Origin of the sequence: Alkaliphilus sp. B6464 (genome assembly GCF_018141165.1) — a bacterium.
Taxonomy (GTDB): domain Bacteria; phylum Bacillota; class Clostridia; order Peptostreptococcales; family Natronincolaceae; genus Alkaliphilus_B.
Map to the genome: position 1 here is coordinate 1038085 of NZ_CP058557.1, position 115343 is coordinate 1153427.

The window sequence follows — 115343 nt, forward strand, 5'->3', positions numbered from 1 at the left end:
AGATACTATTTGGCCAGCTCTATTATCGTATCCAGCAGTATATCGCAGCCTAGCTTTATATCCTTAGAGTCAGTCATTTCTTCTGGCACATGACTTCTACCATTTATACTAGGAACGAAAATCATACCTACATCTGTAATATCTCCTAACATACAAGCATCATGTCCAGCCCCACTATTCATCATTTTATATGTTATATTTCTGCTTTTAGCAGAGTTCTCTATCGTCCTAATTACTTTATCTGCTAAAGTAATCCCTTCTCCCTCACCTGTAAGTTCCATCTTGGCAGTTACATTATATAGTGCTGATATTTCATGTACTTTTTTCTCGATCTCCTGTGCTGTAATATCTACACCATCTTTAGTCACGTCTCTAATATCAATAGTAAAATAGACACTCTCTGGAATTACATTAAGGACATTAGGATAACAAAGTATTTTTCCTACTGTACCTACAGTACTTGGATATGCCTTTTCTTTTATAATACTATCTATGGAGGATATGACTTTTGAAGCTGCTGCCATAGGATCTTGTCTAAGGTTCATAGGAGTTGCCCCAGCATGATTTGCCACTCCTTTAAATTCCACACCATATCTTTTTACTCCAGCAATTGCTTTTACTATACCTATAGGAATCTTTTCTGAGTCTAATACAGAACTTTGTTCTACATGGACTTCTATCATAGCCTTTACATCTCCAAGTTTTAAAACATCATTTTGTATATTATCAGGGTTTAAACCAAATTTTTTTGCAGCTTCATACATGGATATCCCATCGTCATTATACATTTTTTTGTAATCTTCTACATTAAGTTTTCCTGTCATTCCCTTACTTCCAGCCATAGGTTTTCCAAAATTACAGCCTTCTTCTTCAACAAAAACAACTGCTTCTACAGAGTGAGTAAGTTTTATATTATTTTCAGTGAGCACTCTTAGTACTTCTAGACCTGCTACTACACCAACTACTCCATCAAATTTACCACCATGTTTTACGGTATCTATGTGAGATCCTGTCATTACAATAGGAGCCTTTGTATCACTACCATTATATCTCCCTCGTATATTTCCTATAGCATCTACTACTACATCTAAGCCCATCTTTTTCATCTCAGATATAATATATTCTTTAGCTAATCTGTCTTCGTTAGTATAGGAAAATCTGGTACATCCATTATTTGAATCGCTGCTATGTTCGTTTATTTTTTTGATATCATGTATTATTCTTTCGAGATTTGTTTCCATATTTTCAGTCCCCCAATATGTAACAGCATTAATTTTACTAATATATCAATTTTCTATTCTAATGCTGTTTTTAAAGCTATCTCAACCATATTGTTAAAGGTTTCTTGTCTTTCTTGAGCTGTTGTAAGCTCTTTTGTTATAATACTGTCACTCACTGTTAAAATTGATAATGCTTTTGCATTATACTTAGCTGCTACTGTATATAATTCGGCTGTTTCCATTTCAACAACTAATGTTCCATATTTTGCCCACATTTTCCATGCATCTGGATTGTCCCCATAAAATAAATCACTTGTAAGTACATTTCCTACTTTTACATTCATACCTAGGTCTTTTGAAATACCATGTGCTTTATTAAGAAGTTCAAAATTGGCTGTAGGTGCATAATCAAGTCCACTAAATCTAACTTTATTTGCACCAGAGTTAGTGGACGCGCTCATTGCTAATACAACATCTCTAACTTTTATATCTTCCTGCATTGAGCCACATGTACCAATTCTTATTAGATTTTTTACATCATAACTTTGTATTAATTCATTTACATATATAGATATTGAAGGTATTCCCATACCTGTTCCTTGAACAGATACTCTTTTGCCTTTATATGTTCCTGTATACCCGTACATTCCTCTTACTTCGTTATAACATACTGCATCTTCTAAAAAGTTCTCAGCTATATATTTAGCTCTTAATGGATCTCCCGGTAATAGAATAGTTTCAGCTATATCTCCTTTTTTTGCTCCTATATGAATACTCATGTTAATTCCTCCTCTTAATATTTAGATTTCACATTTCTAATTCACAGTTTCTTTTTTGTCCGATGACTTACAATTCCAAACCTTCCACTTTTTAAGTGTAACATAGCAATTGCATAGTCCCCGGATAACACAACTTTGCGTTCAGTGGGAGTAAAAACTCCCTCTGAACTAAGTATTAGTTTATATGCTTGCCTTTTAGTTTATTTACTTTGGACGTTTGATTAGAAGAGTAAACTATTAGTCCAATGATTGTTGATACATAGGGTATTGCTTGTATAAATTCTGACGGTATTCTTATTACCTGAATAGAATTGGATAATGCATCGGCAAGCCCAAAGAATAAAGACGCTATAAGTATTCCAAATGGAGTGCCTCCACCCATGGCCTCAGCCGCTAATGCTATAAATCCTCTTCCTGATGTCATATTTGTAGAAAACCATGAAACATATCCCATAGACATATATGCTCCACCTAATCCTGCTAATGCGCCACTTATTAGTAACGCAATGTATTGAATCTTTACCACATTTATGCCTACTGAATCAGCTGCGTCTTTATTCTCGCCTACTGCTCTTATCTTATAGCCTATAGGCATTCTGTATATAAGGAAGTATATTAATACGACTGCTATTAATGAAAAATAAGTTAAAACATTATGGCCAGATAAAATAGTTCCTATTACTGGTATTTTGTCTATAATAGGAAGTGTTATCTTTGGAAGTACATGACTCTTTAGGGATGAAGATATCCCCTTGTCGTGAGCAACTAGGTAAAGAACAAATACTGTCCCTCCACTTGCCATTAAGTTCAATGCTATACCTGATAAAATAATGTTAGTATTAAGCTTTAAGGAAGAGTAAGCTAGAATCATGGCAATTGCTATTCCTGCTAATACAGCTCCTAAAAGTCCAATCCAGGCACTATTAGTATACGCGCTAACTATTACTCCAGTAAGGGCAGATGTAAGCATAGTACCTTCAAGGGCAATATTATCTACTCCAGCTTTTTTAGATATCTGTGCTGCAAGAGCAGCAAAAAGTATAGGGGTTGTTACTCTCAATACAGCATATCCAAAACTAGCTGTAAAAATTGTTTCAAGTAATGCATTCATATTATATATCCCCCTTTACTACTACATTTTCAGTGTTATCCACAATAGTGCTTTTGGCTTCACTGTATATTTTTTTATTCTTCCAATGTGCTAAAAATCTTTCTGCTGCAATTAGTAATATCATTATTCCTTGAATAACTGCTACAACTTCACTTTGAACATCTGACATTCTAGACATTATATCAGCACCTGTTCTAAGATATGCTAGAAAAAAGGCTGAAATAGGTATCAGTGCTGGATTTCTTCTAGCTAAAATAGAAACTATAACACCATCCCATCCATACCCTGGAGAAGCTGACCATGAAAATCTCGTATACATTCCTAATACTTCTATGGAGCCTCCCATTCCAGCTATAAAACCTCCTATAGCCTGTGAATATAATATTACCTTTACTGCGTTAATCCCTGAATACTCAGCAAACTCTTTATTTTGCCCAACCATTCTTATCTCGTAGCCCCATCTTGTTTTATACAAGAAATAGTAGCAAAATATTATCATACCTATAGCTACAATTATTCCCCAGTGTATTCTAGTCTTTGGAACTATTGTCCCAAGTACTGCGGTTTCCTGAAACTTCTGCGAAACCATAGCGCCTGCATTTACATCTCTAAGATAATAATTGATTACAAACATTCCTATATAAAACACTATATAATTTAACATAAGTGATGATACAAATTCGTGAGCATTCCATTTAGTTTTAAGTACAGCAGGCAATAGACAGACAATACCTCCTACTATCCCACCAATTATTATAGCAACTGCTGGATGAATTCCAAATGGGAGTGTGAATTTAATAGCAATAACTGTTGCTGCAATGGAACCTATAAAGAAAGAACCCTCAGCTCCTAAGTTAAATTGTTTTGCTTGAAACATAATACTTATGGCTAAACCTGTGAAAATTAGAGGTATGGTAGCTTCAAGTACGTTACCAAAATGTCTCACTGATTTTAAAGGACCTGTTAAGAATGCCTTCAATGCTACTGTTGGTTCATTACTTATTGCAAAAATTATCAAAATTGCTATGGCTAGTGAAATAAATATTCCTAGGATAGTTCTTATCAACTCAAAATGTGTGTTTTTATTCATGAACTCCCCTCCTTACTTCTTCCAAGGATTGTCTTTTAATACCAAGCATATATAGTCCTAGCTCTTCTTCAGTAACTTTTGAAGCATCTTCAAAATATGCTACTATTTCTCCTCCATACATAACTATAAGACTATCGCTAAGCTCTAGTACTTCATTTAAGTCAGCAGATACAAGAAATATACTGCTCCCATTATCTCTAAGCTCTACTATTTTTTTTCTTATAAATTCTGTAGCACCAACATCTATACCTCTCGTAGGCTGATCTACAATAAGTAATTTAGGGTTCTTAGAAAATTCTCTTGCCACAACAACCTTCTGTATATTTCCTCCAGATAGCATTTTTACAATTTGATTTGGAGAATTACATTTAATCTTATATTCTTTTACTAACTCCTTTGAAAGCTCTTTAATTTTATTCATTTTAAGAAGTATTCTGCCTGTAAGCTCTGAAGAAGCATATTTATCTGATATCAGGTTCTGCTCTATACTTACATCTCCTGCAACACCATGTGTCATTCTATCCTGTGGCACATGGGAGGTTCCGAGATCTCTAATATTTTTAATACTCATATTAGATATATTCTGTCCAAGTATAGTTATATCTCCTTTTGTCGCCTTTTTTAGTCCGGTTATGATCTCTACAAGCTCTCCTTGGCCATTGCCCTCTACTCCTGCTATGCCTAATATTTCTCCACTTCTTAAATTAAATGATACGCCATTTACTGTAGCTTTTCCTATATCATTTATATACTTTAGATTTTTAACATCCAATACAACTTCTTTAGGACTGCACTTCTCCTTATTAACTGTTAAAATAACATCTCTTCCTACCATTAACTTTGAAATATCTTCTTCTGTTACATCCTTTACCTTAAATACTCCCATACTTCTACCATTTCGCATTACAGTAAGCCTGTCACAAAGTCTTTTTATTTCATTTAACTTATGTGATATAAATACAATAGTATGTCCATTTTCTTTCAAAAGTACTAGCTCCTGAAACAGCTCTTCAGTCTCCTGTGGCGTAAGTACCGCAGTAGGCTCATCTAAAATAAGTATTTCTGCACCCCTTATAAGTGCCTTTAATATCTCAACCTTCTGTTTAACACCTACTGGTATGTCTGCTACTAATGCATTAGGATCTACTTTTAAGTTATATTTTTTAGAAAGCTCTTCTATCATACTAATAGATTTTTCATTGTCCACTAGTATTCCCTTTGTAGGCTGTATTCCTAGTACTATATTTTCTGCCACTGTAAGGGATGGAACTAACATAAAGTGCTGGTGTACCATTCCTATTCCATTATCTATAGCAATTTTAGGTGAGGTAAGCTCTATCTTTTTTCCTTTAAGATATATGCTACCTTCCTGAGGTGTCTCAAGACCAAATAGCATCTTCATCAAAGTAGACTTACCAGCACCGTTTTCTCCCACTAAAGCATGTATTTCCCCTCGCTTAAGCGAAAAATTTACACCTTGGTTTGCTACAATCCCATTTGGATATATTTTTGTAAGATTTTCTGCTCTTAATATATCTTCATGCATTATATTATATTCTCCCCTCTCATGCTTCCACTAGTAAATAAGGTACACTCCAAGTGTACCTTATTACTACTACTCACCTATGGTCTTACAGAATCTCTTATTTGATTAAGTTCTTCGGTACTCATTCCCATAGCTGTTTTAACTTTGATCTCACCATTTATAAGCTTTTCTTTTATTTCTGATAACTCTTTTCTAATTTCTTCTGGCACTACTTCAGTATATATTTCATTTTCAGCTAATCCAACACACTCTTCTTTGAAACCTGTAACCTCAGTTTCTCCAAACTTTAATGTTCCTTCTTTATACATTTCTACAGCTCTTACAATAGAGTTATCTACTCTTTTTAATGCAGATGTAGTTATAAGTTTTGCTTTATCTATATCACTATCTTTAAACAGATGAGCTTGGTCAGAATCTACACCAATAACATAATTATTAGTCTCTTTAGCAGCATCAATCTGTCCTAATCCACCTTGTCCAGCAACATTAAATGCTATATCTACTCCTTGGTTATACTGAGCAAGTGACATTTCTTTAGCCTTTGCAGAATCTGAGAAAGCACCTACATAAGAAAGCGCAACTTTAACATCTTCATTTACATATTGAGCTCCTTCAATATACCCTACAAGAAAGTCATTAACAACAGGTACATCTACTCCACCTAAAAATCCAATAAGTTTTTGTTCATTGGCAAGAGGCATATCTGATGTTGTTACCTTAGATGCTAGTGCCCCCGCTAAAAAAGCAACTTCATTTTGTTTATAAAGTACTGAGTACACATTTGAGAAATCTCCAGTACTATAATCAACCTCTGTATCGAAAATTATATACTTTTTATCTGGATATTGGGGTGCAATATTGCTTAACGGCTCAGACATTTGCCATGTTCCTACTATAATAATATCCCAATCCTGCTCTGATACATCTTGTAAAGTTGGCTCCCATTTTGTAAGATCTTTACCCATTTCTATAGTCTTAGTTTCAACTTTATCACCATATTTTTCTTTTAATAGCTTCATTCCATTATCGGCAGAATCAAAGAAAGACTTATCTCCTAAGCTTCCGTTGATAAGCAGTGCTACTTTTAAAGTATCTTCCTGCTGTTCGTTGTTCCCCGCTGGTGCCCCAGTTTTACTTCCACATCCTACTAAAACAAGTGATATGGCAAGTAGTAAAGCTAAAAGAATACTTACTGACTTTTTCATTTAAATATCTCTCCTTTTCGTTTTTGTTTTTTAGCATTTCAACTTTTTGCATTTTATCATAAATAAAGCAAGAACTATGCCACTATCAGCATATCTTAATAGATTCTTCAAAGTGGGTCAACGCATGACCCTGTGATGTAATTTTATAAATCATAAGAGTATCATCTTATTTTTGATGAATATATTCATCATTTCGATGATATATTTCATCAATTGTTATACTCGGATATTATACTTATTAAGCTTTTTAACTACTGTGGATTGATCAACCTCTAATACTTCTGCCATCTTTCTTGTAGTTTTATATTTTTTGAGTGCATTATTAAGGATCTTTTTTTCTACAGCTTCTTTTGCTTGCTTTAAAGGCATTATATTATCATCTGCTATTCTTATTAAAACATTACCCTTAAGCAAGTTCTCGATATTTTCACTTCTTATTATTTCGTCAGTTGTTGTTAATATAAGTCTTTCTATAGTATTTTCAAGCTCTCTTATGTTTCCATGCCATGTATTTGACATAAAGAAATTATATGCTTCAGAAGAGATTTTTTTCGAAACACTATACTTAGCATTAAATTTTTCTAAAAAATAATTTGATAATATAGGAATGTCCTCTTTTCGCTCTCTTAAAGGCGGTATGTGAATTGGAACAACATTTAATCTGTAGAATAAATCTTCTCTAAACTTACCTTCACTAACAAGTACATCTAGGTTTCTATTAGTTGCAGATATGATTCTAGCATTGAATTTAATTGGCTTTGAACTCCCTAGTTTATAAAATATCCTTTCTTCTATTGCATGTAATAACTTTACCTGTAAATGCAGTGGTATCTCTCCTATCTCGTCTAAAAACAATGTTCCTTCCTCCGCAGCTTCAAATAATCCTTTCTTTCCTCCTTTGTTAGCACCAGTAAAAGCTCCTTCTACATAGCCGAATAGCTCAGACTCTAAAAGACTCTCTGGTATTGCGCCACAATTGACCTGTATAAATGGCTTATCTCGCCTATTGCTCACACTATGGATCAGTCTTGCTAATACTCCTTTTCCTACTCCTGTATCTCCGGTTATTAATACTGTAATGTCAACACTTGCTATCTGATGTACAAGCTTCATTATTTCATTTATAGGTGCACTTTTTCCTATTATAATATTTTTGTCTTTTGTATGCTGCTTAAATATTTCTTTTCTATACCAATCTAGCATTTCCTCAGTTTCATTCAGCTGCTTCTTTAGATTTTCTATTTCAGTAATGTCTCTAGAAATGCTAATAATTCTTATTAAATTACCACTATCATCAAACATTGGTATACCCGTAACCATTAGTCTTCTTCCTGCTCTTGTTGTCTGAATAAGAGTTACCTTTTCTTTATGTTGTGACACATATACCGCTGTAGATTTAGACAATATTCCTTTTTGTTCTAACTCTTTAGCACTTTTACCTATCATCTCTTCTTCAGGTATGCCAAATACTTTATGGCATGATTTACTAACTCTTAATATCACTCCTTCTCCGTCTGCAATAACAATTTCATCATAAGTACTGTCTAATATGAGCTTAAGCTCCTTATATATCTGCTTATAATGTTTCGCCTTATCTATACTATTCATGCTGCTTAGCTCCTCACTAATAATATCCTTCATATATAAGCCCCTCTTCATAATATATAAAATAGCATTTTGTAAGATTTCGATAATTTTCGACAATATTATATATTCTACCGTTAGTGATGATTTCCTGCATCAGTAAATTTCCTTTTTTTACAAAAAACCTTCAAAAGCACTAATAAGTGTGCCTCTGAAGGTTTGTAACAAATTCTCCTTTAATCACTGCAAAATTATTTTTACAATATAATAAAATTGTGCAATAAAATTTATTCTTTTGTCTGCTTTAAAATTACTGTTCTTTTGCATAATATAAAATTATTGTTAATTAATATCTTTCAGATAACTTTTCAGTAAATTAATGAACAATATTTTACAACTCAATATACAAATATTACAAATTAAATAATTATAAAATAGATATCAATACATAACCAATGCATTATTTATAAATCTATACTTAACCTAATCATATCAACACATTCTATTCCATTTTCTATTATTTTATCTGTATAATGCTTTTTAAAAAAATCTCTATCTATACCAACTATACGAAATCCACATTTTTGATAAAGTGCTAGTTGAGATATGCTGGAATTTCCTGTTCCGACTTCCAAAACCTTTGCCTTATCTTTCTTTGCGATATCTATTGCATTAAATATTAATCTCTTGCCTATTCCTTTGCCTTGATATTCCTCAACAACTGCAATATTTACAAGTTCTAAAGTTAATGGTCTTGTTCTTATCATTACATAGGCTCCAACAATATTATTATTAATATATGCAGCATACCAGCTTCCCCTATATATATAGTCATTAATTGTTTCAATTGATGGATCTGCCAAAAGAAGTAAATCATATGGGATCTTTTCATCACTGCTTAACTTTCTTATAATAATGTCATTCATATGTTCTCCTCCATATCTCCTATTTAACTTTTAATCTTACAAAAAATATTCTATTATCTTGATTTTAAGTATACTTAATTAAGTCAAATGACTTATTTATATAGTATAATTTCAAATGTGTCATGTATTATAACTATTCTTTATATAATTTTATTTTCCTCTTATATATTTCTTTATCTTTATTTACTGTGAACTATTATCTTAATATCTTTAGAGAATTATAGTGTAAAATCTAGAATCATAATCTTCTATCAGAAATATAAAAACCCCTACAGAATCACTCGTAAAAGTGAGTCTGTAGGGGCTTAACCTTTTGTGTAGGCGTTTTTATAAATTATTGATTTTGCTAGATTTGTATAGACCTTTTTATTTTACAATATAAAAAATTATATATCTATATTCATAATTAAATATATAAATCCATTAGTATTTCATCATCAAAACTACCATTTACATTAAAGTAATTTTTGTGTAATCCAATTTTTTGAAAACCAAATTTCTCATACAGTATAATTGCATTCTTGTTGCTTGCCTTAACACCTAGACTTATATTTCTTATTGTACCATATTCCTTTGCAAATCTTATTAATTCTTGCATCATTGCACTGCCAATTCCATTTCCCCAACAATCTTTTCGGCATCCTCTATTATAGGTTTCCTTAAAATTAACTGATTACCATCTTTTAATTGCTTTTCATTTAAAATATAATTTGATAAATCCTTACTCATACATATTTTCATCCTTTCACACATTATTTTTATACCACTTTATACCAACCCACTAACAAAGTCTCCTACTTGCACCTTATAATCAAGTAATCATCATAGTGCTGAAACCCTAATGCAGTATAGGCTTTGACAGCAGGTATATTATTCTTTTTGACAGAAAGAGTTGGCATCTTACCTTTTGCAATAATTCTACTACACATTTCAGATACAATTGCTTTACAGTAACCTTTACCTCTTTCCTCTTTAATTGTATATACACCGCCAATCTGGTTAATTTGTGGTGTATATGTCTGCACACATGCTTGTGCTACCATTTTACCGTCCTTTTCTACAATAATAAATTCCTCTTCTTCTCCTCTTTGTATCAAGGTTTTTCTTATGTCTTCCCTCGTTGAAAACTGATTAAATCCATTTATACGACCATCTAAAATAAAATCAACTACATCTTCACCACTTACTCCATCTACATTTATAAAATCTACTCCACCCAATATAAAAGGTTTAAAATTCCTGTTTGTAAAATAAGAACTTTCATCATATCCATTAATTTCTTTATAATCTTTAATTTCTTCATATAAGGGCTTTACGACATTTTCCATGCCTAGTAAAAATTCAAATTTTCTATCCTTCATAATTTCTGCAAATAAAGGCACAGCAGCGGTATGTTCGTAATGAGGTATACAACTACCAAGATTATAGAAAGGTAAGATGCCTTTTAATCCCTCTCCATTAAAGAATCCATAGTAATCTGCACATCTTCTTATGTCCTGTATATTATCAACACCAAATTCAATAATATTTGCATATAAGAATGATGTTTCAATCTCATTTCTTTGAAGATATTCCAGAATAATTTTTTTATCATCCTGTGTAAGTAATCTAATCATCAATACTCCCCCTAAAAATTTTATATTTTATTGTACAATAAAAAACCCCTCAGAATCACTCGTAAGAGTGACTCCGAAGGGTTATAGCCATTCGTGTAGGACTTTAGTAATCCCTATGCTGCTCACACATAAATGCTTAAGCATACTCACTTTTTATGTATTATTACATATATTTTCCATATTGTCAACTTGGTTTTGACCATTTATTTGTAATCTTTTTTACATATTTAATAAAAATGTAAAAGAGGTCATTGTATACTTTATTTGCTAAAACATATTATATTTTAGTTTTATATATTAGGCTTCTGCTGGAACTAATGCAACGGCTTCAACTGCTTCTTTTAATATATCAAAAGCTTGATCACAATGTTCTTTTGTTAAAATTAATGGTGGAACCATTCTGATTACGTTAGCGCCAATTGATGTAACAAGAAGTCGTCTAGCAACGCAATTACGTTTAATTTCAGCACTATTTAGTCCATCAAATTCTACTCCTACTAATAGACCTTTTCCTCTAACATCTTTAACATAAGGTAGATTTTTTAGTTTTTCCATGAAATATGCACCTATTTCTGCTGCATTATCTGCCAAATTTCTATCCAGCAATTCTTTAATTTGTGCATAAGCAGCAGCACAACAAACAGGGTTTCCACCATAAGTTGTTCCATGTGATCCCATTGAAAATACTTGTGCTACTTCATTAGTGGCACATATAGCTCCAATTGGCATACCTCCACCCATTGCTTTAGCCATTGATACTATATCTGGTTTAACTCCATAACTCATAAATGCCATTACATTACCAGTTCTGCACCATCCAGTCTGAATTTCATCAAAAAGCAAGAGTAGATTTTTTTCTTCGCAAAGTTCTTTAATTCCTTTAATAAACTCTGGAGTAGCAGGTCTAACCCCACCTTCGCCTTGAACTGGCTCAAACATAATTGCAATTGTATCTTCTGTAACTAGATTTCTAAAAGATTCTACATCGTTAAAATCAGCATATGAGAATCCAGGCAGCATAGGCTTAAATCCTAACTGGCAAGCATTATCTGGTTGACCAGTTGCTGACATTGCTCCATAAGTTCTACCGTGAAAACTACTTTTTGCTGTTATAATATGATATTTGTTAGGTCCATATTTATCAGTTCCATACTTTCTTGCCATTTTAATCATAGCTTCATTTGCTTCAGTTCCTGTACTTTGGTAGAAGATTTTATCCATTCCTATAGCTTCACAAATTAATTGTGAAAGCAAAGCTTGTGGTATTGTATAGGGATAGTTAAAAGTATGAATTATATCATCAAGTTGATCTTTAACAGCAGCTACTACCTTTTCATTACGGTTTCCTGCACTATTTACTGCAATACCACCATAGAAGTCTAAGTATGCATTTCCTTCTTCATCATATAAATACATTCCATCTGCCTTTTCAGCAACAAAGTCAAATCTTTCATAAGTTTCAATCATGTACTTATTGGTCAAGGCTTTAATGTCTTCCTTTGTTAAATTAACATCTTTTAGTTTCAATTCAAATCCCCCTCTTAAACTATTTTTATTTTATACTTTCCTAAAAAATATAATTTATATCTCTATTACTATAAAAATATTAAGCTCATAATGATTTGAACATGTTTAATTTAAGTATTCGGATATGTTTGAATGGACTCTTTTCCTTCTAATACTCGCAGTACTCCCGAAGCTAGTGCTTCCATTTCATGTTCTCCTGGAAATATTTTTACAGGAGCAAGAAAACCTACTCTATCTTTAATCCAACTCATAAGTAGTTTATCGTGAGCAAGTCCTCCTGTTAACAAAATAGAGCTTACATTACCTTTAAGTACGGCAGATGCTGCACCTATTTCTTTTGAAATTTGATATGCCATAGCCTCGTATATTAACTTAGCATGCCCATCACCACTTTCAATAAGCTTACAAACTTCTCGTCCGTCATTTGTTCCTAAATACCCTGCTAAACCACCACCGCCCACTAGCTCCTTAGTAATCTCTTCTTTACTATATTTTCCTGAAAAACATATATCAATAAGGGAACCAAAAGGTATACCACCACATCTTTCTGGAGACATAGGGCCATCCCCATTTAAAGCATTGTTAACATCTATTAACCTACCCTTTTGATGAACTCCTACAGATATACCACCACCTAAATGAGCAATTATAAAATTATAATCTTCATATTTGCCTCCCATTTCTGCCGCTGCTGCCCTCGCCACTGCCTTTTGGTTTAAAGGATGATCTTTAGACTTTCTTTCTATTAACGGAGTTCCTGATATTCTAGCTAGTGGTTCAAATTCATCTACAACAACTGGATCAACAACATATGCTTTTAGTCCTAATTCTTCAGCTATTGAGTAGGCAAGTCCTCCTCCTAAGTTTGAAGCATGCTGTCCCATAACCCCTATCTTTAAATCCTTTAACATCTCTTCATTAACTTCGTATGTACCGCCTACTACAGGTTTCATATTACCACCGCGACCTATAATAGCTGAAAATTTAGGAAAATCTATGTTTTTAGCTTCTAATGTTTTTATTATTAAATCTTTACGGAAATCAAATTGATCGTATATTGCCTCAAAGTCTTTTATTTCTTCAGAAGAATGTTTAATAGTTTCTGTCATCACCTCTTTATCATTTTCAAATATAGCTATTTTTGTTGAAGTTGATCCAGGGTTTATTATTAAAAAAGTATATAATTTTTTCATATATTATGCTGACTCCTTTCCGAGCTTTTGAACAATTAATATAGCAAGAGCAATAGAGTGTAATTTTGACATATCAGAGCTAGCTCTAGATGTTAAAATAATCGGTGTCTTTGCACCCATAATAACACCGGCTTTTTCACCTTTAGCAAAATATTCTATAGACTTATTTAGGATATTTCCAGCTTCTATATCTGGTGCGATTAAAATATCAGCATTACCTGCAACAGGATGTTCTATTCCTTTATGTTTTGCAGCATCAATTGATACTGCATTGTCTAAAGCCAATGGTCCTTTTACTAAACATCCTTCAATTCTACCATCTTCATTCATCTTTGTAAGTTCTGCAGCATCTAAAGTAGCAGGCATTTTAGGATTTACCTTTTCAACGGCACATAGTATAGCAACCTTAGGACTTCTATTTCCTAAAGCATGTGCAATTTTAACACTGCTGTTAATTATATCTACTTTATCTTCTAATGTGGGCGCTATTGTCATAGCAGCATCACTCAAAATAAATAATCTATTATATCCTGCTACTTCTAATACTCCAACGTGACTAATTAAATTTCCTGTCCTAAGACCATATTCTGGATTCAATACAGCTCTTAGTATATCCGATGTTTCCACAAAGCCTTTCATAGGAAGTGATGCATAGCCTTCATTTACTAATTTAATAGCATGTGCACAAGCTTCCGATTTGTCTTTAATGTCTATAACTTCAAAATTATTTAAATCCATATTAATTTCTTTAGCCATTTCTTCAATCTTTTCTTTATCACCTACTAAAACTGAATCTGATATACCAATTTTATGCGCATTATTAACAGCGGATAAAACATCTTTATCTTGCGCCACTGCTACAGAAATTTTTTGTAGCTTTCCTAATTTAACAGTTTCTATTAACTCTTCAAAGTTTTTTATCATATTTAATAACCCCTTTAACTATTAATCCACTGCCCAAATTTTTACTTTGAAAATATTTGAATAGCTGGTTATTATCTATTTTTTTAATTTTCTGATTTTTTAAGCTCTGGAATCTTTCCAAAATCAATAAATTTATTCTTTGAAGTAATGAAAAATATTAAGCCTAATAGTGCCCATCCTCCTATAATTACCCACTCAATAGTAATTAGTCCAGGTATATATAATAGAAGCATTACACCAGATAGAATTACAGCCAGATATCCTACAAACTTATAATTCTTTATCCTATAAGGTCTAGGCATATTAGGATCTTTCTTTCTTAAAACCACAAAGGATATAGATACTATACCATAAGCAATAACAATTCCAAAGCTACCTGCATTGGCTAACCAGTCCAACATACTCCTTCCAAAGAAAGGTGCTATACTAGCAATACCACCTATTAAAAGAATTGCATTTGATGGAGTATTGTACTTTGGATGTATTTTACCAAGAAACTCTGGAAGCATTTTTGCTTGGGACAGAGCATACATTGCACGACTTCCTCCTATTAAAAAAGCATTCCAACTAGAAACAATACCTGCTAAGCCTCCAATAATTAAAATCTTTGCTGCTAAGTCACTGTTACCAAATGCTATTTTCATTGCATCTGCTGTTACAAGTACAGATGATAATAATTGTTGCTCACTCATTACATAGGATACTGACAGAATAATTATCACATACCATGCTACTGACATAAGTATTGATAATATAAGCATCTTACCAATATCCTTAAATGGTAAATTAATCTCTGATGCTGTCTGGGGAATTACGTCAAAACCTATAAACATAAACGGTGTTGCAATAGCAACAGCTACTATTCCATTCCATCCATCTACGAAAAACGGCTTAGTGTTAGCTAAATTACCAGTTACTGTAGAACCCCCCATTAATGCAATCCCTGACACTGCTATAACTACTGTTAAAATCGCTTGTAAGGTAGCTGCATCTTTTGTTCCACGATAGTTTATTGCTGTAATAACAATTGAGCTAATAACTCCAACTGCAACCCAGCTGCCGTATACATCAAATCCATGTATTGTATACATATGACGTTGTAAAAAGCCAGGTATTAGATACTCTACAACACTAGGTAGAGCAACTGCTTCAAAAGCAACAACCCCTACATAACCTAGTATCATGGCCCAAGTACATATAAAGGACATGTTTACACCTAAGGCTTTATTACTAAATACAAGAGCCCCACCAGATTGTGGCATAGCAGCTGTAAGTTCTGCATAGGTTAGGCCTACAAATACTATCATAATACCACCTAGTCCAAATGCAAGGGCTGCACCTAATGAACCTGCTTTTTGTATCCATAATCCTGCTAAGATTACCCAGCCCCACCCTATCATTGCACCAAATGCAAGGGCTAAAACGTCCTTTTTACTCAATACTTTTTCCAATTGCCTGTCTTCCACAGAATTTTCCCCTTTCTATTGACCCCAGATCTCTTCATCCGACGGCACTTGTTTGCCAGGAACTTCGTATGCAATTCTACTTATATTAATTAAATGATGGAACCAAAGGTTTTCGCTTATGCTATTATTTCCCCAAGAGCCACAACCAAGAGTTGCTGTTGGCATAAGTCCATTTAAGAATGATCCACCAAGTCCACTTGACCCTATTTGCTTAACCGCAAAACGGGATACTGGAAGTATTTGGGCTGCATATTCAATCCTATCTTTTGTATCTGAATGAATAACTGCACTATGTCCTTTTCCTTCATTTTCAAGGTTTAGTCTTGCAATCTCAACAGCTTCTTCCCATGTATTGTAGCTATATGCCGCTAATACTGGACATAATTTTTCCTTTGCAAAATATTCTTCTGCCCCTGCTTTTTCTACCTTTACAACTAATAATTTTGTATCTTCAGGAATTTCTATACCTGCCATTTTAGCTATATTTACAGGAGATGCTCCAACACAATCTCTATTTATAACACCATCTGGAAATAAAACTTTTCTCAAAGCATTTACTTCCTCTTCTTCGTGAATATAATAAGCACCATTTTCCACTAATCCATTTATAAGCTCGTCATACTTATCTGCTGGACATATTGCACTTTGCTCACATGTGCACAATATGCCATTATCGTATACCCTACCTTTAATTACTTTTGGTATTACCTCTTTTATGTTTGCATCAGTATCTATTAAGCACTGTACATTTCCTGCACCAACACCAAAGGCAGGCTTACCACTACTATAAGCAGCCTTTACCATTGCTGGTCCACCTGTAGATATACATACATCAGATAATTGCATTATTAAGTTTGTTGCTTCTAGTGAAGGTTCAGCAACTATTTGAATTAAGTTTTCTGGTGCACCTAATTCTGCTAATGCAGCCCTCATTACTTCTACTGTTTTCTTACCAGATTCCTTTCCACGTGGATGTGGGCATATAATTATTGAGTTACCGCCTTTTAAAGCTATCATAGTATTTTGCATTGGTGTCATAGTAGGATTTGTTATTGGAGTTACAGCTCCTATAACACCTATTGGCTTTCCAACTTCCACAATACCTTCTTCTTCTATGTATCGAAGAATTCCCCTACTTTTTACTCCTTTTAGCTTGTTCCAAACAGCTTTTGATTTACCTTTGTTTTTTACTATTTTGTCTTCATATACTCCCATTCCACTTTCATCAACTGCTAGCCGTGCTAATACTTCACCATTATCATAGACGGCCTTACCTATTGCACGTACTACTTCGTCCACCTTTTCTTGTGAATACTTTTCGAATTCTTTCTGCGCTACTCGTGACTTTTCAATTAAATCTAATACATACTCTTTTAGTTCCATTGCTTTTCCCCCTTAAAAATAATTAGTATATAAACTATTATCTCTTTTCTTGAATAAGTTATATTGCAAATAAAGTGCCGAATTTTCCAAAAAATAAAATTATTTCTAAAAAAGTAAAAATATATACACTAAATAACTATATACAAGTCCTAAATTTCAATTAATTCTGAATATTAATAAAATAAATTTTGCGCTTTAATTAAGAGAATTAATACTGTTTAATTAATTAAAGTCAGTATAAAAAATAATAATTCTAGTTCTAATTCTAGTTCTAATTCTAGAATTCCTGTATGAATTCTAGAATATTAGAATTACATTTAGAATAATACTAAATTCTTACACTAAAAATGGTAAAATAAATCCTCCATACAAGCCTACAACTACTACACTTAAAAGCACAATTATTATGCCGACTTTAAACATATCTGAAGATTTAAAATACCCTGATCCATAGGCAACAGCATTAGGCGCCGAATTTGCTGGTAATAAAAATGCAAAAGAACTTGATAAACCAGCTATAATAGCAAACACTACTGGATTCCACCCAAAAGTCATAGCAAGACCTATAGATATAGGTACAAAAGTTGTAGCTGTTCCAGACATACTGCAAAATATTGTAATTCCTAAACCAGTTACCAAAGAAATTATAATTACTGCAAATCTTTCCGGTACATTACCAATACTGCCTGAAAGCATATTAGTAATCCAATCTATTGTACCTGCATTCTTTAGTCCTACTCCCATAGCAAGACCACCCCCCACTAAAAATAACACATCCCATCCTATAAGCTTTTGAGCTTCTTTCCAAGTTAAAAAACCTACCTTAGGAAGAACTATAACAATAGTTATAAATACAGAAACTATATATAGCCAATCTTTAGAAAGTGGCAAAAATGAATCCATAGTCCATAAAAGTATTGCTGCTGTAAATAAAAATATAACTCTTTTCTCTTCTTTTGACATTTTACCCATTTCAGCAAGCTCTTTTTTAGAAGCATCTAATCCACCTTCTACAACATCTATTTCAAGTGGATATACTTTTTGTAAAATTATCCAAGTTAAAGGTAATAATACAATTGCTAAAGGAATTGTTTTACCAATCCAACCTAAAAAAGTAATTTGTATCCCTACTAAACTGTTAAGAAACGCAATTGCAATAAGGTTTGAAGTGGTGGCAGTAGGCGTTGCTAATCCCCCTATATTTGCTGCAAAAGCTATTCCAATAAATAAAACTTTACCAAAGTTGCTTTCTAAAGGCTTTGCCCCTGACATTTTTATTATACCTAATGATATAGGAACCATTATGGCTACTGTAGCTGTACTAGACATCCACATAGCTAAAAAAGCTGTAGATATCATAATACCTAAAATAAGCATATTAGTTTTTTCTCCCATTCGAGATATAACCATTAAACTTAACCTTCTATCCATTCCTGAGTTAACTAAAGATCCAGCTAACAAGTATCCTACCAACACTACTGCATTTACTGGATGAGCAACTGCAGCAAGCCCTTCTTTAAGTGGAACAATGCCTAAAATCGATTGAAGCAAAATTATAAGTATGCCTGTAACTCCAATTGAAATAGCCTCTGTCATCCAGAGAAATGCCGCTGCTAATGCAATTGAAAGCATTTTTAAACCTTCTCTAGAAAGACCCTCTGGAATAGGAAGAACAAAAGATAGTAGTACTATACCAATAGAAATTACAAAAAAAATCAATTTTTTAGTATCTTTGTCTAGTTTAGCATCTTTCATAATTTTGCTATGTCTTCCTGTTTTTTTAGTTGTACTTTCTGATAACATAGAAGTTGCCCCCATTCAAATTATAATTGTTAATAAAATGTTAAAAGCAAATTCTATGCCAAAATATAACTATATATATGATACTTTAGTAAATAATACAAAAATTAATTAAAATAAGATTTAATTAATACACTTAATACTATTTTTCTATATTCCGTTAAATACTGTATGGGCTAAATATTAAATAGCTTAATTCCTTACTTTTAAATATAAAGTTCACATTAATAATAAACTGGATACATTGATTGTTTAAATGTTAATTCTAAAACAATTTTCAAATAAAATTCTAAAACTCTAGAACTTTCTTTAGAAATTTTTAGAGTTATCAAGAATTTAAAATCTCCTATGATGTTATGGAGATAAACATAAACTTTGATAATCCTCTACTTTCCCATGAGTGGGTTCTATTACTTGAACTCTCGGAAGAATAGCAAAAATGGCTTGAGGTGGTTATGCAAGGTAATTAAAATGAAGGATACTGAGCAATTGCTCAGTATCCTTCATTTTTATAGTTTGTGCTTGATAAGGTTTTCTAGAGATAATAAACTATCAATCGATTTGCTTGACATCCTTAAATTTACTTATTTCCATGCAACTTCCCTATGAAGTCCCCCCCTTAAATGGAGTTTTTTATTTTACTTTAAATCATATTGATTTATTTTGTTATATAATGTTGATAATGAAATTCCTAATGAGGCTGCAGCTTTTTTTTTGCCTTGCAAGTTTCTGCCATATTTATCTAAAGCTTTTATTATTTCATTTTTCTCCCAAAAAACTTTAGCATCATTCAAATTATCTATATCTAAAAGCTTAGGTCTACTGATATTAACATCTTTAGAGCCACTTAAATTTTCTACATTTAGAATTATTCTTGACGGTATATGATCCATAGTTATTGTATTATTATCAATCATGTTTGCAGCAAAAGTTAAAATGTTTTGTAATTCTCTAATATTTCCTGGCCAATTATATTTTAAAAATGCATCAATTACTCTATTGTCTATGTTTATATTTTTTTGAAATTTTTTCTCTATAGTTTTTAGCAGATAATCTACTAAATATGGTATATCTTCTTTTCTTTCTCTTAATGGTGGTAGCGTAATAGGTATTACATTTAATCTAAAATACAAATCGGCTCTAAATTTTTTATTTTCTACACTTTCTTCAAGATTAACATGAGTAGCAGATATAATTCTAACATCTATTTTTATATTTTTATATCCACCTACTCTAGTTATTTCATTGTTTTCTAGTACTCTTAATAGCTTTGATTGAATTTCAAAGTCCAAATCGCCTATTTCATCTAAAAACAATGTACCTTTATTAGCTATTTCAAACACTCCAAGCTTTCCACCTTTGACTGCTCCAGTAAAGGCTCCATCCTCATAGCCAAATAATTCACTCAAAACTAAGTTTGGTTCTATAGCTGCTGAGTTAATTGCTACAAAAGGGTTGTCCCTCCTATAGCTATAGTTATGAATAGCTTGGGCAAATACTTCTTTACCAGTTCCACTTTCTCCTCTAATTATTATATTAGAATCATTACTAGCAACTTTCTTAGCAATCTCTATACACTCTTTCATCTTATCATTTACTGTTATAATATGCTCAAAACTTTTATCAGCTTTATGATGAGCATTTATACTGGCTTTTAATTTATGAAACTTGTTTTCTAAGTCACTTATTTTTTTAGTTAAGCTTTGGACTTCTGTCATATCCTTTGCTAATACTATTCCACCCAAAACTTCATTATTGATTCTAATAGGATATAAATCTACAAAATATTCTGTATTACCTACTTTTCTATATATGTTTTTCATCACTTTTCCAGAACTAACAGCCCTTGGAATCTGTGCCCCTTTTCTAACCTTGCTAACTTCTACTCCCTCTATTTCAGCAGGGGATACTCCTGTTAATTCAGTATAGGCTTTGTTTATCTTTCTTACTACAAAATCTTTATCACAGATAAGTATACCATCAGATATTGATTCTAAAAGCTTATTAAAAAATGAATCATTTAATAAATTAAAAAAGTCATTGTTCTCAAAAAGTCTAAGTAACCCTTCAACTCTACCATCAGAACCTATAACTACTAGATAAGGTTCCTTATTTGATTGAAAATAGTCTATATCAGTAATATTATCTGAAATAATAGTAGGAAAGTCTTTGTTAACTACTTCTTTAATTTTTTTTTCAATAGAAATTTTTTCATATATTATGTTTGAAATAGATTTTCTATCAAAAACTCCAAAATACCTGTTAAATTCATCTACTATTGGAATAATAGAGAATTTACTATCCCTTAACTTTTCTATTGCATCCTTAATCTTGTTATCATATCTTAATACAGTTATTTCTGTAGACTTAATTATCATATTACCTACCCCCTACATTGACTTACTCAACCACAGCATTTCTACAGAGACAAACCAAATACAATTTTATAACACATCTCTTACTTAATAAAATCTTCTTCCTAATAGCCTAACCTACTATCGTTGTATCTCTGACAGTTGGCATAATTCAATAATAAAATTACTATGAGCTTGGGCAAATTCATTACGACATTCTTCACCCTTAGCAGTTCTATGCTCTATTCCTCTAAATTGAGCATGTATCTTTCTATTCCTTTGTTCATATTTATCAATAATTTCAGATACTTTATCCTTGGTCGCTTTGTTCTGCAAAAGTGAATACACTATTTTAGCCTCATTTACACTTAAATTGTTAGCTCCACCCCAATATTCTTTTTGGCGTCTTTGTAGTCTATCATTTATAATAAAAAATAATTGTAAAGAATATGCATATTATTGTTTTCACTCATCTTTTGTTCCTATCCCCCTATAAACCACCTAAACATCACATCTTAAATGCTCCTGAATATTCGTAAACATGACTATTTTTTTATCGTTATTAATTTGCCACAAATGAACTCCTGTATCTCCTGATGATAGCCATACATTAGTATCTATAGGCATATTAAGGAAACTTCTATATAACATAGTTATTAACCCACCGTGAGATACGATACATATTCTAATGTTATCCTTACTATCCTTTGTAGAGTGTATTAAATCGGCAAGAAAATGCTCTGCTCTACTTCTTAAGTCTATCATTGACTCTCCATTTTGAACTGCTTGAAAATACTTTCTTCCTCCCTCTGGTTCGGGATAATCACGATTAGCATCTTCCCTTAAAAGCCCTGCTAAAACGCCATTATTCCATTCCATCAAATCTTCATTGAAAATAACTGATTTGTTCATCTTACTGCCTATAATCTCTGCTGTTTCCCTTGCTCTTTTTAAAGGACTACTGATAATCGTATCAAAATTATATCTTTGTTTTAACCATTTTGCTAATTTTTCAGCCTGTTCTCTCCCTAAATCAGTTAATGGAAAATCCGCCCTTCCTTCATGCCTGCCTTCAATATCTGCTAAAGATTGTCCATGCCTAATAACAACAAATTCAATCATCTTCATTCCCCCTAATCCAATTCCTCTTAGATTCAATAAATAAAATATACCTTAATTTAAATTGAAGATTATGATATTTCATGGTGCATTTCATATAAACAATCAAATAGATGATATAAATTTCTTCATACAATTGTAAAATACCTTTCACCTTGATATAGACTTACTTTGACTCTAATACAACTCACTCTTCCAATCCATTGGCTTTACCGGATTTAAGTCTTATATCTCTTTTTTCTTCTAATTAGAAATCTAATAAAAAACATGGCCACCAGGGCTTTCCTTTTCCCTAATAAACCATGTTCTTTGATACAACTTGTTGCAAAGTGATACACCTTTATTTACTTTATATAACTTTCTGCCTAAATCAAATTTCCCTTCTACCTTCCAATGCCTTGGTTAGAGTAACTTCATCTGCATATTCAAGATCTCCACCTACAGGTATACCGTGGGCAATTCTTGATACTTTAATTCCCATTGGTTTTAGAAGCTTTGACAGATACATTGCTGTAGCTTCCCCTTCAATGTTGGGGTTTGTAGCAATGATTATTTCATCTACAGGTTGATTCGTCAGACGTGATAATAATTCTTTAATTTTAATATCCTCTGGACCAACTCCCTCTAATGGAGATATAGCCCCATGTAGCACATGATAATAGCCCTTAAACTCCTTAGTTCTCTCCATAGCTACTACATCTCTAGGATCTTCAACAACACAAATTGTTAATGGATCTCTTCTTTTATCACTACAAATATTACATGTATCTTGATCTGTAAGGTTTGTACATACCTTACAATACTTTACGCTTTCCTTTGCCGTTACAATTGCATCAGCTAGGCTATGTGCATCTTGATTAGGCATACTAATAACATGAAAAGCTAATCTTTGGGCAGTTTTCCTTCCTATTCCAGGAAGTTTTGTAAATTGCTCAATTAACTGAGCAATTGATGATGAATAGTAGTTCATAATTTGCTATCCTCATTTCATTAGGTAAATAAAAGTTAGAATAATCCAGGCATATTCATTTTTCCTGTAATTTTACCCATTTCAGAAGCTACCATATCCTCTGCAGCACGAATAGCTTCGTTAACAGCTGCCATGATTAAATCCTCTAACATTTCAACATCGTCTGGATCTACTACCTCTGGCTTAATCTTTATACCTACTATTTCCTTTTTACCTGTAACTTTAATAGAAATAGCACCTCCACCAGCACTTGTTTCAAGAACCTTTTGTTCTAGCTCTGATTGTGTTTCCTCCATTTGTTTTTGCATTTTTTGCACTTGTTTCATCATATTATTCATGTTAACTCCACCCATTCCTGGGAAACCTTTTTTAGCCATAAAAAATTCCTCCTTCTATTTCCTTAATTCATTATTTTTATTAAAAAGTCGTCTGATATTATCCATCGACCCTTACTACACTTTAAACTACGATTTTGTTCCTATAATGGTTCTTGTCACACTTAAATTTATATTAAATTTTCAGGTGCTCAAATTGTTATCATTTTCTTATTATATCATAATTATTGCAAATATATTATTCATCTACTATCTCTAATATTTCATGGATCTCCTTAGGTAGTGCTTCTTTAAGTATCTCTAATGGATCTTTTTCTTCCTTTGGCTCAATTTCAGTAATAAGCTGATCCTCCATTACAAATGAAAGTCTTATACTCTGGCCTGTAAGTCTTTTAATTATACCAGATATATATTCTTTTGTTTTTTCCTTATCTAAAGCTTCTCTATGGAATCCAAATCCGTCTTTAAAGGAAATTAATAAAGTGTCCTTATCTAATTTTACTAGGCTACCTTCCATTAGAAGAGCTTGTATTTGAGCTTTTTTCTCCTTACGTAATTCTTCTAAAATATTTTGCCAATTACTTTGTATAGCTCCAAAATCTAAAAGACTATTATTATTAATAATTTCTTCCTCTCTAATCATATTTCCTTCTTTTGACTCTTCCTCATCCATGCTCTTCTTTTCATCATACTTGTTTTTTGGGGAATAGGATGAAGAAATACTAGGTTTATTTGGTACTGAAGGAGATATATTTACATTACTTCTATTCACCGTTATTTCCCCAGAGACAATATTTTTCTCCAACTGTTTTACTCTTTCTATAATCCCCTCCAAAGAGTCATCCAGTTCTTTATTACACAAACCTATAACTGCTATTTCTATTAATGTTCTAGGTTGAGCAGAGTATTTTAATTTTCCTTCAATATCCGATAGACTATAAATAAAGGAAGTTATCTGATTTATAGTAAATAGCCTACCCTGTTCTTGAAGGCGTTTTTGCCTTTCTTCAGATAAGCTTAATATCTCATCAATTTCTACATTCATTTTAACAAGCAGAAGACTTCTAAAGTGACTAATTAAATCCTTCATTAGCTGACCAACTTCCTTACCTTCCATAACCATTTCGTTAATAAGTGTAAGTACATTGGATGTATCTTTCTCAGCTACTTTATCAACTAGGTTAAATATAAACTCATAATTAACCATACCTAATATACTTACTACATTCTCGTAGGTTAGAGTATCCTCACTAAAGGATATACATCGCTCTAAAATACTTAAAGCATCTCGTAATGCCCCTTCCGAATTAATTGCTATTAATCTAAGGGCTTCTTCATCCCAGGTAATTCCTATTTCATCACATATAAAAGATAGGTGTCCCATTATGTCTCTTATTTTAACTGGTTTAAAGTCGAACCTTTGACATCTAGATAGTATTGTAGCTGGTATTTTATGAGGCTCCGTAGTAGCTAATATAAATATAACATAGCTAGGTGGTTCTTCTAATGTTTTTAACAGAGCATTAAAAGCCCCTGTGCTAAGCATATGAACCTCATCTATAATATAAATTTTATATTTTCCTTTAGATGGAGGATATTTAACATTTTCCCTAATTTCTCTTACATTGTCTACTCCATTATTAGAAGCGGCATCTATTTCAATAACATCCATAATATTTTCTGTTAAAATACCTTCACATACTTCACAGCTATTGCAAGGATTAGCATCTTTAGGATTAAGACAGTTTACTACTCTAGCAAATATTTTTGCTGTAGATGTTTTTCCGGTTCCCCTTGTACCTGTAAAAAGATAGGCGTGGGCAATATTAGAAGAGTTGATTTGATTTTTTAAAATAGTAATTACTTGTTCTTGTCCAATTACATCTTCAAAAACCTTAGGTCTCCATCTTCTATAAAGTGCTTTGTATGACATATTTTCACCTTCGTTTCTCTTTCTTTCAATAATATTACCTTATATACAACTACTTACAATGTCAACAAATTATACTTTCCTATATATTGAAGAAAGTAATCTGATGCTACCATATAGACCTTTATATTACTTAAATTTTCTTAAAGGATAAAAATGTGGTTTTTTCCTTGGTTATAACTACGATATTGTTTTCAGATAATGCAAAGCTTTTTAAAATATCACTTGAATATGGATATTCAAACCTCACATTTCCATTTTTACCATATTTGAATATTGTTCTTAATGAATATGCTATAATTTCATTCTTATAATTATCTAGCCCTAGTATTTCTTCCTTTGGAGCTATTTCACCAGTCAGTTTGCCATCATATGCTAAGGTTTTAATTTTATTTCCAGTACGTGAATAAATAATGCTATTTTTACTACTACCTTCACTGTATATTGTTAGATAGTTTCTACCGGTTGTATCGATAAGTGTTATTGGCTCATTAAAATTAGTTTCCCATTTTACTTTATTATTTTTATCTATGCTAAATATATTCTTTTCATCAACTGCAATTAAATCTCCTTTTTCATTATAGAAAATATTTAATATTACATTGTTTTTCAAACCTTCTACACCAATCAAATTTCCTTTTAAATCATAAACTAATAGATTGTTTTCTAGAGTATCTCCATTTGTTCCTATAGTGCTTGCTGCTATCCTATCCTGTGCCCTTGAAATAGCTATATTAGTTACTTCTCCTTCTCCTAGTGTTATTTCTCCAACCTTATTTCCTTCCTCGTTCATTATAGTAATATATTGAACTGGACTATCAGTATGATGGTATAATACTACATAGTTATCATCACAAATATTAAAATTTTTATAAGGCTTATCTAATGTATTTTTATATATTTGTTCCCCTTTTTTATTTATGCGTAGTATTTGATTTTTGTTTTTATCTATTACATAAACACTATTAGAGTTTGTTTTTATTATTGGACGGGTTATCCCTAAATTTATGCTCCAGATTTGTTCTCCATCCATATTATAATAAATTAAAATACCTTCTAAATACTGTATTAATCCATTATCTAATTTTTCATAGATGATTTGACTACTATGTGTTGTTTCTATTTCTTTAATTATAGATACATCGCCTTCTCTTGATCCTGTTTTTGCTTTCAAATAGCTTATCACTTTAGGATTTATGAATAATAAAATAATAATTATAGTAATTAAAATTAATAGTCCTTTTTTTCTTTTTTGCATATTTGAATCCCCTTATAATTTTTATCCAATAGCTAACAGTCCTAAAACTCCTTCTTCTACAAAATGGAGTCTTAGAACTATACAACTTACACCTCAAGGGTGTTTTTGCATAGGAATACAGCACAACATTCGTTTAGACTAAGATAAAAGTTTATCTGAAGTAAATCCTTGTTTATCTTATAGTTATTAGTTTTTATGCTATATATGTTTCACATGAAACATGCACACATTTAGTTACTTAATATTATATTCCATAAGTTCTATAAAAATCCTCTATGGCTTTTTCCTCTTTTAAGAATTATAGCACAAATAAATAACATTGCTATATATCCGAACAGTGGATAAAAGAAAGTAACTAGCTTTTTAAAACCTACCATTGCTAAAGGTACAGATATTACGCAGACAATAATACTAATAAATTTTTCATTAACTCGTGTTAAATTAGCAATTCCTAATATACAGCCATAACCATTAGCAATTGCTGTAGTAAACATAGCAAGAAGCAAAACAAAGCTATATAATGTTTTCCACAAATCCCCTAATGTGCTTGCAACTGTAACCATTGGTACTTCTAATCCTATTACACTAGTATATAGCACCATTAGGCTTAATAAAATTATCATGGCTAACATACCCAGTACTAGTCCCCCCAATAATCCTCCCAGCTTAGCAGCTTTTTTATCATAAATTAGCGGATATAATGAACACATAACTACCATAGAGCCTATAGTGTTATAACAGAAATATACAATTGCAGACCATAGCCAATTTGATTTATGTATTACTTGTACCAATATATATTTTAATGAACTTACATTACTAAATATGTTATTACTTTTAAATGGAGCAGTATAGAAGTTGCTAAACACCATTTGATTTTTATATATAACATTAAGCCCTATCCATAAAATTATAAAGACAAGAAAAGGGACTATTACGTTATTAGCATTTGCGATTCCTCTAACTCCAAATATAAAAACAAAAAAGGTTATTATTGCCATTATAATAATTCCATATATATATTGGATTTGAAAATGCTCGTAAAATACAGCCCCACTTCCAGATAGCATAACAACATAACTGGTAAACAATAGAAAAGTAAGTACTATATTTATGATAGTAAAAAAAGTTTTTCCAAAATATCCTGTTGAAAACTGCCTAAAACTTTTAATTTTTTTTGTATAAATACTATTTAATACTAAAACCCCTAATAGTGAAAATAAAATTGTTACTATTACTACTCCTAATATTCCTTGCCACCCATACTTCCCAAAAAATTGAAATATTTCTTGCCCAGAAGCAAATCCTGCTCCAATAACGGTTCCAATATATACACTTGCTAATGTGTATATTGATTGTCTTCTTGTCATAACCCATCCCCCTCTCACAATTATATTTTTATGATGAAGTATGGGTAATAAGAACCAAGTCCTTATTTATCTTCGGTATATTGCTAAGACTCTCGTTTCTATAGAATCACTACATTCTTGGAATAAAAGTCGTTTAGTCCATCACATCAGCACCTTGCATACTTAAAGTTTATTGTAAACTTTTAAGTGCAAAAGGTACAACTATAATTCAGGTAGAGTTAAAACTCCATCTGAGTCAAGTTTTCTTTATCATATTTTTTGTATTAGAAAACCTATTTAGGAAAAGCTAATTGTAACTTAAATAGATTTAATTCAAGGAGGAACTTTTATGTCTTTATCTAATTTAAAAAAATATGATTCTTTAAGTGTTAATACACCAATGGCCTCTGTTGATTTTAGTATTATGCTCTCTAAATATATTAACTTATATTATAGTCCCCCATATGAAGAATTTGTTCTACTTTGTATTGGAACAGATCGTTCGACTGGCGATGCATTAGGACCTATTATTGGTCATAAACTAGTTGACTCGCTTTCAAAATATAATAAGGTTTATGTCTACGGTACTTTAGATGATCCAGTACATGCAAAAAATTTAAAAGAAAAAATAGATCATATATATAATTCTCTTAATAATCCTTTTATTGTAGCTATTGATGCCTGCTTAGGAAAGGCAGATAGAATAGGCTATATTACCGTAGGGGCAGGTCCTTTAAAACCTGGAGCTGGTGTAAATAAAAACCTTCCAGCTATAGGTGATATTCACATTACTGGCATTGTTAATTTAGCAGGATATATGGAATATCTCGTATTGCAGAATACAAGACTAAGTCTTGTTATGAAAATGGCTGATACTTTAGTAAGCTCTATTAAATATTCTGTTTGGAAGCTTAATCAACAAAGACTATTATTAGAAAACTAAAGATATTGCAGTATAATTATTATACAACTATTTAAAAATCAGCAAAGAAGGGGAGCTCTATATCCCCTTCTTTATATATAACTCTTCGTTTATTTATTTGCCTTTGGTATTAATAGTTTTATATCTAATAAATCTCCATTTATCGTAAGTAGTAATTCTCCATTCATTAATCGCATAAGATTGGTTGCAATATATAATCCAAGACCGCTACCTTCAGTATGTCTGGATCTTTCTCCTCTTACAAATTGTTCCATTAGTTCATCTGGGCTTATATTAAGTTCATCCTTAGATATATTTTTTAGGCTAAATGAAACAAAGTCATCTTCTTCCTTTACTAGTCCATAAATTCTTGTATTTTCTAGTGTATACTTACTTGCATTACCTATAATATTCTCCAGTACTCTTCCTAAATGATTCCCATCTGCCAAAACAAAAATATCATTCTCTGGATTAAATATAAAAGAAATATTTTTTTCATTAAAGACAGTATCAAATTCTCCATATACCTGTGATATTAGTTCATTTAGCTCTAATTTTTCTAGATGTATATTTACATTCCCTGTTTCTGTTTTAGACGCCTCAACTATATCTGTAATAAGTAGTTTCAATCTTTGAGAGTTCCTGTCTAAAGCATTGACATAATTTAAAATCGTATTGTCTTGAAAATCTTGACTTTTCAATAAGTCTGTATAATTTATAATAGAAGTAAGTGGTGTTTTTAAATCGTGAGAAATATTTGTAATAAGCTCAGTCTTTAGTCTTTCAGATTTTAGCTGTCCATCAATAGATATCTGTACATCTTCATCAATATTGTCTAGCATTCTTACGGATTCTTTTGTAAATAAAGAAGGACAGCCAGCTTCTATATAATACTTTTCACGGCTACCAATATTTTTTATATTATGCATTATTATGCTTATCTGTTCTGCATAGTTTAGTAGTGATATTGTTATTATAAGCACTATTATTAGCCTAATTGGATTTTTATATGTGAAGCTATAATGAAAAAAGTAGTTCAGAAAATATACTACAGATAATATAATTGGAAAAACTACTCCAGTATATATCTTAAAATCATTATTGTAGTTTTTAAATATATTATATAATAGTAGTGTTTTAAGAAATATTCTCCTTTTTAACCTTATAATTACTATAATTAAAATAATTATTAGCATAAGAATTAAACTAAACATAGCCATTACTTCTACTGAAATTAAGAACCTTACAATACGTTTTAGTTCTATTCTTTCTAGCATCCTCACCAAGAGAGATATTATTGGTAATCTTGCTACTCCCACTATAATCCCTCGTAATAAAGGCATCCCTACAGCAAAAATTAATACTATATATAGCAGTAGAATTTCAAAATATATATTTTCTAAGATATATTTTAGTTTGATTCTTCTTTTTATATTTTTATCCATTTATTCACCCACAATTTTATATCCCATACCATAGACTGACTTTATATAATCGGGCTCTTTAGGGTTGATTTCTAACTTTTCTCTAAGATGACTAATGTGGACAGATATGATTTTCTTTACATTATAGGCAGGTTGATCCCATACATACTCATATATTTCATTAGAAGAAAAAACTCTTCCTTTGTTTTTCATCAGTAATTTTAATATTCCGTATTCATTAGGAGTAAGATTAACTATATTATTATCTGCCTTTACTTGTTTTGTTCTATCATTAAGAGTTAATCTTCCTACGGAAAAAACATCTTCTTCCTTTATCATACTTCCTAAGTCCGTAAATCTTCTAAGATTGGATTTTACCCTAGCCAAAAGTTCTATGGCATTAAATGGCTTTGTAATGTAGTCATCTGCTCCAACATTTAGTCCAAGAACCTTATCTGTGTATTCAGTTTTGGCACTAAGAATTATTATTGGTATATTATTTTCCATTCTTATTTTTGAAGTTACTGCTATACCATCTAGTCTAGGCATCATGACATCTATAATAATTAGATGAATATTATTCTGTTCAAGTGCTTCTAAGGCTTGTATACCATCATAAGCGCAAATAACGTTATATCCTTCACTTTTAAGGTATATTTCTATAGCATTAACTATATCTTGCTCATCATCACAAACTAAAATATTGTAGCTCATAAGTATCACCCTTGCTTTTTTTATATTAATAACTAGTTATTAATATTGTCTTATTGTAGATTTTTAAATAAGGTTATAATAAATCCATCATTATTGTTTCCGGATACTTCATATTTAAAATCGTCTTCCACATGAAGTACCTGTATATCAGCAGTTGATCTTATAAAAAATAATTTTATTAGATTATTTTTATGTCTATATTCGTAGCTATTATCAACTGATGTATACTTTCTTATAAAATCATGATATTCTTCAAGCGCCAGACCCTTTTCCTCTATTATAACACTATGTGGGTATCCAACATAGCGAAAATGCCATGGTTCTTTTGAAATCCCAGTTACAGTTTCTTTTCCTTCTTTATACCTTTCTATAAATCCACTCTTTTTTGCTTCTTCTCTAAATCTCTTGAATATACCATCGTACGGAAAATCTGGACATATAAAGTCTATATCTTTTTTATTTTCTCCAAGGTCAATTGCCATACCACTTTGGTGTTCACTCTCATCTGGCTTAGCTACAAATTTTTGTGTAAATTCAAGACCATTTTTTCTAACTGAATTTCTATATAAATTTGATTGCTCTTGTTTTGACCGAAAGCCACTAACAGGAACAATAGCATCTTCTGAATTAATTTTATTTAAAATATTTCTAAGTGCCTTGGCAGTGTTTTTGTTTACTAAATGTTTATTATATTTATTATCAACATCAACAAGATTATTCATAATTTCCTGTTCATTAATCTTAATCGGGTATTTTTTATTTATTAATATCAAGTTCCCTTTATACATATCTTCCTTTTTTAGTACTATTGTTTTCATGATTTTACTCCTGTATTCCTAATTCAATTAACTTGTCCAAAATCTCTTTATACTCTATTCCTGAATGAAGTAACATATTAGGGAATCGACTTCCTGTAGTAAAGCCTGGCAGAGTATTCACTTCATTGAATACTATTCTATTTTTTTCATCTACAAACATATCTACTCTTGATAAGCCACTGCAACCTAAAGCTCTATATATACCTTTTGCTGTTTCCTTAATTTTTTCGCTAAGTTTGTTATCAATTCTTGCAGGTAAATGAATTTTTGAATGTTCTAATGTATATTTTTCTTTAAAGTCAAAAAATCCACTAGGCACCTCAATTTCATCCACTGTTCCAACTATTAGATCATCCTTACCTAAAATAGCACATCCAACCTCAAACCCATTAATATTCTCCTCTAACACAACCTTGTCATCAAATTTTAATGCTTCATCTATTCCTTTAAATAATTCATATTTATTTTTCGACTTTGTTATACCTATAGAAGAACCTTCTTTAGCCGGCTTTACATAAATAGGATAACCAACATTTTCTGCAAAATCATTTATTTCTTTTTCATCTGTTTGATGATCAATAGCTAAACTATTTGGAACATCAAAACCTGCATAGCCAACTATTTTGTGTGCATAATCCTTATCCATACAAATAGAACTTGCAGCTACATTGCAACCAACATAACGGATTCCTGATATTTCAAGTAGCCCCTGAAGTGTTCCATCTTCTCCATTCTTACCATGAAGAATTGGAAATACTATATCTATTTTTGTGTGTATTAGAACATTACTCTTTATCTCAATTATTTCTCGATCACCCTTACTTGGCGAAATCATAACCTTTGTACAGCCATTATCTAAAAACCATGTGTTATTCTTTATCTTGTCCAAATTTCCATTATATCTAAGCCATTTTCCATCACGTGTAATACCTATTTTTATAACACTGTATTTTTCTGTGTCTAAATTCTCTATTACCGAACACGCAGATTTTAATGATACTTCATATTCAGACGATTCTCCTCCAAAAATTACTGCTACAACTTTCTTTTCCATTTATACTACCTCCCTATTTAATAACTCCAATTTCAGATTCTATATCGTATCTAATTTCATATTTATTTTCTAATACTAGTTCTCTAGAAACTATATTTTTTCTGAAAAAGTCTTGACCTATCTTATATATTTCGTTATATCTATATATCTTTTTATCTTCCTTTGTATATTTTAGGTTTTCACTTTCAACAGTATATAGAACATCTTGAAATGTATCGCTTAAAATTGTTCCATATATAAATTCATCATCAAATTCTATTACAAGCTGGAAACTTTCTTGTGTTTCATTTTTTACCTTTAAATCTAACCAGCCCTCAGCAATTGTTGCATCAACTCCTTCAGGTATATCACCCTTTGGTTGAGGCATAGTTTCTGCTGAATGAGGATGTCGCTCTACTATAGTAAGTGGTGTATGAAGAAATATCCAAAATAGCAAATTACTTATTTGACAAAGACCTCCTCCTTCTACAGAAGTAATTTGATTATTAACCATAGCTAATGCTTCTTTGTATTTTCCATATTTTTTGGCATCCTTTGCCAATATCCAAAAAGAAAAGGTTTCATTTGGACTTATAATTATTTTATTCATTGTTTTGGCAACTAACTTAAGATTATCAACCTTGTTTATTTGATACTTAATGTCGTAACCACTTTCCGTATTAATCATTTTTGATTTAGTTGAAAAAACTTTATACTCTAAGGCATCCTTCGAGGTTTTCCGCGAATACTTATTCGAATCCATTTTCATTTGAGTATAAAAGAATACATTTCGTTGAAATTTTCTTATTGGTAAAAGGAATGGAAATCTTTCCGTTATTCTTTTCTTTTTCATAACAGCCTCCAAAACACTTATTTATTCTTGTATTTTAAATTCTATACAACAAATTCAATTATCTAGGCTTTATAAAATCTAAGATTTGTCTAAGATTAATAAAAAGGAGTAGGCCTTAAGGCCTACTCCTTTTTATTAATCTTTTGGAATTCTATATTCTATTTAGTAAATAATCTCTCATATCTTCTAGTTTCTATAATATGCCCTATTTCATCAATTGTTTTATTATTTGCATTAATTAGTATTGCCCCATAAATATTGCCGTCAACTGAATTGTTAACACTATCTAGTCCACTATAAATATCCGTATATACTATGGCGTCAATATGACCTCCATACATATAGTCAACTACTTCATAACCTTTTCTTTCTAACCCTAGTCTTATTTCCTCTAAACCTTGCTGCACAGCTACCCTTTTCAAATAAAACACCTCCTAAAAATAGTATATCTAGGAAGTGTATTTTTCATTCCTTTATAAGTTATTTGCTAAGGTACAATTACTTCTATCTTCTTATTCACAGCTTCAAACTTAATTGGTCTATTATCTATTATTTCTCCATCTGCATTAACATTCATATTTTCTGTTGAAAATATTTGTACATCTTTTCCTCTATACATTTTTACTTCTTTGTACTTAACATGTTCTCCTTTAAATATAGTAGGAAAAAGAAACAATAATTTTAGCTTGGACACTTTTCTTACTACACAAATATCAAATTGTCCATCAAAAACTTCAGCATGGGGCGCTATTTTCATACCACCACCATAATATGCTCCATTACACACTGCAATTAGCATAATCTCTTCATTATATTTTATACCATCTATTATTAAATCAACCTTTAAACTTTTAAATTTACCTAAGGCTTTTATAACACCAATAACATAAGAATAAGTGCTTGAAAAATATTTTTTTATTTTATTTGCCTCTTGAGCAATTAATGCATCTAAACCAATACTACAAAAATTAACAAAATGTTTTCCATTTAGTCTGCCTAAATCTACTGGAATAGATTTTTTCTTTGCTAAAATCTCCATCGCTTCTCTTAAATTAAATGGAATGTTAAGCGTTCTAGCAAAGTCATTTCCTGTACCAGCGGGGATAACCCCTAATTTTTGTGGCCCCCCAACCATTCCATTAACCACTTCATGAAGGGTTCCATCGCCACCTACAGAAACAATAATAGAAAAATTTTTAGTTTTAGCTTCCTCTGCAAATAACTTCGCATCTCCTATTTTTTCTGTTATTTTAATCTCATAAGTACATTTATAAGTATCCATTACTTCTTTTATTATTGGGATGATTTTATTACCGTTACCTTTTCCGGCTACTGGATTAACTATAAATAAATAAGACAATGCTAGTCACCTACCCTACTTGGCGAGTACTTCTATTACTCTTCAAATCTACTCTATCTAAAGCATTAGCCTTTGCTCTCTCTAGAGCTTGCAGTTCTTCGACAGAAAGACTATAGTTAGATACACCATTCTTTACAGGCTTAGCATAGGAAACTGTCTCTATTCTTCCATAAATACCAGTTAAAATAATTCCATCATTATTTTCATCTAGCAAGGCAATTGAATAACTTAAATCACTTCCTGTATTGTCAAATGCATTATATCTAATAATACCCATTCTTTGTACACAAAAGCTTAATCTATTATTAAATACATCTATCTGACTTTCCATCTGATTTAAACGTTGATAAACTTCATCAACCTTATCCATATGTTCAAATAAAATACCCTCTATCTGCTTTCCATCCGTTCCTCTTACGAGTTTTCTATATCTCTCTTTTAAACTTGATATCATTCCCATATTTATAATTAAAAATATAATAGTCAATAAGTTAAGCGCTAAGCTTCCTATTAGTAATGGACCGCTGTACTGTTCAAAGAAGTCTAATACCCATTCCATTCGAATTCTCCTTTCATCATTTTAATAATTATATTATAAACTAAAACTATTCGACAATATATAAGTTTTTCCTTCTATTTTTAACATATATATCTTGTAGTTTTCGTCATAATAAAAATTACACTGCTGCTTTCTCAACACTTCATATAATACTTAAGTTAAAAATTTAAAGTACGTCCATATATTACTAACTTGCTGCATATTTAAAGGTTCTTAATAATTAGAATACTTATGCTTTACCCTATAACATAAAAAAAGCAGCTCAGCTGCTTTTTTTATGTCTATATTTGCTCACATATATTTTTAATAGCTTCTATAGCCTTGTCAATATCTTCCTTAGTATTAAAGTAACCTATACTAAATCTAACGGTTCCTTGCTCAAATGATCCTATTGTTTTATGAGCCATTGGCGCACAATGTAATCCCGATCTAACAGCAATATTAAATACCTTATCTAATATAAAAGCTATTTCGGATGAATCCTCATCGCCAATATTAATGGATATAACAGCCCCTTGCTTTTCTGCATCCTTTGGTCCATAAATTTTTACCATTTCAATTTTCTTCAATTCTTCAATAAAATAATGGGTTAACTGTTTTTCATGATTTCTTATTTTATCTAGACCTTCTTTTAATATAAATTCTATTCCTGCTCCTAATCCTACAATACCTGGAGCATTTGGCGTTCCACTCTCATAGCGGTCCGGCAGCATTTCTGGTTGAGTAAGCTCTTCTGACTTACTTCCAGTTCCACCTTCTTTAAAATGCATTACATCTATACCTTCTCTTATATATAAAATCCCTGTCCCCTGCGGTCCCATGAGTCCCTTGTGTCCCGGAAGGGCTAGTAGATCAATATTCATTTGTTTAACATCTATATTATATATTCCTGCAGTCTGAGCACCATCTACTAAGAATAAAGTGCCTGCTTCCTTTGTTATCTTTCCTACTTCCTTTATAGGCATTATTGTTCCGGTTACGTTAGATGCATTGGTTAATACTACCATTTTAGTATTATTCTTAATAGCATGTTTTATATCTTCTGGAGATAAGCTTCCATCAGAATTACACTTTATAATAGTATTTTCTACACCTATATCTTCTAATGCTTTAATGGGTCTTAATACAGAGTTATGCTCCATACTTGATGTAATTACATGATCTCCTTTTTTTAGAACTCCTTTTAGAGCTAAATTTAAAGCTTCAGTTGCATTAGATGTGAAAATAATTTGCATGGGATTATCTATATTAAATAAACTTGCTATTAATTCTCTAGTTCCAAAAATCCCTCTACCCACCTCTAATGCTAACTGGTGTCCTGATCTTCCTGGATTAGCTCCGGCATGCTTCATATGATGTAAAACCGCCTCATATACTTCTTCTGGCTTTGGGTAAGAGGTAGCAGCATTATCTAAATAAATCACAAATATCCCTCCTGTTCTTATTTACTTTAATAGACTTATTATTCTTTCTAGATCATCTTCATTATAATATTCTATTTCAATTTTGCCTTTTTTGGCACCCTTAATAATATTTACTTTTGTTCCAAATAGTGATTTTAAGTTTTCTTCTATTTCAGCTAAAAATACATCTTTAGTTTTGTTTTTATCTATTTTATTATCTTTTTTACTAGTATTATTTAATTCCTTCACTAATTCTTCTACTTGCCTTACACTTAAACCTTCACTAATTATCTTTTTTGCCAACTCATATTGATTGTCATTGGACTCTATGCTAAGTATAGTTCTACCATGTCCACCGCTAATTTTTCCTTCTATAATAAAATCAATTACCCTTTTATCTAAACGAAGTAATCTCAATATATTAGCTAAATAAGATCTACTCTTTCCTAGGGCTTCTGATAATTGTTCTTGCGTAATTTTATACTGGCTTATCAAATATTGATAAGCTTTTGCTTCTTCAATAACGTTTAAGTCTTGCCTTTGTAGGTTTTCAATTAATGAAACCTCTAAAAGCTGTTTTTGATTATAATGTTTAACTATACAAGGTACTTCTTTTAATTCTATACTTTTTGCAGCCCTCCATCTTCTTTCTCCTGCGATAATCATATACCCCTTCGCATCTTCTGTTACAATTATAGGTTGTATTATTCCATGAGCTTTAATAGAGTTAGCTAACTCCTCTATACTGCCTTCATCAAAATTTTTTCTCGGTTGATTAGGATTAGGATATATCTTATCTATAGAAAGTATTTGAATTTTTTCATCATTAATCTTTTCTTCTACTATGTTTAAGCTGATCATATCAGGAATAAGTGCCTCTAATCCTTTACCTAATCCTCGCCTTTTAGTCTTTGTCATCTATATCACATCCTCTTCCAAATATAAAAATTCTTCTGCTAGTTCTGCATATGCTTCTGCACCTTTTGATTTTTTATCATAATAAATAATAGGCTGTCCAAAACTTGGAGCTTCTGCTAATCTAACATTTCTTGGTATAATTGTAGTATATACCTTTCCTTTAAAATAGTTTTTTACTTCATCCACTACTTGAATAGATAGATTTGTCCTTCCATCGAACATACTAAGAACAACCCCTTGAACTTCTAAATTAGGATTTAAATTTTTCTTTACTAGTTGTATAGTATTCATCAATTGGCTAACTCCCTCCAATGCATAGTATTCACATTGGATAGGAATTAAAACACTGTCTACAGCAGCTAAAGAATTTATTGTTAATAAGCCTAAAGAAGGAGGGCAATCTATAAAAATGTAATCATAATCATTTTTTATCTCATCAATAGCTTGTTTTAATTTAATTTCTCTATTTTTCATTCCAGTAAGCTCTATTTCTGCTCCAGCTAACTGTACACTAGAAGGTACTAAATGTAGATTTTCGTATTCTGTAGCTACAATAGCCTCTTTAATATTAGCTTCTTCGATTATAATATCATAAATGGTATATTCCAATATATTTTTATCTACTCCTAAGCCACTGGTAGTATTACCCTGTGGATCAATATCAATAACACAGACCTTTTTGCCGTTTTCAGCAATACATGCACTTAAATTTACATTTGTAGTTGTTTTACCAACTCCACCTTTTTGATTAAAAACTGCAATTACCTTTCCCATTGTTATTTCCCCCTTTAAGGCCTAGAAGTTATACATATTAAAAATTAAAAATCGCCTGATGCTATAGCATCGAATTTAGTCACACATAAAATTTAAAAACTTCGTCTAAAAATTTCAAATGCTCAAAGTGTTACTGACCTCCTACTTATTTAGAGGCACTTAATAGTTAGAAAAGTATAATTTCTTATCTTGCATTATTAAGATTTCTATACAACTTTAAATTACCCTTTAATAATTATAAAATTGCTAATATTGGAAGCAACTAAGGAATATAATGTTAAAGTAACGGGCACCTTTTTTATTAAATTTTAAAAAAACCAGCATATTACTTAACTAGAGGAGGGTAATATTATGTTTAATATTATAATAACCACGTTTTGGATCGTATTTATAGCTGAATTAGGTGATAAAACTCAATTACAGACCATGCTTTTAGCTACTCGGTCTAAGTCACTTTGGCCTGTCTTTTTAGGCTCTTCCTTAGCATTAGTTCTAAGTTCTTTTCTTGGTGTTTGTGCTTCTACTATTTTAACTAAATATATATCTCCTCATTATTTACAAACAGGTGCTGGAGTAGTTTTTATTGTTATAGGAGTATTAACTCTTTTAGGCCGCATGTAGTCGATATATTTTTAAAAAAAGATTACTATATTTTAGTAATCTTTTCTTGACTAGCCTTTTGGGATTTTTACTGTTACTTCTATATATTCACCTTTATCTACTTGCTGAAATTCTGCATTTTCTTGTTTTTCTTTAATAACATCATAAGCTTGTTTTAATGTATTAAGATATATTCTATAATTCATAAAGCTTCTTATTTTCTGATTTGGCTTTACCTCTTTTTCCTTACCAATAGACTCTAACATAGTTTTTATTAGCTGCTCCGTTTTTTTTACATTCAAATCATCTTTAATAACTTTGTCTAAAGCATTTTCTCTAAGGTCATCATCAGGAAGTTTTAATAAAGCCCTAGCATGCCTTTCAGTTAAGCCTCTCTCTAATAGTCGTTTTTTTATATTTTGACCTAGTCTAAGGATTCTTAGCTTATTAGCAATAGTAGATTGATTTTTTCCTACCTTTTCAGCTAATTCCTGTTGCGTAAATCCGTGATCTTCAATTAAATTTGCATAACCCTCAGCCTCTTCTATAAAGTTTAAATCTTCTCTTTGTAGATTTTCAATAATAGCTAGAACTGCAGAATCCGTGTCGGTATAATTATTATTGATTATAGCTGGTATTGTCTTTAATTCAGCTAGTCGTGCAGCTCTTAATCTTCTTTCCCCTGCTATTAGCTCATACTTATCCTCGCCTATTTTCCTAACACTTATAGGCTGTAAAATACCATAGGCTTTGATAGAAGCACTTAGTTCCTCTAGCCCTACTTGAGAAAATGTTCTTCTTGGTTGGTAAGGGTTTGGGATAACCTTATCTACTAAAACTTCCTCTATTCTCTTATCCAAACTATTCATCGATTGTAATCCCTCTTTTCCATAGCGAAACTACTCAATTTAATATATTAATCTATTTCTATAAAACTCTGACGACTCCTGCCATTATATATATAATTTTATAAAATTCATTCTACAAAATACGCCTTGTTTTTTCTACTTTATTGGTTCTTTGCTCGGTTTTCCTGCTTTTCTAGGATATTTTATCGGAGTTTGTTTTATTTTTTTTATAACCAATATATGATGTGTAATATCGCTAAATGGTAAATCGACAACTATTTGATCAACAACTTCTCCGCCTAATATTTTTATAGCATTTTTTGCTTCTGGTAATTCTTCTATCAGTCCCGGTCCTTTTTGACAAATAAAGTATCCTCCTACCTTAACAAATGGAAGGCAATATTCTACTAAAACATTTAATGCTGCTACAGCTCTAGATACAGCATAATCATATTTTTCTCTGTGGGCTTTATCTTGTCCAAAGTCTTCTGCTCTACCATGCAAAAATTCCACATTAGTTAAGTTAGTCTCTCTACATACCTCTTCCAAGAAACCAATTCTCTTTTTTAAGGAGTCTAATAACGTTAATTCTATATTAGGTAAGGCTATCTTTAAAGGTACTCCCGGAAACCCTGCACCTGTTCCAACATCAATCATTCGTCCTTCGGTTTTTAAATATTTAGTTTGTATGCAAGATAAAGAATCTAAAAAATGCTTTATCATAACTTCTTTTTCTTCCTCAATGGCAGTCAAATTCATTTTTTGATTCCATTCTAATAAAATATCTTTATATTTAATTAATTGATCTACTTGATGGTCTGTAATCTCTACATTCATCTCTTTTGAACCATCTTTTAAAATATCCTTTAACTCCATTATTCTGTCCCATCTCCCTTTTTACGCCTTCTTTGTTCTAAATACACTAGCAGTACAGAAATGTCTGCTGGTGATACTCCTGAAATTCTGGATGCCTGTCCTACTGATACAGGTCTAATATCATTTAATTTTTGTCTGGCTTCTATTCTTAATCCTTCAATTTTATTATAATCTATATCATCTCTAAGTTTTTTGTTTTCTAACTTTTTAAATTGATCAATTTGTCTAAGTTGTTTATCTATATATCCTTCATATTTAATTATTATTTCACATTGAATTTGAGCATCCTTTAATAAATCTGTTGGTCTATCTTTATCTATTTCTTTAATATTTTCATAAGTAAGCTCAGGACGCTTCAATAGATCATATAATGAAACTCCCGCCTTTATAGGTGTACTTTCTGCTTTTTCTAATATAGGGTTAGCAACATTTGGAGATACATTAGTAGTTTTTAATCTATTCATTTCATCTTCAATATGTTGTTTCTTTAAAAGATATCTTTGGTATCTATCTTTTTTAACTAAACCAAGTTTATAACCTTTTTGTGTTAATCTAAGATCTGCATTATCCTGTCTTAGAACTAAACGATACTCTGCTCTGGAGGTCATCATTCTATAAGGTTCATTAGTTCCCTTAGTTACTAGATCATCTATTAATACACCTATGTATCCTTCTGAACGTTGAAGTGTAAATGGCTCTTCTCCCCTTATTTTTAGAACAGCATTAATTCCTGCCATAATACCTTGTGCTGCAGCCTCTTCATATCCTGAAGACCCATTAAATTGACCTGCACTAAATAAGTTATTAATATTTTTTAATTCTAAAGATGGTTTTAGTTGAGTAGGGTCTATACAATCATATTCTATTGCATAAGCAGGTCTCATAACCTTTGCATTTTCAAGTCCAATAACACTTCTAAGCACTTTTAGTTGAACTTCCTCAGGTAAGCTAGTGGATAAACCTTGAACATACATCTCTTTCGTCTCTAATCCTTCTGGTTCAATAAAAATTTGATGGGAAGGCTTGTCGTTAAAACGAACAACTTTATCTTCTATTGATGGACAATATCTAGGGCCTGTGCTTTCTATATCTCCCCTATACATTGCTGATCTATTTAGGTTGTCCATAATTATTTTATGAGTCTCCTCTGTTGTTCTTGTTAACCAGCAAGCTTGTTGATCTTTATGTATTTCCTCGTTCATAAAGGAAAATGGTATTACTTCCTCATCCCATTTTTGAATATCCATTTTGGAAAAATCAATAGTATCTCTGTGTATTCTAGCTGGAGTACCTGTTTTAAACCTTCTCATATTACAACCTAATTCTTTTAACCTCTCAGATAAATACATAGCTGGAAATAAACCATTAGGACCTGATTCGTAGTTAACCTCTCCTATATATACTCTTCCCTTTAAGTACACACCAGTAGCTAATATAACTGCCTTTGCGTAATATACAGATCCTGTTTTTGTAACAACACCCCTAACAGTATTATCTTCCACTATTACATCTATTACTTCCCCTTGAATTATATCTAGGTTAGGTTCATTCTCTAATGTTTTTTTCATCTCTATATGGTACCTTGTTTTATCTGCTTGAATCCTTAATGAGTGTACTGCTGGACCCTTACCAGTGTTTAACATTCTACTTTGAATAAATGTCTTATCAATATTTAATCCCATTTCGCCACCTAATGCATCTACTTCTCGTACCAAATGTCCTTTTCCAGTTCCACCTATAGATGGATTGCAAGGTAACATTGCTATAGCGTCCAATGACATAGTTAACATTATTGTACTATGACCCATTCTAGCAGCAGCCAAAGCTGCCTCACAGCCTGCATGTCCAGCTCCTACTACTACAACATCATAATTTCCTGCGTTGTATTTTATCATTGTTTACCCTCCGTTTCTTTTTCACGTGAAACATTACTTTCCAATACAGAAGTTTTTGAAGATATGATCTAATAGATCTTCTCCTACTGAATCTCCTGTAATTTCGCCTAGTGCTTCCCAAGTATTTTTTATATCTACCTCAACAAAATCAAGTGGTAATTGTTGTTTAATAGCCTTAGTACTATCTTTAATACTTTCAAGAGCTCTTTCCAGTGCATTTTTATGTCTTATATTAGTAACTAATAAACTATCCTTTGCCCTTACTTGCCCTTGATATACCATTTCAACTAAAGCATCCTCTATTTCGTCTAATCCTTTTTCTTCTGCTAAGGATACTTTAATAATTTTTTTATTTCCTATAATTGTCTCTACCTCTTCAAAGTTAAGCTTTTTAGGAAGATCAGTTTTATTAATAATGATTAGAGCTTTCTTCTGTCCAATAAGATCCATTATCTGTTTATCTTCTTCCATTAATTCTCTAGAAGCATCTAACATTACTATAATTAAATCTGCCAGATTAAATAATTCTTTTGATTTTTCTACACCTATCTTTTCTACAACATCTTCCGTTTCCCTTATTCCAGCTGTGTCAATCAGTCTAAGTGGAATTCCCTTAATATTAAGATGCTCTTCTATTACATCCCTTGTAGTACCAGGAACATCGGTTACTATAGCTCTTGACTCCCTAACTAAGGCATTAAGTAATGATGATTTTCCCACATTAGGTTTCCCTACAATTACAGTGCTTAACCCTTCTCTTAATATTTTTCCAGTATCAGCAGTATCTAATAATTTTTGAATATCCTTTTCTACCTCATTACTTTTTTCTAATAAAAAGTCCAGTGTTACTTCATCTATGTCCTCTTCTGCAAAATCAATAGAAACCTCAACATGAGCTAGCATTTCTAATAAGGTTTCTCTAACTTTTGTAACCTTCTTTGACAATGAACCCTCTAATTGATTTAATGCTACATCAAAACCCTTCTCTGTTTTAGCACTAATAAGATCCATTACCGCCTCTGCTTGTGCTAAGTCAATTCTTCCATTTAAAAAGGCTCTTTTGGTAAATTCTCCTGGATCTGCCGCTCTAGCACCCATTCTAAGCACAAGCTCCAATATGTTTTTTACTGGTATCATGCCTCCGTGGCAGTTTATCTCTATTATATCTTCCTTTGTATATGTATTTGGCCCTTTCATATATGAAACTAAAACTTCATCAACTCTTTTATCAGTTTTTGGATCAATAATATAGCCATATGTTATTCGTCTAGGTTTATATTCACTTAATTTTTTTCCTTCTTTAGATCTAAAAATTTGATCTGTTAAATCAATTGACTTATCTCCGCTAATTCGTACTATACCAATTCCTGCCTCACCTGGAGCTGTAGCAATAGCTGCAATAGTATCATCTATAAACATAGTTTTCACCTCTATTTAAAATTTATATTTCTACGTAATTAACTTAATAGTTATTATACCAAATTTTGTACTATTTAATTAATTAGACTCAGAAAAAAACCCAGTTTTTCACTGGGTTTTAATAATTATCTTCGGTGTATTACTAAGACTCCAGCTTATATAAGCAGGAGGTCAATTACTACATCAACTAAATAAAAGTAGTCTTATACTGTCGCACTTAAAATTTATTGTAAATTTTCAAGTGCTTAAGATGCAAATAAGCTTCTGATGAAGTTAAAATTACATCTGAACCAAGTTTTCTTTATCTTTTTAATGCAATAACAACTTTTCTAAAGGGCTCTTCCCCTTCACTATATGTTTGTATATAAGGATTGCTTTGTAAACTAGCATGAATAATTCTTCGTTCATAGGGGTTCATAGGTTCTAGAGCAATAGTTTTACCGATTTTACGTACTTTATTAGCCATTTTATTTGCTAATCTAATTAGTGTATCTTCCCTTTTTTGTCTGTAATTTTCTGTATCTACAAATACCTTTATATATTTATCACTGTTTTTGTTTACTACTAGGCTTAGTAAATACTGCAGAGAATCTAAGGTCTGACCTCTTCGTCCAATAATTACACCCATATTTGGGCCTTCAATATTAACTACTAAGGTATCGTTTTTCTGATGAATATCCATATTAACTTCTAGATCCATTGCTCTAAATAGGTCTTCTAAAAATGTTCTTGCATCATCTTCAGGTCTATCTAATACAGTTAATTTTACCTTTGCTAATTTTGAGCCTATAATGCCAAGAAATCCTTTACTAGGTAGTTCAAGTACCTCTATATCCACTTGATCCCTTGTTTTATTTAACTCTTTTAAACCTAGCTCAATTGCTTCTTCAACTGTTTTCCCTATTGACTCTATCAACTTCATACTATTTCAGCCCCTCCTTTAATTCTGCCTGAGGTCTTCTAATTATAAGTTGTTGTACTATTTGAAATACATTACTTACTACCCAATATAATGTAAGACCTGCTGGGAAGCTTTTCCCCCACCAGAAAATCATAATTGGCATAAAATATGTCATTATTTTTTGGCTTTGATCCGCTGTTGCACCTTTTGCTGTCATAGTTACACTAGATAAATAAGTAGTTAACCCTGCTAGTAATGGTAAGCCCCATAAGTATGGATCTGGCTTTGATAAATTAGATAACCATAAAAAACTTGTATTTATAGCTTCATAAGCTGCCTGAGATTCAAAAACATAAATACCCGGCTCTCTTAAAGCTGCAAATAATCCAATAATAATAGGGAACTGAATTAACAAAGGAAGGCAACCACCAAATGGACTTATATTATGTTCCTTATATAGCTCCATTGTTTTAATATTTAGCTGCTCTTTATCGTTCTTATATTTTTCTTGTAGTTTTTTAAGTTTAGGTTGAATTTCTTGCAGTTCTCTCATAGACTTTGTCTGCTTTATAGTCAAAGGCACGGTCAATAATTTTACAACTACCGTAAATAAAATGATAGATAACCCGTAATTGTTTGTTAAATCAAAAATTAGTTTTAACAATGCACCTAATGGTCGTGCTAATGCGTTCAAATTGATAACCCCCAATATACTTTAGTAAATTATTTAAGAGGATCATATCCTCCAGGGTGAAAAGGATGACACTTTAATATTCTTTTTAAAGTTAAATAAGTACCTTTAAAAGCACCATATTTTTCATAAGCTAATAGGCTATAACAGGAACAAGTAGGATAGAATCGACAGCTAGGTTTTTTTAAAGGTGAGATATATTTTCTATACAATTTAATAAAAAAAATAAATATTTTGGACATGATTTTATTCTCCAATACCTTACTACCTTTTTATAAGCTTCATTTTTTTTAGCAGATGTATCATAGCACTTTCTACTTCTTTATAAGTAGATTCAGCAGATGTATCTCTTGCTACAAATATAATATCATATCCTTGCAGTACTTTGTCATCGTTTAAACGATAGCTTTCATTCAATAATCTTTTTACTCGACTTCTTACAACACTTTTTCCTACCTTTTTAGAGACAGTAAAACCTACCCTATTAAATTCATATTCATTTTTCGAAATATAAATAATTAGTAGTCTATTGGCCATCGAATTTCTTTTTTGATAAACTTTTCTGAAATCTTCATTTTTTCTTAGTCTATTGATGGCTTTCATTCAAATTCACCAAACCTTTCTAACTACAGAAAAAGGCCACAAGTGCGGCCTCTTATGCAGTCAGTCTTTTTCTACCTTTTAATCTACGGCTTTTTAATATTCTTCTACCATTGCTAGTTGACATTCTTTTTCTGAAACCATGTTCTTTAGATCTTTGTCTTCTTTTTGGTTGATATGTTCTTTTCACGAAATACACCCCCTTCAAGTACTAGAGAAGTACTGCCTATAATCATCAATAAACTTAATTATTTTAATTAAAAAAATAAATTGTTTTTGAGCACACTACTAATAAATTATATCTACAAAGCTTGTCTATGTCAAGAAAAAAACCATTGGCCAGTATGTGGATAAAAATATCCACACAAAAACATAATGTGGATATTTTTATGTTCCCTGTTGAAAACCCTTAAAATATTTGTTATTATTTATATACCTGTTGATAATTTGTAAAACTATATTAACATTATCCATAGTTATTCACATACTGTGGATAATGTTGTGAATAACTTACAATTTTCTTCTAATAATTACAGTATATAATTGATTTTTACTATTTTTTTTGTGAATAATCATTTTTTGTATAATGTGGCTATTTATATTTTTATATTCTAATATTTTTATTATTAATATATTTATCCACATAACTATGTATAACCATGTTAATAAAATTTATTACACTTTTTTTACTCTATTCATATTTTTTTTGTGGATAAATATATGGATAACTTTTTATATTAAAATTATTACAGATAGGGGGCTGTTTTATGCATGACCATCTACCTCAAATCTGGGAAAAAACTCTTAGTCTAATCAAACCAGAGCTAACAGAAGTAAGTTTTAATACCTGGATTAAATCAATAGACGTTATTTCTCTAGAAGGCAATAAGATTATTTTAGGCGTACCTAATAGTTTTACAAAAGATATTCTTATTGCACGTTATGCAACATTAATAAGTAATGCAATTAAACAAACAACATCTAATAAGTATGAGCTTAAGTTTATAGTACCTTCTGAGGAAAAACCAAACCTAACTGAAGGAAATCAACAAAGATCTGAAGGCTTAGCTAATATTTCAGTATCATCAGACCAACTTACTTCAACTAATTTAAATCCCAAATACACATTTGATACTTTTGTTATAGGAAATAGTAATAGATTTGCTCATGCAGCCTCTCTAGCTGTTGCTGAGGCTCCAGCTAAAGCCTACAATCCATTGTTTCTTTACGGAGGGGTAGGACTAGGAAAAACTCACTTAATGCATGCCATCGGTCACTTTATTTTACAAAATAATCCTAAAGCAAAAGTAGTTTATGTTTCTTCAGAAACCTTTACAAATGAATTGATAAATTCTATTCGTCATGACCGTAACGTTGAGTTTCGTAACCGTTTTCGTACAATTGATGTTCTTTTAGTAGATGATATTCAATTTATTGCTGGAAAAGAAAGTACCCAAGAAGAGTTTTTCCATACCTTTAATGCACTCCATGAATCTAATAAACAAATTATTATTTCTAGTGATAGGCCACCTAAAGAAATTCCAACATTAGAAGACCGTCTAAGGTCACGATTTGAATGGGGACTTATTACAGATATTCAGCCACCAGATTTAGAAACAAGAATTGCTATTTTATACAAGAAGGCACAGATGGAAAATATTGATGTCCCTAATGAGGTACTTACCCATATTGCTAGAAAGATCCAATCTAATATTAGAGAGTTAGAGGGAGCCTTAATAAGAATTGTTGCTTACTCCTCTTTAACAAATAGTGAGATTACTGTTGAACTAGCTAGTGAAGCACTAAAAGAACTATTTTCTAGTAAAGCTAGACAACTTAATGTTGATTTAATCAAAGAAGTAGTTTCTAATAAATTTAATATTAAAATAGAGGATTTTAACTCTAAAAAACGAACAAGGGCAATTTCATATCCTAGACAAATAGCTATGTATCTTGCTAGAGAATTAACAGATTTATCTTTACCTAAAATTGGAGAAGAATTTGGCGGTAGGGATCATACTACAGTAATGCATGCCCATGAAAAAATATCTAATGATATTCAAACAAATGAAGATATTAAGGAAAGAATTGAGCGTATTATTAAAGAGCTAAAAGGTGAGTAATCTATTCACATGTTGTTTGTGTATATGTTGTTGATAAGTTTCTATTTCTTTTTTATTGCTGAATATGTGTATAACTTGTGCAGACTTTTAAACATTTTATTCACATGTGTATATCATTAAACTATTCAAGTTAATAGTGTTATCCACAAAAACACAGAGCCTACTACTATTACTACTATAGTTGTTATTATTTATCTATATTTTTTCAAAAGGAGGTTATCCACAAATGAAGTTTTTTTGCGATCCAAAAACATTAATGCATAGTATTTCTATTGTTCAAAAAGCTGTATCTTCAAAAAGTACCTTACCTATATTAAAAGGTATTTATTTAGAAGCGTTTGATAAGAACTTACGTCTTGTTGGAACAGATATGGAAATAGGTATAGATCATATTATGGAAGCTAACATTATAGAAGAGGGATCCATTGTAGTAGATGCAAGATTATTTAGTGAAATTATTAGAAGATTACCAGATTCTGAAGTAGAAGTATCTCTACAAAATAATAATCAATTACTAATTAAATGTGCTTCTACAGAATTTAACATTTTAAGTTATAATTCATCGGAGTTTCCTGAGCTTCCTGAAATTGAAGAAGAACAAACTCATGAAATATCTCAGGAACTATTTAAAAGTATGATTCGTCAAACTGTATTTGCAACAGCTCAAGATGAGGCTAGGCCGATATTAACTGGTGTCCTAATGGAAATTGAAGATGACACATTAAATATGGTAGCATTAGATGGATATCGTGTAGCTTTAAGAAAAGGAAAAATTGAGGCACATTTAAATAACAAGATAGTTATTCCAGGTAAAACATTAAATGAAGTTAACCGTATAATAGGTGGAGAACAAGATGAAAAAGTACAAATCTCTCTTACCAATAATCATGCTTTATTTACAGTAGGCAACACAAAATTAATTTCGAGACTTTTAGAAGGTGAGTTTATTAATTATAAACAAATACTTCCGAAAGAATTTAAATCTAGAATTAAAGTTAATGCTAAACATCTACTTGACAGTATAGAGAGAGCTTCTTTATTAGGTAAAGAAGGAAGAAATAACTTAGTTAAATTTGTTATTACTGATGAAAATATGATAATTAATTCTAACTCTGAATTAGGAAATGTTCATGAAGAAATTAAGATAGAGCTTGAAGGTGAAGACTTACAAATTGCTTTTAATTCAAAATATTTTATTGATGCGTTAAAAGTAATTGATGATGAAACTGTTTACTTAGAATTTACAACAAATTTAAGTCCAGGTATTATAAAGCCAATTACTAACGATAATACAATTTATTTAGTTCTACCTGTAAGATTAGCATCTTATTAATATTTAACCCGGCAAATTGCTGGGTTTCTATTTTTCAAAACCTATCAGCATTATATGAGCATAGTTTATTATGTAATAGTAATATGATAGGATTTTAAAGTTGGTAGTTATAGGATAAACTAATGTAATGTTAATGTTAATATTATATAAACAAATTTTTGTATATAAGACTAAAATAATATATTAGAATAGGAGGTTAGAGTTATCTTGTATTAAAAGAGATAGCTACAAAAATGAAAAAACAAGTTAAAATTGATGGTGAATACATCAAGTTAGACCAATTATTAAAGTTAGGTGAAGTAGTAGACAGCGGAGGACATGCTAAATTAGTCATATTAAGTGGTGAAGTTAAAGTAAATGGACAAACAATTGTTCAAAGGGGTAAGAAAATTAGACCTGGTGATAAAGTGTTACATGAAGGTATAGAAATTGAAGTAATTTAGATAAGGAAGGTGAGCTTGGAGGGAAAATAAGGATGATAGTAGAGGAATTAAAAGTAATTAATTATAGAAATTATGAACAGATGCACTTGAAATTTCATCCAAGACTTAATGTTTTTATAGGGGATAATGCACAGGGTAAAACTAATTTACTTGAAGCTATATATTTATGTTCTGCAGGTAAATCCTTTAGAGCTACTCGTGATCAAGAAATGATTAACATGATAAAAAAACAGGCATATGTTCAAGTAAAGTTAAAGAAGGTAATTGGTAATGTAAACATTGAAGTAAGATTAAATATGGATCGCAAAAAAGATGTTAAAGTTAATCAAATACCTTTAATAAAAATAGGAGAACTATTAGGTAACTTAAATGTAGTATTGTTTTCACCTGAAGATTTAAAATTAGTAAAAGAAGGGCCAAGTGAACGTAGAAAGTTTATGGATCGTGAAATTTCTCAAATCTCTACTAAGTATTATTACACTCTGAGTCAATATAATAAAATACTTCAACATAGAAATAAATTATTAAAGTACAATAGAGGAAAGATACTAGATTTAGAAGTATGGGATGAACAACTAGCTACCGCTGGTGCTTGGCTTATTTTTTATAGAAGGAACTTTATAAAAAAAATAAGTATATTAGCTAAGTTAATGCATCGAAAAATTACAGAATCCGCAGAAACATTAGAAATTATATACGAAGCTAATGTTAAAGTTAAAGAAGAAGATGAAGTAAACCATATTAAAGAAAAAATACTTCAAAGATTTAAAGAGGATTTAAATATAGATAAACAGAGAGGGTTAACAACCGTAGGACCTCATCGTGATGACATGATATTAAAAATAAATGGACTTGATGTTAAAAACTATGGTTCTCAAGGACAACAAAGAACGGCAGTACTTTCTTTAAAGTTAGCTGAGTTAGAATTAGTTAAAAGTGAAGTAGGCGAATATCCTATTTTGCTATTAGATGATGTGATGAGTGAATTAGATTTAAAAAGACAAGGTTACTTAATTAACAATTTAAGAAATGTTCAAACATTTATTACAACAACAATGATGGATCATATAAAAAACTTAAACCCAGAGGACAGAAATATATTTACTGTGTCTAAAGGACAAATATGTTAATTAAAAAACAAAACACTTTATCTTTTAATATGGTAGAATAAGGGTTATAATAAGGAGATGCAGTAATGTCTAGGGGGTGGCATATAATGTTTGTTCATTTAGGTGGAGATGTAGTTGTCTGTACAAAGGATATTATAGCAATTTTAGATATAGAATCTACATTAAAATCAAAACATAGTAAAGACTTTCTAAATATATGTGAAGAAGAGGGATTTGTTAATAGAGTTACTGATGAAGAGCCACGTTCCTTTGTTGTTATGGAAAAAATCGAAGGTAAACCATATAAAGGCAGGGCTATACGTAAAGTGGTAGTTTATTATTCGCCTATTTCTGCCCTTACCTTGCAAAAAAGGGCTAAATTTATAACGCATGGGAAAGTATAAATTTATATATACTTTCGATAATCGGTAAAATGTGTTTAAATAAAGGCTTCTTTGATTTAAAAAATTTGAATAGGAGCTTTTATTATAGCAACTATAGCACAAGACCTTTATAAGTAAAGCATAGTTTATTATTATATAAGTTGGGCTGCTGGATACTAGCTACTGGTTTACTTTTATTGTATCAGTACCTAAATATTAGCAGTTTGTTTTATTTATTCATAAGAATCTAAAATATTACTATGCAAAATGGTATAGATTTTTTAGCAGGAGGGTAAAAAATGAAAAAAAATCAAACACAAGAGTATAGTGCGGAACAAATTCAGGTTCTAGAGGGCTTAGATCCTGTAAGAAAAAGACCAGGGATGTATATAGGAACAACAGGCCCTAGAGGATTACATCATTTAGTTTATGAAGTTGTTGATAATAGTATTGATGAAGCTTTAGGTGGTTATTGCGATACTATTAGTGTAGCTATTAATGAGGATAATTCTATAGAAGTAATCGATAATGGAAGGGGTATTCCTGTTGAAGTGCATCCTCAGACAGGAAAATCTACATTAGAAACTGTACTTACTGTACTTCATGCGGGAGGAAAGTTTGGAGGAGGGGGATACAAAGTTTCTGGTGGACTTCATGGGGTTGGTGTTTCAGTTGTTAATGCTTTATCTGAGCATTTAGAAGCAACCATTAAATTGGATGGTAAGGTTTATTGGCAAAGGTTTGAAAGAGGTAACCCTGTAGATGATATTAAAGTTATTGGAGAAACAAAAGAAACAGGGACAATAATATCGTTTAAACCTGATGCAGAAATTTTTGAAGATACTGTTTTTCAATATGAAACATTAGAATATCGTTTAAGAGAGCTTGCATTCTTAAATAAAGGAATAAAAATTATTTTAAGTGATAAAAGGCCAGAAAAAGAACAGGAACAAGTGTTTTATTATGATGGAGGAATAGGAGAATTTGTTAAATATTTAAATAAAAATAAAGAAGTACTCCATGAAAAAATAATATATTTTGAAAAAGAAAAAGATAATAATATTACCGAAGTAGCTATGCAGTATACAGACACATATTCAGAAAACATTTTTAGCTATGCTAATAATATTAATACCCACGAGGGTGGAAGTCATTTAAGTGGATTTAGGGCATCTTTAACAAGAATAATTAACGAATATGCTAGAAAAATTGGATTCTTAAAAGAAAAAGATACAAATTTCTTAGGAGAAGATATAAGAGAAGGTTTAACAGCTATTATTTCTGTTAAACTTACAGAACCACAATTTGAGGGGCAAACCAAGACAAAACTTGGAAATAGTGAAATGCGAGGTATTGTTGAAAATAGCGTATCAGAAGCTTTAGAAGCCTTTCTAGAAGAAAACCCGGTAGATGCAAAAATTATTTTAGAGAAATCTCAACGAGCGCAACGAGCTAGAGAAGCAGCTAAAAAAGCTAGAGAACTAACAAGAAGAAAGGGAGTTCTTGAGAATTCTGCCCTTCCTGGAAAGCTAGCAGATTGTTCTGAGAAAGATCCTGCTTTAAGTGAAATCTATATAGTTGAGGGAAATTCTGCTGGTGGTAGTGCAAAGCAAGGTAGGGACAGAAGTATACAAGCTATATTACCTTTAAGAGGAAAAATATTAAATGTTGAAAAAGCAAGATTAGATAGAATGTTAGGATCTTCAGAAATTAGAAATATGATTACAGCCTTTGGTACTAGTATAGGTGATGAGTTTGACATAGAAAAACTTAGATATCATAAAATAGTTATTATGACTGATGCCGATGTGGATGGAGCTCATATTAGAACATTATTATTAACTTTCTTCTTTAGATATATGAAGCCTTTAATTGAACAAGGATATGTATATATTGCACAACCTCCACTATATAAACTTAAAAAGGGCAAAGTAGAAAACTATGCTTATTCAGATGAGGAAATGCAAGAAAAAATAGCCGAAATGGGTGGGAATGTTGATATCCAAAGATATAAAGGTCTTGGAGAAATGAACCCAGAACAACTTTGGGAAACTACAATGAACCCTGAAACCCGAACTTTCTTACAAGTTTCTATTGAAGATGCAGCTGGTGCAGATAATATTTTTAATACTCTTATGGGTGATAAAGTAGAGCCAAGAAGAGAGTTTATTGAACAAAATTCAAAATATGTTACAAATCTAGACATATAGTAAGGGGGATAAAAAATGTTAGTGGAAAAAAGTAATATAATCCCTATAAATATAGAAAAAGAAATGAAAAAATCATATATAGACTACTCTATGAGCGTTATTGTAGGGAGAGCTCTTCCAGATGTTAGAGATGGACTTAAACCTGTTCATAGAAGAATATTATATTCTATGATCGAATTAGGTTTGACTCCTGATAAACCACATAGAAAATCAGCACGTATTGTTGGGGATGTTTTAGGTAAGTATCACCCACATGGTGATAGTGCTGTATATGATGCAATGGTGCGTTTAGCCCAAGATTTCTCAATGAGATATTTATTAGTAGATGGTCATGGTAACTTTGGTTCTGTTGATGGTGATGGCGCAGCTGCTATGCGTTATACAGAAGCAAGACTATCTAAAATTGCTCTAGAAATGATTAGGGATATTAATAAAGAAACTGTAGATTATAGACCGAACTTTGATGAGTCTTTAAAAGAACCTTCTGTAATGCCAAGTAAGTTTCCAAATTTACTTGTTAACGGATCAAGTGGTATTGCAGTTGGTATGGCAACTAATATTCCACCTCATAACTTAGGAGAAGTAATAGATGGTGTTGTTACTTTAATTGATAACTCTGAGGCTGAAGTGGAAGATATTATGGAGCACATAAAAGGGCCGGATTTTCCAACGGGTGCCACTATTATGGGGACAGAAGGAATTAAAGAGGCATATACAACAGGTAGAGGTAGAGTTAAGGTAAGAGCTAAGGCAAGCATAGAGGAGTTTAATAAGGGAAGACAACAAATTATTGTTACAGAAATCCCATATCAAGTAAATAAGGCTAGATTAATCGAAAAAATAGCAGAATTAGTAAGAGACAAAAAAATAGAAGGCATTTCTGATCTAAGAGACGAAAGTGATAGAAATGGAATGCGTATAGTAATAGAACTTAAAAGAGATGCTAATGCCAATGTTGTGCTTAATAAATTATATAAACATACTCAACTGGAAGATACTTTTGGTATTATAATGCTTGCAATAGTTGATGGTGAGCCTAAGGTATTAAATTTAAAAGAAGTGCTGACACATTATTTAAATCATCAAAAAGATATCATTGTTAGGAGAACAAAATTTGATTTAAATAAAGCAGAAGATAGAGCACATATATTAGAAGGTTTAAAAATAGCTATAGATAATTTAGATGAAGTCATTAAACTTATTAGAGGTTCAGAGAATACTCAAATAGCAAAAAATGGTTTAATGGAGAGATTTACTCTATCAGAAAAACAAGCACAAGCAATTTTAGATATGAGATTGCAAAAACTTACTGGTTTAGAAATAGAGAAGGTTGAGGAAGAATATGAAGAACTATTAAAACTTATTAATCATTACAAAGAAATATTAGCAAATGAAAGATTAGTTCTTAATATTATTAAAGATGAGCTATTAGAAATTAAAGAAAAATATTCAGATAAAAGAAGAACAGAAATAACAAGAGCAATAGGAGAAATAAACATACAAGATATGATAGATGAGGAAGATGTGGTTATTACTCTAACTCACTTTGGATATATTAAAAGACTTCCTGCAGATACTTACAAAAGTCAAAAACGTGGTGGCAAAGGAGTAGCTGGACTAACTACAAGAGAAGAAGATTTTGTTGAAAATCTAATTATTTCTTCATCACATGACTATTTGTTGTTCTTCACTAACTTTGGTAGAGTATATAAGCTAAATGTTTATGAAGTTCCAGAGGCAAGAAGACAAGCTAAAGGAACGGCAATAGTTAATCTAATACCACTTAGCCCTAATGAAAAAATTGCAGCTACGATTCCTGTAGGTAGAGAATGGGATTCTAAGTATCTTGTATTAGCTACTAAAAATGGTATTATTAAAAAGACTCAGTTAAGTCAATTTGAAAATACCAGAAAGAGTGGTCTAATAGCTATTAGTATTAGAGAAGATGATGAGTTAATAAAAGTTAAGCTAACAGATGAAGGTCAAGATGTAATTTTAGTTACATCAAAGGGAATGTCTATTCGCTTCAAAGAAAGTGATGTAAGAGATATGGGTAGAAGTGCTATGGGTGTAAAAGGAATTAATTTATCACCAAAGGACCATGTTGTTTCTATGGAGATTGCAGAAGAACAAATGGATCTACTAGTAGTTAGTGAGAAAGGCTTTGGAAAAAGAACAGATTTAAGTGAATATCGTCTACAAACTAGAGGTGGAAAGGGAATTAAAACCTATAATGTAACTAATAAAACAGGAGCATTAGTTGGAGCGAAAATTGTAACTAATGAGGATGAAGTCTTATTAATAAACAATGATGGAACAGTTATAAGGCTAAATGTAAACAATATATCAAAATTAGGTAGAAATACTAGAGGGGTTACTCTTATGAGAACTGAAGAGGATCAATCTATTGTTACTATAGCAGTAATGCCTGGCCATGAAGAAGAGGAAGAAGAGGAATAAGTAGAGAAATAGCAAAGGTAAAATATAACCTTTGCTATTTTTATTAGTGCAAATTATATGGGTATAGTTTAAATTTTTAAAATTTGATATAATAAAAAGAGGATTAATTATAGATTTGTTTAACAATAACTAGATGTAATATATAAGGTTAACTTATGATGTAAGGAATATATTTAAAGAATTAGTATGATTAGTACAAAGGATAAAGGAGGATGAATTCTATGTCATTACAAATTAAAAAGGACTTTAATAATGAAAATAATTATTGGCTCGTTGAACTGGTGGGAGAGGTAGATGTATATACAGCGGGACAATTGAAGGAAGTTTTCATGGGAATTATTGAAGAAAAGAAGGAAGATATCAAAATAGATGCTGAAAAACTAGAATATATTGATAGTACAGGATTAGGTATACTTATTGGAGCACTTAAAAGATTAAAACAAGAAGATAAAAATATTGTTATTTCAAATATAAGGCCTAATATAAAAAAGCTATTAAATATTACTGGACTAGACAAAATTTTTATTGTTGAGGGGTGAAGATAAATGGATCAAATACAAATGGATGAGATAAAGCTATCTGTTCCCAGTAAACCTGAGTATGTGGGAGTTATAAGATTAACTTTAGCTGCTATTGCTAGTCGTATTGGATTTGATATTGAAAAGATTGAAGATATGAAGGTTGCTGTTGCTGAAGCATGTACAAATGCAATTATTCATGGATGCCACTGTAAACAAGGCAGTAATTTTAATATTGATTTTGTTTCAACAGGAGAAAAACTAACTATTTCTGTCTATGATGATGGAGAAGGTTGTCAATTAGACAATATAGAAGAACCAGATCTTAGTAAACCTAAAGAAGGAGGGTTAGGTATATTTATTATAAAATCTCTTATGGATGATGTAGAGATTGAATCGGAAAAGGGCAAAGGTATGATGATAAAAATGATAAAGTACTTGGGGGATGATGCTTGATGATAAACACAGCAAAATCTACGGATACTGGTGTTACTCTAAATATAAGTAAGACCCATAAGACTTTAACGGAAAAAGAGCTTTTTAAAGAATATGCCCTGACAAAAAACATTGAAATTAGAAATGAATTAATTAATAGACATTTATATATTGCAGAAATCCTATCTAAGAAATTTTTAAATAAAGGTATAGACTATGAAGATATTTATCAAGTAGCTTCATTAGGATTAATTTATGCGATTGAAAGATTTGATATAACAAAGGGTTTTGAGTTTTCGAGTTTTGCTACACCTACAATTATTGGGGAAATTAAAAAATACTTTAGGGATAAAGGATGGTCTATTAGAGTTCCTCGAAGAATACAAGAATTATCTAAAAAAATAAATGTAAGTAAAACTACGCTCCAACAAACATTACAAAGAACACCTACTGTAAAGGATATAGCTGACTACTTAAGTTGTACAGAGGAAGAAATAATTGAGGCAATGGAGGCTAGTCAAGTATATACCCCTAAGTCTTTAGATTTAACATATGATAATGATGGGGATGATAAAGACGTTCAGTTATTAGATCTTATTGGAGAATTTGATAAAAGCTTTGATAGTATCGAAAATAAGGATTTTTTAAATAAAGCAATAGAAAAGCTAAATGAAGTTGAAAAGAAAGTGCTGAAGGATAGGTTCTTTAACAATAAGACTCAGATGAAAGTAGCAGAGGAATTACAAGTTTCGCAGATGACTGTTTCTAGAATGGAAAAACGTATTATTGAGAAGTTTAGAAAAGAACTAGATAAGAGTATGGACTAAAAGAGTAGATCCCATCTACTCTTTTAGTATTTTATAAAAACAGAGTTGACACAAAAGAATAATAGTGATATAGTATTAAAAGTGCTCCTGACATACAGTTTTAAAAATAAATTTTAAAATAAAAACAGTTGACATAATATTTTAAGTGTGATATATTAGATAAGTCGCCGCAACAAGGTGATTGAGCATAAGTCTTTAAAGAGGTCTTTGAAAACTAAACAGTATAGATTAAGCCAGCAAATAATAAATCCATCTTTAAAAGATGGTACCCAGAAATTTTATTTAAGAGTTTGATCCTGGCTCAGGATGAACGCTGGCGGCGTGCCTAACACATGCAAGTCGAGCGGAGTTATTTTCAGGAAGCCTTCGGGTGGAATGATTTTAATTTAGCGGCGGACGGGTGAGTAACGCGTGGGCAACCTACCCTGTACAGGGGAATAACAATGGGAAACCATTGCTAATACCCCATAATACCTTTTAGGGGCATCCCTAAAAGGTCAAAGAATTTCGGTATAGGATGGGCCCGCGTCTGATTAGCTAGTTGGTGAGGTAATGGCTCACCAAGGCGACGATCAGTAGCCGGCCTGAGAGGGTGAACGGCCACACTGGAACTGAGACACGGTCCAGACTCCTACGGGAGGCAGCAGTGGGGAATATTGCACAATGGGGGAAACCCTGATGCAGCAACGCCGCGTGAGCGATGAAGGCTTTCGAGTCGTAAAGCTCTGTCCTAAGGGAAGATAATGACGGTACCTTAGGAGGAAGCCCCGGCTAACTACGTGCCAGCAGCCGCGGTAATACGTAGGGGGCAAGCGTTATCCGGAATCATTGGGCGTAAAGGGTGCGTAGGCGGCCCTATGGGTCAGAGGTTAAAGGCTACGGCTCAACCGTAGTAAGCCTTTGAAACTGTAGGGCTTGAGTGCAGGAGAGGAGAGTGGAATTCCTAGTGTAGCGGTGAAATGCGTAGATATTAGGAGGAACACCAGTGGCGAAGGCGACTCTCTGGACTGCAACTGACGCTGAGGCACGAAAGCGTGGGTAGCGAACAGGATTAGATACCCTGGTAGTCCACGCCGTAAACGATGAGTGCTAGGTGTTGGGGGTCAAACCTCGGTGCCGCAGTTAACGCATTAAGCACTCCGCCTGGGGAGTACGTTCGCAAGAATGAAACTCAAAGGAATTGACGGGGACCCGCACAAGCAGCGGAGCATGTGGTTTAATTCGAAGCAACGCGAAGAACCTTACCTGGACTTGACATCCCTCGGACAGCTTTTTAATCGAAGCCTTCCCTTCGGGGACTGAGGTGACAGGTGGTGCATGGTTGTCGTCAGCTCGTGTCGTGAGATGTTGGGTTAAGTCCCGCAACGAGCGCAACCCTTGTCTTTAGTTGCCAGCAGTTCGGCTGGGCACTCTAGAGAGACTGCCGGGGATAACTCGGAGGAAGGTGGGGATGACGTCAAATCATCATGCCCCTTATGTTCAGGGCTACACACGTGCTACAATGGCCGATACAACGGGCAGCCAAGGAGTAATCCGGAGCGAATCCTACAAAATCGGTCCCAGTTCGGATTGTGGGCTGAAACTCGCCCACATGAAGTCGGAGTTGCTAGTAATCGCGGATCAGAATGTCGCGGTGAATGCGTTCCCGGGTCTTGTACACACCGCCCGTCACACCACGGGAGTCGGAAGCACCCGAAGCCAGCTATCCAACCTTTATTGGAGGAAGCTGTCGAAGGTGAAGCCAATGACTGGGGTGAAGTCGTAACAAGGTAGCCGTATCGGAAGGTGCGGCTGGATCACCTCCTTTCTAAGGAGAATTGGCAATCTATACTGTCTAGTTTTGAGGGACCTTTTGTCTTTCAATACATGGGGGCGTAGCTCAGTTGGGAGAGCACCTGCCTTGCAAGCAGGGGGTCAGGAGTTCGACTCTCCTCGTCTCCACCATAGAATACCAATTTAAAGGTTGACATAAAACATTTTATTTGGTATTATATTATTCCGTCTTAAAGACGGTTAAATAGTTCCTTGAAAACTACACAATGTTAGAAATAGTAAAGCAATCATCAATGCGAAAGCATTAGATGAATATTAGCATGGTCAAGCTAATAAGGGCAGAAGGCGGATGCCTTGGCACCAGGAGTCGATGAAGGACGTGGTAAGCTGCGATAAGCCTCGGGGAGATGCAAGCAATCTTTGATCCGGGGATTTCCGAATGGGGAAACCTACTTAGGTTAATACCTAAGTATCTATTACTCAATCAATAGGTAATAGAAGACATACCAGGGGAACTGAAACATCTAAGTACCCTGAGGAAGAGAAAGAAAAATCGATTCCCTAAGTAGCGGCGAGCGAAAGGGGATAAGCCCAAACCGATAGGGTTTTCTCTATCGGGGTTGCGGACCGGTCATATATGATGACTCATCGTAATAGAAGAGGTTTGGAAAGACTCACCATAGAAGGTAATAGTCCTGTACATGAAACGATGATATTCTAGACCGTGATCCAGAGTACCACGAGGCACGTGAAACCTTGTGGGAAGCAGGGGGGACCACCCCCCAAGGCTAAATACTACCTGGTGACCGATAGCGCATAGTACCGTGAGGGAAAGGTGAAAAGAACCCCGGAAGGGGAGTGAAATAGAACCTGAAACCTTCTGCTTACAAACTGTGGGAGCACTTTTTATGTGTGACCGCGTACTTTTTGTAGAACGGGCCAACGAGTTACGGTATGGAGCAAGGTTAAGCACCTATGGTGCGAAGCCGTAGGGAAACCGAGTCTTAATAGGGCGTCTAGTTTCATGCCGTAGACCCGAAACCGGGCGACCTACCCATGGTCAGGATGAAGCGGAAGTAAAATTTCGTGGAGGTCCGAACCGATTGACGTTGAAAAGTCACCGGATGAACTGTGGGTAGCGGTGAAATTCCAATCGAGCCCGGAGATAGCTGGTTCTCGCCGAAATAGCTTTAGGGCTAGCCTCGAGGTTAAGAGATACGGAGGTAGAGCACTGAATGGTCTAGGGGCCTTCACCGGTTACCAAAACCTATCAAACTCCGAATGCCGTTATCTTTTACTCGGGAGTCAGACTGCGAGTGATAAGATCCGTAGTCAAGAGGGAAAGAGCCCAGACCATCAGCTAAGGTCCCAAAGTATACGTTAAGTGGAAAAGGATGTGGAGTTGCATAGACAACCAGGATGTTGGCTTAGAAGCAGCCATTCATTCAAAGAGTGCGTAATAGCTCACTGGTCGAGTGATTCTGCGCCGAAAATGTCCGGGGCTCAAACGTATCACCGAAGCTATGGATCCGTAAGGATGGTAGGCGAGCGTTCTATATAGGTTGAAGCTGTACCGGAAGGAGCAGTGGACTGTATAGAAGTGAGAATGTTGGCATGAGTAACGAGAGGCAGGTGAGAATCCTGCCCGTCGAAAACCTAAGGTTTCCTGAGGAAGGCTCGTCCGCTCAGGGTTAGTCGGGACCTAAGCCCAGGCCGAAAGGCGTAGGCGATGGACAACAGGTTGAAATTCCTGTACCACCTAAAATCGTTTGAGAGATGGAGTGACACAGTAGGATAGGCTCAGCGCACCGTTGGTTGTGTGCGTCTAAGCTGGTAGGGAGTTAGAAGAGGCAAATCCCTTTTAACATTAATCCTGAGAAGTGATGGGGAGCGAAATTTAAGTAGCGAACTGGCTGATTCCACACTGTCGAGAAAAGCTTCTATCGAGATTTCTAGGTGCCCGTACCGCAAACCGACACAGGTAGGTGAGGAGAGAATCCTAAGACGATCGGGAGAACTATTGTTAAGGAACTCGGCAAAATGACCCCGTAACTTCGGGATAAGGGGAGCCGGTTTTGGTTAAAGATTTACTCTGTAAGCCTCAACCGGCCGCAGAGAATAGGCCCAAGCGACTGTTTACCATAAACATAGGTCTCTGCTAAGTCGAAAGACGACGTATAGGGGCTGACGCCTGCCCGGTGCTGGAAGGTTAAGGGGAATTGTTAGCATCTGCGAAGCAATGAACTTAAGCCCCAGTAAACGGCGGCCGTAACTATAACGGTCCTAAGGTAGCGAAATTCCTTGTCGGGTAAGTTCCGACCCGCACGAAAGGCGTAACGATTTGGGCGCTGTCTCAACAATAGACCCGGTGAAATTGTAATACCAGTGAAGATGCTGGTTACCCGCGACAGGACGGAAAGACCCCGTGGAGCTTTACTGCAACTTGACATTGGATTTCGGTGCTACATGTACAGCATAGGTGGGAGACTTAGAAGCTGGGACGCCAGTCTCAGTGGAGTCATCGTTGGGATACCACTCTTGTAGTACTGAAGTTCTAACCATAGACTGTGAATCCAGTCTTGGGACACTGTCAGGTGGGCAGTTTGACTGGGGCGGTCGCCTCCCAAAAAGTAACGGAGGCGCCCAAAGGTTCCCTCAGCACGGTCGGAAATCGTGCGTAGAGTGTAAAGGCAAAAGGGAGCTTGATTGCGAGACATACAGGTCGAGCAAGGACGAAAGTCGGGCTTAGTGATCCGGTGGTTCCGAGTGGAAGGGCCATCGCTCAACGGATAAAAGCTACCCCGGGGATAACAGGCTTATCTCCCCCAAGAGTCCACATCGACGGGGAGGTTTGGCACCTCGATGTCGGCTCATCACATCCTGGGGCTGTAGTAGGTCCCAAGGGTTGGGCTGTTCGCCCATTAAAGTGGTACGCGAGCTGGGTTCAGAACGTCGTGAGACAGTTCGGTCCCTATCCGTCGCGGGCGCAGGAAATTTGAGAGGAGCTGTCCTTAGTACGAGAGGACCGGGATGGACGCACCTCTGGTGTACCAGTTGTTCTGCCAAGAGCATCGCTGGGTAGCTAAGTGCGGAAGGGATAAGTGCTGAAGGCATCTAAGCACGAAGCCCCCCTCAAGATAAGATTTCCCACTCCGTAAGGAGGTAAGACCCCAAGAAGACTACTTGGTTGATAGGCCTAGGGTGTAAGTGCAGCAATGTACTTAGCTGATAGGTACTAATAGGTCGAGGGCTTGACCAATATATTCTAACATTGTATAGTTTTGAGGGAATTCCTCATAACGTCGTGGCAATAGCGAAGGGGTCACACCTGTTCCCATACCGAACACAGTAGTTAAGCCCTTCAGCGCTGATGGTACTTGGCGGGAAGCTGCCTGGGAGAGTAGGTCGCTGCGATATATTTAAAAACACAGTTACATAAATTGTAGCTGTGTTTTTTATTGTCTAAAAATATATAGGTTCTTTAATTATTTTGACCAATACTTAAGCTGGGATAAGAGTAAGCTCATAGCAATAAGGTAAATTTTATAAGATAAAAGTAATATAATTAAGAAGGATTTTTTAAAAATAAGTAGAAATTATATTAATAAAGAAGATAAATATTATCAATTTATATACTTAATTTGGAGTTTAATATTTTCAAAGGAAGTGGAATTTTGGATAAAAATAATGTAATTAATTTAAATGAGTATAGAGATATGAAAATAAAAGAAAAGCAAAATAATATAAACAAAATAAATAACCTAAAAAAAGTAGATGAAGATGATCGTAGAAATACTTTTAATTTATTTATGCGTGTATTAGCAACTATGAGGAAAGAATCCTACTAAAAATAGACTATTGCTTTCATAACACTTCATATGTCACTTAAAATTTCTAACTTTCATTATAAATTTCAAGTGCTCAAAATAGTATTAGTCTTTTAATTTTGTATAGGACTCTAATAATCAGAGAAGAATATTCTTTTCTAGATTAGCAAAAAAGCAGCTTAGCTGCTTTTTATCATATTAAAGAGATAGAAATTTAGTAATATTTTCTGTAATATTTAAACTATGATATAGACAAGTGAAATAACATGAAAATTTTAGTATATAGATTTATGATATATAAGAGTTGTAAAAACTTGATCTAGATAATCTTCATAGCGCATTCCAGCTAAGGTATAGTTTTGCTTTATTCTAAAAGATAGAGACGCAAAATTTGGAGTAGGACTAATAATTGTTTCTGCAAAAATATCATATATCCCTTTAGTTTTTATATCAAATATTAGTTTTTTATATAGCTCACTTCCTATGCCTTTGCCAGTTAGATGAGATAAAATAGCAGTTTTGTCTACTAAAATGAAATCATTAGCATTCTTAATGTTAAAATCAGGCTTCCAATAAACTTCTTCTATCCACCCTTCATTATATTTCAGCCATTGTTCCTTCGTATAGGCGATTAGGAAACCGACAACCTTGTTATAACTTTCAGCTACATAAAAATGATCTAATTCAAAAATATTTTCAAGTAACTTTGTTTGATAGTATTTAGGATTAGAAGAATAATCATCAATTAAAAAACCCTGATTTGCTTCTTTCTTGTTGTTTCCAACAGAACATGCAACTTGATATATACTTTGTAAGTCTTTAGGGGTCGCTTTTCTTACTCGTATACGATCCTTTCCAGTAAGTAGCTCCTTTTCTAAAACGCTAAGATTTTTTAGTTTTAATTGATCCATAAAAATACCTCCCTTTATTAGAATTAATAGGTGAATAATAATACAGAAAAGAATAAGGTCAGAATAGTAATTAAATAAAAGGAGAGAAAAGTAAAAAGGCTATAAGAAACTATAGCCTTGGTAAATACCTTGCTTGTAGTCTCCCCTTTCTACGCTTACGAGGTTAGCTGACGGATTCGGATCGAAGGAGTTGACCCTACTCACAAAAGTGAGATTCACCCCAAAAAGTGGTTCCCCCGCTTCTTTATAAAGAATTCAGCGTCATTACTGTATATATATTTATTTATATCAACAAGTATATATACATAAAACTAAATGTACAGAATAATCTGTTTAATATATTTTATTACACATGGAAGTAAAAATCAACCTATAATTATAAAAAAGCATCTATATTTATTATTTCCTTTAATTTACTTAAATCATCTAAGTATGTTTCTTTTAAATTTTGGTTATATATTATTGACGCTGGGTGATATAGAGGAAATATCAAAAAGGTGCCCTTTTCTAATATTTGGCCATGTACAGCACCTATCGTTAATTTGTTATTTGCCATAACTGATTTTAGAGGAGTATTACCTAGGGTTACAATAATTTTAGGAGATATAATATTAATTTCTTCCTTTAAAATATTTGAAAAAAGGCGTACCTCTTCTTGAGTTGGAGGACGGTTAATTTTTCGACCAGTCTTTTCATTAGTTTTATGGGGTCTAAATTTTACAACATTAGTAATAAAAAGATCTTCTCGCTTAATTTGAAGTATTTCTAAAAACTCATTGAGATTTTTTCCTGCTTGTCCTACAAAGGGTTCCTTAAGTTCTATTTCTTTTGCACCAGGGGCTTCACCTACTAATAAAATTTTAGCATCCACATTTCCAGAGCCTGTTATATAATCATCTTGTGTTAAAGTAGCAATTTGTTTATAGAGACCATTTAATTTTTCTAATTTCATATTATACCTCCAAAATATTAATGATTATTATAGTTTTTTTATTTTTAAGAAACATTGCTTAGATCATTATGTATAAAGTACCATACATTAGCCAAATCTAATAAGAGTCATATTAAGAGTATTTTAACCTATTTTTCCTTTTTTAAAATAAAATATAATTGAAAGGATATGATTTTATGGGTGGTGAGTTTAATTACCCTATTATAGATAACTTTAGGATGCTATACGATGAAGGGTATAGATGTATCAACTATGAAATTGATAAAAAAGATGATCAATTTACAGTATACCTAAAAAACTTTGAAAAAGAGAATACAAAGACATTAAAATGTAATCCTAAAGATGGTATGGTACTAAAAAATTATATTGATAGAATGTCATAAACTCTGCAAAGATTTATGGAGGAGCCCTAGTTTAAAATTGACAACACATAACATAACATGTTATCATTGATAGGTTGTTTAATAGACTTTGTTATTTGGAACATTAAGCAACATGTCAGTTCGAAACCATCCTGACAATAAATAAAACTAGGGAGGAAAAATAACAAATGAATAAAACAAAATTTTTGACACAGGCCTCTATGATTGCAGCAATTTATGTTGTCTTAGTTGAGGTTTTTAAACCCTTCAGCTATGGAATTATGCAGGTGCGAATTGCTGAAGTATTAACGATTATGCCTTATTTTACGCCAGCGGCAGTACCTGGATTAACGGTTGGGGTTATAATTTCTAATATTATTGGACCCTATGGAGTTTTGGATATTGTTGTAGGTAGTTTAGCAACATTAATTGCTGCATATTTTACTTACAAAATGCGTAAAAAGATATTAGCACCTTTACCACCTATTGTAGTTAATGCTATTATTATAGGACTTATGCTGTATTATATCTTTTTAGGTTCTCCAGATGAAACTCCATTACTGGCTATTATGGGATGGGTAGCTTTAGGACAAACTATTGTCTGTTATGGTTTAGGTTATCCTCTTATGTTAATTTTAGATAAGTACAAAAAGAATATTTTTTAGATTATTATACAATCTGAATAAGACCGAAAAATAAAGGGTAGAAGAAGTAATACGCATTACTTCTTCTACCCTTTAAGGTATAAAATTATTTTTAAATAAGGAATGATATGTATGGATAAAAAAATAGGAATAATAGCGTCTGATGAAGAATTAAAAAATAGAATTATAGAATTATTTAAAAATGAAGTTGAAAACAGAGAAATAATCATAGATATTTTAAATTTGGATAGTATAGATGAGCAAGGTAGAGCATTGGAAAATAGAGGAGTTAAGGCTATTGTTGCTAGAAGTGGAGGATATCGTCATACTGTTGGTACTGTTAGTGTTCCAGTTATACATTTAAAAGTAACCACGCCGGATATTCTACAGGCAATAACAATAGCAAAAAAATATAATAAGGATATAGTATTAGTTATATCTGATTTAGACTACTTTGATTATGGTGCATGGAAGGATTTAATTAATGCAAATATCATTCTTGAAAGATTTCATTCAAAAAATGAGATTTATGGCAGAGTATATAAATATTTAGAAAAAAAAGATGATGTTGTAATAGTTGGTGGAGGTATTCCTTGTTCTCTTGCACGAAACTGGGACATGGATAATGTTTTTATAAATGCTAGTAAAGAATCAATTTATGAAGCTATAAACTATGCTAAAAATATGATAGAGAATCTATATGAACAGAAATATAATAATGAGGTTCTTAAAATAATATTAGATGGAGTCCATGATGCAGTTATTGCTGTAAATTATGAAGGAAAAATTAGGTTATATAATGAAAGGGCTAAGGAGTTATTAAAGAAGGATAGACAAGATGTTATTAATAAAGAATTACTTGATGTTTTTCCGGAGCTTGATTTTATTATGGATGTTCTTGAAAGTAAGATGGATAAAAATAATGAGATTAGGTCTTTGAAGAATATTACCATTACTGCAAACACTTCAATATTTAGGGTGGATGAAAATATTGAGGGAGTTTTATGTTCATTTCAAGATATTAGTAAGCTTCAAAGCTTAGAGAAAAAAATACGACATGAACTAAATAAGAAGGGACACGTTGCTAAATATATATTTGAGGATGTTGTTGCATTTGACCCCATAATGAAAGATGTAGTAGAAAAGGCAAAAAGAATAGGCGAAAGTGATAATACAGTTATGATATATGGCGAAAGTGGCACTGGAAAGGAAATAATAGCACAAAGTATACATAATATAAGTAAAAGAAAAAAAGAAGCTTTCGTAGCGATCAATTGTGCAGCTATTTCAGAAAATCTTTTAGAAAGTGAACTTTTTGGATATGAAGAAGGGGCTTTTACTGGCGCCATAAAAGGAGGAAAGCCAGGACTATTTGAACTAGCTCATGGAGGCACTATATTTTTAGATGAAATAAATAGTGTATCTCCAAATCTGCAAGGTAAACTTTTAAGGGTTCTAGAGGAAAGAGAAACAATGAGAATAGGATCAGACTATGTAATCCCTTTGGATATAAGGATTGTTGCTGCCACAAATGAAGAGTTGAAGACAATGGTAGAAGAGGGAAGATTTAGAAGGGACTTGTTTTATAGATTAAATATTTTAGAATTACATATTCCTCCCCTTCGTGAAAGAAAAAAAGATATAATTCCGCTATTTAAGCATTACCTAAAAGAGTTATCTAATGAAAAAGAGCTTGATAAAATAAGTAAAGATGTTGAAGAGAAATTACTAAACTATCAATGGCCTGGGAATGCAAGAGAATTAAGAAATATTGTTCAGAGATATGTAATTTTTAAAGAAATAGATTTAGATAAAAGAGAAATAATAGATAATAATACTGAAGATGTTCATAAGATTATTGATTTAAAGGAAATTAATAGGTATGTAGAAGAAAAGGTGATAGATATGCTTTCTAGTCAAGGAATGACTAAGACAGAAATAGCAAAAATGCTAGGTATAAGTAGGACAGCCCTATGGAAGAAGATTAAATCACAATAATAATTATTGAATATGTTAACGAAAGATAACGGGATGTTAATCTAAGGTAACGGTTTTGTAATTTACAGAATAATATTTATTATGAAAATTCGTAGAAATACAGGTCTAAGGCCTGTGTTTTTTTTTTTGCATGAATTTTGCTCTATATTATTTAGTGCTTCAAAAATTTAACGTATTATATATCTAATAAGTTAATATAGTATTTTTAAAATATGAAAATAAAGGAGGAGAGACATGATATTTAAAAGTTTTAAAGATTTAATAGAAAAGGTTCAAAATTCAAAAGTAAAAAAGAGAGTTGTAGTAGTTGTAGCCCAAGATGAACATACGTTAGAAGCGGTATTTCGTGCTAAAAAAGATAATATTGTAGATCCAATCCTTATAGGTGACAAAATAAAAATAAAAGAAGTACTTGATAACCTTAAAGAGAGCTTAGATGAATCTTCTATTATTGATGTTAAAGAGGATTCAGAGGCAGCGATAAAGGCAGTAGAGTTTATTAATGAAAATAAAGCCGACTTTATTATGAAGGGAAAAATTCAAACTGCTGATTTATTAAAGGCTGTAGTTGATAAGGAAAAAGGTCTTAGAACTGGTAATGTAATGTCTCATATTGCCATTCATGAAATACCGACTTACCATAAACTTTTGGCAGTTACAGATGGTGGAATGATGATGTATCCAGATGTAGATACAAAAAAGCAAATCATAGAAAATGCTGTTAGCACATTTATAGATATGGGCTATGAAGAACCTAAAGTTGCAGTTTTAGCTGCTGTGGAAAATGAAAATCCCAAAATGCCGGAAACTGTGGATGCTAGTAAGCTAAAGAAAATGAACATTGAGGGAGAAATCAAAAACTGTATTGTAGAAGGACCTATATCCTATGACTTAACAATGAGCAAAGAATCTGCAGAGATAAAAGGCTTTAATAGCCCTGTTACTGGAGATGCTGATATTTTAATTGTTCCAAACATAACTGCAGGAAATATTTTAGGAAAATCTCTTGTATATTCAGCTGGAGCTAAAATGGCAGGTTTTATTGTAGGAGCAAAGGTTCCTATAGTTTTAACATCAAGGGGAGCTAGTTCTGAAGAAAAATATTTATCCCTTGTGTTATCTGCATCGGCAGTTAAGTCGTTATAAATATTATTAATTTAAAATAATAAGGAGTGAAAATATGAAAAAATTATTAACAGGAAACGAAGCTATTGCTCGTGGCGCATATGAGGCTGGGGTAAGATATGCTTCTGCATACCCTGGAACACCGAGTACTGAAATACTTGAAAATATTGCAACATATAAAGAGGATATTTTAGCGGAGTGGGCGACAAATGAAAAGGTTGCTTTAGAGGCTGCTATTGGTGCATCTATTGCCGGTGCTAGATCACTAGCAGCTATGAAACATGTAGGGGTTAACGTTGCAGCAGATCCACTGTTTACATTCTCATATACAGGAGTTAATGGGGGTATGGTTTTAATTACAGCTGACGAACCAGGTCAACATTCATCTCAAAATGAGCAAGATAATCGTAACTATGCGAAATTTGCTAAGATTCCAATGCTTGAACCAACTGACAGTCAAGAATCTAAAGATATGATACAGGCTGCATTTCAAATAAGTGAAGTTTATGATACCCCTGTTTTAATAAGAATGACAACAAGAGTATGTCATTCAAAAGGAATAGTAGAATGTAGCGAAAGACAAGATGCCCCTATAAAAGAATATGTGAAAGATATAAATAAGTATATGACTGTACCAGCTTTTGCAAGAAAAATGAGGGTAAAAGTTGAAGAAAGAATGCATAAGCTATTAGAATTCTCTAATAAGACAGAATTAAACTATATTGAATGGAATGATACTAAGGTTGGAATAATCGCTTCAGGTGCTGCATTTACATTTGCAAAGGAAGTGTTTGGAGATTCAGCATCCTATTTAAAATTAGGATTTACGAACCCACTTCCAACTGAGAAGATAAAGGAATTTGCAAGCAAGGTTGATAAAATATATGTCATTGAGGAAAATGACCCATATATTGAAGATCAGGTTAGAATTTTAGGCTTCGATTGCTTTGGAAAAAATCTTTTCCCACCATATGGGGAGATGACTCCAGATGTTATAAGAAAAGCTATATTTGGAAAGACCAATGAAACTATAGATTATAATGAAGAAAAGGTTGTTTCAAGACCACCAACACTATGTGCAGGATGTCCTCATAGAGGATTTTTCCATCAATTAGGAAAGAGAAAGAATGTTGTAGTTGCTGGTGATATTGGATGTTATACACTAGGATTTGCAGATCCATACAATGCTATGGACTTTAACATATGTATGGGTGCCGGTGCAAGTACAGGACATGGAGCGCAACAAATATTCAACATGAATAAGGACAATAACAAGAGGGTTGTATCAGTAATGGGCGACTCAACATTCTTCCATACAGGGATAAATGCTCTTATAGATGTAGCCTACAATAGAAGTAATACTGTTACAGTAATATTAGATAACAGAATTACTGGAATGACAGGACATCAAGAGAATCCAGGAACCGGATATACGATACAAGGGATGGAAACACCAGAATTGGATATTGAAAAGCTTGTAAGGGCATGTAATATTGAAAATATTGTAAGCATAGATCCAAATGATCTTACTGCAGTTAAAAATGCCTTCGATTGGGCTTTAAGCCTCAATGAACCTTCTGTTATTATTACAAGATGGCCTTGTGTATTAAAGAAATTATCTGCTCAAGATAAGGAAGAATTTAGTGGCGCATTCCAAAGTAAATATGAGATTAATCATGATAAATGTATAGGCTGTAGAGCTTGCGTAAGAACAGGCTGTCCTGCTATATCCTTTGACAATAAGGCTAAGAAATCAACTATTAGTTTTGACCAATGTGTAGGTTGTAGCGTGTGTTCTCAGGTTTGTCCTGTAAAAGCTATAGGAAAGGTGGAAGCATAATATGGTAAAAAGCATTCTTTTAGTAGGAGTAGGGGGACAAGGAACAATTCTTGCAAGTAAGTTATTAACAACTGGTCTTATGGAGGCTGGATATGATGTAAAAATGAGCGAGATCCATGGAATGTCCCAACGTGGAGGCTCTGTATCTTCTCAAGTTAGATATGGGGAAAAAGTAGAATCTCCTGTAATTGAGTTAGGTGGGGCTGATATATTGGTATCTTTTGAGAAAATGGAAGCAATGAGATGGCTTGAATATTTAAAAATCGATGGGAAAGTTATCCTTAATAATTATGAGATCGGTTCAATATCTATTCTTTCTGGAAAAGTTGATTATCCAGAAGGTATAGTTGAAGAAATTTCAAGTAAAGTAGATACTATAGTTGTAGATGCAGCTACACATGCTAAAGATATGGGAAATTCTAAGGTTATGAATATTATTTTATTAGGTGCTACTGTGAAGTCAATGAAGCTAGAGGGTATAGATTGGGAAAAAATAATAAGAGAAAATGTAAAAAAACAATTTATTGATATTAATATAGAAGCCTTTAAGCATGGTATGAGCTTAGTAGGATAAGAGTGGAGGTAAAAAATGTCACATAAAATACTTGCAATCAATCCTGGTTCTACGTCAACTAAGATCGCTTTATATTCTGGAGAATCGATGGTTTTTACAAAAACCATCGATCACTCACCAGAGGAATTAAATAAGTTTAATAATATAGCTGATCAGTTTGATTATAGAAAAAATATGATCCTTGAAGTTCTCAAAAAAGGAGGCTGTGAATTAACAGAATTATCTGCTGTAGTTGGGAGAGGAGGTATTCTTCCTCCAGTTGAATCGGGAGCCTATAGAATTAATAAAGATATGGTAGACAGACTTAAAAATAATCCAGTTGTTGAACATGCCTCAAACTTAGGTGCATTAATAGCCAATGCTATTGCAGAGACCCTTGAAATCCCTGGATTTATCTATGATTCTGTTTCAGTGGATCAGCTAGAACCTGTAGCCCGTGTATCTGGTATGGCTGGAATAGAAAGAAGCAGCACCTTCCACGCCCTTAATTCTAGAGCAATGGCAATTAAAGTAGCTGAAAGATTAGGTAAAAAATATGAGGATTTAAATTTTATTGTTGCTCATCTTGGAGGAGGTATTTCTCTAAGTGCCCATAAAAAAGGTAAAGCTGTAGATATTATAGCCGATGATGAAGGACCATTCTCTCCTGAAAGAGCTGGAAGAGTGCCTTGTAAGAAACTGATAGATGTCTGTTACTCTGGGGATTATGATAAAAGAACTATGCATAGAAATCTTAGAGGTAATGGAGGTGTAAACTCCTACTTTGGTACTAATGATATGAGGGTTCTTGAAAGAATAGTTAAAGATGGAAACGAAGAGGCTGTTTTAATATATGAAGCTATGGCATATCAAATTGCAAAGGGAATTGGTGAATTATCTGCTGTACTTTGTGGAGATGTGGATGCTATTATTATTACTGGTGGGATTGCTCATTCAAACGATTTTGTATCCCTTATAGAAAAAAGAATTTCATTTATTGCTCCTGTGGAAGTTATGCCAGGGGAAAACGAAATGGAAGGATTAGCATTAGGTGCACTAAGGGTTCTTGAAAATAAGGAAATAGCTAAAGAATATATCGACAGATAATATAGGAGGATAAATTATGTCAACGTCTGTAAAAGACCAGTCAATAAATATTGAAAAAAGTAAATTAATAAAGATTATTTTTTCATTTGCTGTGATGTTGGTATTTGTATTAATGCCACCAATTGCTCCGATTACACCAATGGGAATGGATGTTTTAGGAGTTTTTATTGGTACAGTATTATTATTATCTTTAGTAGATACGGTATGGCCTAGTTTATTATGTATTCCACTGTTTGCTTTAACAGGAGTTATGAGTTTAAATGATGCAATTATAGGTTCTTTAGGTTCGTGGGTTACTATGTTTGTAATTGCTAGTTTTATTCTTACCTATGCCCTTAACTCAACAGGATTTACAGCAAGACTTACTGCCTGGTTTATGAGCAGAAAGTTTGTTAATAGGAGTCCATGGACTTTTACTATATCATTAATATCTCTTGGTTTAATTGTTGGGCTATTCCTAGACCCTGTTCCTGTTACGGCCTTTTTTATGGATTTTTCAAATAAGATATTTAAAGAACTTGGATATAAGAAAACCGATAGGTATCCCCATATGGTTACTATGGCGTTGGCATTTTCAATAAATATTGCTGGCGGTATGACACCTATATCCCATCCACTTGCAATATTAGGTATGGGAATATATGAAAATGCTGTAGGTCAACCTATTAGCTTACTTACCTATATGATGTACGGTGTACCAACAGGATTACTCATTTTTGCAGGATTACTTCTTGTGCTTAGAATATTTTTTAAACCAGATATGAGCAAGTTTGAAAATTTTGATGTTAAAAATGTACTTGACGAAATAAAACCGATGGATATTAAAGAAAAAATAACTGTAGGAGCCTTTTTCACAGTAGTTTTATTATGGGTATTACCAGGAATTCTTACAATAGTTGCTCCAGGAACAGCATTGGGAGCATTTTTAAGTAAGATGGGAGCAACTTTCCCTGCAATTATTGCAGTAGTGCTGCTAGCCATTCTTGAAGTTGATAATGAGCCTGTTCTTAACCTTAAGAAGGCATTTACAGAAGGAATGTCTTGGGGGGTAATATTTCTAGTAGGAGCTGCGGTTCTTCTTGGTGGAGCAGTTACAAAAGAAACAGTTGGATTGACTGATTTTATTGTGCAAAATATAGTACCTGTTACAGAAAGTTTACCACCTGTTTTAATAGTGCTCTTGATAGTTGGTCTCACAAGTATTATGACTAATTTCTCATCAAATGTTACAACTGTAGTTCTTATGACAGGGGTTGGAGTATCTATTGCCCTTGGTACAGATAATCTTAGTGTTTTTGCTATAGCTCTTTCAACAACATTAACAGGGGCACTTGCTTATATGGTTCCAGCTTCCTTTGCTTCAATTGCCGTATTGTATGGAGAAGAATACAGTGATGGTAATACAATATTTAAGTATGGCGCAATTACTGTTGTAATTACTACGTTGATTGTATCCTTTATAGGTTATCCATTAGCATTGTTGTTACAATAAAGAAAACTTGATTAGGTGGAGTTTAAACTTCACCTAAATCTTTTATGGAGGTATATATGAAAAAGCTAAGGATTAATAATTTATTTATATTTTTGCTAGGGCTTTCCTGCTTAAGTCTTGGCGTTGTATTAGTTATTAAATCAAATTTAGGAGTGTCCGTGGCAACATCTGTACCCTACGTTATAAGCTTATATTTTACAAAGATAACCTTTGGTCAATGGAATTATATTGTTCATGGATTCGTATTACTTCTCTTAGTTATTATTATTAGAAGGCTCACGATAAAATATTTAATGTCGTTTATAGTAGCTTTTTTATTTGGTATAGCTATAGATTTATTTAATTTAATTTTAGTATCTGTTACATCTAATACATTTGTTGAAAGAATAGGACTATTTATTTTTGGTTCCATAGTTATTTCTATAGGGGTTGCTGCATTTATAAAGAGCAACTATCCAATTTTGCCCTTCGATACCTTTGTAAAGGAAATATGTTTGGCAAAAAATATAGAAATTGCAAAATTTAAAACAGGTTTTGATTTAGTTTGCTTTACAGTTTCTCTAACGTGTAGCATAATCTTCTTTGGAAAAATTAAGGGACTTCATATAGGAACATTGGTATCAGCTGTTATTTTAGGAAGTATGATAGGTGCATGTTTAAAAATTATGAATAAATATATAGAAGGAAAGTCTATTTTTCCAGAAGAAAAAACTAAGTTGGTATTAGATTTCGACCTTTTAAACTTTAGAAAGTCTAAAGGTTTAAAGAAATATAATTAAAATAATGAGTTTTTCTTCATAAAATCTTCACATTCTTAACCTAATATATAACTATAATAAAACATACTATATAGGAGGTTATTAAAATGAAGAAATTTACAATCTTATCTATTATCGCAGTTCTAGTTTTATCAATGGGAGCTGTAGCTTTTGCAGATAGTGCAAAAGAGGCACCACAATGGTATAAAGACATGATTGAGTGGAGAAAAGAACAAGTAAATGAAGCTGTTACAAACGGAGAAATTACTGAAGAAGATGCTAAGTATTGGAACGAGGAAATTGATCGTATGGAAGAATATCATAATGAATATGGATATGGTCAAGGAATGATGGGACACTATAGAAGTGAAAATAATAGAGGATCAGGAAGAAATAATTTTATGGGAGGTTTTGGCCCAGGATCCTGCCATAGATGGTAAAGTTAAAAAATAAATGGAATAAAAAAAGGAATTTGAGAGTCTTTGAATCTCGAATTCCTTTTTATTTTCTAACCAGAGATCAATGATAAGCATCGGATTAATTTTAATATTTAAAAATAGCAATAGAACTTTGAAGTTGTTGTGCCATGGCTGATAAATAAGATGCAGAATTGGCAACTTCTTCAATGGTAGCGGCCTGTTCCTCAGAGCCTGTTGCAATTTCCTCTGTGGAGGATGCAATGTTCTGAGAAATAGAAGAAATATTTTTAAATCCATTAACAACTTCTTCAATATTTTGTGATACTATATCTGTCAGATGGGTTGCATCTTGGGCCTTCATTGCTACACTATTTATTTCTGTTACAATTACACTAAAGTTTTTACTAGCTATATCAACTGCAACAGCTCCAGTATTAACTTCGTCTACATTGTTGGTAATCGATCTTACAGTTCCCTCAATTCTATTTTGTATATCTGCAATAAGCAAACTTATTTTATTAGCGAAGTCGCCAGATTGCTCCGCCAGTTTACGTACTTCTTCCGCTACTACAGCAAAACCACTACCTGCTTCTCCGGCTCTAGCAGCTTCTATAGCTGCATTTAGTGCTAGAAGATTAGTTTGATCCGCAATGGCACTAATGGCATCTACTATTTTTTCAATTTCCTTAGAACTTTCGTTTAATTGTTGAATAGAATTAGAAGCTTCTTCTGTAGATGTTTTAATATTGTTCATTTTCTCAACTGCTTCTTTGACACTTTGTATACCATCTTCAGCGGTTCTTAGAGTTGTTTTAGATGATTCATTAATAATATGTATATTATTAGATACTTCATGTATATTACTTGCTATATCGGTTACTTTTTCCGTAGAATCATTTACTATAATAGACTGGTCATCAGATACTCTAGCAATTTCTGTAATACTACTAGTTACCTCTTCAGAAGTAGCGGATATTTCTTGGCAAGAGGCGGAAAGCTGTTGACTGTTAGCCGCTACTTGTTCAGAAGCTTCAGAGGTTTGATGGATAATATTACGTAGGTTAAGCACCATCTGGTTATATGCCTTAGCTAATATATGAATTTCATCCTTTGTATTTACAGAAATATCCTGCGTTAAATCTCCATTAGATACTGTCTCGCATATAGATATTAATTTTTTTATAGGATTTACGATGCTTTTTGTAACTACAACCCCTATAGTAATGCTTAGAATAGCTATAAGCGCAATAATACCTATTGTTAACATCATAATAATATTTATTGAACTGCTAATTGAAGCTTCTATTATTTCAATATCATCATTCTTAAGTGTAATAAGGTCATCTGAGGCTATTCTTAGCTCCATAGCCTTTGGATAAGATTGTTTCAGCATAACTTCAATTGCCTGTGCGGTTTCACCAGAACGATGTAGAGAAAAAATTGAATCAGCTAATTCATCGTACTCTTTGTTTAGTACATTCATTTTAGTAGACAGATCAATAGTTTCTTCTGTATAGGATAATTCAATGATTTTTTCAGCTAGTTCTGTGGCAACTGTTTGATAACCTTGAAAGGTATCAAGATAAGTTGGGTCACTGGTAAGAAGATAACCTCTTAAGGATGAAATTTTCTCCAAAGCGGCAATCTCCAAGTCCTTAGCTGTATTAATTCCAACAAAGCTTAACTGCGTCATATGATTCATCTGTTTATGAATATTAGAAAAACTAATAAAAGAAAAGGTGCCTAGACCAATTAATAGTAGAATAATTAATAGGAAACCTCCCATAATCTTGTTTCTTATGCTTTTTTTCATAAGTGTCCTCCCCTTAAGTATAGGCTAAATTGGCTTTAACATATAATGCAAGACTGTTTTTTCACAAAAAACCACTAACTAAAACCCTCCAAATAAAGTATATAATAAAAAGAGAAAAAACTCTATAATATTTAAAATATTAGGAAAAAAGTACTGTTATAACGACTATGACGTTTATCGTCTGCGCTTATATAGAGAATGAAGTCTATACCAATTTTTAAATAGCTACCTTAAAAAATTGTAGTTCTATACGAGATATAAAAAACGTAAATTTCTTTATAACTATTTAGAAAATAAACAGGAAATTTAACAAAAAAATAGAAGTTTAGATATACGAAATAAATTAAAGGGAGAGATTAATAATGGAAACAAATAAAAGCAAATTAGTGATGCAATCAGTACAGGGTAAAATTCATAGTCCAAGTGCACTACATCCGTATAGAGTTAATAGAGATGGAGTCGCAGAGGTTCTACCAGCAACAGGGGGCATTACTTACAATGTTAAAATAGGTGATAGTTGTATGCAGTGGATAGGAGACCATGTTGAACCTGGCGTTAGTATAAAAAATGAAACTAGAGGTGAAAATGATGCATTAATGCTGCTTTCTTGTATTGGAAATGAAGCAAAAGTTATAACAGGGGATGCTAAAGGTGCTAAAGGCTATGTGACAGGAATGCATGGAGGAATTGACCATGTCTTATTATATTTTAAAGATGAAGACTTAGATAAAATGGCTATTAATGACACAATATTAGTTAAAGCTTATGGGCAAGGCTTTAAAATAGCTGGATACGAGGATGTAACCTGTATGAATATAGATCCGGTGCTATTTGAAAATCTAGGTATTAAAGAAAACGAGGAAGGGGTATTGGAAGTGCCAGTGGTAACGGAAATACCTGCATATTTGATGGGATCAGGCATTGGAAGCACTACAGCTTTTTCAGGAGATTATGATATTATGACTGGTGATTTAGAAGCAAATAAGCAATTTGGCATAGATAAGCTACGATTTGGGGACCTAGTTATGCTTAGAGACTGTGACAATACATATGGAAGACAATATCTAAAAGGATCAGTATCAATAGGAGTTGTTGTTCACAGTGATTGTATTAAGTCAGGACATGGTCCTGGTGTTACTGTTATTATGAGTAGTAAGGCTTCAAAAATAAAAGGTGTTTTAAACAAGGATTCTAATATTGCTAATTACTTAAATATTAAATAGCTTAAATGTAATATGTAATTATAAAATAGTATTGTAAGAGTATGAGAAGAAATAGTAATATATTTTCTTCTCATACTCAAGTAATTCAAGTAATTCATATAAAAAAAGATATACTTTGAATCTTCAAACTTTATTAAATAACAAAAAAGTATATTGACAATCTTATTGTAAAGTGTTAAAGTAAACAAGTCGCTAATCGCAGCGGCAATCATTTCGACAAAAATATTAAAAATGCAAAAAAAAGTGTTGACATAATATTTTAGATATGATATATTAAATAAGTCGCCACAACAAGGCGATAGGGCATAAGCCCTTGAAGAGGTCTTTGAAAACTAAACAGTATAGATTAAGCCAGCAAATAATAAATCCATCTTTAAAAGATGGTACCCAGAAATTTTATTTAAGAGTTTGATCCTGGCTCAGGATGAACGCTGGCGGCGTGCCTAACACATGCAAGTCGAGCGGAGTTATTTTCAGGAAGCCTTCGGGTGGAATGATTTTAATTTAGCGGCGGACGGGTGAGTAACGCGTGGGCAACCTACCCTGTACAGGGGAATAACAATGGGAAACCATTGCTAATACCCCATAATACCTTTTAGGGGCATCCCTAAAAGGTCAAAGAATTTCGGTATAGGATGGGCCCGCGTCTGATTAGCTAGTTGGTGAGGTAATGGCTCACCAAGGCGACGATCAGTAGCCGGCCTGAGAGGGTGAACGGCCACACTGGAACTGAGACACGGTCCAGACTCCTACGGGAGGCAGCAGTGGGGAATATTGCACAATGGGGGAAACCCTGATGCAGCAACGCCGCGTGAGCGATGAAGGCTTTCGAGTCGTAAAGCTCTGTCCTAAGGGAAGATAATGACGGTACCTTAGGAGGAAGCCCCGGCTAACTACGTGCCAGCAGCCGCGGTAATACGTAGGGGGCAAGCGTTATCCGGAATCATTGGGCGTAAAGGGTGCGTAGGCGGCCCTATGGGTCAGAGGTTAAAGGCTACGGCTCAACCGTAGTAAGCCTTTGAAACTGTAGGGCTTGAGTGCAGGAGAGGAGAGTGGAATTCCTAGTGTAGCGGTGAAATGCGTAGATATTAGGAGGAACACCAGTGGCGAAGGCGACTCTCTGGACTGCAACTGACGCTGAGGCACGAAAGCGTGGGTAGCGAACAGGATTAGATACCCTGGTAGTCCACGCCGTAAACGATGAGTGCTAGGTGTTGGGGGTCAAACCTCGGTGCCGCAGTTAACGCATTAAGCACTCCGCCTGGGGAGTACGTTCGCAAGAATGAAACTCAAAGGAATTGACGGGGACCCGCACAAGCAGCGGAGCATGTGGTTTAATTCGAAGCAACGCGAAGAACCTTACCTGGACTTGACATCCCTCGGACAGCTTTTTAATCGAAGCCTTCCCTTCGGGGACTGAGGTGACAGGTGGTGCATGGTTGTCGTCAGCTCGTGTCGTGAGATGTTGGGTTAAGTCCCGCAACGAGCGCAACCCTTGTCTTTAGTTGCCAGCAGTTCGGCTGGGCACTCTAGAGAGACTGCCGGGGATAACTCGGAGGAAGGTGGGGATGACGTCAAATCATCATGCCCCTTATGTTCAGGGCTACACACGTGCTACAATGGCCGATACAACGGGCAGCCAAGGAGTAATCCGGAGCGAATCCTACAAAATCGGTCCCAGTTCGGATTGTGGGCTGAAACTCGCCCACATGAAGTCGGAGTTGCTAGTAATCGCGGATCAGAATGTCGCGGTGAATGCGTTCCCGGGTCTTGTACACACCGCCCGTCACACCACGGGAGTCGGAAGCACCCGAAGCCAGCTATCCAACCTTTATTGGAGGAAGCTGTCGAAGGTGAAGCCAATGACTGGGGTGAAGTCGTAACAAGGTAGCCGTATCGGAAGGTGCGGCTGGATCACCTCCTTTCTAAGGAGAATTGGCAATCTATACTGTCTAGTTTTGAGAGACCTCTCTCACTAAGTATTATCAACATACTAGCTATATGCTAGAGGTTAGTAATGCTTTGATAAATAGTTCCTTGAAAACTACACAATGTTAGAAATAGTAAAGCAATCATCAATGCGATAGCATTAGATGAATATTAGCATGGTCAAGCTAATAAGGGCAGAAGGCGGATGCCTTGGCACCAGGAGTCGATGAAGGACGTGGTAAGCTGCGATAAGCCTCGGGGAGATGCAAGCAATCTTTGATCCGGGGATTTCCGAATGGGGAAACCTACTTAGGTTAATACCTAAGTATCTATTACTCAATCAATAGGTAATAGAAGACATACCAGGGGAACTGAAACATCTAAGTACCCTGAGGAAGAGAAAGAAAAATCGATTCCCTAAGTAGCGGCGAGCGAAAGGGGATAAGCCCAAACCGATAGGGTTTTCTCTATCGGGGTTGCGGACCGGTCATATATGATGACTCATCGTAATAGAAGAGGTTTGGAAAGACTCACCATAGAAGGTAATAGTCCTGTACATGAAACGATGATATTCTAGACCGTGATCCAGAGTACCACGAGGCACGTGAAACCTTGTGGGAAGCAGGGGGGACCACCCCCCAAGGCTAAATACTACCTGGTGACCGATAGCGCATAGTACCGTGAGGGAAAGGTGAAAAGAACCCCGGAAGGGGAGTGAAATAGAACCTGAAACCTTCTGCTTACAAACTGTGGGAGCACTTTTTATGTGTGACCGCGTACTTTTTGTAGAACGGGCCAACGAGTTACGGTATGGAGCAAGGTTAAGCACCTATGGTGCGAAGCCGTAGGGAAACCGAGTCTTAATAGGGCGTCTAGTTTCATGCCGTAGACCCGAAACCGGGCGACCTACCCATGGTCAGGATGAAGCGGAAGTAAAATTTCGTGGAGGTCCGAACCGATTGACGTTGAAAAGTCACCGGATGAACTGTGGGTAGCGGTGAAATTCCAATCGAGCCCGGAGATAGCTGGTTCTCGCCGAAATAGCTTTAGGGCTAGCCTCGAGGTTAAGAGATACGGAGGTAGAGCACTGAATGGTCTAGGGGCCTTCACCGGTTACCAAAACCTATCAAACTCCGAATGCCGTTATCTTTTACTCGGGAGTCAGACTGCGAGTGATAAGATCCGTAGTCAAGAGGGAAAGAGCCCAGACCATCAGCTAAGGTCCCAAAGTATACGTTAAGTGGAAAAGGATGTGGAGTTGCATAGACAACCAGGATGTTGGCTTAGAAGCAGCCATTCATTCAAAGAGTGCGTAATAGCTCACTGGTCGAGTGATTCTGCGCCGAAAATGTCCGGGGCTCAAACGTATCACCGAAGCTATGGATCCGTAAGGATGGTAGGCGAGCGTTCTATATAGGTTGAAGCTGTACCGGAAGGAGCAGTGGACTGTATAGAAGTGAGAATGTTGGCATGAGTAACGAGAGGCAGGTGAGAATCCTGCCCGTCGAAAACCTAAGGTTTCCTGAGGAAGGCTCGTCCGCTCAGGGTTAGTCGGGACCTAAGCCCAGGCCGAAAGGCGTAGGCGATGGACAACAGGTTGAAATTCCTGTACCACCTAAAATCGTTTGAGAGATGGAGTGACACAGTAGGATAGGCTCAGCGCACCGTTGGTTGTGTGCGTCTAAGCTGGTAGGGAGTTAGAAGAGGCAAATCCCTTTTAACATTAATCCTGAGAAGTGATGGGGAGCGAAATTTAAGTAGCGAACTGGCTGATTCCACACTGTCGAGAAAAGCTTCTATCGAGATTTCTAGGTGCCCGTACCGCAAACCGACACAGGTAGGTGAGGAGAGAATCCTAAGACGATCGGGAGAACTATTGTTAAGGAACTCGGCAAAATGACCCCGTAACTTCGGGATAAGGGGAGCCGGTTTTGGTTAAAGATTTACTCTGTAAGCCTCAACCGGCCGCAGAGAATAGGCCCAAGCGACTGTTTACCATAAACATAGGTCTCTGCTAAGTCGAAAGACGACGTATAGGGGCTGACGCCTGCCCGGTGCTGGAAGGTTAAGGGGAATTGTTAGCATCTGCGAAGCAATGAACTTAAGCCCCAGTAAACGGCGGCCGTAACTATAACGGTCCTAAGGTAGCGAAATTCCTTGTCGGGTAAGTTCCGACCCGCACGAAAGGCGTAACGATTTGGGCGCTGTCTCAACAATAGACCCGGTGAAATTGTAATACCAGTGAAGATGCTGGTTACCCGCGACAGGACGGAAAGACCCCGTGGAGCTTTACTGCAACTTGACATTGGATTTCGGTGCTACATGTACAGCATAGGTGGGAGACTTAGAAGCTGGGACGCCAGTCTCAGTGGAGTCATCGTTGGGATACCACTCTTGTAGTACTGAAGTTCTAACCATAGACTGTGAATCCAGTCTTGGGACACTGTCAGGTGGGCAGTTTGACTGGGGCGGTCGCCTCCCAAAAAGTAACGGAGGCGCCCAAAGGTTCCCTCAGCACGGTCGGAAATCGTGCGTAGAGTGTAAAGGCAAAAGGGAGCTTGATTGCGAGACATACAGGTCGAGCAAGGACGAAAGTCGGGCTTAGTGATCCGGTGGTTCCGAGTGGAAGGGCCATCGCTCAACGGATAAAAGCTACCCCGGGGATAACAGGCTTATCTCCCCCAAGAGTCCACATCGACGGGGAGGTTTGGCACCTCGATGTCGGCTCATCACATCCTGGGGCTGTAGTAGGTCCCAAGGGTTGGGCTGTTCGCCCATTAAAGTGGTACGCGAGCTGGGTTCAGAACGTCGTGAGACAGTTCGGTCCCTATCCGTCGCGGGCGCAGGAAATTTGAGAGGAGCTGTCCTTAGTACGAGAGGACCGGGATGGACGCACCTCTGGTGTACCAGTTGTTCTGCCAAGAGCATCGCTGGGTAGCTAAGTGCGGAAGGGATAAGTGCTGAAGGCATCTAAGCACGAAGCCCCCCTCAAGATAAGATTTCCCACTCCGTAAGGAGGTAAGACCCCAAGAAGACTACTTGGTTGATAGGCCTAGGGTGTAAGTGCAGCAATGTACTTAGCTGATAGGTACTAATAGGTCGAGGGCTTGACCAATATATTCTAACATTGTATAGTTTTGAGGGAATTTTATGACCTAACCCAATTTATGAAATAAATTGATGGTAGGTTAAAGGCAATGAGCACCAAATTTGTATGACCGTAAGGGAATAAACAAATTTGCTATGCGAAACTGCAAAGTATTAAGATTCTCTTGAAAATTATTGACGAAGATGATACAATAAGAATCTAGTCAAAATATCGTGGCAATAGCGAAGGGGTCACACCTGTTCCCATACCGAACACAGTAGTTAAGCCCTTCAGCGCTGATGGTACTTGGCGGGAAGCTGCCTGGGAGAGTAGGTCGCTGCGATATATTTAAGAACACAGTTACAATTTATGTAACTGTGTTTTTTATTGTCTAGGGAATAATAAATATAGTTTCATGTGAAACTACAGGGTATAAAACAAAGTTTTAATTTAAAGGGAAGCTGTCCTTCATACGAATTTATGATAAAATATAAGAAATAATCCTATATAGAAAGAAGTGATATTATGACCAGTACAGAAAGAAGAAATGCTATAATAAATAAATTAAAGAATAACGTGGAGCCTATTAAAGGTACAGATTTAGCGAAGTTTTTTAATATATCAAGGCAAGTTATTGTACAGGATATTGCACTTTTAAGAGCCCAAGGAGAGGATATTATTGCAACTCCACAAGGTTATATGATTCCTATAAAAAAAGATAATAGAATAACAAAACGAATTGTTTGTAAGCATGAAGGGTATAATGCTATTGAAGAAGAGCTTCAAATTATGATAGATTATGGTGCAACAATAATTGATGTAATAGTAGAACATCCACTATATGGAGAAATAACTAGTGTACTCAACATAAATCATAAAAGAGATCTAGAGTATTTTATTAATACAATTACTAAAAAGAAAGCGGAACCCCTTGCTACATTAACAGATGGTATTCATATTCATACTATAGAAGTTGCTAATGAAGAAATATTTCAAGAGTTAAAAAAAGCATTAAATAAAAAAGGATACTTGATTAATGACTAACAATATGTTATATTTTTATAGATAGGTGACAAGACAGCAGTAAATACATGTAATACAATTTATTGATTAAGTCACTATAATCTATTAGATGAAATTACATTTTCATATTGGAGGAGTGCAGATGAGAATTAATGACAGGCAAGTATCGCTAAAAGATTATATTACGAAGGCGCTTAACGGCATGGCCCTTGGACTTTTCTCTTCTTTAATTATTGGACTTATTTTAAAGCAAATTGGAGAATTGGCTAATGTCCAAATTTTAGTATCCTTTGGCCAGGTTGCACAATTTTTAATGGGACCAGCTATAGGAGCAGGAGTAGCTTATTCTATTGGGGCACCTCCATTAGCAATATTTGCATCATTAATAACTGGAGCTATAGGTGCAAATACAATTTTTTTAACTGAGGTAGGTTCATATAGTATTAAAACTGGGGAGCCAGTAGGCGCATTTGTAGCAGCACTAATTGGAGCTGAGATTGTAAAGTGGATTGCAGGCAAAACAAAGGTAGATATTGTACTAATTCCAGCTGCTACAATCGTAATAGGAGGATTAGTGGGTAACTTTATAGCACCTAGCGTTACAATAATGATGACATTCTTAGGAAGATTAATTAATGATGTAACTGTGCTTCATCCAATACCTATGGGTATATTGTTAGCTGTATTAATGGGAATGATATTAACCCTTCCTATAAGTAGTGCAGCTTTAGCTATTTCGTTAGGATTAAATGGTTTAGCTGCAGGAGCTGCTGTAGTAGGTTGTTCTACTCAAATGATAGGTTTTGCTGTGGCGAGCTATAAAGAAAATGGTATAGGTGGTTTTATTGCTCAAGGGTTAGGTACAAGTATGCTTCAAGTACCTAATATTATTAGAAATCCATTAATATGGATACCGCCAACCTTAGCTAGTGCATTTTTAGGTCCTTTAGCAACGACTATAATTAGAATGGAAAATAACAGTATTGGAGCAGGAATGGGTACAAGTGGATTAGTAGGTCAGTTTGGGGCATTTGTTACTATGGTTACTCAAAATGGTGAAACAGCTTCAATTGTGCTGATTAAAATAGCGTTGCTCCATTTTATTTTACCTGCTTTGCTAACTCTTCTTATTTCATTATTTATGAGAAGGCAAGGTTGGATTAAAGAAGGGGATATGAAGTTAAGTCAATAAAACATAATTAAAGCAATTAAGAATTGCTCTAACAACCAGTTCTTAATTGCTTTAATTCTTCCAAAGACATATTATCTAAATAATAGGACTTTCTAGCGAATTCTTGCCTAGTAATAACATTCTTTTCTATTAAAAGCTCTATTAAGGTAGCTATTGCCAATGTGTTTCTATAGTCAATTTCTTTTAAATCTCCTATTTGGCCTACTAAATTAACTTGATTCATTAAAATTTCCCCCTTATAATTCTAAAGTATGTGTTAATGATCTATTTGAATTATAGCCTAATAATATTAAAATATACAAAATGCTTGTACAATGAAACATAAAATGTATAATTTTTTAAAGATATTCATAAAATAAATATAATTTTAAAATATGACTTGAAGTTTTTATATAATTATGATAACATACACTTCAATAATATATTTATAATACGAAGAAGAGAAATAGTAGGCAAGTAGCTTCTTAAGAGAGTCGATGGGTGGTGTGAATCGATGAGGCGAGTTGTTGAATCCATCTCTGAGTGTTCTACTGAAAAATAAGTAGGTAGAAACGGCTAGCATACGTTATAATGCTTAAGGTGGATTAGTATAGCTAATCAACTAGGGTGGCAACGCGGAGTTAAGTCTTTCGTCCCTTTTATTAGGGATGGAGGGCTTTTTTTAATGTATAAATAAAGAGGAGGTAGTAATGTGTTAGATATTAGAAGAATACGAACAAATCTAGATGAAATTAAAGCAGCTATGGCTAGAAGAGGAGAAAAAGATTTTAGCTTAGATGAAGTTGTTGAGCTGGATGAGCAAAGGAGAGCCTTGCTTCAGCAGGTAGAGAATATGAAAAATGAGCAGAATACAGTATCTAAGGAAATTCCCAGACTAAAGAAAGAAGGAAAAGATGTTGCAGAAGTAATGGCAAAAATGAAAGACCTGTCAGCACAAATTAAGGAGTTAGATGGACAGGTTAAAGAAGTAGAGGATAAACTAGAATATGCCCTGCTTAGAATACCTAATGTACCTCATCCAGATGTACCACAAGGAGAAACTGACGATGATAATATTGAAATAAGAACATGGTCAAATCCGACTAAATTTGATTTCGAGCCAAAGGCACATTGGGATATAGCTACAAGCCTTAATATTATTGATTTTGAGGCCGCTTCAAAGATAACAGGAGCAAGATTTGCGTTATACAGAGGGGTGGGTGCAAGGCTAGAAAGAGCTTTAATTAACTTTATGTTAGATTTGCATACTGGCGAGCATGGATATACGGAAGTTTTACCTCCATTTATGGTAAATAGAAATAGTATGACTGGTACGGGACAATTACCTAAATTTGAAGATGATGCTTTTAAAATACCACAAAAAGATTATTTCTTAGTGCCTACAGCAGAGGTTCCTGTTACTAATATGCATAGGGATGAGATTATCGATGAAGAGAAGCTACCATTATATTACGTAGCGTACACTCCTTGTTTCCGTTCCGAAGCAGGTTCAGCTGGTCGAGATACCAGAGGATTAATTAGACAACATCAATTTAACAAGGTAGAGCTTGTTAAGTTTGTTAAGCCGGAAGAATCCTATAAAGAACTTGAAAAGCTAACAAATAACGCAGAGAAGGTATTACAGTTATTAGAAATACCTTATAGGGTAGTGAAGATATGTACTGGAGATTTAGGTTTTACTGCGGCATTTAAATATGATATTGAAGTATGGATGCCAAGCTATAATCGTTATGTTGAAATTTCTTCTTGTAGTAACTTTGAAGACTTTCAAGCAAGAAGAGCTAATATTAGATTCCGTCCTGAGGAAAAGGGTAAAGTAGAATTTGTTCATACATTAAATGGATCTGGGCTTGCAGTAGGTAGAACAGTGGCTGCCATATTAGAAAATTTTCAAGATGATGAAGGAAATGTAGTTATACCTGAAGCGTTGAGGGGCTACATGGGAGGAATTGAAGTTATCTCTAAATAATAAAATAGTATAATTTTAGGTAGGCAGTGTATATAGATTCTTATATATACTGCTTATTTATGTATAATAGAAGTATAATTAAATGGTTAAAATATTAATGGTAACTATTAGAAATGTGAACTATTTGGAGGTTAAAAATGAAAAAGAAAAAAGTTGATAAATTCATTTTAGAAAGAAGCTTTAATTATAATTATGAAGAAGATGTTTATGATAGATTAAAATCTATAGAAAACAATAGGAATGACTTTTATACAAATAGATCAAAGATGAAAAGACCTGAATATGATTATGAGGAAGATGCCTATGAGCCAGAAATAGAAGAATAGATTTTATAGATATTCTGGTTTAAATTAAACTACATTGGGAAATCTTAATAGAGGAAAGTAAAATATAAAAAACAAAATAATTTTTAAATAATATGTTTAACTCCTTAATATATATGATGCAGATATGGGTAACCATGGACATTTCAAATGTAATGAATGTGGTAAAATTTACGATTTCTACATTATATCTGATCCAACAGAAAAAGCAGAATTGAAAAATTTTAAAATCATGAAAAAAAGTGTTTATTATAAAGGCATTTGTCAAGAATGTCTGTCAAATAAAAAATAAAAATTTAAGGAGGAATAAGAATTATGAATGTACAAATCGGATTAGATGTTAAAGGCAGTGAGGAAGTTTCAAAAGTTTTAAATCAATATTTAGCTAACTTACACGTTCTATATACTAAACTTCATAACTATCATTGGAATGTAGAAGGTAAAAGTTTCTTCCAGCTCCATGCTAAATTAGAAGAACTTTATAACAATACCGCTGAGGAATTAGATGCAGTAGCAGAAAGAATTCTAACACTAGGATTTAGACCAGCTGCATCTCTGAAGGAGTATTTAGAGCTTGCAACTTTAAAGGAAGTTAAAAGTGAACCAATGACAGGAGAAGCTATAGTTAAAGATCTTCAAAAAGATTTTGAAACTTTAATTGCTGAATTAAGAACAGCTTTAAAAATAGCTGATCAAAATGATGATCAAGTAACAGTAGACTTATTTGTAGGAAGTATTGGTAATTTAGAAAAAACATTATGGATGTTCCGAGCTTATTTAAGCTAATAAAATAAATATGTATTATAAAAAGGAAGCCATACTTAGTATATTTTATATATAAGATTGGCTTTCTTTTTTTATGATATATAATAGGAATGCTAAAATGGTTATATTACAATGCTGATATGGTAAAATAAGTAAAAATATTGACCCAGTTTTAAATTTATGTTAGAATAAAAAATATATGATTCTACCATGCACCTGTAGCTCAGTAGGATAGAGCAACGGTTTCCTAAACCGTGTGTCGGACGTTCGAATCGTCTCAGGTGCACCATATAAAAATAAACAAACCCAATACCTATAAGGTATTGGGTTTGTTTATTTTTAAGTATATATTATAATTGTTGACCAAATGTTGGCCAATTGGGCAACAATGGGCAACATCATATTTAAGTTAGACAAAGTCCCATAGATTTTTAGGGCTTTGTCTTTTTTATTTTTCAGGTTTATTTATATTGTTTTTAAAAACGACAACACTACTACTGGAAATATTGGTACAATATACCTAATGGTTTTAGAGATTATACATAAGTTAAAGGGGGAGATGATCAATATGAAAAAATTTTTAAGTAAAGTTAAAGTAACAGAGAGCGAGGTGTTACGGTAATGAAAAAATTGCTTCGTCAATTCAACGTGATTGCCATAATATTAATGGCAATGTTGGTTTTTACCGCATGTGGAAACTCCGTGGAACAGTTGATATCTAATGAACAGCTGACAATGGAAGATTTTTTAAATGACTTTGATTACATGATGCAAACAATGGAAGACACATTTCCATATTTTGGCGTGGTAGAAAGAAGATTAGGTGTGGATATAAGGGGGCTGGGGCGGGAAACACGGGCTATGATAGAGAATTACCCTTATTCTCTTGAAGGCCTTGCAAGTGAACTGGGTATTTCCTTGGAGGATATGCCTGAATTAGATGAACAAATTTTTTGGAGCATTATTCGCCATGAATTTTTCTCGCATTTTTTAGGATTTATCCATACCTATCCGCTGGATTCTGGGTTATATAATATGCTTCAACTCCCTTATTCAAGTCCCTCGAGTCCTCTTTACACATCCCATAATCACCATGTCTTCACTAATCCTACTTCTCAAAGATTTTACCAAAAACAGGAAGATTTTTTCAATACTCTTGCCGAAGAGAAAGGAGCTCTTTTGCAATTTATTTTTCGCGGTTACCCTCCAGTTCAGGTGCCGAGCAGTATAGTTAAAACAGAAATTATTGAGGAAGATAAGATAGCCTATTTAAATGTGCCAAGCTTTTTGAGTTTCAATGTAAATACTAACGATACCTTGAAAACATTTTACCGTAATATCAATAAATATGAGCATTTGATTATTGATATCAGGGACAATGGCGGAGGATCACCAGATATTTGGAGAATGCTTATTATGAAACCCCTTTGGCCAGAAAGGAATAATATGCCCGATATGCCTTTGTACGCTTTTTATAAAGGAAGTAAGCTTGGGAAATCTTTAGGGGCAGAGAATCTTAAAATTGAAGCACAGAATTCACGTAATATACCTGAAACTGATTACTTGCTTACAATGACGGAAATTATGGAAGCAAATAATTTGCCACATATTAATGAGGACGATGTACAAGATTTAGCTTATGGTGTCAGGTTTAATACCAGTATTAGCAATATCGAATGGCGGCATATGCACCAGTTAAGGATCCCAAATATCTTTTATCCCTTCTATGGAAAAATATGGATTTTGATCAATGGCAACAATTACTCAGGTGCTGCGCTGTTTGCCCGCCATGCAAAAGAAATGGGCTTTGCTACTCTTGTGGGAGAGCAGACCGGTGGCGCATATACTACAAGCTCTGGGTGGTTCTTTGCTTTACCCAACACCGGGATTATATTAAGGTGGGATATAGACTATTTAACTGACAGTTATGGCCGCGCTTTAAATGAGTTTCCCACCACCCCTCACCACTCTAACCGTCCCGGTATGGATGCGCTGGAGACCGTTTTGCAGTTAATAGAAGAAGGCAGCTTTTGATAGCAAAGAACGCAGGACATTCTAATTACAAGGCAAAGGGATATAATCATAGAAAGATAAGAGATATCTTTTCTTTAGATAGGCAAGTAATGCTATTAGACCTATAATAATTTATCACATATAAAAATAATGAGCAGGAAAGTTTGCAAGCTAAAGAAGACATTAAAAATCAGATAATATAAAAGGTCATCCTTTAGAAGATTTTTAAAGGATGACCTTTTTTGAAATTACAGAGGTTATGGTTGTATATTATAAAATATCTAAGCCTATACCTTAAATCTGAGAATTAGTTCTTGCAGAGATTGAGCCATTTCTGCTAAATCTTCACTTGCGCTAGCAATTTCTTCTGCCGATGCTGTCTGTTCCTCTATTGTAGCAGATGCTTCCTCAGTAGAGGCTGCATTTTGCTCAGCTACTACAGAAAGCATACTGATATTATTTGATACATTATCATTACTCTGTTTCATTTTTTTACTAGAATCATCTATTGCTCTAACTAATTTTTCAGAATCTTTAATTGCATCTGTTATTAAGTCAAATGTATTTCCGGTTAAGCCTACACTTTGTTCTTGGTGTTTAACGAGAGCATTTGCCTCTTTCATTTTCATAACTGCCATTTCAGCATCATCCAACAGATTTTTTACAATTTGATTAATTATTTCTGTAGAATTTCTAGATTGCTCAGCTAGTTTACGAATTTCATCTGCGACAACAGCAAAGCCTCTTCCGTGTTCGCCTGCTCTTGCTGCTTCGATCGAAGCATTTAAAGCAAGAAGATTTGTCTGATCTGCAATGCTGAGAATCAGGTTGCTGGCTTCACTAATTTTTGACGAGCTTTCATTTGTTTTTAATATGCTATTAAACACAATATCAGCAGCTGCATTATTTTCTTTCGTATTTGTATTAAGCAATTCAATAGCCTTAAGTCCAGAGCTTACATGTTCATTGATTTTGTTGAAAGCTTCCGAAAGATTTCCTGTTCTCTCAAGGTTTTTTTCAATTTCTAAGCTTAAGTTTTCTAAAACAGTTGAAACTTCAAGTGTATTGTTCGCTTGCTTCGTTGCCCCTTCTGCTATATCTATAATTGTTTGAGCAACTTCCTGAGATGCTGTTGCAGTCTGCTGAGATGTGGCTGTTAGCTCTTCGGATGTAGCTGAGACTTGCTGAGAAGTTTCTGCTACCTGTACTATTAAATCTCTAACATTTTGGGACATACTTTGTAATGAAAAAGCCATTGTTGCAATTTCATCTTTTCTTTTCACAATGGTTTGAATTGTACCTTGATCTATAGTACTAAAGTCTAGATTTGATTTTTTATCAACAATCTCTGTAAGATTTAGAATCGGTTTTGCCAATGTTTTTCCTATGATAAATGAAGCTAAAATTGATATGATAAGTACAAATGCTAATATAAATAATAATGTTTTTGTTAGAGTGCTAGCATCGGATAAAACTTCATTTTGAGAGACTGCACTGACAAAAATCCAAGGAGTACCTTCAATTGATGTGTAGGCATTATACATTTCTTCATTATTAAAGCTATATTTATTAAGTCCAGATTTATTCATTAACATTTCGCTAACAGCTCTTGCTAAATCCTCCAGGGAAGAATCCGTTTTAGCAGCTTCTATTGGTGTAAATTGATCCATTACATAATCCTTATTTGGATGTGTTACAGTAACTCCATTGGTATTTAGGATATATGTATAGCCTGATTCACCGTATCTCCTCTCGCCTATGATATCGAATAATGCATTGCCATCTTTTCTTGCAATGAGTGCTCCTACTACATTATTCTCATCTGTTATTGGAACCGCATACATCAATACTGCAGAGTTCGTTACTTTACTTACAATTACATCTGAAATATTCGGTTCCCCGCTTAAGGCTTTTTTTACATAATCACGATCGGACAAGTCAGTAGTATTATCGTCTAGTATATAGTGTGCTTCACCTTTAAGATTTACGATTGCCATATCTAGATATCCTAGACGCTCAATATCTGCTTTTATTGATTCTTCTTGTAGTGAAAAATCCATTGTTCGTACACGAGCTCTATTGGCTACTTCTTGAAGAATTAAAAGGTCATCTTTTATCGCAATGTGGATTGTTTCTGAACTTAACTCAGTTATCATGCTAAGGGATGTTTCTGCTTGTCGAATCATTGAAGAACGACTCATGAAAATCGAAACACCTCCAATGACAACACAAATAAAAATTACAAATATACTGACATATAAAGCAATTTCCTTAGATATACTTCTATCCGTTCGATTCTTTTCCATTGTATACAACTCCTCATTCTATATTTATTAAGTCTATATTTAAATACACCAGTTTACCAGTTTACGAGTTTAATTAAGCTACCTGATCCTTATCAAGGAAGCCCTGTACAGCTTTTTTAATTGTGGAATAAATTTCGGCACCTTCGATGCTAGATACGAAACTATCAAATATTAATTCTTTAGTAATTTGTTCGCCTACAGCCCCTTTTTACTAGCTGAGGACTTTTAAATTGATACTGGGCATATTTTCTGTCTAGGAAAGGTAGTAGACAAGTAAAAGTATATGTAATAGCCAATAGGTTAACATATCTTTCGATTGTATCTTTGTTTCTGACCATATAGTGACTGAAAGACCAAAAGAATTTATGCTGATAAAACATTAATTCAATGTTCCATCGCATTTGGTAAGTGGTTAGTATTTTGCTTGAAGTTTCATTTTTATTATTGGATTTTATTTTGCTATTTGCAACTTTAATCTCATCAGGATTGATACTACTAGTATATACTCTTATTGTTTTGTTATTTTATGGGACTATTTTAAATTATAAAAATTATCCCATAAAGAACTTCTGTTGTCAATACAAAAAAAGACATTATTCGACAAATTTCGAGTATGCTTTTATAGATATTACTTGCCTCCATCAGTTTTACCAGACATTTCCTCTGCTTAATATATTAGAAATTAAGTTTAAAGGAAGGAATCAATGTGAAAAAGAAGAATTTAAAAGTGTAAATAAAATGATATTAAATTAATAGGTATTATTTAATACTTATGAAGGTAAATTAAAAGGAAAGCCATTGAGTAAACAGGCTTTATTACTCACAATTAAAAGACTTATTATACAAAAAGATATAAGAGATGCCAACCATGAGTTATACCATTTTAGACTCCATTCATTAAGGCATACAAGAGCTAAAGAATATGTAGAGCAGGGTATGGGAATTAGCATTATACAACATATATTAGGTCATCAGAGCCTTCAAATGACAGTTCATTATGCAACAGTAACGGAAAATACACTCTATGAGAAATGGAAGAATACAGAGGATTTAGATTTATTTAGGGTTAATACTGAAACTAATGAACTCGAACAAGTAGACTTAGATTCTGATGATGGTGAAAATCTAATAAGATATGAGTATGTAAAAAAGAATTTGGATGCTGTAAGAGTACCTTCCGGTGTATGTTTTAAGCCTTCTAAATTGCCTTGTAAACAACAAATAAACCATTGCTAAACTTGTGCGAGTTTCTGTACTACAGTTGAAAATATACCTGAATATGAGGAAGAAATTGACAATGTTAAAAAGCAAATAGAAATTAGCGAAAGATGTGGTAGAGAGCTTTGGTCAGAAAAGAATAAAACATACTTAAAATTACTTGAAGATACACTCGAAAGAGTTAGGGAACAAAAAATACTTCATAAAAATGGAACTTCAAGGGAGGCTGTGGTGTAATGACTGACAATACTAAAGGATTGAAGAAATATGCAGAAGAAAAAACAAAAATTACTTTAGATAAGGTTGATAAAGCCATTAGAGAACTCTCTCTTAGTGGAGAAAAAATTAATTTCAATAGTGTGGCGACAGCCAGTGGAGTATCTAAGACATTCTTCTACAATAACAAAGAAGTCAGAGAGAGAATTGAAGATTTAAGGCAAAAGCAAGTTAGTAGAGAAATGAACCAAAGAGTCAAATATGATAAGACAGCTAAATCTAAAGATATTATTATAATGGCTAAAGATAAAAAAATTAAAGAACTTGAAGAAGAAAATAAAAAATTGAAAGAACAATTAGAAATCTTGAGGGGGAAGTTATATGAAAAAATATAAAGTACGCAGTTGTAGATTATGATGAAATAGATGTGGAGGGGATATTATGGTAGGAAAATATAAGGTAATAACTTTGTGTGGGAGCACAAGGTTTAAAGACGAGTTCTTGCAAGTACAAAAACAATTAACTCTAGAAGGTAATATAGTTATTTCAGTAGGATTGTTCGGACATGCTGATGGTGAATTTGGAGATGTCATCACTCCTGAAATTAAACTAATGCTTGACGATATACATAAAAGAAAAATCGATATGTCTGATGAAATTTATGTCATTAACAAAAACGGATACATAGGTGAAAGTACAAAAAGTGAAATAGGATATGCTATAAAAACGGGAAAAAGGGTTAATTATTTAGAGTACCATAATGCCTAGTCTGTTTCAGAATATTTATATATAACGAACTAAAGGCTCTAATAAATTATTTAAAATGATAAGATATGGACTACATAGTTTACATGTAGTCTATGTATAAAATAAGTTAAATTAATCAGTATATAGGGATGTACACTAGATATTTAAAGGAGTGTCTAAAATGAATACAGATATATATGATTATCTAGAAAAATTTGACGAGCCAACAAAACAAAGATTTTATATATTACATAAACTTATCTGCGAAAGCACCTCTAATAACATTGTTGAAAAACTGTGGGTTAAATTACCTTCATTCTATGTAGATGATAATTTTATTCGTATTATTCCGTTTAAGGATCATATTAATATTGAGGCAAGAACTGTTACTTCTCATAGAGATGACTTGTTAGAATACAAGATAACTCCTAAAGGTATGCTACAGATTTTCCATAATCAACAAATTCCAGAAGAAATATTAAAAACAATATTTGAGGAAATCCTTGGATAGTTTACATTTTTGAATTAGATACATATTTTTAAAATTTTATTGCAAATTGCCAATATCACAATCGGAAATAAAAAAACATTATATAATATATTAGGTATCAAGAAATTTAAACTATATAACTTGAGTTGTGCAGTAAAATAGCACAAAATGGATTGGCATATTAGCCAATAATTACATTTCCTAAAAATAGCAAAATAAAAGCATAAGATGACCAAATGTGATAATTTTAAAGAGCTTGCAATGGATTTCATCGATGAATTTGTTCCTGTTACTGATGTTAATTATCTTTTAATTGATTCTTGGTATACATCAGCAAAAGTAATGTTACACGCATTAAGTAAGTCCGAAACCTATACGGTTACAGTAGATAAAGATACTTACTATATCTATAGATATGAAGGAAAGCTTAACGACTTAGAAAATGCAGTTATTCTACTTAATTGGAATATAGAAGTAAGTTATAGATATCATAAAACCTCTTTAGGATTTGATGAATATTAGGTTCAATCACTAAAATCTATAAAACGATTTTGGAGTATGGAATTTATGACTTACACATTTTTTTATTTTAAAACAACTATTACCTAAAAATGTTAATTTATTAGTTTATCCTGATATAATAAGGAGAAATATAGACAAATTTCATAGAATAAGTTATAATAGAACAGTGCTTAAAATTTTTACTACTGTATTTTTTAGGATTTTTGATAAAAATATTGACCAACTTTAAATTAAGCGAATATAGCATTTTCAAGGGTATATTCATTTGAAGGTCTAGATTCCTAAACCCTATGTGGGATGTTGGATTCCTCTTAGGTGGACCATTTACAATATGGAGGCTCAATAATATTGGAAGAAAAATTTATGCTGCTAGCTATAGAGGAAGCCAAGAAAGCATTTAATAAAAAAGAGGTGCCTATAGGGGCTATTATCGTTAAACAAAATAAAGTAATAGCGCGTGCCCATAATTTAAGAGAAATCTCTAAAAATGCCATATCCCATGCAGAGTTAATTGCGATTCAAGATGCATGTAACTTATTAGGGGGATGGAGGTTGACAGATTGCACTTTATATGTTACTATAGAACCCTGTCCTATGTGTGCAGGAGCTATTTTACAGAGTAGAATTAAAAAAGTTGTAATAGGTGCGATGGATGCTAAGGCTGGCGCATGTGGGTCTATATTAAATCTTTTAAATAATCCTAAGTTTAATCATCAAACAGAGATTCAAACTGGGGTTTTAGAAGAAGAGTGCTCTCAATTAATGAAGAATTTTTTCAGGTCTTTAAGAGAAAAGCATTAACAATGAAACTGAGTTAGCGCTGAGTACTACACTTACACTAAATCAAAGATTTGGGTAATTAAAATATGGAGAGATGTCCGAGTTGGCTAAGGGGCACGCCTGGAAAGCGTGTAAGGCCGAAAGGCCCCGCGGGTTCGAGTCCCGCTCTCTCCGCCATTAGAAAGTTTAAAAGTTTGCTGTGCTAGACGGGGAGGTAGCGGTGCCTTGTAACCTGCAATCCGCTATAGCAGGGTTGAAATCCTCTTGGAGGCTCGCACTTTGTAGGGCTGGCCTAAACAAGTGGCGATGAGAATTGGGTCCTACGCAACGAAAAGTCATGAATCCCGTCAGGTCCGGAAGGAAGCAGCGGTAAGTGATCCCTTTCGTGTGCCGCAGGGAAGCCTAATTTGAGTTAACTATTTAGGTAACGCTTATGAAGACGAGTCAAATTGAGGTGCACGGCTTAAAATAATATATTATACAAATCATAAAACCATGAGAATTTTTTATCATGGTTTTTTTTATGCAAAAAACATGTACTTGTGGAGTATTTTAGTAAAATAATGCTTCATTACAAGGCTAAATCCATTTGTCATTGAAAAAGCATATAGTGTCTGTTATAATTTTAAGAAAATATAGAAGATATTATTCAGTACATAAATATATATAAAATTCAAAATTAAAGGGAGAGATAACTAGATGAAGTATATTGAAAATCATTCAACAGACCCACGTTATAACTTAGCTTTTGAAGAATATGTTTTTAAAAATTTAGAATTAGAAGACGGTTATGTTTTATTATGGAGAAACGAGCCTTCAATAATTATAGGAAAAAATCAAAATTCAGTTGAAGAAATTAATATGGAATTTGTAAAGGAAAATAATGTTCATGTTGTTCGTAGAATTACAGGTGGAGGTGCAGTTTATCACGACCTTGGAAACCTAAACTTCTCTTTCATTACAAAGGCTGGAGATATCGGGGAAATTGATTTTAAAACCTATACCATTCCGGTATTAAGGGCATTAGAAAAGTTAGGAATACCATGCGAACTATCGGGTAGAAATGATATTACAATCGATGGGAAGAAGTTTTCTGGTATTGCACAAAGTGTAATAAAGGGTAGGGTGTTAAATCACGGAACTTTACTTTTTAATTCTCAGTTAGATGTACTATCAAATGCATTAAATGTTAAAAGAGATAAAATTGAATCTAAGGGGGTAAAGTCGGTAGCCAGCCGAGTTACAAACATTAAACCCTATGTAAAAGAAGATATTGATGTATTAGAGTTTAGAGACTTAATACTTAAAAATATATTTGAATATGAAAATAAGCCTATTGAAAAGTATGAGCTAACTGAAGAAGATAAAAAAGCTATACAGCAAATGGTAGATGAGAGATATGGTACCTGGGAATGGAACTTTGGTAGATCACCTGAGTTTAACTACAAGGGCTACAAACGCTTTGCTGGCGGCGGTGTAGAGGTAAGGCTTCATGTGGAGAATGGATTAATAGACAATTGCAAAATATATGGAGATTTCTTTGGTACAGGTGATATTGGGGTGTTAGAAGAACATTTTAAAGGTGTAAGATATGATGAAGAATCAGTAAAAGAGATGTTAAAAGATTTCCCGGTCGGTAAGTATTTAGGAAGGATTTCAGAAGAAGAATTTTTAATGTGTTTATTTGATAACTAAATTCCTAGGGAGATGACAAAATTGAAGTTAGTTTGTCTTGGCGATAGTTTAACTTTTGGATTTAAAATGACAAGAAATAATACTTGGCCTCAAATTTTAGAGGAGAATTTAAAAATAAAGGTTATAAACAAAGGTATATGTGGAGATACGACAGGTGGAATGGTGTCTAGATTTGGACGGGATGTTCTAGATGAGAAACCAACCCATCTATTATTAATGGGTGGAGCCAATGATTTGATTTTTAATGTACCTATGCCTATAGTATATTCTAATTTGGCTACTATGATATATCAAGCCTATCACTATAAAATCCAGCCTATTGTTGGTATACATACACCTATGGTGCCATCGATAGCTAGAGAAAACTTTGAGTTTACTGATGATTTTGAAAGAGTTAATAGAGAGTTGATTTTATTAAGAGAGTGGATTTTTAATTTTAGTAATTTAATGAAATTTGAAACAGTAGATTTTTTTAATGAATTTTATGATCCTGTTAAAAAAATTGGCAAAGAAAATTTGTACATTGATGGAGTCCATCCCTCAATAGAGGGAAATAAAATAATGGCACAATTAGTGATTGAAGCTTTAAATATATAAGAAGGATGTGTTTAAAGTGTATGTATTACAGGAAAAACAGTATAAAAGAACAATAGATGGGACAGAAAATTTCGTTGATAAGAAAACCCCAGTAATCGTACAAAAAGATTATGTTCTAAGGGGCTGGGAAAGATGTATAACTAAAGGTGTTAGTCCATATGAAAGAAAAACTGCTAAATGCTATCAAGGAGATGAATTAGATAAAACATTAAGACAAAATATGGAGTTAATTGCTTTTGCCAAGCCTTTTATGGACAACTTATACTCCTTTGTTAGACATTCTGGTTTTGCTGTAATGTTAACAGATGCTAATGCGTGCCTTTTAGAAGTAATAGGGGATAAAGAGATTATTGAAGACTCCGATGACAGAGACAACTTTAAAAAAGGCTGTTTGTGGCATGAGAAATATGTAGGTAATACAGCGGTAAATACTGCTCTCCTTGAAGGAAAGCCACTTCAGATCTCGGGGGAGGAGCATTACTGTACAGCATATAAAAATTGGACTTGCTCTTCCGCACCTATTAGAAAAGAAGGAAAGATTATTGGAGCATTAAACGTAAGAGGGTATATGTGGAATACCCATCCTCATACATTAGGGATGGTAGCTGCTGCTGCAAAAGCCATTGAAAATCAAATAGTAATTGAAAAAGCCAATGCAGAAATTCTGCTTAAAACCAAATATCAAAGTGCTATTGCCGAATGTATTACAGATGGGTTTTTAACAATAGATAACCATGGTATTCTAACCTATATAAACGAAACCGGGGCTGATATTTTAGGAATATGCAAGGAAAGTGCATTAGGGAAGCCTATTAAAGACTTGGTAGACTTTGATCCAGTAATATTAGATGTAATTCATACTGGAAAAGGATATGTTGATAAGGAATTCATTGTAAGAAACAACAAAAATGGTGTTAAATATCATTTTATTAAAACCGCTATGCCTATTCGAGATGAGGAAGGTAACATAGTAGGAGCCATAGATAACTTTAGGAAGATTAAGCGAGTTCATACGATGATGAGAAAGCTAGTTGGGAACTATGGGAAGTTTACATTTGATGATATTATTGGTAGTAGTAGTAGAATGAAAGAGTGTATTAGATTATCTAAAATTGCTGCCCGTAGCTCTTCTAACGTATTAATTTACGGGGAAAGTGGAACAGGAAAAGAATTGCTAGTTCAATCAATACACAACGCAAGCAATAGAAAAAATGAGAGCTTAGTTTCTATTAACTGTGCGGCTATTCCTAGTGAATTAATTGAAAGTGAACTTTTTGGTTATGAAGGGGGAGCCTTTACTGGTGCATTGAAAAATGGACAAATAGGGAAATTTGAGTTAGCTAATGGTGGTACTATTTTTCTGGATGAGATTGGTGATATGCCACTACATATGCAGGCTAAACTTTTAAGGGTGCTACAGGAAAATCAAATTATGCGGGTGGGTGGAAGCGATCTACTAGATGTGGATGTACGCATTATTAGCGCCACAAATAAGGACTTGCTTAGTGAATGCAGAAAAGGAAACTTTAGGGAAGATCTTTATTATAGATTAAATGTATTAAACATTGTTTCTCCTCCTCTAAGGGATAGGAAGGAAGATATAGAAGCTTTAGTTTGTCATTTTATTAGCAAAATAAATGTGAAAATAGGAAGTAGTATAGAGGACATTTCTCCAGAGGCTATGGACTGTTTAATGGATTATGATTGGCCAGGTAATGTTAGAGAGTTGGAAAACACTATAGAACGAGCAGTTAATATATGCTCTGGAACAACTATTGGTATGCAGGATATTTCTAAAAATATACTTGAATGCTTAAAGAAAAAATCTGAGGATTGTAAGGATAAGCGATCTATTGATGTAGATGAAAGCAAGGGAATAGAAAGCTTAGAGGAAATAGAGAAGGAAGCCATTGAAAAAGCACTTTTAATTACTAAAGGGAATATATCCCAGACAGCCAGTGCATTAAAGGTTAGTCGCAATACTCTTTACAACAAAATGAAAAAGTATGGAATGCAATAGATGATTAATAATTAATGTTAAATAATTGAGCACTGTTCAAAAAATTAGCATATTAATGCTAAATAATTGAGCAGTGCTCAATTTTTGATAGATATTTATTTATCAGAATGATATTAAAAAATTAGAATATAAAAAATTACAAATATTTAGAACTTGAATATTTGAAGGGTTACACCATCATAACAAAAAGAAAGCTTATGAATTTTTAAAAAATTATATATTTTGGCATGAAGGGTGCATATATAATATGTCGAATTATGAAATATTTTGAGGAGGTGTGACTGCTTTGGCAGAATTCAGTAAAGAACTCGTATCAGATTTTTACAGAACCATGTGGAAAATAAGACTTTTTGAGGAAGCTGTAGAGAAACTATTTTTAGATGGAGAGATTCCAGGCTTCGTCCACTTATATATTGGAGAAGAGGCGATAGCCACAGGTGTCTGTGCTAACTTAACAAACTCAGACTATATCGAAAGTACTCACCGTGGTCATGGGCATACATTGGCAAAGGGAGCAGATTTAAACAGAGCAATGGCGGAAATCTTTGGCAGGAAAACAGGTTTCTGTAAAGGAAAAGGTGGTTCTATGCACATTGCTGACTTTAGCGTAGGCATGTTAGGAGCCAACGGTGTAGTAGGGGGAGGCTATAACTTAGCAGTAGGTGCTGCTATGGCGATAGAATATCAAAATAGAAAAGATGTATCTGTTGTATTCTTTGGAGATGGTGCATCTAATCGTGGTACTTTCCACGAGGCAGCAAATATGGCTGCAGCTTGGAAACTTCCAGTTATTTTCGTGTGTGAGAATAACCAATGGGCATCTACTACACCACATCTTACTCAAACATCTGTAGAAAATATTTCAGATCGTGCCGTAGGTTATGGTATGCCAAGTATTATTGTAGATGGTAATGATGTTTTTGCTGTTTATGAAGGAATGAAAGAAGCAGTAGAAAGGGCAAGACAAGGTGGAGGACCTACTTTCTTAGAAGCAAAAACCTATAGAATTAAGGGTCACTATGTAGGAGATCCAGAAATGTATAGAACAAAAGAAGAAGTAAAAGAACAATACGACAATAACGATCCAATTAAGCACTTTGAAAAAAGAGCATTACATGATAATTTATTGACTAAAAAGGAAATGGAAGCAATTAAAGCAGAAATAGAAAAGGCAATAGAAGAATCTTTAGAATTTGCTAGAACCAGTCCATATCCAGAAGTAGAAGAATTATTTAATGACTTATATGTATAGGGAGGTGGCTAAACAATGAGAGAAATAACATTTTCACAGGCAACTCTAGAAGCAATGTCAGAGGAAATGAAAAGAGATAATCGCGTATTTGTAATGGGAGAAGATATAGCAAGACAGGGTGGAATTTTTGGACAGTTTAAAGGATTAGCAGATGAATTTGGAGCCGATAGGGTAAGAGATACTCCTATTTCCGAAACCGCTATTATGGGTGCGGCTGTAGGAGCAGCTTTAGCAGGAATGAGACCGGTAGCAGATATGCACTTTGCAGATTTTATGGGAGTTTGTATGGATGAAATATTTAACCAAATGGCAAAGGTTCGCTATATGTTTGGTGGACAATGTACAGTTCCTGTAGTTGTAAGAGCCCCGGATGGAATTGCTAACAGAGCAGCAGCACAACACTCTCAAAGTATTGAAGCTTGGTTTCTTCATATGCCGGGGGTAAAGGTTGTAGCTCCTTCTAACCCAGCCGATGCAAAGGGGTTATTAAAGGCAGCTATTCGTGATGATAATCCAATTATTTATTTTGAAAACAAAATTCTTTATAGAGAAAAAGGTCCTGTTCCAGAGGGAGAGTATATCGTGCCAATTGGAAAGGCTAATGTAGCTAAAGAAGGAAAAGATGTTACGATTATCTCCTACTCTATTATGATGAAAAAAGCCTTTGAAGCAGCTGAAATCTTAGCTAAGGAAGGTATTGAGGCAGAAGTAATAGACTTAAGAACTATTTCACCTTTTGATAAAGAAACAATTTTAGAGTCTGTTAAAAAGACTCATAGATTAGTTATCATTCACGAAGCAGTAAAACAAGGTGGAGTTGGAGCGGAAATTTCAGCCTTTGTAGCGGAAGAAGCTATAGACTATCTTGATGCCCCAATCCTTCGTTTCGGAGCACCATTTGTTCCAGTTCCATTCTCACCACCATTGGAAGATGCATACAAAATGAAAACCAGTGATATTGTTGAAGGAATCCGAAAAATGTTTTAGGAGATAGAAACATGAAAAAAACACAAACTATTGTGCTTAATGAAAGCAAAACAGTTGTAGGCAGAATTCTTCCTGGAGTAGATTTAATGGAAGGAATCCACCAAATGTGCAAGGAAAACAACATTCAATTTGGTGTTGTTGGAGCGGTATTAGGGAGTTTGTCCAGAGGATGCATTGTATATGCTATTCCTGATGAAGACAATAGTATGGGAATTGGCTACAGCGAACCTACGCATTTCGATGGACCTTTGGAGTTGTTATGTTGTCAAGGAATTGTAGGGAAAGATGAAGATGGTAAATTCCAAATTCATCTCCATGGGTTGATGGGAGATAAAAACCTACGAATAATAGGGGGACATTTCGTCCCTAATGAAAATAAAATATTAGCTACGGCAGAAGTAATGATACAGGCAGTAGAAGAAGCCGAATTTATTCGTAAGTACGATAAAGAAACAGGTTTTTCATTATTTCACTTTATTCAAAGATAAACGGTTAAAATAAAGATATAATAAAGATAATTCAAAAACCTAATAAAATAAAGGAGGACAATTATGTTTAAAAAAATAATTGCTGTTGCAACTTCTATGGTGTTAGTAGGCTCATTACTTGTTGGCTGTGGAGGAAAGACTGCTAGTTCTGGAGGCGGAGGAAAAAAGGACAAAGTAAGACTAAAAATGAGTGTTACTGGTTCTGACAGTTCTACTTGGACAAAGGGAGCACAAAAATTTGCCGAGCTAGTAAAAGAGAAGACTAATGGAGAAGTAGAAATTAAAGTATATCCAAATGAGCAGCTTTCTGGTGGTAACCAAGGAAAAGGAATTGAAATGCTTAGAAATGGCGCTACAGATCTTAGCTTTCACTCTAATATTATCTATTCTATTATGGATGAGCGTTTTGGTGTAATCAGTTTGCCATGGCTTTTACCCGATTATGAAACTGTAGATGCAAAGCTTAATGGAAAAGGTGGAGAAGCTATAAACGAAATATTAGATGAAATTGGTGTTGTAGGTCTTGGTTTTGGAGAAAACGGGTTTAGACAGCTAACGAACACTAAAAAAGCAGTTAATACACCCGAAGATATAAGCGGTCTTAAAATAAGAGTACCTGGCATTAAAATGTATATTTCTCTGTATAAAGCATTAGGTGCAGACCCAATAGCTATGAACTTCTCCGAAGTATTTACAGCTTTACAGCAAAAAGCAATTGACGGTCAAGAAAACCCAACAGATATTATTACTTCATCAAAAATCTATGAAGTTCAAGATCATTTATCAGTATGGAATTACTCCTATGATTCAATTATTTTAGGAATGAACAAGGCAAAATTTGAATCCTTAAAACCAGAACATCAGGAGGCTATTAAAGAAGCTGCTATAGAAGCTTGTGATTATCAAGTGGAAATTAATAGACAAGCTGAAGATGAGCAACTAAAGATGTTCGAAGAAAGAGGAATGACAATTACAACAGTTACAAAAGAAAACATAGAAGCTTTCAAACAAAAAGTAAGCTCAGTATATACAGAATATGAACCAATCATGGGAAAAGAACTCATAGACGCCTTTAGATAATATAATAATGTGAGTCCTGCAGGGGGAGATACTTGGTTCTGTCAGGACTCATTGTTTTCAAAAAACTTTTAGGTAAGGATGAAGAAATATAAGGAGGGAAAGTTTTGAAAAAGTTGTTAGATAACATTGAAGAATACATAGTGGCAAGCAGTTTATTTATAATGACAGCCATTGCTTTTGCTAACGTTCTTTCTAGAAAACTGTTTCAAGCTTCTTGGTCTTTTACAGAGGAAATTACAGCTAACCTTTTTATTTTAGCAAGTATGCTAGGAGCTGCCATTGCTGCAAAGAGAGGAAGTCATTTAGGTTTAAGTATACTAACAGATCTTTTTCCCAAAAAGTATCAGAAGTTTGTTACATTAATTAGCACAGCGGCAGCAGTTGTTTTTTGTGTTGTGCTAATAAAAGAGGGTTTTGTTATAGTAATGCAAGAAAAGGCTACCGGTCAATTAACCCCTGCTTTAGGATGGCCTGAATGGATATTTGGTACCTTTGTTCCTGTAGGAGGAATATTTATTATGATACGATTTATTCAATTTGGAATTAAGGCCTTTAAGGAAGAGGGGGTAAAATAGATGTCAATTCCTGTTATCTTATTTGGTAGTTTTGTTATTCTTTTATTATTAAACGTACCTATAGCTTTATCCCTAGGTCTATCTAGCTTAGCGGCCATGTTGGCTAATGGCACATTACTAACTATGCTTCCAATGCAGCTTCACACCTCTATTGGTAAGTTTACACTATTAGCTATTCCTTTCTTTATTTTAGCGGGAAATGTAATGGAAAAGGCAGGTATATCTGAAAGACTAATTAATTTAGCGGATAAAACAGTAGGACACAAAAAAGCAGGTTTGGCTATTGTAGCAGTAATCACTTCATGTTTCTTTGCTGCTATTTCTGGATCAGGCCCTGCAACAGTAGCTGCTTTAGGAGCTATTCTTATTCCAGCTATGATTAAAAGTGGATACGATAAAGGTATGTCAGCTTCACTCCTGGCTACTTCAGGAGCTATTGGAATTATTATTCCTCCTAGTATCGCCTTTGTTGTATATGGTTCCATTGCCGAACAGTCTATTGGAAGATTGTTTATTGCAGGAATAACACCTGGATTATTAATAGGTGCTGCATTAATAATAGCTTCTCTTATTTTATGCCGAAAAATGCCTATTGAACAAAAAGAAAAAGCCCCAAAGGAAGAGGTATGGGAAGCTCTTAAAGACGCTTTTTGGGGGCTAATGATGCCAGTCATTATTTTAGGTGGAATTTATGGTGGAATTTTTACACCAACAGAAGCAGCAGCTTTTTCGGCGGTATACGGTATTTTAGTTGGTATATTTGTTTATAAAAAGATCAATTTTAAGGGTTTTATAGATCTTTTAGTTGAATCCTCAGTTCAATCTGCAGTTGTTCTATTTATTGTAGCTAGTGCCAGTGTCTTTGCTTGGATCGTTACTACAGAAGGAATTGCTGACATGGCAGGAGAAGCTATTTTAACTTTCTCTGGAGGAAATAAATTCTTATTCTTACTTTTTGTTAACATTATTCTTTTAATAGCAGGGTGTTTTGTAGATGCGGTTTCAGCTTTCTATTTATTTGTTCCAATATTGTTACCAGTAGCCTTAGAGTTAGGCTATGATCCAGTTGCCTTTGGTGTTTTAATGACAGTTAACCTAGCTATTGGACAAGTAACACCTCCTGTAGGGGTAAACCTATATGTTGCTTCACCAATAGCAGGAATTAATTTAAAGGAAATTTCTAAGTCAGTTATGCCATTTATATTGGCAGCAATAGCAGTATTGTTATTGATAACTTATGTTCCTCAGGTGACACTTTTATTACCTAACTTAATGGGAGTTAAATGATATTAAAGGGGGTTAGAAAATGTCAAAGTTGATTGTAATGCCTAAATTAGGCTTAACTATGGTGGAAGGAAAAGTTTCTAAGTGGCATAAAAAAGAAGGCGATGAAGTTAAAAAAGGAGACCTTCTTTTTGAAGTAGAAACCGATAAAATCACCAATCGTGTAGAAGCAGACCAAGATGGTATATTAAGAAAAGTATTCGTACAACAGGGTGGCACTGCCCCTGTTACTGGACCTGTAGCTATTATTGCTGGTGTCGATGAGGATATTAGCAATCTTTTGAGTGGGGATACAGTAAAGGTGGAAGCTAAAACTGTTGACATAAAAGAAGTTGTAGAAAAAGCAAAGGACACAGTTTCTGTAACAAGAAAAGAAGGGGAATATATAAAAGCTACCCCTTATGCAAAATACTTAGCTAAAGAAAAATCTATAGATCTATTGGGTATCAATGGAACAGGTGAAGGTGGAAGGATTTTAGCTAAAAACGTAGTAGCCTATGCAGATGAAAACAAAGTAAAGATTTCTCCAACAGCTGCAAGAATGGCTAAGGAAATGGGAGTAGATGTTACCGCCATACATGCAAAAGGAAGAGTTATGAAGGAAGATATTTTATCCACAGTAGGTATGGGAGAAGAAATAGCGGCTATAGAAGATAAAGTGGAGAAGGTAGCTCCAAGCAATATGAGAAAAGTCATTGCAAAACGAATGCTTGAAAGCTGGACCACATCACCAAGAGTTACTTACAACATGGAAGTGGACGTAACTAGCATGAAGGAATTTAGAGATAAGCTAAAAGATAGCTTTAATAAAGCAGGCGGAAAGCTTACTTATAACCATATTTTAATGAAGATAGCATCGAAAGCTTTATTGGAAATACCATATCTTAATGCTAGTTTTAACGGAGAAGAAATCGAATTTCATCACTATGTTAATATTGGTCTAGCTGTTGATGTAGGAGAAGGATTAATGGTGCCAAACATAAAAAATGTACAGGATAAGTCTCTTTTAGATATTGCTGTAGAAACAGAAGCCATAGTTACAGCTACTAGAGAAGGAACAATTACCCCTGATAATTTATCTGGTGGCACATTTACAATTTCAAATATAGGAATGTTTGGTATTGATTCTTTCTCACCAATTATAAACAAACCAGAGGTCGCTATATTAGGTGTTAACAGAATTGTTGAAAAACCAGTAGTATTAGATGGACAGATTGTTATTAGACCAATGATGAATTTAAGCTTAACTGCAGATCACAGTTTAGTTGACGGTGCAATGGCAGCAAGATTTTTAGCAAGATTTAAGGAAATTGTAGAAAACCCTTACTTGCTATTAATGTAAGCGGAAGGAGGAATTAAAGGGTATGGCAATAAATATAGTAATGCCTAAGTTAGGACTAACAATGTCAGAAGGTACTATTATAAAATGGCATAAAAATGAAGGTGATATGGTTAAAAAGGGAGATTCTTTATTTGATGTAGAAACAGATAAAATCACTAATACTATAGAGGCAAAAGAAGAAGGAATTTTAGCCAAAATCTTAATAGGAAATGGGAAAAGTGCTCTTGTAACAGCACCAGTTGCCATATTATCTGATGAAGGAGAAGATATTTCATCTTTTGTTAAAGAAGAAAAGCCATTAGAAAAAGATATAAAAGTAGCAGTTCATCAGTCAGAGACCAATGAAGATGGTAAGAAAAAAGTTGTAGTTATAGGAGGAGGCCCTGGTGGATATGTGGCTGCAATTCGTGCGGCACAGTTAGGTGCACAAGTAACCTTAGTAGATAAAGGCTCTTTAGGAGGAACCTGTCTTAATGTAGGTTGTATACCTACTAAGGTACTTCTTCATACTGCAGAAATTTATCAAGAAGTTCTACACGGAAAAGATATAGGTATTCAAATAGAAGGAAATGTAAAGGTAGATTGGGCAAGTCTACAACAGAGAAAAGAAAATATTATATCCCATTTAGTCGGTGGAGTAACAGGCTTATTAGCTGCTAATGGAGTAGAAGTAGTTATTGGTACTGCTTCTTTTATAGATAGACATCAGATTAAAGTTACAAAGGAAGACGGTAGCAGTATAACCATTAATGGTGATGATTTTATTATTGCTTCTGGTTCAGAGCCATTTATTCCTCCTATTCCAGGAGTTGAGTTAGAAGGAGTACTAGATAGTACGGGGGCACTTAATTTAGATGCATTACCAGAGGATATCATCATAGTAGGTGGCGGTGTTATTGGAACAGAGTTTGCTACTTTGTTCAATAGCTTAGGTGTAAAGGTAACTGTAGTAGAAATGCTCCCTTACATTCTCCCTCCTATTGATAGAGAAGTTGCTGCTGCAGTCGAGGAAAATATGATAGGCACTGGTATTGATATTTTCACATCAGCAAAAGTAACAACAATTGAAAAAGATGGAGAAAAATTAAAAGTATCCATTTCTCTAGATAGAGAAGATAAGGTAGTAAAGGCAGACAAAGTTCTTATGTCCGTGGGTAGACGTGGTGTTACAAGAGGATTGAATTTAGAAGCTGTTAATATTCGCTTAGATCGTGGCGCTATCTATGTAGACAATGGTATGAGAACTAATATAGAGGGTATCTATGCTATAGGAGATGTAACAGGCAAAAATATGTTAGCCCATGTAGCTTCAGATCAAGGAATTGTGGCAGCGGAAAACATTATGGGTATTGATAGTGCTATGAAGTATGATGCCATCCCTGCCTGTGTTTATACAAAGCCAGAAATTGCTTCTGTAGGAATGACAGAGGAAGAGGCCAAAAAGAAAGGCATTAATTACGAAGTAGGTATTTTTCCATTAGTTAACAATGGAAAAACCTTAATTATGAAAGAAGTAGAAAATACAATGATCAAAATTATTACTGATAAAAAATATGATGAGATCATTGGGGTACACATTTATGGTCCTAGGGCTACAGATTTAATTACAGAAGGTACATTAGCTCTTAGACTAGAAGCTACTGTGGATGAATTAATTACTACAGTACATGCCCATCCAACAGTAGGGGAAGCTATGAAAGAAGCAGCTCTTGCTGTAAAAAATATAGCTATACATGCAGTAAATAAATAGTAATTAACAATAAGGATTAATAATAGCAAACTGTTAAAACCCTCCAATTTTAACATATAATTAACCTTAAAAAAGCTGCTTCCATTATGAAAGCAGCTTTTTTTACCTATATTTAATAAGGGGAGTACAGTTATTTAAAAAAGATAAATAGTACTATTAGTTGTATATGCCTTAATATGAGCTATAGTTTCACATGTATCAAAGGCGGATGTTCGTGCAGTAACCCTATGATTAGAGTAGTTTTGTATATTCTCAACATAAACTACTGGCAAGCCAATATTAATATTTCCATGGGTAGTACTTGCATCAAATTGGACTCCAGCATTTTTAGGAAGAGACCCAATAACTTCTATTTTAGAGTTGGTCGTTTTCAAACTTAGAGATTGTAATTGGTTATATTCAATATCTTTTATTGTAATTTTACTATTGGATGTAAGGCCTTCGATTCTTTTTATACTACTATTATCTATAACTATTTTTCCGTTTTTTGTAGCTGCTAGCAAATTTTGCGCCTTACAGCCTTCTACGATTATTTTGCTGTTTGTTGTTGTGCAACTAGTATCCTCTTTTGTCTCTACATGATTTAGTGTTATACTGCCATTTTTAGTTTGCAAAAATAGCTTGTTGCAATTTAAATTTTCAACTGTAATGGAACCATTTTTACTTTGTGCTTTTACTAGATTGTAGGTTTGGTCAGGTATCATGATCTTTAATCTAATACCAATACCCTCGATTTCTTTAGGGTAGAAACAAAGAATATTGCCATCTTCTCTTAAATCTAATATTGGTTTATTAGCATCGTACTTACCTTCTTTAGTGGAGATATAAGCAATCACCTTAATTATAGGTTCATTCCATCTGGCAATTGAAATGTTACCGTTGTAGGCTTCAAATTGTAAAGATACTTGGTCAATGTCACTTAATTTTTTTTCTATTATTTCCTCATAGCATTTATTAGATCCAAATAAATCCACATTAATAAATGTATCGGAATCTACCGCTTTGTCTACAACATCTATAATTTTTTCAGCAAAATTTATTGATTTTTCAGCAAATATAGACCCTAAGTTAACCATTTTTTTACCAAATTGTTCACCAAAAACATCCATTTTATCTTCTAATTGTTCACCTATCGTTTCGAATCTTTTTCCTATAGACTCAAGAATTTCTTCGAAATCTCTACTTTTACCAGCATTGAATTGGTTTTCTCTGTTTTCGTGTTTGGTATATGTATTATCTTTATCTTTAGAAAGATTTACCTTAGACGGATTAAAGGTGTTAGATGCTTCCTGTGTAGCTTGATCATATTCCATATCTCCTAGAGCATCCAATAGTTGCTCTGCTTCAGGTTCTGTAATTTTTCCCTGTTCTAAAAGTTTTAAAATTATTAATCTTTCTTCTCCCATTGAAATTCTCCTTTATTTTATATAATGATAAACAAAAATTTCCTATAATGTAAATCTTGATAATTAGTTACCAATTTACTCTTTTAATAGACTTACAGCCTCTTCGGCAGTAATTTCACCTTTACTTAGTTTCTCTAATATTTCTTTTTTATTGATGGTAGATATCGGTTTTGATGAATATCCTAAGGCAGTAATAACACTTTCTAGCTTACCTCTAACAGTTGGGTAAGAAACTCCTAATTCCTTTTCAATTTCCTTAATGTTTCCTCTGTTTTTTATAAATACCTCAATAAAGTGTTTATACTCTAATGGAAGCTGACAAAACTTACAAGGCTCGAAGCTTCCTTCAATTGTTGTATTGCAATGTGTACAGTGAAGCTTAGTAACTTCTAATGAATGACTACATACCGGGCATTGTCCTAATATTTTATTTTTCATCTTATAGCACTCCTATCTTTATTTTATAATATAAAAAGATATAGATTTTTTAATTATTGAAAGCTTTAAAGGGGTAGTAGATTGGCAATGTTTTAAACACTTAAAAATTTAAATTAAGCTTTGAACATTTTAATTTCAAAGTGCAAGTTTTAAAATTAAGTAAAACATAAATCATTATGAGAAAAATAGCATAATTTTAAATTCTGCTCTATAGCTATTCCCACAAAACATTAAAAAAATTAATATCAACATTAAAATATTTAATCTATAATTCAATATTATTAATTATATTTTAAAATGTCAATATATATTTCTATCTTTGTGTAATAAAACAATAGAAATAATAGACATAATCAATTTAAATATAATATTCTATTGATAAAGCAAATTTGCCTATTTATAGAATACGTTGAACAATACGAATCCTATTGTTATACTTAAATATATAATAAAGAAAACTTAATTAAGATGTAGTGCTTGACTTCACGCTTAAATAAGTGGGAATAATAAGAGTGCACAGAAGATATTAAAATGGAGGAATGAAAATGAACAAGGAAGTAGACGCAAGAGGAATGAATTGCCCTATGCCAGTAATCCATACTAAAAAAGCTTTAGAGTCTATAAACAGTGGCAAGGTTACTACTATTGTAGATAACGAAGTTGCAAAAGAAAATGTATCAAAGCTTGCCAAAAGTATGGATCTTAAGATTGATATTAAACAAAATCAAGGAAATTATTATATTGATATTTTTAAGAATCAACAAACAGGTGTAGTAGGAGTAGAAGCATTAGATATTAAATATGGTACAAATAATAAAAAAGATTTAGTTATTTTAATTTCAAAGAATAGTTTAGGAGAAGGATCAGAAGAATTAGGTATACTTCTGATGAAAAGCTATTTATACGCACTAACCGAAGTGACTCCATATCCTAAAAGTGTACTTCTTTTAAATGGTGGTGTTAAACTAGCAACCGAAGATTCTGAAGTAGTGGAGCATCTTAGAAACTTGGAGTCTAATGGTGTTGAGGTTTTATCCTGTGGGACTTGCCTTGACTACTTTAAGATAAAAGATAAATTAGCCGTGGGTGGAATAAGTAATATGTACACTATTGTAGAAAGATTAAATAATGCTAGCAATACGATAAAACTGTAGCAAAGAGGGATAATAAATGATCGATCAACAATTTTATGTAGTAGTGTTCGAGTCAACTCACTATGCAATTGCAGCAGAAAAGTTATTCAAAGATAAGAATTATAAGTTTGATGTTATACCTACTCCAAGGGAGATTACTCATAGCTGTGGACTATCTATTAGGTTTACAGTGGATGCTTTAGTGGAGATGAAAAAAGAGATGGAAGAGGCGCATATTGCTATTAAAGGAATATATGAAATACAAAGAATTGATAATGAGAAGATTATTAAGCAAATTAGCTAAAGAGGGTAGATGATGGAAACTATTAATAAGAGTCTAACAACAGTATTTCAAGAAACCATGGATTTTTTAAAGAATCCTGAGCAAGTTTCTAAAATTATAGGAAACGCAATTAAAATTATTTTAATTTTAATTATTGCAAAACTTTCTATAAGGATTCTTGGATCTATAATTAATCAGTTTTTTGAAAAGCAAAAGAAATTAAAGTTCAATATAGACATAACAAGAATAGACACTATGAAGGGTCTTGTTAAAAGCACATTAACATATGTTATTTATTTTATTGCATTCACAGCAGTTATTAAGTTTTTTGGTATAGAAATTATGGGACTTGTTGCAACTGCTGGAATAGGTGGGTTAGCTATAGGTTTTGGAGCGCAAAATCTAGTGAGAGATATTATTACAGGCTTTTTTATTTTATTTGAAGAACAGTTTGGCGTAGGACATTATGTTGAAGTTAATGGTGTTAGTGGAATTGTTGAA

101 protein-coding genes, 3 tRNA genes, 6 rRNA genes, 1 other RNA gene, 1 pseudogene, 1 riboswitch and 1 other annotated feature (1 of these 114 running past the window's edge) are annotated in these 115343 nt (G+C 33.4%); of the genes and pseudogenes, 60 read left to right on the top strand and 52 right to left on the bottom strand.

The window, feature by feature from the left end:
- Positions 1-5: 5 nt before the first annotated feature.
- The 25 genes from HYG84_RS05010 to HYG84_RS05125 all read right to left on the bottom strand — a co-directional run bounded on the left by HYG84_RS05010 (position 6) and on the right by HYG84_RS05125 (position 28706).
- Positions 6-1241: a M20 family metallo-hydrolase gene (locus HYG84_RS05010; RefSeq protein WP_212381025.1), complete on the bottom strand. Its 1236-nt coding sequence runs from the start codon at positions 1239-1241 to the stop codon at positions 6-8.
- 53 nt (positions 1242-1294) lie between these two features.
- Positions 1295-1999, bottom strand: coding sequence for a purine-nucleoside phosphorylase (gene deoD / locus HYG84_RS05015; RefSeq protein WP_212381026.1), 705 nt, complete (start codon positions 1997-1999; stop codon positions 1295-1297).
- Positions 2000-2174: 175 nt separating this feature from the next.
- Positions 2175-3110 carry an ABC transporter permease gene (locus HYG84_RS05020; protein ID WP_212381027.1) on the bottom strand — a complete coding sequence of 312 codons (936 nt, stop codon included), beginning with the start codon at positions 3108-3110 and terminating at the stop codon, positions 2175-2177.
- A gap of 1 nt (position 3111) precedes the next feature.
- The gene (locus HYG84_RS05025; RefSeq protein WP_212381028.1) at positions 3112-4200 is read right to left on the bottom strand and encodes an ABC transporter permease; all 1089 of its coding nucleotides are present in this window, start codon (positions 4198-4200) and stop codon (positions 3112-3114) included.
- The gene (locus HYG84_RS05030) at positions 4193-5746 is read right to left on the bottom strand and encodes an ABC transporter ATP-binding protein (RefSeq protein WP_212381029.1); all 1554 of its coding nucleotides are present in this window, start codon (positions 5744-5746) and stop codon (positions 4193-4195) included. Before HYG84_RS05030 ends, HYG84_RS05025 begins: the two co-directional genes overlap by 8 nt.
- Positions 5747-5823: 77 nt before the next feature.
- A complete protein-coding gene (locus HYG84_RS05035) occupies positions 5824-6951 on the bottom strand; it encodes a BMP family ABC transporter substrate-binding protein (RefSeq protein ID WP_212381030.1) in 1128 nt (375 codons plus the stop codon).
- Between the two features lie 216 nt (positions 6952-7167).
- Positions 7168-8592 (bottom strand): sigma-54 interaction domain-containing protein, encoded by a 1425-nt coding sequence (locus HYG84_RS05040; RefSeq protein ID WP_212381031.1) that lies wholly within the window; start codon positions 8590-8592, stop codon positions 7168-7170.
- 407 nt (positions 8593-8999) lie between these two features.
- Entirely contained in the window at positions 9000-9461 is a 462-nt protein-coding gene (locus tag HYG84_RS05045) for a GNAT family N-acetyltransferase (protein ID WP_212381032.1), read from the bottom strand.
- Between the two features lie 406 nt (positions 9462-9867).
- Positions 9868-10062 (bottom strand): GNAT family N-acetyltransferase, encoded by a 195-nt coding sequence (locus HYG84_RS05050; protein ID WP_212381033.1) that lies wholly within the window; start codon positions 10060-10062, stop codon positions 9868-9870.
- Entirely contained in the window at positions 10059-10190 is a 132-nt protein-coding gene (locus HYG84_RS20500; protein ID WP_256442578.1) for a hypothetical protein, read from the bottom strand. The genes HYG84_RS05050 and HYG84_RS20500 overlap by 4 nt, the downstream gene beginning before the upstream one ends.
- A 65-nt stretch (positions 10191-10255) precedes the next feature.
- Positions 10256-11077: a GNAT family N-acetyltransferase gene (locus tag HYG84_RS05055; protein ID WP_212381034.1), complete on the bottom strand. Its 822-nt coding sequence runs from the start codon at positions 11075-11077 to the stop codon at positions 10256-10258.
- Between the two features lie 297 nt (positions 11078-11374).
- A complete protein-coding gene (locus HYG84_RS05060; RefSeq protein WP_212381035.1) occupies positions 11375-12604 on the bottom strand; it encodes an aspartate aminotransferase family protein in 1230 nt (409 codons plus the stop codon).
- Between the two features lie 110 nt (positions 12605-12714).
- Positions 12715-13797 (bottom strand): butyrate kinase, encoded by a 1083-nt coding sequence (gene buk, locus HYG84_RS05065; protein ID WP_212381036.1) that lies wholly within the window; start codon positions 13795-13797, stop codon positions 12715-12717.
- 3 nt (positions 13798-13800) lie between these two features.
- Positions 13801-14721, bottom strand: a complete 921-nt coding sequence (locus tag HYG84_RS05070; protein ID WP_212381037.1) for a phosphate butyryltransferase — start codon at positions 14719-14721, stop codon at positions 13801-13803.
- A gap of 83 nt (positions 14722-14804) precedes the next feature.
- On the bottom strand, positions 14805-16187 hold the full coding sequence (locus tag HYG84_RS05075) for an APC family permease (RefSeq protein WP_212381038.1): 1383 nt from the start codon (positions 16185-16187) through the stop codon (positions 14805-14807).
- A 15-nt stretch (positions 16188-16202) separates the two neighbouring features.
- Positions 16203-17570, bottom strand: a complete 1368-nt coding sequence (locus tag HYG84_RS05080; protein WP_212381039.1) for an aldehyde dehydrogenase family protein — start codon at positions 17568-17570, stop codon at positions 16203-16205.
- A gap of 336 nt (positions 17571-17906) precedes the next feature.
- Complete coding sequence (locus tag HYG84_RS05085) at positions 17907-19373, bottom strand: SLC13 family permease (RefSeq protein WP_212381040.1); 1467 nt, start codon at positions 19371-19373, stop codon at positions 17907-17909.
- A gap of 635 nt (positions 19374-20008) precedes the next feature.
- On the bottom strand, positions 20009-21748 hold the full coding sequence (locus HYG84_RS05090; RefSeq protein ID WP_212381041.1) for a sigma 54-interacting transcriptional regulator: 1740 nt from the start codon (positions 21746-21748) through the stop codon (positions 20009-20011).
- A gap of 117 nt (positions 21749-21865) precedes the next feature.
- Positions 21866-22072 carry a hypothetical protein gene (locus HYG84_RS05095; protein WP_212381042.1) on the bottom strand — a complete coding sequence of 69 codons (207 nt, stop codon included), beginning with the start codon at positions 22070-22072 and terminating at the stop codon, positions 21866-21868.
- Between the two features lie 153 nt (positions 22073-22225).
- Entirely contained in the window at positions 22226-22846 is a 621-nt protein-coding gene (locus tag HYG84_RS05100) for a histidine phosphatase family protein (protein WP_212381043.1), read from the bottom strand.
- A gap of 367 nt (positions 22847-23213) precedes the next feature.
- Positions 23214-23813, bottom strand: a complete 600-nt coding sequence (gene recR, locus HYG84_RS05105) for a recombination mediator RecR (RefSeq protein WP_212381044.1) — start codon at positions 23811-23813, stop codon at positions 23214-23216.
- A 35-nt stretch (positions 23814-23848) separates the two neighbouring features.
- Positions 23849-24190: a YbaB/EbfC family nucleoid-associated protein gene (locus HYG84_RS05110; RefSeq protein ID WP_212381045.1), complete on the bottom strand. Its 342-nt coding sequence runs from the start codon at positions 24188-24190 to the stop codon at positions 23849-23851.
- Between the two features lie 196 nt (positions 24191-24386).
- Entirely contained in the window at positions 24387-26081 is a 1695-nt protein-coding gene (dnaX, locus tag HYG84_RS05115; protein ID WP_212381046.1) for a DNA polymerase III subunit gamma/tau, read from the bottom strand.
- Between the two features lie 130 nt (positions 26082-26211).
- Positions 26212-27336 carry a DUF5711 family protein gene (locus HYG84_RS05120; RefSeq protein WP_212381047.1) on the bottom strand — a complete coding sequence of 375 codons (1125 nt, stop codon included), beginning with the start codon at positions 27334-27336 and terminating at the stop codon, positions 26212-26214.
- Positions 27337-27596: 260 nt separating this feature from the next.
- Complete coding sequence (locus HYG84_RS05125) at positions 27597-28706, bottom strand: YkvI family membrane protein (RefSeq protein ID WP_212381048.1); 1110 nt, start codon at positions 28704-28706, stop codon at positions 27597-27599.
- Positions 28707-29034: 328 nt separating this feature from the next.
- Between HYG84_RS05125 and yyaC the strand changes: the two genes are divergently transcribed.
- Complete coding sequence (gene yyaC / locus HYG84_RS05130; protein WP_212381049.1) at positions 29035-29628, top strand: spore protease YyaC; 594 nt, start codon at positions 29035-29037, stop codon at positions 29626-29628.
- Positions 29629-29717: 89 nt separating this feature from the next.
- On the opposite strand, the gene HYG84_RS05135 is transcribed toward yyaC, so the two are convergent.
- The 11 genes from HYG84_RS05135 to HYG84_RS05185 form a co-directional block, all read right to left on the bottom strand.
- Positions 29718-31052 carry a sensor histidine kinase gene (locus HYG84_RS05135; protein WP_212381050.1) on the bottom strand — a complete coding sequence of 445 codons (1335 nt, stop codon included), beginning with the start codon at positions 31050-31052 and terminating at the stop codon, positions 29718-29720.
- Positions 31053-31745 carry a response regulator transcription factor gene (locus HYG84_RS05140; RefSeq protein ID WP_212381051.1) on the bottom strand — a complete coding sequence of 231 codons (693 nt, stop codon included), beginning with the start codon at positions 31743-31745 and terminating at the stop codon, positions 31053-31055.
- A 50-nt stretch (positions 31746-31795) separates the two neighbouring features.
- Positions 31796-32563, bottom strand: coding sequence for a D-alanyl-D-alanine carboxypeptidase family protein (locus tag HYG84_RS05145; RefSeq protein WP_212381052.1), 768 nt, complete (start codon positions 32561-32563; stop codon positions 31796-31798).
- A 4-nt stretch (positions 32564-32567) separates the two neighbouring features.
- A complete protein-coding gene (gene vanG, locus HYG84_RS05150) occupies positions 32568-33617 on the bottom strand; it encodes a D-alanine--D-serine ligase VanG (RefSeq protein WP_212381053.1) in 1050 nt (349 codons plus the stop codon).
- Between the two features lie 13 nt (positions 33618-33630).
- On the bottom strand, positions 33631-34449 hold the full coding sequence (gene vanW, locus HYG84_RS05155) for a glycopeptide resistance accessory protein VanW (RefSeq protein ID WP_212381054.1): 819 nt from the start codon (positions 34447-34449) through the stop codon (positions 33631-33633).
- Positions 34450-34607: 158 nt separating this feature from the next.
- Complete coding sequence (locus HYG84_RS05160; protein ID WP_212381055.1) at positions 34608-34871, bottom strand: YkuS family protein; 264 nt, start codon at positions 34869-34871, stop codon at positions 34608-34610.
- A gap of 65 nt (positions 34872-34936) precedes the next feature.
- A complete protein-coding gene (locus tag HYG84_RS05165; RefSeq protein WP_212381056.1) occupies positions 34937-35809 on the bottom strand; it encodes a diacylglycerol/lipid kinase family protein in 873 nt (290 codons plus the stop codon).
- A gap of 10 nt (positions 35810-35819) precedes the next feature.
- On the bottom strand, positions 35820-36368 hold the full coding sequence (locus HYG84_RS05170; protein ID WP_212381057.1) for a DUF4446 family protein: 549 nt from the start codon (positions 36366-36368) through the stop codon (positions 35820-35822).
- 281 nt (positions 36369-36649) lie between these two features.
- Positions 36650-37792, bottom strand: coding sequence for an aminotransferase class V-fold PLP-dependent enzyme (locus tag HYG84_RS05175; RefSeq protein WP_212381058.1), 1143 nt, complete (start codon positions 37790-37792; stop codon positions 36650-36652).
- A gap of 21 nt (positions 37793-37813) precedes the next feature.
- Positions 37814-38689 (bottom strand): ParB/RepB/Spo0J family partition protein, encoded by an 876-nt coding sequence (locus HYG84_RS05180; protein ID WP_212381059.1) that lies wholly within the window; start codon positions 38687-38689, stop codon positions 37814-37816.
- Positions 38690-39463: a ParA family protein gene (locus tag HYG84_RS05185; RefSeq protein ID WP_212381060.1), complete on the bottom strand. Its 774-nt coding sequence runs from the start codon at positions 39461-39463 to the stop codon at positions 38690-38692.
- A gap of 351 nt (positions 39464-39814) precedes the next feature.
- On the opposite strand from HYG84_RS05185, the gene HYG84_RS05190 reads away from it, so the two are divergent.
- Complete coding sequence (locus HYG84_RS05190; protein WP_212381061.1) at positions 39815-40084, top strand: TMEM165/GDT1 family protein; 270 nt, start codon at positions 39815-39817, stop codon at positions 40082-40084.
- A gap of 50 nt (positions 40085-40134) precedes the next feature.
- On the opposite strand, the gene noc is transcribed toward HYG84_RS05190, so the two are convergent.
- From noc to rpmH, 9 genes are all read right to left on the bottom strand, one after another.
- Positions 40135-40932, bottom strand: a complete 798-nt coding sequence (noc, locus tag HYG84_RS05195; RefSeq protein WP_212381062.1) for a nucleoid occlusion protein — start codon at positions 40930-40932, stop codon at positions 40135-40137.
- 135 nt (positions 40933-41067) lie between these two features.
- Complete coding sequence (gene rsmG, locus HYG84_RS05200; protein WP_212381063.1) at positions 41068-41787, bottom strand: 16S rRNA (guanine(527)-N(7))-methyltransferase RsmG; 720 nt, start codon at positions 41785-41787, stop codon at positions 41068-41070.
- Complete coding sequence (gene mnmG, locus HYG84_RS05205; protein ID WP_305829064.1) at positions 41787-43682, bottom strand: tRNA uridine-5-carboxymethylaminomethyl(34) synthesis enzyme MnmG; 1896 nt, start codon at positions 43680-43682, stop codon at positions 41787-41789. Before mnmG ends, rsmG begins: the two co-directional genes overlap by 1 nt.
- 33 nt (positions 43683-43715) lie before the next feature.
- Entirely contained in the window at positions 43716-45101 is a 1386-nt protein-coding gene (gene mnmE, locus HYG84_RS05210; RefSeq protein ID WP_212381064.1) for a tRNA uridine-5-carboxymethylaminomethyl(34) synthesis GTPase MnmE, read from the bottom strand.
- Between the two features lie 301 nt (positions 45102-45402).
- A complete protein-coding gene (gene jag, locus HYG84_RS05215; RefSeq protein ID WP_212381065.1) occupies positions 45403-46023 on the bottom strand; it encodes an RNA-binding cell elongation regulator Jag/EloR in 621 nt (206 codons plus the stop codon).
- Position 46024: 1 nt separating this feature from the next.
- Entirely contained in the window at positions 46025-46696 is a 672-nt protein-coding gene (locus HYG84_RS05220) for a YidC/Oxa1 family membrane protein insertase (protein WP_212381066.1), read from the bottom strand.
- A gap of 29 nt (positions 46697-46725) precedes the next feature.
- The gene (gene yidD, locus HYG84_RS05225) at positions 46726-46935 is read right to left on the bottom strand and encodes a membrane protein insertion efficiency factor YidD (protein ID WP_212381067.1); all 210 of its coding nucleotides are present in this window, start codon (positions 46933-46935) and stop codon (positions 46726-46728) included.
- A gap of 22 nt (positions 46936-46957) precedes the next feature.
- Complete coding sequence (gene rnpA / locus HYG84_RS05230; protein WP_212381068.1) at positions 46958-47296, bottom strand: ribonuclease P protein component; 339 nt, start codon at positions 47294-47296, stop codon at positions 46958-46960.
- 52 nt (positions 47297-47348) lie between these two features.
- The gene (rpmH, locus tag HYG84_RS05235; protein WP_212381069.1) at positions 47349-47483 is read right to left on the bottom strand and encodes a 50S ribosomal protein L34; all 135 of its coding nucleotides are present in this window, start codon (positions 47481-47483) and stop codon (positions 47349-47351) included.
- 577 nt (positions 47484-48060) lie between these two features.
- On the opposite strand from rpmH, the gene dnaA reads away from it, so the two are divergent.
- From dnaA to HYG84_RS05310, 15 genes are all read left to right on the top strand, one after another.
- Entirely contained in the window at positions 48061-49416 is a 1356-nt protein-coding gene (gene dnaA / locus HYG84_RS05240; RefSeq protein WP_212381070.1) for a chromosomal replication initiator protein DnaA, read from the top strand.
- Between the two features lie 226 nt (positions 49417-49642).
- The gene (gene dnaN, locus HYG84_RS05245) at positions 49643-50749 is read left to right on the top strand and encodes a DNA polymerase III subunit beta (protein WP_212381071.1); all 1107 of its coding nucleotides are present in this window, start codon (positions 49643-49645) and stop codon (positions 50747-50749) included.
- Positions 50750-50982: 233 nt separating this feature from the next.
- Complete coding sequence (locus HYG84_RS05250) at positions 50983-51192, top strand: RNA-binding S4 domain-containing protein (RefSeq protein WP_212381072.1); 210 nt, start codon at positions 50983-50985, stop codon at positions 51190-51192.
- Between the two features lie 32 nt (positions 51193-51224).
- Positions 51225-52322, top strand: a complete 1098-nt coding sequence (gene recF / locus HYG84_RS05255) for a DNA replication/repair protein RecF (protein WP_212381073.1) — start codon at positions 51225-51227, stop codon at positions 52320-52322.
- 86 nt (positions 52323-52408) lie between these two features.
- A complete protein-coding gene (gene remB, locus HYG84_RS05260; RefSeq protein WP_212381074.1) occupies positions 52409-52705 on the top strand; it encodes an extracellular matrix regulator RemB in 297 nt (98 codons plus the stop codon).
- Positions 52706-52983: 278 nt separating this feature from the next.
- Entirely contained in the window at positions 52984-54894 is a 1911-nt protein-coding gene (gene gyrB / locus HYG84_RS05265) for a DNA topoisomerase (ATP-hydrolyzing) subunit B (RefSeq protein WP_212381075.1), read from the top strand.
- Between the two features lie 15 nt (positions 54895-54909).
- The gene (gyrA, locus tag HYG84_RS05270) at positions 54910-57354 is read left to right on the top strand and encodes a DNA gyrase subunit A (RefSeq protein ID WP_212381076.1); all 2445 of its coding nucleotides are present in this window, start codon (positions 54910-54912) and stop codon (positions 57352-57354) included.
- Between the two features lie 221 nt (positions 57355-57575).
- Positions 57576-57893: an STAS domain-containing protein gene (locus HYG84_RS05275; RefSeq protein WP_212381077.1), complete on the top strand. Its 318-nt coding sequence runs from the start codon at positions 57576-57578 to the stop codon at positions 57891-57893.
- Positions 57894-57899: 6 nt separating this feature from the next.
- On the top strand, positions 57900-58328 hold the full coding sequence (locus tag HYG84_RS05280; protein ID WP_212381078.1) for an ATP-binding protein: 429 nt from the start codon (positions 57900-57902) through the stop codon (positions 58326-58328).
- Positions 58328-59134, top strand: a complete 807-nt coding sequence (locus tag HYG84_RS05285) for a SigB/SigF/SigG family RNA polymerase sigma factor (RefSeq protein ID WP_249168743.1) — start codon at positions 58328-58330, stop codon at positions 59132-59134. The genes HYG84_RS05280 and HYG84_RS05285 overlap by 1 nt, the downstream gene beginning before the upstream one ends.
- Before the next feature lie 278 nt (positions 59135-59412).
- Positions 59413-60941: ribosomal RNA gene (locus HYG84_RS05290) — 16S ribosomal RNA — on the top strand.
- Positions 60942-61002: 61 nt separating this feature from the next.
- Positions 61003-61078 (top strand) — tRNA-Ala (locus HYG84_RS05295).
- Between the two features lie 151 nt (positions 61079-61229).
- Positions 61230-64166: ribosomal RNA gene (locus HYG84_RS05300) — 23S ribosomal RNA — on the top strand.
- 41 nt (positions 64167-64207) lie between these two features.
- Positions 64208-64324, top strand: a 5S ribosomal RNA gene (gene rrf / locus HYG84_RS05305).
- The 16S, 23S and 5S rRNA genes sit together here with 1 tRNA gene alongside, the layout of an rRNA operon.
- A 257-nt stretch (positions 64325-64581) precedes the next feature.
- Entirely contained in the window at positions 64582-64755 is a 174-nt protein-coding gene (locus HYG84_RS05310) for a hypothetical protein (RefSeq protein WP_212381079.1), read from the top strand.
- Between the two features lie 254 nt (positions 64756-65009).
- Here HYG84_RS05310 and HYG84_RS05315 read toward each other — a convergent pair whose 3' ends face one another.
- Positions 65010-65645 (bottom strand): GNAT family N-acetyltransferase, encoded by a 636-nt coding sequence (locus HYG84_RS05315; RefSeq protein WP_212381080.1) that lies wholly within the window; start codon positions 65643-65645, stop codon positions 65010-65012.
- Between the two features lie 137 nt (positions 65646-65782).
- Positions 65783-65916, bottom strand: a riboswitch (cyclic di-AMP (ydaO/yuaA leader).
- A gap of 105 nt (positions 65917-66021) precedes the next feature.
- Positions 66022-66597 carry a uracil-DNA glycosylase gene (locus HYG84_RS05320; protein ID WP_212381081.1) on the bottom strand — a complete coding sequence of 192 codons (576 nt, stop codon included), beginning with the start codon at positions 66595-66597 and terminating at the stop codon, positions 66022-66024.
- Between the two features lie 176 nt (positions 66598-66773).
- On the opposite strand from HYG84_RS05320, the gene HYG84_RS05325 reads away from it, so the two are divergent.
- The 10 genes from HYG84_RS05325 to HYG84_RS05370 all read left to right on the top strand — a co-directional run bounded on the left by HYG84_RS05325 (position 66774) and on the right by HYG84_RS05370 (position 76916).
- Positions 66774-66980: a hypothetical protein gene (locus HYG84_RS05325; RefSeq protein WP_212381082.1), complete on the top strand. Its 207-nt coding sequence runs from the start codon at positions 66774-66776 to the stop codon at positions 66978-66980.
- 167 nt (positions 66981-67147) lie between these two features.
- Entirely contained in the window at positions 67148-67624 is a 477-nt protein-coding gene (locus HYG84_RS05330) for a QueT transporter family protein (RefSeq protein WP_212381083.1), read from the top strand.
- Positions 67625-67735: 111 nt separating this feature from the next.
- Positions 67736-69601, top strand: coding sequence for a sigma 54-interacting transcriptional regulator (locus HYG84_RS05335; protein ID WP_212381084.1), 1866 nt, complete (start codon positions 67736-67738; stop codon positions 69599-69601).
- A gap of 234 nt (positions 69602-69835) precedes the next feature.
- Positions 69836-70747, top strand: coding sequence for a bifunctional enoyl-CoA hydratase/phosphate acetyltransferase (locus HYG84_RS05340; protein WP_212381085.1), 912 nt, complete (start codon positions 69836-69838; stop codon positions 70745-70747).
- 34 nt (positions 70748-70781) lie between these two features.
- Entirely contained in the window at positions 70782-72566 is a 1785-nt protein-coding gene (gene iorA, locus HYG84_RS05345) for an indolepyruvate ferredoxin oxidoreductase subunit alpha (protein ID WP_212381086.1), read from the top strand.
- Between the two features lies 1 nt (position 72567).
- Complete coding sequence (locus HYG84_RS05350) at positions 72568-73140, top strand: indolepyruvate oxidoreductase subunit beta (RefSeq protein ID WP_212381087.1); 573 nt, start codon at positions 72568-72570, stop codon at positions 73138-73140.
- A gap of 15 nt (positions 73141-73155) precedes the next feature.
- Positions 73156-74226, top strand: a complete 1071-nt coding sequence (gene buk / locus HYG84_RS05355) for a butyrate kinase (RefSeq protein ID WP_212381088.1) — start codon at positions 73156-73158, stop codon at positions 74224-74226.
- Positions 74227-74242: 16 nt separating this feature from the next.
- A complete protein-coding gene (locus tag HYG84_RS05360; protein ID WP_212381089.1) occupies positions 74243-75718 on the top strand; it encodes an SLC13 family permease in 1476 nt (491 codons plus the stop codon).
- A 56-nt stretch (positions 75719-75774) separates the two neighbouring features.
- A complete protein-coding gene (locus HYG84_RS05365) occupies positions 75775-76497 on the top strand; it encodes a YczE/YyaS/YitT family protein (RefSeq protein WP_212381090.1) in 723 nt (240 codons plus the stop codon).
- Between the two features lie 86 nt (positions 76498-76583).
- Entirely contained in the window at positions 76584-76916 is a 333-nt protein-coding gene (locus HYG84_RS05370; protein ID WP_212381091.1) for a DUF2680 domain-containing protein, read from the top strand.
- Positions 76917-77019: 103 nt separating this feature from the next.
- On the opposite strand, the gene HYG84_RS05375 is transcribed toward HYG84_RS05370, so the two are convergent.
- Positions 77020-78708, bottom strand: a complete 1689-nt coding sequence (locus HYG84_RS05375) for a methyl-accepting chemotaxis protein (RefSeq protein ID WP_212381092.1) — start codon at positions 78706-78708, stop codon at positions 77020-77022.
- Between the two features lie 362 nt (positions 78709-79070).
- On the opposite strand from HYG84_RS05375, the gene HYG84_RS05380 reads away from it, so the two are divergent.
- From HYG84_RS05380 to HYG84_RS05405, 6 genes are all read left to right on the top strand, one after another.
- Positions 79071-79931, top strand: a complete 861-nt coding sequence (locus HYG84_RS05380) for a DUF4438 domain-containing protein (RefSeq protein ID WP_212381093.1) — start codon at positions 79071-79073, stop codon at positions 79929-79931.
- A gap of 396 nt (positions 79932-80327) precedes the next feature.
- Positions 80328-81856, top strand: a 16S ribosomal RNA gene (locus HYG84_RS05385).
- A gap of 182 nt (positions 81857-82038) precedes the next feature.
- A 23S ribosomal RNA gene (locus HYG84_RS05390) occupies positions 82039-84975 on the top strand.
- A 202-nt stretch (positions 84976-85177) separates the two neighbouring features.
- A 5S ribosomal RNA gene (gene rrf / locus HYG84_RS05395) occupies positions 85178-85294 on the top strand.
- 179 nt (positions 85295-85473) lie between these two features.
- Positions 85474-85992, top strand: coding sequence for a transcription repressor NadR (locus tag HYG84_RS05400; RefSeq protein ID WP_212381094.1), 519 nt, complete (start codon positions 85474-85476; stop codon positions 85990-85992).
- Positions 85993-86113: 121 nt separating this feature from the next.
- Positions 86114-87163 (top strand): PTS transporter subunit IIC, encoded by a 1050-nt coding sequence (locus HYG84_RS05405; RefSeq protein WP_212381095.1) that lies wholly within the window; start codon positions 86114-86116, stop codon positions 87161-87163.
- Between the two features lie 28 nt (positions 87164-87191).
- On the opposite strand, the gene HYG84_RS05410 is transcribed toward HYG84_RS05405, so the two are convergent.
- A complete protein-coding gene (locus HYG84_RS05410; protein WP_212381096.1) occupies positions 87192-87386 on the bottom strand; it encodes a hypothetical protein in 195 nt (64 codons plus the stop codon).
- Between the two features lie 203 nt (positions 87387-87589).
- Positions 87590-87803, top strand: a binding site (T-box leader).
- A 51-nt stretch (positions 87804-87854) separates the two neighbouring features.
- On the opposite strand from HYG84_RS05410, the gene serS reads away from it, so the two are divergent.
- The 5 genes from serS (at position 87855) to HYG84_RS05435 (ending at position 92254) form a co-directional block, all read left to right on the top strand.
- Positions 87855-89132: a serine--tRNA ligase gene (gene serS / locus HYG84_RS05415; protein ID WP_212381097.1), complete on the top strand. Its 1278-nt coding sequence runs from the start codon at positions 87855-87857 to the stop codon at positions 89130-89132.
- Positions 89133-89269: 137 nt separating this feature from the next.
- A complete protein-coding gene (locus HYG84_RS05420) occupies positions 89270-89458 on the top strand; it encodes a hypothetical protein (RefSeq protein ID WP_212381098.1) in 189 nt (62 codons plus the stop codon).
- Between the two features lie 312 nt (positions 89459-89770).
- Positions 89771-90241: a Dps family protein gene (locus HYG84_RS05425; RefSeq protein ID WP_212381099.1), complete on the top strand. Its 471-nt coding sequence runs from the start codon at positions 89771-89773 to the stop codon at positions 90239-90241.
- 191 nt (positions 90242-90432) lie between these two features.
- Positions 90433-90509 (top strand) — tRNA-Arg (locus HYG84_RS05430).
- Between the two features lie 332 nt (positions 90510-90841).
- Positions 90842-92254, top strand: a complete 1413-nt coding sequence (locus tag HYG84_RS05435; RefSeq protein ID WP_212381100.1) for a S41 family peptidase — start codon at positions 90842-90844, stop codon at positions 92252-92254.
- A gap of 266 nt (positions 92255-92520) precedes the next feature.
- Here the strand turns inward: HYG84_RS05435 and HYG84_RS05440 are convergent, their stop codons facing one another.
- Positions 92521-94539 (bottom strand): methyl-accepting chemotaxis protein, encoded by a 2019-nt coding sequence (locus tag HYG84_RS05440; RefSeq protein ID WP_212381101.1) that lies wholly within the window; start codon positions 94537-94539, stop codon positions 92521-92523.
- 798 nt (positions 94540-95337) lie between these two features.
- Between HYG84_RS05440 and HYG84_RS20615 the strand changes: the two genes are divergently transcribed.
- The 19 genes and pseudogenes from HYG84_RS20615 (at position 95338) to lpdA (ending at position 111582) form a co-directional block, all read left to right on the top strand.
- Positions 95338-95775, top strand: coding sequence for a tyrosine-type recombinase/integrase (locus HYG84_RS20615; protein ID WP_330655586.1), 438 nt, complete (start codon positions 95338-95340; stop codon positions 95773-95775).
- A 218-nt stretch (positions 95776-95993) separates the two neighbouring features.
- The gene (locus HYG84_RS05450; protein WP_212381102.1) at positions 95994-96368 is read left to right on the top strand and encodes a DUF6262 family protein; all 375 of its coding nucleotides are present in this window, start codon (positions 95994-95996) and stop codon (positions 96366-96368) included.
- A 46-nt stretch (positions 96369-96414) separates the two neighbouring features.
- Entirely contained in the window at positions 96415-96741 is a 327-nt protein-coding gene (locus tag HYG84_RS05455) for a hypothetical protein (protein WP_212381103.1), read from the top strand.
- 160 nt (positions 96742-96901) lie between these two features.
- Complete coding sequence (locus HYG84_RS05460; RefSeq protein WP_212381104.1) at positions 96902-97231, top strand: DUF1801 domain-containing protein; 330 nt, start codon at positions 96902-96904, stop codon at positions 97229-97231.
- Between the two features lie 222 nt (positions 97232-97453).
- A pseudogene (locus HYG84_RS05465) lies at positions 97454-97792 on the top strand (IS701 family transposase); the annotation flags it as partial.
- A 288-nt stretch (positions 97793-98080) separates the two neighbouring features.
- On the top strand, positions 98081-98533 hold the full coding sequence (tadA, locus tag HYG84_RS05470; protein ID WP_330655587.1) for a tRNA adenosine(34) deaminase TadA: 453 nt from the start codon (positions 98081-98083) through the stop codon (positions 98531-98533).
- Between the two features lie 67 nt (positions 98534-98600).
- Positions 98601-98689: transfer RNA gene (locus HYG84_RS05475), tRNA-Ser, on the top strand.
- Positions 98690-98709: 20 nt separating this feature from the next.
- Positions 98710-98974: signal recognition particle sRNA large type (gene ffs / locus HYG84_RS05480), an RNA gene on the top strand.
- Positions 98975-99211: 237 nt separating this feature from the next.
- Positions 99212-100207, top strand: coding sequence for a lipoate--protein ligase (locus HYG84_RS05485; RefSeq protein ID WP_212381105.1), 996 nt, complete (start codon positions 99212-99214; stop codon positions 100205-100207).
- Between the two features lie 21 nt (positions 100208-100228).
- A complete protein-coding gene (locus HYG84_RS05490) occupies positions 100229-100804 on the top strand; it encodes a GDSL-type esterase/lipase family protein (RefSeq protein ID WP_212381107.1) in 576 nt (191 codons plus the stop codon).
- Positions 100805-100820: 16 nt separating this feature from the next.
- Positions 100821-102824 (top strand): sigma-54-dependent Fis family transcriptional regulator, encoded by a 2004-nt coding sequence (locus HYG84_RS05495; protein ID WP_212381109.1) that lies wholly within the window; start codon positions 100821-100823, stop codon positions 102822-102824.
- Between the two features lie 286 nt (positions 102825-103110).
- Entirely contained in the window at positions 103111-104076 is a 966-nt protein-coding gene (locus HYG84_RS05500; protein ID WP_305829065.1) for a thiamine pyrophosphate-dependent dehydrogenase E1 component subunit alpha, read from the top strand.
- 15 nt (positions 104077-104091) lie between these two features.
- Entirely contained in the window at positions 104092-105063 is a 972-nt protein-coding gene (locus HYG84_RS05505; RefSeq protein ID WP_212381111.1) for an alpha-ketoacid dehydrogenase subunit beta, read from the top strand.
- Between the two features lie 11 nt (positions 105064-105074).
- A complete protein-coding gene (locus HYG84_RS05510; RefSeq protein ID WP_212381113.1) occupies positions 105075-105551 on the top strand; it encodes a PPC domain-containing DNA-binding protein in 477 nt (158 codons plus the stop codon).
- A gap of 63 nt (positions 105552-105614) precedes the next feature.
- On the top strand, positions 105615-106631 hold the full coding sequence (locus HYG84_RS05515) for a DctP family TRAP transporter solute-binding subunit (protein WP_212381115.1): 1017 nt from the start codon (positions 105615-105617) through the stop codon (positions 106629-106631).
- Between the two features lie 104 nt (positions 106632-106735).
- Positions 106736-107206 (top strand): TRAP transporter small permease, encoded by a 471-nt coding sequence (locus HYG84_RS05520; protein ID WP_212381117.1) that lies wholly within the window; start codon positions 106736-106738, stop codon positions 107204-107206.
- Positions 107207-108493, top strand: coding sequence for a TRAP transporter large permease (locus HYG84_RS05525; protein ID WP_212381119.1), 1287 nt, complete (start codon positions 107207-107209; stop codon positions 108491-108493).
- Between the two features lie 19 nt (positions 108494-108512).
- Entirely contained in the window at positions 108513-109832 is a 1320-nt protein-coding gene (locus HYG84_RS05530) for a dihydrolipoamide acetyltransferase family protein (RefSeq protein ID WP_212381121.1), read from the top strand.
- 22 nt (positions 109833-109854) lie between these two features.
- Positions 109855-111582, top strand: a complete 1728-nt coding sequence (gene lpdA, locus HYG84_RS05535) for a dihydrolipoyl dehydrogenase (protein WP_212381122.1) — start codon at positions 109855-109857, stop codon at positions 111580-111582.
- Between the two features lie 134 nt (positions 111583-111716).
- Here lpdA and HYG84_RS05540 read toward each other — a convergent pair whose 3' ends face one another.
- Together HYG84_RS05540 and HYG84_RS05545 are read right to left on the bottom strand one after the other, a co-directional pair.
- Entirely contained in the window at positions 111717-112988 is a 1272-nt protein-coding gene (locus tag HYG84_RS05540) for a DUF4097 family beta strand repeat-containing protein (RefSeq protein ID WP_212381123.1), read from the bottom strand.
- Between the two features lie 75 nt (positions 112989-113063).
- Positions 113064-113426, bottom strand: a complete 363-nt coding sequence (locus HYG84_RS05545) for a DUF2089 domain-containing protein (RefSeq protein ID WP_212381124.1) — start codon at positions 113424-113426, stop codon at positions 113064-113066.
- 545 nt (positions 113427-113971) lie between these two features.
- Here HYG84_RS05545 and yedF point away from each other — a divergent pair.
- The 3 genes in view from yedF to HYG84_RS05560 are tightly spaced (at most 16 nt apart) and all read left to right on the top strand, a layout consistent with a single transcriptional unit that may run on beyond the window.
- A complete protein-coding gene (yedF, locus tag HYG84_RS05550; RefSeq protein WP_212381125.1) occupies positions 113972-114580 on the top strand; it encodes a sulfurtransferase-like selenium metabolism protein YedF in 609 nt (202 codons plus the stop codon).
- 16 nt (positions 114581-114596) lie between these two features.
- Positions 114597-114863 (top strand): DUF3343 domain-containing protein, encoded by a 267-nt coding sequence (locus HYG84_RS05555; protein ID WP_212381126.1) that lies wholly within the window; start codon positions 114597-114599, stop codon positions 114861-114863.
- Between the two features lie 12 nt (positions 114864-114875).
- Positions 114876-115343 carry the 5' portion of a mechanosensitive ion channel family protein gene (locus HYG84_RS05560; protein ID WP_212381127.1) on the top strand. 405 nt of this gene lie beyond the right edge of the window, so the window shows 468 of its 873 coding nt (coding positions 1-468); the start codon lies at positions 114876-114878; the stop codon falls past the right edge of the window.

Bases quoted from the DNA above. Each gene is read 5' to 3' on its own strand.
- HYG84_RS05010 (WP_212381025.1), bottom strand. From the start codon at position 1,241: ATGGAAACAAATCTCGAAAGAATAATACATGATATCAAAAAAATAAAC.
- deoD (WP_212381026.1), bottom strand. From the start codon at position 1,999: ATGAGTATTCATATAGGAGCAAAAAAAGGAGATATAGCTGAAACTATT.
- HYG84_RS05020 (WP_212381027.1), bottom strand. From the start codon at position 3,110: ATGAATGCATTACTTGAAACAATTTTTACAGCTAGTTTTGGATATGCT.
- HYG84_RS05025 (WP_212381028.1), bottom strand. From the start codon at position 4,200: ATGAATAAAAACACACATTTTGAGTTGATAAGAACTATCCTAGGAATA.
- HYG84_RS05030 (WP_212381029.1), bottom strand. From the start codon at position 5,746: ATGCATGAAGATATATTAAGAGCAGAAAATCTTACAAAAATATATCCA.
- HYG84_RS05035 (WP_212381030.1), bottom strand. From the start codon at position 6,951: ATGAAAAAGTCAGTAAGTATTCTTTTAGCTTTACTACTTGCCATATCA.
- HYG84_RS05040 (WP_212381031.1), bottom strand. From the start codon at position 8,592: ATGAAGGATATTATTAGTGAGGAGCTAAGCAGCATGAATAGTATAGAT.
- HYG84_RS05045 (WP_212381032.1), bottom strand. From the start codon at position 9,461: ATGAATGACATTATTATAAGAAAGTTAAGCAGTGATGAAAAGATCCCA.
- HYG84_RS05050 (WP_212381033.1), bottom strand. From the start codon at position 10,062: ATGATGCAAGAATTAATAAGATTTGCAAAGGAATATGGTACAATAAGA.
- HYG84_RS20500 (WP_256442578.1), bottom strand. From the start codon at position 10,190: ATGAGTAAGGATTTATCAAATTATATTTTAAATGAAAAGCAATTAAAA.
- HYG84_RS05055 (WP_212381034.1), bottom strand. From the start codon at position 11,077: ATGATTAGATTACTTACACAGGATGATAAAAAAATTATTCTGGAATAT.
- buk (WP_212381036.1), bottom strand. From the start codon at position 13,797: ATGAAAAAATTATATACTTTTTTAATAATAAACCCTGGATCAACTTCA.
- HYG84_RS05070 (WP_212381037.1), bottom strand. From the start codon at position 14,721: ATGATAAAAAACTTTGAAGAGTTAATAGAAACTGTTAAATTAGGAAAG.
- HYG84_RS05080 (WP_212381039.1), bottom strand. From the start codon at position 17,570: ATGGAACTAAAAGAGTATGTATTAGATTTAATTGAAAAGTCACGAGTA.
- HYG84_RS05085 (WP_212381040.1), bottom strand. From the start codon at position 19,373: ATGTTATCAGAAAGTACAACTAAAAAAACAGGAAGACATAGCAAAATT.
- HYG84_RS05090 (WP_212381041.1), bottom strand. From the start codon at position 21,748: ATGATAATTAAGTCTACAGAAATAACTGTATTAAGATATGATAACAAG.
- HYG84_RS05100 (WP_212381043.1), bottom strand. From the start codon at position 22,846: ATGATTGAATTTGTTGTTATTAGGCATGGACAATCTTTAGCAGATATT.
- recR (WP_212381044.1), bottom strand. From the start codon at position 23,813: ATGAACTACTATTCATCATCAATTGCTCAGTTAATTGAGCAATTTACA.
- HYG84_RS05110 (WP_212381045.1), bottom strand. From the start codon at position 24,190: ATGGCTAAAAAAGGTTTCCCAGGAATGGGTGGAGTTAACATGAATAAT.
- dnaX (WP_212381046.1), bottom strand. From the start codon at position 26,081: ATGTCATACAAAGCACTTTATAGAAGATGGAGACCTAAGGTTTTTGAA.
- HYG84_RS05120 (WP_212381047.1), bottom strand. From the start codon at position 27,336: ATGCAAAAAAGAAAAAAAGGACTATTAATTTTAATTACTATAATTATT.
- HYG84_RS05125 (WP_212381048.1), bottom strand. From the start codon at position 28,706: ATGACAAGAAGACAATCAATATACACATTAGCAAGTGTATATATTGGA.
- yyaC (WP_212381049.1), top strand. From the start codon at position 29,035: ATGTCTTTATCTAATTTAAAAAAATATGATTCTTTAAGTGTTAATACA.
- HYG84_RS05135 (WP_212381050.1), bottom strand. From the start codon at position 31,052: ATGGATAAAAATATAAAAAGAAGAATCAAACTAAAATATATCTTAGAA.
- HYG84_RS05140 (WP_212381051.1), bottom strand. From the start codon at position 31,745: ATGAGCTACAATATTTTAGTTTGTGATGATGAGCAAGATATAGTTAAT.
- HYG84_RS05145 (WP_212381052.1), bottom strand. From the start codon at position 32,563: ATGAAAACAATAGTACTAAAAAAGGAAGATATGTATAAAGGGAACTTG.
- vanG (WP_212381053.1), bottom strand. From the start codon at position 33,617: ATGGAAAAGAAAGTTGTAGCAGTAATTTTTGGAGGAGAATCGTCTGAA.
- vanW (WP_212381054.1), bottom strand. From the start codon at position 34,449: ATGAAAAAGAAAAGAATAACGGAAAGATTTCCATTCCTTTTACCAATA.
- HYG84_RS05170 (WP_212381057.1), bottom strand. From the start codon at position 36,368: ATGGAATGGGTATTAGACTTCTTTGAACAGTACAGCGGTCCATTACTA.
- HYG84_RS05180 (WP_212381059.1), bottom strand. From the start codon at position 38,689: ATGACAAAGACTAAAAGGCGAGGATTAGGTAAAGGATTAGAGGCACTT.
- HYG84_RS05185 (WP_212381060.1), bottom strand. From the start codon at position 39,463: ATGGGAAAGGTAATTGCAGTTTTTAATCAAAAAGGTGGAGTTGGTAAA.
- HYG84_RS05190 (WP_212381061.1), top strand. From the start codon at position 39,815: ATGTTTAATATTATAATAACCACGTTTTGGATCGTATTTATAGCTGAA.
- noc (WP_212381062.1), bottom strand. From the start codon at position 40,932: ATGAATAGTTTGGATAAGAGAATAGAGGAAGTTTTAGTAGATAAGGTT.
- rsmG (WP_212381063.1), bottom strand. From the start codon at position 41,787: ATGGAGTTAAAGGATATTTTAAAAGATGGTTCAAAAGAGATGAATGTA.
- mnmG (WP_305829064.1), bottom strand. From the start codon at position 43,682: ATGATAAAATACAACGCAGGAAATTATGATGTTGTAGTAGTAGGAGCT.
- mnmE (WP_212381064.1), bottom strand. From the start codon at position 45,101: ATGTTTATAGATGATACTATTGCAGCTATTGCTACAGCTCCAGGTGAG.
- jag (WP_212381065.1), bottom strand. From the start codon at position 46,023: ATGAAGTTGATAGAGTCAATAGGGAAAACAGTTGAAGAAGCAATTGAG.
- yidD (WP_212381067.1), bottom strand. From the start codon at position 46,935: ATGTCCAAAATATTTATTTTTTTTATTAAATTGTATAGAAAATATATC.
- rnpA (WP_212381068.1), bottom strand. From the start codon at position 47,296: ATGAAAGCCATCAATAGACTAAGAAAAAATGAAGATTTCAGAAAAGTT.
- dnaA (WP_212381070.1), top strand. From the start codon at position 48,061: ATGCATGACCATCTACCTCAAATCTGGGAAAAAACTCTTAGTCTAATC.
- dnaN (WP_212381071.1), top strand. From the start codon at position 49,643: ATGAAGTTTTTTTGCGATCCAAAAACATTAATGCATAGTATTTCTATT.
- HYG84_RS05250 (WP_212381072.1), top strand. From the start codon at position 50,983: ATGAAAAAACAAGTTAAAATTGATGGTGAATACATCAAGTTAGACCAA.
- recF (WP_212381073.1), top strand. From the start codon at position 51,225: ATGATAGTAGAGGAATTAAAAGTAATTAATTATAGAAATTATGAACAG.
- remB (WP_212381074.1), top strand. From the start codon at position 52,409: ATGTTTGTTCATTTAGGTGGAGATGTAGTTGTCTGTACAAAGGATATT.
- gyrB (WP_212381075.1), top strand. From the start codon at position 52,984: ATGAAAAAAAATCAAACACAAGAGTATAGTGCGGAACAAATTCAGGTT.
- gyrA (WP_212381076.1), top strand. From the start codon at position 54,910: ATGTTAGTGGAAAAAAGTAATATAATCCCTATAAATATAGAAAAAGAA.
- HYG84_RS05275 (WP_212381077.1), top strand. From the start codon at position 57,576: ATGTCATTACAAATTAAAAAGGACTTTAATAATGAAAATAATTATTGG.
- HYG84_RS05280 (WP_212381078.1), top strand. From the start codon at position 57,900: ATGGATCAAATACAAATGGATGAGATAAAGCTATCTGTTCCCAGTAAA.
- HYG84_RS05285 (WP_249168743.1), top strand. From the start codon at position 58,328: ATGATAAACACAGCAAAATCTACGGATACTGGTGTTACTCTAAATATA.
- HYG84_RS05315 (WP_212381080.1), bottom strand. From the start codon at position 65,645: ATGGATCAATTAAAACTAAAAAATCTTAGCGTTTTAGAAAAGGAGCTA.
- HYG84_RS05320 (WP_212381081.1), bottom strand. From the start codon at position 66,597: ATGAAATTAGAAAAATTAAATGGTCTCTATAAACAAATTGCTACTTTA.
- HYG84_RS05325 (WP_212381082.1), top strand. From the start codon at position 66,774: ATGGGTGGTGAGTTTAATTACCCTATTATAGATAACTTTAGGATGCTA.
- HYG84_RS05330 (WP_212381083.1), top strand. From the start codon at position 67,148: ATGAATAAAACAAAATTTTTGACACAGGCCTCTATGATTGCAGCAATT.
- HYG84_RS05335 (WP_212381084.1), top strand. From the start codon at position 67,736: ATGGATAAAAAAATAGGAATAATAGCGTCTGATGAAGAATTAAAAAAT.
- HYG84_RS05340 (WP_212381085.1), top strand. From the start codon at position 69,836: ATGATATTTAAAAGTTTTAAAGATTTAATAGAAAAGGTTCAAAATTCA.
- iorA (WP_212381086.1), top strand. From the start codon at position 70,782: ATGAAAAAATTATTAACAGGAAACGAAGCTATTGCTCGTGGCGCATAT.
- HYG84_RS05350 (WP_212381087.1), top strand. From the start codon at position 72,568: ATGGTAAAAAGCATTCTTTTAGTAGGAGTAGGGGGACAAGGAACAATT.
- buk (WP_212381088.1), top strand. From the start codon at position 73,156: ATGTCACATAAAATACTTGCAATCAATCCTGGTTCTACGTCAACTAAG.
- HYG84_RS05360 (WP_212381089.1), top strand. From the start codon at position 74,243: ATGTCAACGTCTGTAAAAGACCAGTCAATAAATATTGAAAAAAGTAAA.
- HYG84_RS05365 (WP_212381090.1), top strand. From the start codon at position 75,775: ATGAAAAAGCTAAGGATTAATAATTTATTTATATTTTTGCTAGGGCTT.
- HYG84_RS05370 (WP_212381091.1), top strand. From the start codon at position 76,584: ATGAAGAAATTTACAATCTTATCTATTATCGCAGTTCTAGTTTTATCA.
- HYG84_RS05375 (WP_212381092.1), bottom strand. From the start codon at position 78,708: ATGAAAAAAAGCATAAGAAACAAGATTATGGGAGGTTTCCTATTAATT.
- HYG84_RS05380 (WP_212381093.1), top strand. From the start codon at position 79,071: ATGGAAACAAATAAAAGCAAATTAGTGATGCAATCAGTACAGGGTAAA.
- HYG84_RS05400 (WP_212381094.1), top strand. From the start codon at position 85,474: ATGACCAGTACAGAAAGAAGAAATGCTATAATAAATAAATTAAAGAAT.
- HYG84_RS05405 (WP_212381095.1), top strand. From the start codon at position 86,114: ATGAGAATTAATGACAGGCAAGTATCGCTAAAAGATTATATTACGAAG.
- HYG84_RS05410 (WP_212381096.1), bottom strand. From the start codon at position 87,386: ATGAATCAAGTTAATTTAGTAGGCCAAATAGGAGATTTAAAAGAAATT.
- HYG84_RS05420 (WP_212381098.1), top strand. From the start codon at position 89,270: ATGAAAAAGAAAAAAGTTGATAAATTCATTTTAGAAAGAAGCTTTAAT.
- HYG84_RS05425 (WP_212381099.1), top strand. From the start codon at position 89,771: ATGAATGTACAAATCGGATTAGATGTTAAAGGCAGTGAGGAAGTTTCA.
- HYG84_RS05435 (WP_212381100.1), top strand. From the start codon at position 90,842: ATGAAAAAATTGCTTCGTCAATTCAACGTGATTGCCATAATATTAATG.
- HYG84_RS05440 (WP_212381101.1), bottom strand. From the start codon at position 94,539: ATGGAAAAGAATCGAACGGATAGAAGTATATCTAAGGAAATTGCTTTA.
- HYG84_RS05450 (WP_212381102.1), top strand. From the start codon at position 95,994: ATGACTGACAATACTAAAGGATTGAAGAAATATGCAGAAGAAAAAACA.
- HYG84_RS05455 (WP_212381103.1), top strand. From the start codon at position 96,415: ATGGTAGGAAAATATAAGGTAATAACTTTGTGTGGGAGCACAAGGTTT.
- HYG84_RS05460 (WP_212381104.1), top strand. From the start codon at position 96,902: ATGAATACAGATATATATGATTATCTAGAAAAATTTGACGAGCCAACA.
- HYG84_RS05485 (WP_212381105.1), top strand. From the start codon at position 99,212: ATGAAGTATATTGAAAATCATTCAACAGACCCACGTTATAACTTAGCT.
- HYG84_RS05505 (WP_212381111.1), top strand. From the start codon at position 104,092: ATGAGAGAAATAACATTTTCACAGGCAACTCTAGAAGCAATGTCAGAG.
- HYG84_RS05510 (WP_212381113.1), top strand. From the start codon at position 105,075: ATGAAAAAAACACAAACTATTGTGCTTAATGAAAGCAAAACAGTTGTA.
- HYG84_RS05515 (WP_212381115.1), top strand. From the start codon at position 105,615: ATGTTTAAAAAAATAATTGCTGTTGCAACTTCTATGGTGTTAGTAGGC.
- HYG84_RS05525 (WP_212381119.1), top strand. From the start codon at position 107,207: ATGTCAATTCCTGTTATCTTATTTGGTAGTTTTGTTATTCTTTTATTA.
- HYG84_RS05530 (WP_212381121.1), top strand. From the start codon at position 108,513: ATGTCAAAGTTGATTGTAATGCCTAAATTAGGCTTAACTATGGTGGAA.
- lpdA (WP_212381122.1), top strand. From the start codon at position 109,855: ATGGCAATAAATATAGTAATGCCTAAGTTAGGACTAACAATGTCAGAA.
- HYG84_RS05540 (WP_212381123.1), bottom strand. From the start codon at position 112,988: ATGGGAGAAGAAAGATTAATAATTTTAAAACTTTTAGAACAGGGAAAA.
- HYG84_RS05545 (WP_212381124.1), bottom strand. From the start codon at position 113,426: ATGAAAAATAAAATATTAGGACAATGCCCGGTATGTAGTCATTCATTA.
- yedF (WP_212381125.1), top strand. From the start codon at position 113,972: ATGAACAAGGAAGTAGACGCAAGAGGAATGAATTGCCCTATGCCAGTA.
- HYG84_RS05555 (WP_212381126.1), top strand. From the start codon at position 114,597: ATGATCGATCAACAATTTTATGTAGTAGTGTTCGAGTCAACTCACTAT.